The sequence below is a fragment of the Portibacter lacus genome, from assembly GCF_021533215.1.
Classification (GTDB): Bacteria; Bacteroidota; Bacteroidia; order Chitinophagales; family Saprospiraceae; genus Portibacter; species Portibacter lacus.
The window spans coordinates 57672-173014 of sequence record NZ_JAJNKA010000004.1 but is presented as its reverse complement, the minus strand read 5'-3'; the positions used below and the strand labels follow the sequence as shown (position 1 = coordinate 173014).

Sequence of the window (115343 nt, the reverse complement as noted above, 5' to 3'; positions counted from 1 at the left end):
TTCCTACTGCTGTCGGACCGGTAATTACTAAAAGATGTTTTTCCTTCAATGCATTATGCTTATCATTGCACAATAATAAGTTAATTTCGCCTTAATGCTCTATTTTATTTTAAGACCGCTGACCCGATTTGCATTAAAAGCTTATTTCCGAAGGATAACCATTAATGGGCTCGAAAACCTTCCCTTGGATTCACCGGTTTTACTTTGCAGCAATCATCCTACTGGTTTTATAGAACCATGTTTGCTAGCATGTTTCCTACCCAGAACACTACATTTTCTCGTTCGTGGGGATTTATTTGAAAAGCCAGTACTAAGCAAAATTCTTATTTCTACTAATCAGATTCCTATCTATCGTTTTCGTGATGGATATGGGAAATTAAGGAATAATAGGAAGGTGATGAATATTAGCTATGAAAAATTAGCGGAAGGTAAGGCCATTTTGATTTTTCCTGAGGCGAGTACAACAGAAGTGAAACACTTAAGACCAGTTAAGAAAGGAGCTGCTCGAATGGCGCTGGAAACTTTAGAGTTGCAATCGGACAAAAATCTAACGATTGTTCCGATAGGGATTAATTATTCAGGTCCGAATAGATGGAGATCTTATGTCAATATTAATATTGGAGATCCGATCCATCCTGAAGTGGTTGAGGATCAGAAAGAAATGCCGAGGGCGATTAAGGATTTAACGGTTACTATAGAAAAGAAACTAAGCGATTTGCTGCTAGTTCTGAATGATAATGTTGCACAAGAATCATTGAATACTGTGTTAGATTTAGGTCAATGGGATATTCCTGTGAAGACGGGACTTCGTGTAAAACATAATGAGCCTGAGAAGTTTATTCAAGAAAGAGACCTGAGCTTAAAGTTAAATGAAGATGTTGATTTCGATGGGGTGGAAGAAGCCCGGCCAGATTTACACAAATTTGATCCCAAGCCAGTAAGTTTTGGGGAACTGCTTTTCGGTGCACTTATCTTTATTCCTGTTTGTCTGTTTTTATTGCTTAATGCATTACCTGTTATTATAGGTATCAAGATTAGGAATAAATATGTGAGGGAAAATGAATTTATCGCCTCCATAGCTATTGCAGCTTCGTTAGGAGCTTACATGATTTTATTCACGCTAATCTTTATCATATTGCTATTTGTCGTAGGATGGTGGGCATTTTTGATGTTTTTGCTTCCTTATCTAGGACTTATAGGATTAAAAGGACGAGATTATCTTAAGAATATTCAGTATAGATTAAAATTAAAAAGTAAATTAGGACAATCGAAAATGTCTAAAATTTACGATAATGGTATACGAATTGTTCAAAAAATCCAACAAAACTCACTTTAAAAAATTGATGATTATGCGAAAGTTTCTAGTCTTACTATTGGTACTTCCGTTTTTAACTTTTTCTTGTGAGCAGCAAGAAACGAATGTAGTAGCTGCAGATAAAAAAGAGCGACCTGAATATGCCATGGTAATTCATGGAGGAGCAGGAACGATATTGAAAGCGAATATGTCTGAAGAGAAAGATGCGGAATATCGAAAGGCATTATCAGATGCACTTGAAATCGGAGAAAACATATTAAAAAATGGTGGATCAAGTATTGACGCAGTCCAGAAAACCATTAATTTTATGGAGAATTCACCGCTGTTCAATGCTGGGAAAGGTGCGGTGTTTACCAATGCAGGAATTAATGAAATGGATGCTAGTATCATGTACGGAAAGGATCAGAACGCTGGGGCAATAGGAGGAGTTACCAATATTAAGAATCCGATAAATGCTGCAAGAGCGGTGATGGAAAAGTCGGAGCATGTGATGCTTTCTGGAAAAGGCGCAGAGGAATTTGCGAAGGTGCAAGGTCTAGAAATAGTAGATCCATCTTATTTTAGAACGGAAAATAGGTTGAAAGCGCTAGAAAGAGCGAAAGCCAAAGAGATGGAACTTGGGCTTGAAATTCAAGACCTAAATGGTGATTATAAATACGGGACGGTTGGTGCTGTTGCTTTAGATAAAGATGGAAATCTATGTGCTGGTACATCGACTGGAGGAATGACGAATAAAAGGTATAATAGAATCGGGGATGCACCTATCATCGGTGCTGGAACATTTGCAGATAATGCGAGTTGTGGAGTTTCTTCTACAGGCCATGGTGAATTTTTCATCCGGTATACGGTGGCGAGAGATATCGCAGCAATGATGGAATACAAAGGTGTAAGTCTAGAGGAAGCAGGTAATTATATAATTAATGAAAAGCTAGTGGAGAAAGGCGGCAGTGGAGGAGTGGTAGCGTTAGATAAAGATGGAAATATATCGATGCCTTTTAATTCAGAAGGAATGTATAGAGGCTATGTGAAGCCAAATGAGAATGTAGTGAAAATATATAAAAATGAGTGATTTGTTGTCAGCTAACTTTGAAATTTCTGATGAGTTGTCGCTAACAGAAATTCGGTTTTCGGATAAAGATTCAATTGTGAAGCACATTAATGATCCAGAGATTTATAAGAATACGCTTCATATTCCATATCCATATTTTGAGAAGGATGCAGAGGAGTTTATATCGATCTGTAGAAGATTTGAAGAGCTTTTTAGTCATGTAGACCAGTTTGCACTTAGGTTAAATGGGGAAATGATTGGTGCCATTGGATTTTTGTATTCTAGTGGTGAATCATCACACAAAGCAGAAATTGGTTATTGGATTAGTCCGTTTCATCGTCGGAAAGGGATTATCACTAAAGCTATTAATAAGATCCTTGAGATAGGGTTTGGGGAGAAGGGACTTTTTAGAATTGAGGCCAATGTTTTTTCGGATAATATTGCGTCTAAGAAAGTGTTAGAGAAGGTTGGGTTTGAAAATGAAGGTCTGAGAAAATCAGCATTTATTAAGGGCGATAAGCTAGTAGATGCTTATCATTTTGCGATACTGAAGTCTTGATTTTTTTTCTTGAGTTGATATGATTTAAGACAACATTACAATGCCGGTGCGCTGCACCTTTGCTTTACTGTCTGTGGATGTGTTACCAACAAATTCGGTCCTCTGGACCTGTTGGGTTGTGAAAAGTGGTATTGGTTAGTAGCTGCTGGCTATTTGCGATACATAAGTCTTAGAAAAGTTTTTCTTGAGTTGATATGATTTAAGACAAAATTACAATTCCGGTGCGCTGCACCTTTTCTTTCCTGTCTGTGGATGTGTTACCAACAAATTCGGTCCTCTGGACCTGTTGGGCTGTGAAAATTGGGATTGTTTAGCGGCTGCTTATTATTTGCGATACATAGATTCAATATAGGATTTCAGGTAAGAAACGCCTATAAGGGCGAAACCACTGTAGCCCATTAAGGGCGCCACTCATAAAGCGCCTTTAGGTGCGACACCTAGGAAGGCCAATGCAGAATGGCATTAAATAAATAATTGACCTATCTTATGGTTGGCAAATTTTAAGATATTCTGAAGATAAGTCACGTTTGCTGCATAATTGCGAGCATTCCATTTACTGCTATATCATCATTTTTCATTTTTTATTGTCACTAGAAGTTAATATTTTGAGATTACAGCTATTAATATAAAAAACGAAGCATGCTTAGAAAACCCGATCAGACCATATCGAGACAAGAATTTCTAAACACGTCAAGAAGAATTCCTTCTCTAATTAGAGATAGGATAGGGGAACCACTAAGATCACACGTATACGATGATACCAACTTGCTCAAGAAAGACCACGCATTTTTTGATGTCCATGCGCATTCCTTTTCCATAGATCACATTCCTTCCGGTTTCATTAAGCTGTTAAACTGGGTGAGCAACCAAGATAAGGTGAACTTGCTTGCATTGCTCAATAAGAACTTTAGCAAATATTTAAATTTACATGACCCGAATAAAGTCATAGACAACCTAATCAATGCTTATGATAAGTCATTCGCTGATGATAACATTCAACCTAAACTCTTCATTGTTAACCTTGCCATGGATATGGAAAGAGGGATTTCCGGTGCTCCTGTTTTTAATTATAAAACACAACTAGAGCAGTTGCTTCAAATGCTGAAAGGAAGTTCACCCTTTATGCCTACAGGTCGGCAATTCTCTTACGAGAAGACAATTCTTCCATTTCTAGCCATTGACCCAAATAATCCGGATGCTTATGAATATTTCCTATCCGCTTTTATTAAAAATTATAACACAACAGGAATACAAGAATTAGATGACAAAGCACCATTTCTAGGAGTTAAACTTTATCCCTCATTAGGATACTCGCCTCTTGATCCAATTCTCTTAGATATTTATAAGGTTTGTGAAGAAAAAAGTATTCCAATAACCACTCATTGTGGAGGGCTCCGCACTAGAACAAGTCATAAAAAAATAGAAATTGGCAAGCGAAAAATTCTAAACGGTCAAGTTGTCGATTCTAAACACGAAGTAGAAGTTTATTCTAAAGATAGAGCGAAAGCTATTTTTCTGGACCCGTTACACTGGGAAAAAGTAGCGATTCAGTTTCCTAAACTAAAATTGAATCTTGCCCACTTTGGTGATAATGAAGAATGGAAAAAATTTCATAAGAATCCGAAAGACCCGAAAACGTTCGTTTTTAAGACCATGAAAATGATAGAAAAGCATGAAAATGTTTACGGGGATATTTCATACTGCTATTACGATGAAGCGAACAGAATCAAGATTGCAGCCATGATGCAAATGCCAAAGTATCAACATCGGATTCTTTATGGTTCTGATTTCTACTTGACTGAGGTTGAGAAATTTAGAACCAAGGACTTATTCAATAAATTTAAAGAAAATTTCAAGCTGATTCCAGAAAAGTACCAGCTCATGACAAGTACAAATCCATATAACTTCATATTCGGCGAACCATGAAAAAACTCCCTAAGAAACCATTCGAATCTATAGCATTGTGTATGTCAGGTGGCGGGTACAGAGCAGCTTCATTTCACTTAGGTGCGATGTCTTACCTTAATCGCGTAGACTTGTTAGAAAATGTGAAAGCAATTTCTACCGTTTCTGGAGGTACCATAACGGGCGTTGTTTATGCCCTATTCAAGGAAAGAGGAGAAACATTTGATCAGATCTATGATCGACTTATTTACCAGTTACGGAATAGGGATTTAATAAAAGAAGGAATTGCGAAGTTGAAATTAGATGGTGAATGGCAGAATAAGACAAAGCGAAGAAATCTAATCAATGCGTTTTCAGAAATTTATGATGAGCATTTCACCGAAGGAGCTACATTCTCAGAATTTACAGAGGATGGTAAGTCTCATCTGAAGTTAGTTGTGTTTAATGCAACGGAGTTTAATCATGGAATTAATTTTAGATTTCAGAATCGAGGAGCACTAGGCAACAATTATGTTAAAGTTCCTAAAGCTATTCAAGGAGAAATAAAACTAGCAGATATTATTGCTGCTTCATCTTGTTTCCCAGGTGGCTTTGAACCCATTGGATTTCCAGGCGATTTTCTTCATGCTGCATCTAATGGATTAGAAGAACTTAAGTCTGAGAAGTATTTAGAGGATGTGGGACTTATGGATGGAGGAATTTATGATAACCAAGGCATAGATGCCATTCAATTAAGCGAAGTTCGGAATAGTGAAAAGCATGACCTAATCATTATTTCGGATGTGTCTTCACCCGATATGAGTGGCTTTGAATTTTATAAGGATGGAAAAATGGAAGGCCTTCGTACGAAGAATGTGAAAAGTGTGATACAATCCATTCGCCGTATTACGACAGGTGTTTTACTAACTCTTTCGGTCCTCATCATTGGTGCTATAATCATTGCTTGGATGGCTGGCTTCCAAAATAATATAGGAACTGGAATCGGTATAGCTTTACTTTCCGTAGGCATCGTATTGTTAGCAGGATTTTTAATAGGGCGAGCGTTTGTGAAGGGATTAGGGAGAAAAATTGGGAATTTTATAAAGAAGCAAGTGCCTGAATTCTACTATCAACATCTGTCTGCTCTGAATTTAACCGATTATAAAGTGGGTGATTATGAGCCGTTAATTATGGATAGAATCAAGTCCTTATTGATGTTGTTACAGGATGTTTTTCTCAAGCAAATTCGTCGATTGAATTATGGCAAGATCTACAATAGTGTAGATTATGAACATCGTAGAATTTCGAACCTTTCTAAGGAACTGACGGAAGATAACTTTAACAATAGAACGAAAAGGTTTCAGTCTTTGCCGAATTGCCCTGAACATATGAAAAAACCTTATCCTGATTTGCTAGGTAAAGAACTCGCATCAACCATAAGTGAAGCAGCAGGATTTGGGACCAATCTATGGTTCACAGAAGATGATGAGCTGAATAGGATGTTAGATAAATTAATTATCTCTGGACAGTTTAATATGTGCTTTAATTTAATTGTATATATTCTTGAATTACAGCAAGATGAAGACTACAAAGAGTATTCTCCATTGATCAAAGCAGAAGTTGAAACACTTCTTCAAAATTTGCTCAATGACTGGGATTTATTCGTTGCGAATCCAAGATTTCTAATTAATTAGTCGGTAAGTTAATTTGATTAAAAAGTTGTTTGTGATTTTCTTTGAGAACAAATCTTCTCTGAATGAGTGAAGCAATTTTTTGCTCGGATCTCCGTTATTAGTGGCCCCTTGAGACCAAACTAAGAATAATTCAGAACCAGGAATGTATTCCCATCTTAACACAGCATTAGATCTGAACTGCATAAAATTGAAATCTGGATTTTCAAATTGATAATCAATTTGATCATCAAGATTTTCATCCACATGGTATAGGTCATTATTAGAAAATGTGATTTGACTTGTACTATATGCAGCAAATCGATCGTCGAAATTTCTAGCAAGCGGATGATTAATATACTTGAAGTCACTATATTCTCCTTTGGAAATAAAGGGCTGCCCCCAATATTCTAGTGTCAGATTCGGAGTAAAATTATAACTAAGTCTGACGGACAATGACACTGTTCTCTGAATTACACTTCCAGTTATATATCGATCTTGATTATTAAAGGTATTAAAGCTGACGTTTTGCAAAGCATTGAAATTATAAGAATACTCGGGTCCTGCTGAAATGGAAAATGCATCACTCGCTTGCAAGGAGAAGGAAAGTTCATAGCTATATCTGTTGGAGGATCCTTTGTCCCATGTAAATGGTGTAAACTTGCTCCAAAAAAGATTAGTCCGCAATTTTTTTCTTGAATCAGTCCCAATGTATCCCCAGTTATTAAAACCACTACTATTTCGAAGTGAAGGCCCTCCGAATAAAGCTTTGTTCGATATTTCTTTGAAAGTTACAGTCATGCCTGTTCCAGCTTCCCAGAAATTTGTAAAGCCACCATGGATATTTGTATTCACAGCTTGTAAGTTGTTGACTCCACCAAATGAATATCCCAAATAATGGTTGTAGTTAACTCTTGCACTCCTGAAGATTCCAAATGGTTTAGGAAAACGATAGCCCGCCCATAAGTAGTGATTAATAATATCTGCAGAATTTAAAAAGCCAATGTCATTTAATTCAAGCCCTGGTGATCGCCAAGTCAATCCAAATTGATAAGAAATATTATCCTTACCACCATAATTTGCCAGCGCAAGGTCTCCGCCATGCCCCGCCAAATTTGTTTTGTCATCCACAACATTCAGATGATCAGCATCGGGTCTTTGGAAATAGTGTCTGAAATCTTCTTGTGTTTCTTTGATTTTTAAAGCGGTTCCAGCTACATTACTAGCAATCAACTTACCCACAAATTGCCATTTTCTATCTTGCCATGAATGAAAAACATTAAGCCCGCCAGAACTAGTGGTTTTGTGATATTGATCTTCGAGTCCAGTGTCCTCTAAAAATCTAGTTACTTGTGTGAAAGTGCCACCGACTTGAGAAGCACCTCCTTGTAAATCTTTAGAAAGTCTACCTACGAAATAGTTCGTAAGAGGCTCAACTGTACCCTTATGTTCTTTTTCACCTATGTTATATGTTGCAAATTCTTGCGCAGTCATTCCTTCTAAGATACCAAGAGACCATCCTTCTTTAGTTTTTCCACTTACTTTCGCTGCGCCTAGAATATTTGTAAATTCAGGCCTTTTTATATTATGAGCATGACCAGGAATATGGTGTGATCCTCTAGGGTTACTTCCGATTCTCCTTGAGTAGAACAAGTTGTCGTTATTATACGGTCCACCGGCTTCTGCATTAGTACCATCAAAAGAAAACAAATTATTGTTTTCAATAAAAAATGGGCGGCGTTCTTGAAAGAAAACTTCAAATCCATCGATGTTTAATACGGACGGGTCTGCATCTACCTGTCCGAAATCAGGGTTTAAAGTATAATCTAACGTGATGTTAGATGTTAATCCAATTTTGCCATCTAATCCTCCAGTCAGCTTAAACTTACTATTTTTTCCAGAGGACTTTCCAGTGACAATATAGGGTTGGGTTTCTACTTGTCGTTTTGGTTTCAGGTTTTTAAGACCTCTTAAAATAGCAAAATTACTGATGTAGCCAGATGCATTCTGTGGAATAAACTGAAAAGAACTGAACTCATCCACTCTAAAATCCCTCCGTTGGATATTAAATCCCCATTCTTGTTCACGTGCTTGTGAATATCTTAACTGAGAAAGTGGTATCTTGATTTCAGCGTTCCATCCATTTTCTGTGATCCGAGTTGCTGCATACCAGATTGGATTCCAACTTTCATCCCAGTTACTTCCATTACCTGTAATGAATTCATCCCCTTTTACACCAGAAGCAGAGATGGTAAATGAAAATCCGGTTGCATTATCTCTGTAGCTGTCGAAATTAATTTCTACCCAATCACCAGGAAAATTGTCTCTTCTACTTAATCTCTTCTCAATTTTATCTGGTTCGTTATCATAACATTCATATCCAACATAAATGAAATTCTGATCATACACGATCTTAAATTTAGTATCTCGAGTTGCTTTATCACCATTGTTAGGTTGTCTTACTCGAAATCCTGTACCCCAATCTACGCTATCCCAAATCTTTTCATCCAAGAAAGCATCAAGTTTAATCACTTGGTTATCAGGTATTGAGTTTGTATTGTAGATTCTTTTAGGAACAATGGAATCTGAGGATTGTGCTAAAGTAATCTGTATGCTCGAAAAGCAAATGCAGTAGAGGAGAATTTTCATTGGGTTTTCTTGTCTTTTATTTAAAGACTTGGGTATTTGAAAAAAGTTGCTCTTTTTTCTGAATTATTTCTTTCTGGCACAGTACTTGTATTTTAACAGATTGCAATTAGTTGTTATTTGATTATAACAGTTTAGACACAAAAAGTTGTTGTCTAATTTTAAGGTTTAAGCGTATGGCTTCCAGAGATGGGGGCCTTTTTTTTGCCTAAAATGAAGCTTGAAGAACAATCGATGTTAAATTATTTCGATGCTTGGATAGACTCATTTGCCCAAGTAACAATATGCGAATCTTCTTCTAATATTTCCTCAGGAACCGTATAGTAGGGCATTCTGCTGTGTTTTATTGATCCTTTTCTAATATATTTTTGACTTAATTCTGGTGTTGCCTTGAAGAAAATTTCACCTATAGCATTTACGATTCCAAACATCTTTCCTTCATGGAAAATACCGTAACCACCAAACATTTTCTTGGCAGTGATGCCTTCTATTAGATCTAGTTGCTCAAGCAGAAATATTTGAGCATTTTCTGAATCGCTTGTATGTTTATCACCTTTGATGCCCATTGCTTTGAATTTAAATTAAAATTGAAATAAGGTAATATAAGCTATTTAGAGCAAAAGTCAGATTTAGAATTTCTTGCTTTGATTTCGAATTATTCAAATGCTTTTTCTGTTGATTAGCCCAATTTATATAAAGCAATGCTTACATTTAAGGAAAAAAAATGCGTTTCCTACTTCTCTTGTTGATTTTGATATTTATAGGCTGTCATTCAAGTAAAAAGACCATTGACCTTTATAATGGAAAAGATTTTACTGGCTGGCATATAGATGTGCCTGATATGGATACAACTGACGTGGAAAGTCCATTTATTGCTAAAGAGAATAGTATTATTACTATGGGCAATCCAAGAGGTCACTTGATCACAGACGCTGAGCACAGTAATTATAGATTAGAGGTTACTTATAAGTTTTTAGGAGAGCCTGGGAACTGCGGAGTTTTGCTTCATGCCTCTACGCCAAGGTCTTTGTATGATATGTTTCCTAAATCTATAGAAGCACAGATGATGCATGAGAATGCTGGTGATTTTTGGGTGATAGTGGAAGATATTACAGTAGATAATATGGTGGAAAGAAGGGGGCCGAAGGAAGAGTGGGGGAACACTAAAGGGATGAAGAGGAGGATTCTTAATCTCACCGATGGGTCGGAAAATCCGCTCGGGGAATGGAACACGATGGTGGTGGAATGCTTTCAGGATAAAATCAAAGTTTGGGTAAATGATGACCTTGTCAATTATGGCTATGATTGCTCCGTAACGAAGGGGCAGATCGCATTACAGTCTGAAGGCGCTGCAGTTGAATTTAAAGATGTGAAATTGACACCAATAAAGAAGCTTAGTGATTAGAGAAATATCTTAGCATATAATTTTTGACAATTCAAACATCTTAATTAATCTTTTCTAAAAGTCAAGTTAGTTTTTGCATTATAACCGACATAGTAGGGGATCGAGTAAATTATTTGGTCTTATATAAAAAGGATTATTTATGCAATTCCATGACCTGAAACCAATATTAGTGGCATTTGTAATTTTGATTAGTATATCATTTACATCTGCACAATCAAATTTTTTAAGCACTGGTGGATTTCTTTTCGCCAATGACAGTAACCTGAGTGATCCTAACGGAAAAGCGGCGGTTGATGAAAATGAGTTAGAACTATTTGCTGCTTCGAGAATGCTATCGACTAGCTCCTCTACTATGATCCCAGTTGAATTGAATCACTTCGAAGTGGAAGTGATCAGTAAGCAAGAAGTGATGGTGAGATGGATGACGAGTCTAGAAATAGAGAATGATTTTTTCGAAATAGAAAAATCTGAAGATGGTGTGAATTGGTATGCGATCGGCGAAATGAATGGAAAGGGAACCAATTTCGAACATGCTACTTATATGTTTATAGACAAACATCCAAAGCTAGGACGCTCGTTTTATCGAATAAAGCAAGTCAACTTTGACCAAGATTATGCTTTTTCTAATGCGGCATATGTAAATATTCATACCGATGATTTCCAAATTTTTCCAAACCCAACACGAGACAAAATCTTTTTATTTGTAGGGCATTATTCGAAGGATCTGAAATTCGAAATCAGAGATATTATTGGAAATATTCATTTTAAAGGAGACTTAACAAGTATAGAAACTGAAATCAACGTTTCGAATCTTATTCAAGGTACTTACTTATTACAGATTGTTTCTGAAGATGGGCACTACAGAAAGCCAATGGTTTTTGTGAAAACGAAGTAGGTCAATAAATAGCTAATTAAGATCTAAATTATACCTATTTTTCTTGTAGGTAAAATAAAAGGTTATTCGATGAGGTAGACTTAGCCGCATTTTCTCAATTTAATAATGATATTTTAATTCATTTTTGACTTTGTATTTCTTTTCTTTGCAGAAGAATAAAACCAGATTATGAAACTCATCGATGGAAAGCAGCTTTCCCAAACCATTAAGGAAGAAATTAAATTAGAAGTTGACGAGATCAGAGCGAAAGGTGGAAACATTCCGCATCTTGCTGCAGTCCTTGTAGGTGATAATCCTGCGAGCCGATCATATGTCAGAAATAAGGTTCGTTCTTGTGAATTTGCGGGTTTCGAATCTACCTTGATTCAGAAAGATGCAAGCATTTCCGAAGAAGAATTACTTGAAATCATTCAGGAATTAAATGAAAATGAAGATATAGATGGCTTCATCGTTCAATTGCCATTACCAGATCATATCGATGAAACGAAAGTTACGCTAGCTATAGATCCAGCTAAAGATGTTGATGGTTTTCATCCGATCAATTTTGGAAAAATGGCGCAAGGTTTAGATTGTTATCTTCCAGCGACGCCATATGGTATATTGCAAATGTTAGAGCGCTATAATATCGAAACTTCAGGGAAGAATTGCGTGGTTGTAGGAAGAAGTAATATCGTGGGAACACCAATGAGTATTTTACTTTCTCGGAAGGCTAATCCAGGAAACTGTACTGTTACATTAACGCACTCAAGAACCAGAGACCTTGCTGGAGAAATATCGAGAGCTGATATTGTTATCGCTGCAATCGGAATTCCTAATTTTGTAGGTGCGGATATGGTGAAAGAAGGCGCAGTAGTAATCGATGTAGGCATTAATAGGGTAGAAGATGAAACTAGGAAATCAGGATACAGATTAGTCGGAGATGTTGATTTTGATGCAGTATCAGAGAAAGCTTCTTACATTACACCTGTACCAGGTGGTGTTGGTCCGATGACGGTTACCTCTTTATTGTTGAACACCTTAAAAGCTTCTAAACTCAAATAAATGAAGCAATATGTATCTATAATTTTTAAGCTTAAGGACGAAATTCAGAGAGCAGTATTGAATTATAACTTGAGCAACGCTGGAGTTGAATCTATCGAAGAAAGAGAAGATGATGTTATAGCTTATTTCGGAGTTGAGGAATGGGAAGAAGCAAAGTCGGAATTGGATTTAGATGGGATTGATTACGAAGTAGTTCTTGTGAAGAATGAGAACTGGAATGCTAAGTGGGAAGCTAGTTTCGAACCTGTTAATATAAATGATTTCTGCTATGTTCGAGCACCCTTTCATCCAGAATCTGAGAAAGCAGGACTGATCGATATTATCTTAGAACCTAAGATGGCATTCGGGACTGCTCATCATGAAACCACCTATATGATGATGTCGGAGATGAAAGAAATCAAATTCGAAGGGGAATATGTTTTTGACTATGGTTGCGGAACTGCAATTTTATCTATCCTTGCTGAAAAACTAGGCGCATCGGGTATTTATGCCATTGATATAGAAGAAAATGCAGTTGAAAATGCCAAGTACAACGCTGAAATTAATGGATGTGAAAAGATCACATGCGAGCAAAAGACACTAGAGGAAACAGATGAGTTCGCTTATGATATTATTCTTGCGAATATCAACAGAGGAGTGCTATTGAACTCTGCGAAACCATTGAAGAATTATCTGAAGCCAGGAGGTGTTTTGCTGTTATCTGGAATACTAAGAGAAGATGAGGATTTGGTTTTAGACGCTTACAAGGCTGAGGGTTATACATTCGTTCATTCCATTCAGAAAGGAGAGTGGAAGTGTGTGAAGCTTTCTGTATCAATTTAGAGAATTAATATACTGGAGTAATTTCAAAATCCATGAAAATATCGATCTTATTTATTCTAATGTTTGCATTTAATTTTAGTTTCTGTCAATCAGAAACAGGCGCTGTGCAATTTTGGGAAAAGCTAAACACTTATTGTGGGCAATCATTTGAAGGAGAAATAACTGCTGGAGGAAAAGAAGGTGATGGTTTCGTAGGAAAGAAATTACTAATGCATGTTAGGTCTTGTGAAGAAAACCGAATTCGAATACCATTCTTTGTTGGAGATGATAAATCAAGAACATGGGTTTTAACTTTAGCGGATAATATATTGAAACTGAAGCATGATCATCGGCATGAAGATGGAAGCCCAGATAAAGTGACCCAATACGGAGGTAGATCGACAAATTCAGGATTGCCAGAGATTCAGTTCTTTCCAGCGGATCAGGAAACTAGTGATTTGATTCCCGCTGCATCTACTAATGTATGGTGGATTACGGTAGATGAGAAATCGTTTACATATAATCTGAAAAGAGTGGGCACCGATAGAATTTTTAGTGTCAGTTTTGATACAACGAAACCAGTTGAAACTCCTTCGGCACCGTGGGGTTGGGAAAAATAAACGATTTAGAGAACAAGTGAAACTTAGTTGTCGGGGTGTGACCAGGACAAATTTCAAGTGCGCTGCATACTTCATCTAGCTCAGGAGCAACGATTAACCACATTTCATTAGAGTCTATCAATAAATTTTATAAAGTGTCCCAGTTTTTTACTTTTTCATATACCGTGTGAATCGGTAAACCCATAATATTGAAATAGCTACCTACGATTTTCGTAACGGCAACCATTCCCAGTCCATCCTGGATTCCATAGGAACCTGCCTTATCAAATGGCGATGCAGTGTTAATATATGCTTCGATTTCCGACGCTGAAAGTGAGGCAAAATGAACCTCAGATACATCAGAAAATGAAATCGTCTTACTTGCAGATTTTATGCAAACTCCTGTGATGACCAGGTGCTTTTGGCCAGATAATTTTTCAAGCATTGATCTAGCATCATCCTTATTTATTGGCTTCCCTAGAATTTCATCTCCAAGAATAACAATGGTGTCCGCAGTCAATACTAATCCATCTTCTGGAATCGTAGATAACGCATTGGCTTTCAGCGTAGCAAGGTATTCGGCAACTTCGCCAGCAGGTAGAGTCTCTGGATAAACCTCCTCAACATCTATTGAAATTAACTCATACTCGAATCCTGCATTGCTGATTATTTCCGCTCTTCTAGGTGATTTCGATGCTAGGAATATTTTATGCATAATTCATGTTAAGATGTACTAATAGATATACGAGCCCAAAGATCATTATAAATTTGATTTGTCTACTTAGGATGATGTATTTGGACTTATGTCGTTCAGCTCGGTTAATTTTCCAAAATAAATAAGTAATGGGAAGGATAACAATGAGGATGAAGACTGTTAATTCTATACCTGAAGTATATATTTCTTTAAAGAAAAGCCAGATGAGTGTCGTAATGAACAAGACTACGGTAAGTACTTGGCTAACTAAATCTGCTTTCTTCAGTCCAAGTGCAGTTGCTAGTGTCAATATTCCTGCTCGCTGGTCACCTTCTAGGTCTTCCGAATCTTTGATAATCTCTCTAATCAAATTGGCAAAAAAAGCAAATATGGTAAAGGACAAGATGACAGAATACACAGATAAGTAAACGGATGGAACCTCATCATACAATTCACCAAATGCATTAGATTCAATAATTACAAATATGAATGGTACCAGGCCAATTAAAAGAGAAACCACAACATTTCCCATTAATATAGTAGACTTGAAATACTTAGAATACATCCACAAAATTAGGATGCAAACACCGCATAACGCAAGGATATTAAAAGACTGGGTCTTGTAAAAGATAAAGATAGCGCAAGCTAAGGCGAGAAAGTTTAGCAACAAATAGAGTTGCCTAGCTGTCTTTAACGAGAGTTGGTGGCCGATGACTTTTTTGTCAGGCTTATTAATTTCGTCGGTATAGATATCCTGCATATCATTAATCACATAACCGCCAGCAGTGACGAGCAATGTCATTAGCATCAGCAAAGTAAATAGGAAGTTGTTTAAAATAGGGGAAACTTGATTAGCAAGTAGGACAGGTTGTACTAGGAAAAACCAAAATATTATTTGAGTAATTCCGATGATAAATAAATTCGCCGGCCTGACGATCTTTACCATTTGTCTTGACTTCTCATAACGCGTTCGATAATATCACGGACACAACCTTTTCCGCCTTCATATGGAGAAATGTATTCACATTCGTCTAGTAATTCTGGAACTGCATCGGCAGGACAACACGATAAATAAACAGCTTTTAAAACATCGAAATCAGGTAAGTCATCGCCAACGAATAGACTTGTTCCTGGATTTATTTTTCCAGCGGCCACCATGTCATTAAATAAAGCCATTTTATCTTGAACACCAATGTGTACTTCGCTCATACCTAACTTTCTGAGTCGATCCTCTACACCTTTAGACGTGCCTCCAGAAATTACAATCAGTTGATAACCAGCTTTTACAGCCTTCACGCCAGCATAGCCATCTTTAGTATTCATCGTACGAAGTAATCCACCATCTTCTGTAATCAGAAGATCGCCATTTGTCCATACACCGTCTACATCAAATATGAGTGTATCTATTGATTTGAATTTGTCAAAAACTACTGGTTGTCTCTCCATTCGTAAACCCATTTTGCTTGGATCTGCTCTAGGTGAGCTTCATTACATTCTTCTCGAAGACCCTCGAAATTAGGTAATTCTAACACCCACTCAATTAATTCTGTAAATCGGATTCTGTAAATTTTACTTTCCGTAAAATCATCACCAAATTTATCATAAAGCTTCATTGCTACATCTTCATGATCCGCCCACGAATAGGGCATGTCATCTAAACTTTCAAATGCCATTGATATCTTATTTTAATGTTCGTGGCCAATAATTTGTTTTTGATCAGGGATCTGAACTTCTATATCTGCATCATTATTTAAAATGACACATTGACAAGCTAATCTTGATTCCAGCCTTGGATTGATTGCTCGGTCAATAAAGTCTTCCTCCTTATCAGAAATCTCCTCTATATCATCTTCCCCTTTTTCAACATAAATGTGACAGGTGCTACAAGCACAAACTCCGCCACAGTTATGGTTAAGATGAATGTCGTGATCTTCCGTAAGTTCTAGGATTGAATATCCTTCCTCTGCATTTTCAACAATTTTCGTTGGAATGCTTTTATCTTCAAATGTAAATGTTATTCTTGCCATAATAGTATAGCCGCAAAGCTATTATAATTTTTTGTACTATACCTAGGAACACCGAAGAAATTAGAATTGTTTCACTGAAGCCGATAAATCAGTTATTTATAGCATTTATTCAATGAATTACAGCCGAAAGCAACTTTTCTGGAGGACAAAAGCTCTAGTAGCAGAGCTAAATATTCAAGTTTTTTTAGATCGAATACAGTTATTTTGATAAGAGGTAATTGGAAAATGAGACACTCGTAACCACCATGATTTATTGATGTTTTATCTTTTTGAAGTCGGATAAGTGTGTTTTTTGAATCAAATAATTAAATGTTAAGGTAGGTCTCCTTAGAAACAATAAATTGGCAAGAATGATTATTATTTATTAAATTATCATTTGAAATGAAATTCCATGGCAGAAACGAACGAAACAAAAGGAGCGCTGAAATATAAGTTTAGAGAACTTATGGTTTACGCTTCTACGGAGTGGTTAGCAGATAATAAGAAGAAATATCGTCAAGTATTTGACAGGTATGAAACATCCTATATTTATGCAGAACTTTCCTTCCATAATAAGGAGTTTGATCGCTCTGTGTGGGAAGTGGGAATTCAACTAAAATGCTTCGATGTTATTAATAATACAAAAGAGGTATGTGCTTTAGATTTCAAGCGCAAAGTGAGCAAGTATGACAATGTTGTTTACATTCGAGAAGGCTGGGGAAATAAAAAAGAAGGCGTATTCTGGAAGAAAGGAACTTACTATTGGGAAGCTTGGATAGATGGTGAAAAAGTAGCTACAAAATACTTTTATGTAGAAGATGTCGGGGCGAAGGTCAATGGAAAGGAGAACTTGTATTTCGATCTAGAGTCGCTAAAGTTATACGAAGGAAAGTATGATGACGTGAATGAACCCGATCGAACTTATCTAACTGAGTTTTCTGGAGAAGAGACACGTTACATTTACAATGAAATTTTACTAAAAAATAAGAATCAGCACGAAGAATGGCATTGTGAGCTTTTTGCTAAGTTCTACAATGAGGCTCGGGAGCTGAAAGGTCAAGTTACCAGACTTCAGACGGTTAAGAAAGAGGACGAATTTGTGAAAATTAGTGCAGGATGGGGATCGAATGTGAAAGGTTCGTGGCGAGATGGTGCATATACAGTCGAACTTGTATTCTTAAATAAACTGGTCGCTGTGGTGCCGTTTACAGTCGGTGAGAATTTTGAGGAAGGTGTTCCGATGGTTCAGTTGCCATATACTAGAGAACCTGTGATCTTAACACCTGGTGTAGAGGAAAACCAAACTTTCGAAGAGTTAATGGTCAAGCTGGATGGATTGATTGGCTTATCTCATATTAAGAAGCAGGTGCGAGAGCATGCACAATACATCAAGTTCCTACAGCTTAGAAAGGAGAAAGGTTTCCTCGAAAAAGATGATATCAATGTTCATTCGGTTTTCAAAGGGAATCCGGGTACAGGAAAGACGACTGTTGCTAGACTAATGGGGCTGATTTATAAAAAGATGGGCCTACTTACGAAAGGCCATGTTCATGAAGTAGATAGGGTAGATCTGGTAGGAGAATACATCGGACAGACTGCTCCCAAGGTTAAAGAAGCTATTGAAAAAGCAAGAGGTGGTGTGTTATTTATCGATGAGGCTTATGCACTTGCAAGAGCAAATGATGATAGCAAAGATTTCGGAAGAGAGGTTATCGAAATTTTGGTGAAGGAAATGTCTAATGGCGAGGGCGATATGGCAGTAATCGTTGCAGGTTATCCGAAGGAAATGGATCACTTCATTGCTTCGAATCCTGGATTAAAATCTAGGTTTAAGCTGTTTTATGAATTTAAAGACTATTTGCCACAAGAGCTTTCTCAGATTGCGGAATATGCTTGTATAGAGAAGGAGGTAGTGCTGAGTGAAGACGCAAAAGAAATCATAGATGATTTGATTGTTTCTGAATTTAGAGATAGAGATAAGACATTTGGAAATGCAAGGTATGTATTTGATTTGATAGAGAAAGCGAAGGTGAATCTTGGTCTTAGGGTGATGAAAGGAAAGACGAATCAACTCGATACTGTGGCTTTATCTTATATCATAGGTGATGATGTGAAAGCAATTCAAGAGGAGGAGGCGATCATTAGACCAAATATTCCGATAGATAAAGTGTTGTTGACAACTGCTCTTGATGAGTTAAATAGTATGATCGGTATAGAAGGTGTGAAGAAGCAAATACGAGAGCTTGTAGAAATCGTTAAGTATCACAAGGAAAGTGGAAAAGATGTGCTTAATAATTTTTACTTACACACAGTTTTTGTAGGTAATCCAGGAACGGGAAAAACGACGGTGGCTAGAATTTTGACGAAGATTTATAAGGCCCTTGGAATTCTGGAACGCGGTCACATGGTGGAGACGGATCGTCAGGGATTGATCGCTGGATTCGTAGGACAGACAGCGACTAAGACAGCGGAGAAAATTGATGAGGCGATGGGTGGTGTCTTATTTATAGATGAGGCATATGCACTTTCGAATTACAATGGACTTCAAGGAGATTATGGAAATGAAGCGATTCAGACTATTCTCAAAAGAATGGAAGATCATCGAGGAGAGTTTTTCATTTTTGCAGCTGGGTATCCTGACAACATGGAAGTTTTCTTAAAGGCGAATCCAGGATTGAATTCTAGATTTGATAAGATTCTAAGGTTCGACGATTATACGCCGACTGAGTTGTCGATGATTGCGATGAAAATGATCACCGACGATAATTACCATATTACTCCAAAGGCAGTGAAATTGCTTTCTGAGAAATTAGAGTATGCCCATAAATTTAGAGATAAGTTTTTCGGGAATGCGAGAGATGTTCGGAATGTTGTGCTTGAAATCGTTAAGAATCAAAATTTAAGATTGTCTTCTCTTAAAGCGGAAGATAGGCCGAAGAATGGTCGGGCGCAGATTATTTTTGACGATGTTAATAAATTAAACTTGGAGGAAGAGATGAAGGTGTTTAATCGACCGACGATCGGCTTTAAGAATGATTGATCAATGTGAGACTTCTTGCTAAATGAGAAGGGGAGGAGTAGAGGTTTCGGAGGAGTCAGCTCAGTGATCCCTACATTTACGATATTCTGGTAAAGAAATAGGTCCCTAGAATCAAGGAGTATTCCGGGCTCCAGTAAACTTAATTTTCAGGCTCAATGATCTAACTTGCCTACAGTTACGATATTCTGGTAAAGAAATAGGTCCCTAGAATCAAGGAGTATTCCGGGCTCCAGTAAACTTAATTTTCGGGCTCAATGATCTAATTTCCCTACATTTACAATATTCTGGTAAAGAACTGGGTCCCTAGAATCAAGGAGTATTCCGGGCTCCAGTAAACTTAATTTTCGGGCTCAATGATCTAATTTCCCTGCATTTACAATATTCTGGTAAAGAACTGGATACCTAGAATCAAGTAATATTCTGGGCTCCTGTAAACTTAAGTTCGGGCTCAATGAACTAACGTCCTAATTCTCTAAAATCTCACTTTTAATCCTCCCTGTATATTCAATCCAAAATTCGAATAGTCATACCATTGCTGATACTCACTTCCTAGTAGATTATTAAATTGGACATAAAGAGAAAACTGATCATGAATCTTATAATCCGCATGAAGGTTTAAGTCCAACATATACGGTAATGTTTCATCCTCGAAATCATCATTGAATACATTGACACCATCTCGAATATAAAGCGAAGGATTTATGGTCAATTTCTGATCCAATAAATAGTACTTTAAGCCAAAATCAAATTGATAAGTTGGAATATGGAACAAGTAGATATCATAGTCTTGAATTCCAAAATGAGCATTCATTTCAAGTTGATCGCCGAATTTATACTCTGCATTGACATCAAATTTTAAAACATTCGCAGAGTCCTTTTGAATAACAAATTGTCTCAATCCTAATTCATTGACTTGATTTCTGAACATGACAAGGTCAGCAACAGAGCCGTAACTCACCTTAGCATCATAATTTAATTTTTTGACCGTTCCTTTGAATCCTAATCCGTAAAAATTATGAACGGTGTTACCTAGATCAGGAACAACCGAAGCACTCAAGTAAGGATTATATTCGACTAAACTCTTCATATGGTTTTTCTGTAAATTTCCATTCCAGAACGCGTAGGGTATTAGCCCTAGATCAAACAAACTATAGCTGATCTCAACATCTGGTAAATAGTACGTTTTATCCTTCGCGAAAGCAAAATCTACCCCAGCACTGAATCTAAATTGCTCATTATTATAAGCGAACCCAGGTTTAATGTGGTAGTTGTTAATGCTTGTAGATCCAGTGTCTATAATACTCGTAATATCCACAAGTCCGTCCAGAGATATGTTGAATTGTTGATTGATGTTTTTTTCAATTCTTGCATCTACCTTAAAGTTGTTTTCGTCCAAATTTTCGTCTCTCAGAGAAACATTCTTAAAGTCAAATCCTAAGTTGTAGTTGACATCATATTCATTTTCCTCCGCATTATATAAATTGAATCCAAAACCATAATCTGCAATTGTTCTGAAATATGCTGTTGTATCTTCTGGCACAAAATCTAATGGTGAGCCATAAAAACCGATGTCTTTCTGGTGATAACCGATATTTGCTCCGAATGCTACTAGCGCATTAAAATTATGATCAATTCCAATGTCCGCAATAATTTGCTGACGCTTTTGGAAGCGTTCGGCCTTGTTTTCCATCGTAAGGTAGTCTGCATTGACCGTAAAACCAGTTTCGTTTCTTGTGACAAAGTGATAACCTAAACCTGCATCTAGAGTGTTGAGATTTCCACCTCCTGCTCTCACAAAACCATTGTATTTGATAGGTTTGGCTTTAGCAGGGATGGCTACTGGTCGTATGACCGGATCCAAATATGCCAGTTCGATCGGTCTGATATTGACCGAATAATTGAATTTTTCTAATACCCGCTGCGCTGGCGGTTCAGGAAGTGTATTTACTTTTCTAGCATCTTCTAGTCTTGCTTCGAATTGCTTAATGACTTCTACTTGTTCAGCAGGTAGATTCTTAATAGAGTCAGGTGTCTGAGCGTTCAAACATTGACCTACAAAAACAAAAATACCTATCCAGATTATCTTATTCATTTGCTCCAATTGTATCGAGTTTAATTGTTTCCGTTGTATCTTCTATTCGATTGGCCTCTTTTTCCTTTCGGATAATAATTTCAAGTTTTTTCTTCGCTTCTGTAGTTAATTCTTCAGATTCAGGGAAGTTTTCGATGACCGCTTCGATGGCTGCTTTCGCATTAAATAAATCATCCTTTTTAATCATGATATCCGAAAGAAGGATTAAATTTTTCGCCACCCAATAAGGATATGCTGTTGAATTACTAACCGTTTCTAAGGTAATTTCCTCGGCCTCATCAATTTTGCCTTCCTTGAATAATATGTCATTCAGTAGGTACTTCGCTTCTGCCGCATTCTCATTGTCTACTAGTAGAACAACTTGCTGGAGATTCGCTTTCGCACCTGCCCAAGATTTATTAGCATAATTCATTTTGCCCGAAAAGAAATTAGCCAATGCCTTGTCTTCTTTTCCCGCTAGTGGATTATTAATCACCTTACTGGACATGGCTAGAACCGCATTCAGATCACCGAATCGATTCGCTGAACGAAGTGCGCCTACTTGTGCTTCATATTGTAGCAGTTTATCACTTGTGACATCTTGCAGCAAATTGTAATAATTGAAAGATTCTTCGAACTTCTGAAGATCATTGTATGCAATCACTGCTGCTTTGTAAATGGCATCCTCGTAGTAATCGCTCTGTCCTGCATTAATTACTCGATCATAATCGGGCAGTGCTTTAGCGTAATTATTCAGAATGGTATTGCTTTCTGCTCGATTATAGATGGCCCGAAGTCGGTTGATTCCATTCGGAAACTGATCTATGTATTTCGTATAAGAGTCTATGGCTTCGATGTATTCCCCATTTTCGAATCGACCTTGGGCAGCAATATAGGTTAAGGAATCTCTTTCTAGAGAAGTCATCTTATACCCAGTAGACTTTTCTACGATACTTACGAATTCATCAGCTTTTCCTAAATCCTGAATGTAGATTTCCTCCAAGGCAACCAATGCTTCTTGCGCTTCACTTTTATTGGGATTATTCTTGAAAATATTCGTGTAATATTCGATTGCTTTATTGGTGTCTCCTTTATTATAAGCGATTAATCCTAGTTTCAATAAAGCTCTAGTAATCAATGGCGAGCGACCGTTAAAATTGAATATTTCTAGGTAAGCAAGTTCTGCTGCTCTAGCATTTCCGAGCATCAACTGAGTTTCTCCAATCTGGAAGAAGGCGTCGTCTCTGAAAGAAGAATTAGGAACAACTTTGTTCAAGTCATCAAGCAAAACGATCTTTTCATAAAAATTTCCTTGGAGGCCTTGTATCATACTTAATTGAAAAAACGCATAATCTTGTCCAGGAAAATCGATCTTAGATGCTTCTTGATATTGCTCAGATGCCTTACGGTATTGATTAACTGTGAAATAACAATCTCCCATTCGATTCAGAATATCGGCATACATTCTACGCTTTCTGATATCATTGCTGGTTTTGTAATTCTCAACCTTCATGATGGTTTTACTCTGATTAAATCGGTCAAGAGCAGAACTGTAAGACTTAAGTTTCAGATGGTTATATGCTTGAATGTAATTCGCTAATAACGGACTTGCACTCTCTGGAAGTGGCGAAGTCATATTAATCAAAGTAAAGTATTTATTAAGGTAGTCAATACTAGAGTCGAACTTTCCTTCTTGGTGTGAAATGTCGGCAATGTGAAAGTAAATGATTGCACTATAATATTGATCTACTGGTGTCGAAGCGGCTTTAAGCAATGTTTTCTTTGCCAATGTTTTCTGACCGTCTGTGATCAATTGAATCCCTCTTTCCAGAATGACTTTCTGATATGCTTTAAGAATTTCAGGCGACTTGCTTTCCATAGATTCGATCGTCTGAATAACCATGGTATAATCCTTCGATGATTCGAAAAGCGAACCTAGAACAGCCTGGGCTTGCGTGTAATCTCTTGCCGAAGGTGGAAGTGAAATCAACGAAGAAATAGCTGCTCTATCATAACCTAATTCTGCAGACAGTTTTCCAAAGTTAAAGGTTGCCTCTTGTTCCATGTCTAGATTTAGGTTGTAATCCATCACGTTTTTAAAGGAGACTCTTGCTTCTTCTTTTTGTCCAATTTTCAAGTATGAATCAGCTAAGTAATGATTACTTACTTGACCGAGTTTAGAATCGAGATTGCTTAATTCTTTGAAGTTCTTCGCTGCTTTTTCAAAGTAGCCCAATTGGTATTGAGTAAAAGCTAGCTGATAGAAATCTTCCTTACGCATCTTTCTTGACTGCGATTCATAATATTCTAGATGAGGTAATGCAGCTTGATATTTATTAAGAATAAAATATGTTTGTCCAAGAATGTATCTTAATTCCTTTACATTCTGAACGTCCGGATTATTCAGCTGGGCAGGGACATATTCTGCAATATCATCGTATTTTTTCTCAGCAAAGTAGATTTGCGCAATGTAGTACGGGATTCTAGTCTTGTAATCAGGGAAGTTCTCCAGTACAAAAAAATACTCGATGGCTTTATCATATTCTTCATTGAAGAAATGGATCATGGCCATATAGTAATAAGTAGGGTAGTAGTAGTCGGTATCTTCACCTAAAATAGGATTAAAGTTTCTCTGAGCAGTCTCGAAATCCTTATTGATAAAATGACTATAGCCGAGATTGAATAGGACTTCCGCTCTATCCTCCTTGGATAGTTTATTGATCCCGATATAATTATAGTATTCGATGGCTTCCTTATAAAGCTTCTTTTCGAATTTTAGATCGGCAATTTCTTTCACTGCCTCGAAAGCTAGTGGATCTGGTCGATTGCCATAGTAGAAATCCATGATCATTTTTTCAGACCCTGGAAAGTTTCCTCTTAGGGCAGACTTGGCTTCCATGAATGAAGACTCCGTCTTTAAGAATTGAGACCTTTCATCAAATTGGGTAATGGAAATCTTTCGGGCTTCTGCAAATTTCTTCATCGCTAAACCATAGTTAGCGTGATTGAAGAGGTCCATACCTTCACTGAAGTATCGATCAGCTTGGGTATAAGTAGCAGTAAGTTGTCCGTTAACCAGCAAGCTGGAAAGTAAACATATCGTTATAGCAATGCATCGAAGCATAAGTATCGTTCTTTAATATATTAAAACTATTTTTAATGTGTAAAGATTGCTATAAATGTTGAATTTTTGTTTGAAAATGTGCTAAAAGTGGGGGAAAAGCGCAAAGAATTAAGGAGATTATATAAACGAGGCAGATTAAAGCTTTATTATCTATCCAGATTTTTATATTTAATTAATTACTCAGCTTAGAATTTATAGATGATTCCATTTCGGATTTGATAATTCAGACTAGGCACTTCTATCGGTGGTTTCGCATCGTACAGAAAAGTGAAGATGGTGGAAAAGTGAAGGTTTTTACTAATGGCGAACTGTAGGTTGGTATCATTAGAAACACGGTAGTCGTTAAAGTCCTTGATCAAAGGTTGGATGTAAGTTGTATTCGATAGACTTATACCATCTTCAGGAAGTAGTGTGAAGGTAAAGTAGGAACTTATCCTATGATCATTGTTTTTAATGACGGGTTCAGTAAGCACTTCATATTCATGCATATAAGCTAATCCGAAATAGAATTTGGCTTTTTCAAAATTCGATAATTTCATTCGTGCTCCAATTCCGTTAAGAATTCGTTCCCTTACTTTGGTCAATGCATTATTCTGAATCTGAAAGAAATACTCTAATCTAACCCACTCATTCAGTTTCCGATTATACCTCAGGTGTGCGTAAGCCCGATTGTCAAAATTTTCACCATCTGCATTGATGATATCATAATTGACAATGAAAAGATATAAATCTCGGTCTGTTTTATATTGTAAATGGCTGCTCGCATTTAAAGAGAAGACCGACTTCGTGAATTTAGAAGCGGAGACCGATAAGCTCACCTTTCCAGCCCAGCCAGTTGTATCGGTTACCAATCTCCGCTGCTCTACATTGTATATCTGTCCTGCTACTTCGTAACTAATGAGCAGGAGTAGGAATAAGATGTATTTACTTTTCAAAAGTTAATAAGGTTTTTTCAATAATATCGCAACATTCATTTATTTGCTCTTCTGTCATAACGAGAGGTGGCGCAAATCGGATAATGTTCCCATGAGTTGGCTTAGCAAGTAATCCATTTTCTGCTAGCGCGACACATATATTCCATGCAGTATCACTATCTTCATCATCATTGATAAGGATTGCATTTAGTAATCCTTTTCCTCTAACAAGATTGACCAAGTCCGATTTTTCAACGATCTTATTCATCCTTGATCTGAATATAACACCTAATTTTTGAGCATTTACCTGTAGCAATTCATCTTTCACCACTTCTAGTGAAGCAATAGCAACTGCACAAGCAAGTGGATTCCCACCAAAAGTAGAACCATGTTCACCAGGTTTTATGCAATTCATGACCTCATCATCCGCAAGGATTGCAGAAACGGGAAAAACTCCTCCAGACAATGCTTTTCCTAGGATTAGAATATCTGGTTTCACATCAGGTCTTTTTTCACAGTGACCTTCGCAAGTACAATTTCCACAAGTTGCGAGTAATCGGCCTGTTCTTGCGATTCCAGTCTGCACTTCATCAGCTACAAACAAGGCATTATTCTCTTTGCATAATCTTGCTGCAGCAATTAAGTATCCTTCATCGGGGACGAACACTCCTGCTTCACCCTGGATCGGTTCTACCAAAAATCCAGCGACGTTGGGCTTTTTCAATGCTTCTTCTAGTGCTGTCAAGTCATTATAAGGAATGACTTCGATTCCAGGTAGATATGGTCCGAAATTATTCGTGGCAACTGGATCAGTCGAAGCTGAAATTACACCAAGAGTTCGTCCGTGAAAATTACCAGTTGCGAATATGATTGTGGCGGTATTCGGTTCTAGTCCTTTTTTCTCATAGGCCCACTTCCTGCATACTTTAATAGCGGTCTCTACTGCTTCTACACCAGAATTAATAGGAAGTACCTTATCGTAATTAAAATATTCAGTGATGTATTTTTCATATTTGCCAAGCACATCGTTGTAGAAGGCTCTGGAAGTAAGCGTTAATTCTTGTGCTTGATCTGTTAATGCCTTAATAATCTTCGGGTGGCAATGTCCTTGATTAATAGCAGAATATGCGGAAAGGAAGTCGAAGTACTTCTTGCCTTCTACATCCCATACATATACACCTTCTCCTTTAGAGAGTACTACTGGTAAAGGATGATAATTATGAGCACCATATTTATCTTCCATTGCAATTAAATCCTCTGAAGTCAATTCTTTCTCTATCATTGTTTCTCTTTTTTGCTAAATTAAAGAATTATTTTCCGACCGCTTGATGAATCGCAGTAATTTGCTGAAATAGATCTTGGAGTTCATCATTATATATAACAAAATGGCTTTTTAGTATCTTATCTCGATCGGAACTTTGTTGTGTAATTCTTTTTAAAATCTCTTTTTCAGGTTTCTTATCTCTTAATTTCAGTCTTCTTAATCTTGTTTGCATCGGAGCAACTACAGTTATTAAGTAGTCAAAATCTTGGTAAGTCCCATTTTCAACAAATAAAGCAGCTTCGTTAATCACATATGAAGAATCGGTATGAGCTGCTGCAAATTCACTAAAATCTTTTCTGACTGCAGGGTGTACAATCTCATTGATCTGAGTGAGTTTTTTATTGTCATTGAAAATTTGGCTAGCTACAAATTCTCTATTGAGTGTCTGGTCAGCATTATAAGCCTCTGATCCGAGCAAAGAAATAATTTGGTTTCTAACTTCCTCGCTTTCGATCATTAATCTCTTTGCATGGAAATCTGAATCATAGATAGGAATTTTCATCAATTTGAAAATAGCTCCGATGTAAGATTTGCCGGAACCCATTCCACCCGTTAATCCAATAGTTTTCATAGTTTTTGTTTTGTCAATTTATTTTTTGGAATCCTTTTATAAGTATGGGGACTCGAGTTTTTGTTTTCAACAAATAAACATAATGGATTAGTTATATAATTTTCAATTTTAGATGTTAATTTTCAAATCTGGGCGTAGTTTGATGATTTAGGTAGTATTATATAAAATTTCATATTAGATTAAATATTTTTATTTAATATTAATTTTAGAGCAAAAAAGTGGCTGTTTCTATGTATACTTACATTTGAAATCTTTTTCAACCTCGATGAAATAGGTTTTAGAATTAATTTTTATTCAATTTGTAGGTGGCGATTGTAAAATTTGTGTCAATTATACAAATCCCACACACACCCTTACCCAAACACAACACTCTTATACCCACATCCCCGTATACCCTATACCCGTATACCCCTAAACTCGTTCACCCAATTACCCGTATCCCCGCGTAGAATTTTAGTACACCCATTCATTTTTTTAAAATATGTTATGATTTTAAACGATTTAAAAGGTGTTTTACTATTGATGTTATTTTGTTGTGCTGGTAATTTCCTAAGTGCACAAATTACTGTAGATTTCGAAGCAGATGTCAATGAAGGATGTTCAGGTATCCAAGTTAATTTTCAAGATAAATCCATCAGCTCAGATGGAAAGATTGTAAGTTGGAAATGGGATTTAGTAGATGGGAGCTCTCATTTGCAAAATCCAGGAAAAATATTTGCAAGCATCGGTAGTTTTGACATATGTCTCACCGTAGAAGATGATAATGGGAATTCAGCCTCACTATGCAAAGAAAAGTTTGTTACAGTTTATGAAATTCCTAAAGCAGATTTTAAAATTGATGTGACCTCTGGTTGCGCTCCATTACTGGTTAACTATACGGACTTATCAAGCTCGCCTAATGGTATAATAAAGAACTGGTCCTGGGGACTTAATGGAAGTAACGGAATTATAAAAACGTCTGACTCGGCTCGAGAAATATTTAGTAATTATAATACTCCAGATATCTATTCAATCAGTTTATCTGTAACAGATGAAAAGGGTTGTTCGAATACTATTACGAAGCCAAATTTAATTGAAGTGCTAGCACTGCCAGAGATAAAAGTAACCACGCTAGATCCTATAGGTTGTTCATTTCCAATGACCGTAGATTTCGTGAATTTCGGCGATGAAGAAAATATAGAATATACATGGGATTTCGGAAATGGCGAAGAATATGTAGGATATGATCCAAGTGAGGTCGTGTATAGTGAAGAGGGTGCTTATGATGTGCGGATTATTGCTAAGAATACTTTGACACTTTGTTCGGACACGTTAATTCTTAAAGATTATATAAATTCGGGTGGAACCATATTATTCGACTTTTATCCAAAGGAAATTTGTCGAAATGGAATCGTTCAGTTTGAAGATTTATCACCTGTAGAAGCGGATAAATGGGAATGGGATTTCGGAGATGGAACAAAATCAGCAGAAAGAGATCCTAGCCATACTTATAAGTATCCAGGAAAATATACCATTTCTCTGTCAAGAAAAACAGCAGAGTGTTCTGGTCTTCAAGTTTCACAATATCAAGTTGAAGTTTTTGAAAACCCTGAATTTAATTTCGAAATTGATAAATCAAAAAGCTGCCTTCTTCCGGCGGAAGTAACTTTTAAAACAGATTATAATGATGGAAGTCTTTATAGGTGGTACATAGGAAAACCAGGAGCTTATGAAGCTATATTGTCAGACCAGGAATCTTCTTATGCTTTTCCAGAATACGGATCATATGAAGTGAGATTAATGGTAGATAGTAAATTAGGCTGTAGGACACTGAAACTTATTGATACTGTAGATATAGAACCTTTTAAAATTGAGATAACTGGCCAAACAGAAGGGTGTATCCCATTTTCAGCTGATCTCGGAATAAGTAGCAATTCTACAGTTCCGCTAAGTAACATTTCATGGGAGATTTTAAAATCAAAAAGTGTAAGTGGACCAGATTCTTTAGTTAGTAATAAAGAAAATATTAGTATCATGATGGATGAGGTAAGTCGTTATGGTTTAAGCTTAGTTGTTGAAAATTCAGTAGGTTGTATTGATTCTATCCACAGCAGTGAAATTCTAAGAGGAGGAACTATGCCAAGTGTGGAATTTGGAATAAGTGATGATGTGGTTTGTCCTAGAGAAGTGATTAGTTTCGAAAATTTGTCTTCTAACAATGTAGATACTTGGAATTGGGAAATTAATGATTCATTATTGAGTGAAATACCTAATCCAGACATGTCTTTTAGCTCACCTGGATACTACACGGTTAGACTAAATGTTGGGCAAAACGGCTGTTACAATTCTATCACAAAACCTAATTTATTTTTTGTTAATTATCCAGGAGCTGCGTTTGATTTAGAATACAATTGCGAAGACCCATACCGTATAAAAGCGATCAATAGATCTTCTCATTATGATTCAATTGTATGGAGCTATCAACTAGGAGGTGAGACGATTACAAAACCACTGGAAGATAGCTTAGAAATTGTGTTTCCAGATAAAGACATTTACATTCTTTCGCTAGAGGCTTTTAATGATGAAACTGGTTGTAAAAATATAAAATCTGATACGGTATGGATCAGCGATTTAAAATCAGATTTTTCGGTGTCTACGCATGAAGGATGTGCTCCATTAAACTTAGAGTTTACAGATCAATCGGTAGATGCTGTTTCATGGAAATACATATCAAGTGTGAGTACTTTCAGCGATGATACACTCCCGAATCCAACGATGCGCATATATCCTGCAGGTGAATTTGATGATATTGGTCTAATTGTGACTGATAGGCACGGGTGCCAAGACACTTCTTTCACAAGTCAAGTTCGAGTAAATAAGGTTAATGCTTCATTTCCCATTCCTGATCCGATCTGCTTAAACGATACTTTGTTCCTTGAAAATACTTCCACTAGTGTATTAAGTAGTATCACAAGTGTCCAGTGGATTTTAGGTGATGGTATAGATACGAGTTATTTAGAAAATGGAGCTTTTGCTTCTGGGGAAAAAGGAAAACATGATATTAAGTTGGTTGCCGAGGATGAATGGGGATGTAAAGACTCCATAACTACAGGTCTAGCGGCCTATTTTAGAGCTCCTAATTTTGAATTAGTTGCAGATAGTCTCTCGTGCACAACGCATGAAATTGATTTTAGAAATATACTGCATTCTAGTTCATATAAGTATAGGTGGAGTTTTGGAGATGGAACCTATAGTAAGGAGCCTCATCCTAAACATTTGTATACTAAAGAGGGTGATTTTGAATTGGCTGTACGAATAACGGATGATGAATCTTGTGTTAATGACATTACATTAAGTCAGCCTGTAAGAGTTGCGAATCCAATTGCTTCTTTTGCAGCAGACAGTACTTTCGCATCATGTCCACCGCTAGCAACCACTTTTATAAATCGGTCAATGAATAGTTTGAACCATAAGTGGAACTTTGGAGATGAGAGTGGGAATTCTGGTGAGTTTGCTCCAGAGCATTTATACATTACACCAGGGATATTTGATGTAGAGCTAATTGCTGTAAGAACGGAACATTGCCAAGATACAATCCTATTATCTGATCTTATTCAACTGGAAGGTCCACAAGGTGAATTTACCTTTAAAATTGATTCGAGTTGTGTTCCATTAAAAGTAAGTTTCGAAGCAGCCCTAGCTGAAGATTATTTACTAACATGGGATTATGGTGATGGAAATCTAGCGGAAGTAGAAGGAGAGACTGACTTTTCTAATGTGGACTACACTTACTTAGAACCTGGAGAATTTGTACCAAAGATTATTCTAGAAGATAAAGAAAATTGTAAGATTACTAAAGAGGGAGAACCCATCCAAACCCATGCTTTAGAAGCGGGATTTTCGGTATCAGATTCTATATTTTGTGATGTAATCCCTAATTCGGTACAATTCAAAGACGAAACATTTAGCACAAATCCTATTACCTCCTATTATTGGCAAATAGGATCAGATACATATGATATTCAGAATCCAGCATATGCTGTAGCCGATACAGGAAGGTATGTTGCGCAATTAGTTGTTAAGAATGGGTTTTGCGCAGATACATTAACGAAGGAGAATTACATAAATGTAGGATTCTCTCCGATCTTACAACCAGTAAAAGATACATTTAATTGTATTAATACTGAAATCACATTAGCTGCACTTAGTGCTGATGAGAATGATGTATTTGCATGGTATAATTCTATCGGTGAGGTTGTTTCTAATGAATATGTTAGCACAATAGAAGATCTTAATAGTAGCCAATTTTATGTCGTAGAAGCGAAAAATGAATATACCTGTAGTGTTCAAGATACGGTATATGTAGAAGTAATCAATGATGAAACGAGGTTTGCTGGTCCAGATAAAACAATATGTTTCGGTTCATCACTGGAAATGACCATTGACTATGGATCTGATATTTTATGGTCAAATTTAGAAGATTGCCGAGATTGTACAACAGTAAATCTTTCACCTGATGCTTTAAGTACCTATTTTTTAGAAATTACAAATGAATATGGGTGTCTGGTTAAAGATACTCTTGTCGTAGATGTACTATTCCAGGATGATATCGATGCTGGTGAAGATCAAGAGGTCTGTATTACTGAACAACCGGTCTTATTAGCATTCGTGGAAGGAGATGTGAGGTGGAGTCCGAGTAATTTAGTAGACTCGCCAAATGATTTTTTAACTGGCGCCAACATTACAGAATCGACTCTGTTTTATTTAGAATCGACGAAGGATGAATGCACACTTAAGGATTCTGTATTCATTAACATCCTGCATAAGGCTAACTTAGAAGTAGTAGGTGATACCGTATGTTATGGTGAAATGTCTCAATTAAGAGCAGGTGGTATTATAGATAATGTTCACTGGGAAGGAGATATAGAGATGATTTCGAACACGGAAATAATGAATCCGACATCGAATACCATGGTCAGCACACGTTTTATGGCAATAGGAGACCTAGGAGGATGTGTTTCGGATACTGCCTATGCAGAAGTGATGGTTTACCCTGAAATTGTTGCACAGCTTCCAGAGGTAAGACAATATTTCAAAGGTACAGAGGAGATAGAGGTGGATTTACAGATTTTCAGTGGTGGCGACTATGAATATTCTTGGAGTCCAGCAGAAATGGTTGATTGTCCAAGTTGTCCGTCTGTCATGATCAAAGAACAAGATACAGCTCAAGTGGTTTCTGTTTCAATTATGGAGCCTGAAAGTGGATGCTCAGATACTTTAAGTGTCAATGTTAGACAATTTTATGGTTGTCAGAGTGCGGCTTCAGGGATCGGAATACCAAATATTTTTTCTCCTAATAATGATGGAAACAATGATGTGTTAAACATTGACAGTCCTGCATTTGATGATATAAAGTCAGTAACTATTTTTGATCGCTGGGGACAGCAAGTGTTTCATACGAATACAGTGATTGATAGTTGGGATGGAACGATCGACGGATCTCCTGTGCAAACTGGAGTTTATACCTATCTCGTCCAAGCTACTTGTCCTGATAATGGAGAATTAGTGCAAACGACGGGAGATGTTACTGTCATCAGATAGAATTAATTTTTCTTAGGGGTCAATGCAGCTTTTGTGAAAGGAAGTATAGGTGCACTTAACATGCATTTTATATTTTCAAAGAAATTATTTTCTTCATCTAAAAATTTAAAAATATCTTGGAAAGATCGTTTTTTGAACAAGGAATCAAAGACTTCTTTCCCCGTTACATAATTATTCAATATGGCTTTCAGCATGGTCGAATCTAGCCATTTATATAGTGGAGTAGAAGAAACATTAATATGGTTTCCATTGATAATTTGCTGAGCGAGTAGCTCAGATCTAGTCAAGATTCTTTTGAATGCATAGCCACTTGAAGGTTTTACCCATCCTCCTGCTGTTCCAATACGTACAATTTTAGAAGTATTATGTGAATCGAAAGGGTAGGAGGTCATCGGAATCACGCCTTTCTCTTTTTCTTTTATTTGGTAATGGTCAATTTTTAAGTAGTCCTTGATGTATTCTTTAATACTTTGGTCATAATATTCCATTTCCTTAAGTTCGTTCGAAAAAATGGCAATCTCCACTAAAGCAACAGTGGCTGAAATGGGAAGAACATAGAAGAAACGGGTATCATTTTTCTGAGGAATCCTAAAATCCATAAATGTAGCGATGTCTGAATCGAAACATGGTTTTTCAGTTTCTATAAACCAACCTCCGAAATGCTGAGCAACAGTATAATGTTCTTTTGCATTAATCTCAGGCATGGTAATTCCATCCAAGATGAGCGGGGCATGATAGTTTGCTTCTTTGCTTGTTATCTTAACCATATCATTTTGCTCATCGATGTGAATGACTTCATCATTGACATAAGTGACATTCGGATAGGATGCTAATTGCTCGTGAACATAAGCATAGAAATCACTAGACCGAAGCATTTTATATTGATAAGGGGCAATTGGTTTTGAAGCGATGGTTTGATTTCCGTAGAAGTTTAATTTATTCCAGGTGCTGCTTAGAAGGTGATCATATTTTCCGGGCTCATCTTCCCAGAAAGACCAAGTTCGATCATTAGATGTTTTGACCTCTTTTTCTAAGATGAGTATCCGTTTTTGCGAAGGTGCTAATTCCATCGCACAACTTAAGCCAGATGCTCCACCGCCAAGAATTATTATATCATATTCATTCATCGTGTACTGTAAATGTTATGTTTTCTACTTCTGTTTCTTCTGTAATATCTTCGATGCTTCTATTCAGAAACTTAGCTTTCAATTGATAAACCATAGGTGCAATTTCCGAAAGTCTTAGTTTAACTTTAATTTTTGCATCCGCTTCATATGTTGTATCGGTTATACTAAGATTTAAAGAGCTGACAATGTTCATTACTTTTCCTACTTCTTCATAACTAGAAGTTATTGTAATATATCCAGTTATGAATTCTTCGATGATCTGAGCCTGGTCTAGTGCCATCGCTGCAGATTCTTTGTAGGCTTTAATTAGTCCGGAAGTACCGAGTTTTGTCCCACCGAAATACCGAACTACGACAACTAAAGTGTTGGTTAGGTTTCGTTTTTCTAATTGGCCCATAATTGGTCTGCCTGCCGTACCAGATGGTTCCCCATCGTCATTGGCTCTGAACATTAATTTATCAGCTCCGAGAATATAAGCATAACAGTAATGCCTTGCTTTCAGATGAGATTTCTTAAGATTATTGAGACATTCTTCGATGTCATCAGTAGAAGCAACTGGATACGCATAGGCGTAAAATTTACTTGATTTTTCTTTTAATAATGCTTCAGCCTCTGATTTTATGGTATGATAATGATCGATCATTAGGATGAAATTAATATGATAGAAATAATGGCAAGAACGAGTCCTATCCACTTGAATAAATTCATTTTTTCCTTGAAGAAAATAAGCGCTATTAGTGCAGAAAACGCGATGATACCGACATTGTTCATCGGGAATAATACAGAAGCTTCCCAATCATCTGCTAGCAGATATAATAAGAAGTAGATGGAATAGAAATTAGGTATTCCTAATACAATTCCTGCCACTACGTTTTTAAACTTGAATGTACTTCGTTTCATTGCGATCTGCCCAATCATTATTAGTAAACCTACAAAACCAGCAATTCCGAAAATACTGCTGACTACCGCAATGTCGGATCCTGTTGAAATGCCCTTTACATTGAGATAAAACAAAAGAACTTCTATGGTTGCAGCGACAAGGAAAACTCCGATAATCAATAAGGTGTATTTTTTAAAAACGGATTCTGCGTGACCTGGCTTAGTAGATGGCAGCTGAATGAGGATTATGGCGATGATCGCTCCTATGATTCCTGCCAGTTTCCACTGGGTGAGTGATTCATCGAAAAAAAGAATGGCAACAGATGTCGGAACTATCAGAGAAAGTTTCTGAATCAGTGCAGTGTAGGAAATACCAATTTTCTGAGTTGAAAGCGCATTTAGATTAAATCCGAAAATAAATAACAATCCGAGAAAGCACACATAGGGAAACCAAGGTCTAGAAATAAAGTCTTCGGGAATAGGAAATTCTCCTAATTGAAAAGAGCCGACAATAAGACAAGTTATATAATTGAAGACAATAGCTTGCAAATTATCGATTCCATATTTAGGAAAAAGTTTAAATATGATAGCGACGATCACATTTACCAAAATACAAATAATGAGAATGATCAATTTCTAGCGTTTTTTTGCGAATATCGCATTTAATAATTATTAAGCATCTATTAACAAAACCTTGTTGTTAAATTTCGGATATTTGTTTTTGTATATTTGCGAGAAAAAAAAGGTTAAGTGGAAGAAACATTGAGATCTTATGATTTTGCTTTAGAAAAGTGTAAGTCATTATTTTTAAAGAAGGCTAAAGATTATGGTGCTTCATGGAGGATATTGCGAACGAGTTCAGTAACTGATCAATTGTACATTAAAGCTTCGAGAATTAGAAGTCTAGAAGAGAATGATACTCGCAAAGTTGATGAAGGTGTGGAACCTGAATATATTGGGTTAGTGAATTACAGCATAATGGCATTAATTCAGTTAGAAATGGGACCATCAGAGAATCCAGATCTTGACCCTGAAGAAATTGAAAAATTGTATACGAAATACGCTGAGATTACTCGTGATTTAATGATTGCGAAAAATCATGACTATGGTGAAGCTTGGCGGCAAATGAGAATATCGAGCATTACGGACTTAATATTAGTAAAGTTGCTTCGTGTTCGACAAATAGAAGATAATTCAGGGAAAACAATAGTATCAGAAGGCTTAGATGCGAATTATCAAGATATTATAAATTATGCATTATTTGCATTGATAAAATTAGAAGAAGGAAAAAAATAAGATATGACGTTAACTACTATATTGATTTATGTGGCTATAGCAGCAGTAATTCTTACGGCTATTGTAGGTTTTTTGAAGAAAGGAAAGGTGAATTGGGTTTTGACTTTTCTTCAGAATTACTGTGGTGCGTTGTTTATCTTTTCAGGATGGGTTAAAGCCATAGATCCACTTGGAACTGCTTATAAAATGGAACAGTATTTCGGAGAATTTACTTCTGTATTCGAACCGACTTGGTTTTCATTTTTGGGACCATTGTTCCCGTTTTTGTCAGAGTATTCTGTTGGCTTTTCAGTCTTTATGATTATTCTGGAGATTGCTTTAGGCTTGATGTTGATTTTTGGAATTAGAAGGCTGTTTACTTCTTGGGTTTTTCTCGGGATTGTAATTTTCTTTACGATTCTTACCGGATTTACATTTCTTACAGGCTTCGTCCCAGAAGGTGTGAATTTCTTCAATTTCGGATCATGGGCAGCCTACACCGAATCTAATATGAAGGTGACAGATTGTGGTTGTTTCGGAGATTTCGTGAAACTGAAACCTAAAACTTCATTTTTCAAAGATGTATTTCTGTTAATTCCTGCAATCATATTTGTAGTAGCGCATAAGAAAATGCATCAGATATTTAACAAAGAAATTAGAACAGGAGTACTAGCAATTTCGATTATAGGACTCTTTATATATAGTTTGAGTAACTACAAATGGGACATTCCTCATGCTGATTTTAGACCATTTAAAATTGGAGCGGATATAGCGACTACGAAAGCTAAAGAAATGGAAGCTGCAGGAAATGTACAAATCATAGCATACAAACTACAAAGCAAAAGTGATCCAGGAAAGGTAGTTGAATTATCTTATGATGTATACATGAAAGAATTCAAGAAGTATCCGAAGGCAGAGTGGACGGTTATCGATCAGGTAAAAACAGAACCAGCTATAGAGCCGACGAAGATAAGTGATTTTGAGATTTCATCTTTAGATGGTTATGATGCTGCTGATGAATTATTAAGTGAAGAAGGATATAGTTTGTGGATTGTTTGTCATAAACTAAAAGGGGTTAATGAATTAAATAAAGTAATGGTTCAGGATACCACCTTCGATGTAGATACGGCAGGTGTGAAGACTATAGCTGATATTCAAGAGAAAGAAATGGAGGCTTATCAAATGAATTGGGATGAGGAGTATTCAGAGAAATTTGCAACAGCGATTAATCCATTTGTAGAAGCAGCGAAGAAAGATGGAGTAGATGCACATGTATTTATCGGGAAGTTTGGAAAAGACGAAGTTTTAGATTTTAAAGATAAAGTTGGTCCTGATGCGACTTACTATACAGCGGATGATATCTTATTGAAAACAATCGTAAGATCGAACCCTGGAGTTGTTCTAGTGAAAAATGGAGTAATCGTTCATAAATGGCATGTGAAGAAATTGCCGCCTTATTTACAGGTAAAAAGTCAATTTGGTATATAATAAGGATGAAATTTTAGATTTTAAGCCACTATATCAAAAAAAACTATTTACTTTGTATTAAGAATTTATTTAATACAAGAGCCCTTTGAAATATTATGCTTAGTAGAAGATGTGTCAGAATCAAAGTAATGCAATTATTATATGCATTATCAAGAGATGTTGCTTTAAAGATTGATCAAACTACTAAACGGTACTTTGGATCCATTGACAATACCTTTAACCTATATCTGCTTAATCTATATACGATTCACAGAATCTGTAGTATAGCCATAGAAGATAATGAGAAAAGGAAAAGTAAGCATCTTCCTTCGGCTTATGATAAAGGGTTTAGTGCGAAGCTTTTTAACAACCCAATAATTCGATCTATTGATTCGAATTTTAAGTTGAGAAAGAAGTTTGATAAGCTTCATTTTGAAAATAAAGCGGATAAAGATTTTTGCAAGAAAATATATTCTGAATTTTCGAAGACGGAAGAGTATAAAAGCTATATTCAGAAAGAAAGTAGTGATAAAGATCATCTAGAAATCCTATTAGAATTATATAGACATTGCCGAAAAAGTGAATATTTTAATGAGGTAATGGAGGATAGTTATTCAGAATGGGTAGATGATAAATCATTAATCATAGGAGCCATTAAAAAGAGTATTAAGAAGCTTCCAGCTGAAGAGAATTTCTTTCAGACTTTCTTTCCTGAAGACGAGACAATTAAAGAATTTGGTCAAGAATTACTCGAACTCTGCTATGAAACAGATGATGAGTTATTAGAATATATCAAACCTACATTGAAAAATTGGGATCATGAACGATTAGCTATAATCGATATGGTTCTTTTAAAAATGGCTATAGTTGAATTTATCCATTTTAAAACGATACCTACTAAAGTAACCTTAAATGAATATGTAGAGATCGCAAAACTTTATAGTACACCGAAAAGTAAAGACTTTGTCAATGGTATTTTAGACAAAATTTTAAAGGAATTACAAGATACGGGCAAGATTATTAAGGAAGGTAGGGGATTAGTAGAATAAAAAGTGTCTTAATTTCATACCGATTCGAACAATATGTCACGTTGAACACGTTATATTCGTATAAGTAAATAAATATTTATGCAATTTGTGTTCAATATAAAAGATTATAATCCTATGAAAATTAAATTGATCATTCCAGTGCTATTATTTACATTGATAAGTGGCCTGAATGTTAACGCGCAATCAACAACAACGGTAATTGAAAATGTTATCCTTTTTAATAGCAAACCTTACAAAGTAAGGATGACTCCTAAGGGCAAGATTTTATCTTTCATTAATGATGTGGATAATAACTACGCTAGTCTTAACAAGATTAGTGCTAGTAAAATTGAAATGCCTAGTGACGAAGTTGAATCCATGACGGATCTAGCAAGAGTGAATGGAGATAAATTAGAACTTGAGAAATCAATGATTAAGGATATTTCAGAAGAAGAAGTAGGTGAAATGCTAGCTGAAAATTCAGTTAGAGAGGAAGATGAGATGAATGCTAAAGGTGATGTAAAATCCACAGACTATGATTACGAATTTGCATTTGATCATAGAGATGCAACACTTTCTCCATCTTCAGTTAATCAGTTAAATCAGATCGCAAAAATTCTGGAAAGTGATGAGAATGCTCGATTAGAGATAAAGAGCTATTACTCTGATAACGTGGATGTAAGTAAGATTCTATCTAAGAATCGCACAAAAAGTATCCAAGAAATGCTTGTAGAGAAAGGCATTGATCAATCACGAATCAATATTCAAGAGTCTAATAATGAAGACTGGGCGAATAATAAAGTTCAGTTGTCGATCCATTAAGACGGTTGTAACATTGTGATTTACATCTGCATTTAATGAATTTCTAAGTGTACTATAGATCCATTTATTTGGTTGTAAGGATTTCCTTATAAGGAATGTGATGAACAGACTATTTTTTTCCTTACTGGAAATTCGAGGTAGTCATCATTTCATAGCTTAGGCTAGGTAATTATTTATCTATATATGCGGACATATGGAAAGCATTTTAATATCCATTTTTAAATCACTTCATACTTTTCTAAATAATCCTATCTTTGCAGCCATATCGATAAAACCATATGACTGCAAAGATAATAATACTTGATTTCGGCTCACAATATACTCAGCTTATTGCGAGACGACTCCGTGAACTAAATGTTTACTGCGAAATCCATCCATTTTCTAAAACCATTGACCTAGACGAATCTGTGAAGGGAATAATCCTTTCAGGCAGTCCCTTTTCTGTGAAAGATGAAAGTGCACTTCAGGTCAATCTGGATGCGTTCATCGGGAAAGTTCCTGTTCTAGGTGTATGCTACGGCGCTCAATATATTGCTCAGAAATTAGGCGGTGATGTTGTGCGATCTGACCACAGAGAATATGGAAAGGCAATGATGTCTATCGATCGTACGAAAGATGACCTGCTACATGGACTAGGAAGTCATACACAGGTATGGATGTCGCATGGAGATACGATTAAAGTTCTTCCAGATAGCTTTGAAATTATTGCACATACGGATTCTATTCCAGTTGCTGCCTATCGATCTAAAGAAGGAGCATATGCCAAGCCGATATACTGTATCCAGTTTCACCCAGAAGTAACACATTCTTTAGAAGGAAAGGCCTTGTTAAAGAATTTTGTGACTGATGTATGTAACTGCCCTTGTGACTGGACGCCAGCATCTTATGTTGAACAAAGTGTTGCAGAACTTAAGGAAAAAATAGGTGATGATTCTGTGGTTTTAGGATTATCAGGTGGAGTAGATTCTTCTGTAGCAGCGATGTTGCTCCATAGAGCCATAGGCGACAGGCTGAAATGTATATTTATAGATAATGGTTTACTCCGTAAGGATGAGTTTGAGGAAGTATTGGTTTCTTATGAGGGATTAGGACTAAATGTGAAAGGAGTAAGAGCAAATGATGAGTTCTTAGATGAACTTACTGATGTTTCGGATCCAGAGACTAAGAGAAAGATAATCGGGAGAGTATTTATCGAAGTTTTCGATAAGGAAGCTAAGCAATTAGATAATATTAAGTGGTTAGGTCAAGGTACGATCTATCCTGATGTGATCGAATCCGTAAGTGTTCACGGACCTTCTGTAACTATTAAGTCACACCATAATGTGGGTGGGCTACCAGCAAAATTGAATCTGCAGATAGTAGAGCCGTTGAGGATGTTGTTCAAAGATGAAGTTAGACGAGTCGGAGCAGAATTAGGATTGCCGAATTACATCCTTTCAAGACATCCATTTCCAGGTCCTGGATTAGCGATCAGAGTATTGGGTGCCATTACCAGAGAGAAAGTTAGATTATGCCAAGAGGCAGATCATATTTATATCAATATTTTGAAAGAAAGTGGTTGGTACGACAAAGTGTGGCAGGCAGGTGCAATATTGTTACCTGTTCAGTCCGTTGGAGTTATGGGAGATGAGCGAACATATGAGTTCACTATTGCGTTAAGAAGTGTAAATTCAGTGGATGGAATGACTGCGGAGTGGAGCAAACTTCCACATGAGATATTAGCGCAGATTTCTAGTGAAATAATTAATAAAGTTAAAGGGATTAATCGAGTAGTTTATGACATCAGTACGAAACCTCCGGCCACTATTGAGTGGGAGTAAAATTATATTGCTTTTAGGCTTAATGATTTTTACTTCTGGTTGTGGATTATTTAATAGTGCCAGAGATAAGAATAAAGATAATGTCGTCAAGGACAGAACTGAAACAGCGATGGATACAATGGAATTAACAGAAATTCCAGAGTCTGAAGTTTCACCTATCAAAAAAGATCCTCAGATCATTGAAATCGAAGACGATTTTAGTGCTTATAAAAAGGATACTTATAAAATTGGAATGTTTATTCCTTTTAATGCATCTGATTCTAATTACGATGTGAATGATGGTGGAGATCAAAAATTTGTCAACTATTACGCGGGTGTGAAATTGGCGCTGGAGGAATTTGATCAAGAAGGTCATCATTTCGAAGTGAAAGTGATGGACAGTGAAAGAAGTCCTGAAGTCGTTCGCGGAAAGATAGAGAGAGGTGAAGTCAAAGATTTCGATGTGATCGTGGGCCCATATGATAGAAACGGATTATCTCTAACAGCGGAATATGGCAAAGAAAGCAAAACGGCTGTTATATCCCCATGGTTGTCGAGTACAAAAATCACGGATGAGAATCCTTATTATATACAATTAAGACCTTCGCTATCTTCTCATTATTTTAAATTAATAGATCACGTTAATCAGAATTTCACAGCAGATGAGATTGTACTCGTAGGCAGGAATATTAATTCAGATAAGAACCGATTCAGATATTTCCAAAGAACCTATTCGGCTATTAATGACTTCAATAATGGAAATGAGCTGAAAGAGTATTTCATAAATGATGATTCTTTAAACTATGCAGACTTTGCTTTCAGTAATTTGTTTGTAGGCGGCGGAAAGAAAGCGATCATCCTTCCGAATTGGAATTATAATGATGAAGACTTTATTTATTCTGTTTTGAGAAGGTTGAATATAGAGCGAGGTAGAGCCGAAGTATTCGTTTATGGAATGCCAATTCTTTTTGATTCTGAAAAGATTGATTTCGATTTTTATAAGAACTTGAACATAAGAACTTGCGTGTCAGAATTTGTTGATTGGGAAGACGAGAGAGTGAAGACATTTATGAGGAAGTTCTATGATAAATATGGCGATTTGCCGACTTCAGATGCTTTCGAAGGATATGATATGATTAATTTTATCGGAAGTAATTTGGTAAAGTATGGGATAAATTTCCAACTCTATTTAGAGCAAGATCGAAATCGATATTTACAGACTGCGTATAATATTCAGAAGATCTATGATGAGCAAGATGAGCAATTTGAACATATAAAATACCTTGAGAATGAGCATCTTGATCTTATTCAATACAAGGGAAATAAGTTTGTGAAAATTGACTAAGTATCCAGTACATCTGACGGAAGAACGATCTGCAAAGATTAAGAAATTGGCATCTAATCGCCAAATGGGTCTCGCTGTATTACTCGAAAATGTTCATGATCCGCATAATATTGGCGCAGTTATCAGAACATGTGATGCAGTTGGGATTCCTAGAGTTTACCTTTTGGTTTCAGACGCACGAGTTTGGGATAAAATTGAGCTTGGAATAAATGCGTCTTCAGGTGCAAGAAAATGGGTGGATGTATATGTTTACGATGACTATGCGAAGTGTTTTGCTGAACTAAGAAAACATTACGATCAGATATTGGGAACTCACTTAGCCCAAGATAGTATTTCGTTATATGACATTGACTTTGTGAAATCTACAGCTATCGTCTTAGGAAATGAGCATGAAGGATTGACAGAAGAAGCCTTAAGCTATATCGATGGAAACTATATTATTCCACAAGTGGGTATGGTCCAAAGCCTGAATATTTCTGTTGCTTTTGCAGTAAGTGCCTATGAAGCACTTCGCCAACGATCAGAAGCAAAGTTATTTAATCCCGAAATCCTATCTACCGAACAAGAAGTTCTACACCAAGATTATCGGCAGCGTAATCTTATTCAACACAAAGGAGACAAAGCTAGGATTATTAAGTAGCAGAAAAGTGATGAAATTATTCTGAAATAACGATCTCTTTAGCTTTTTTAATTACTGAACCATATGATAAAATATAGGTGCCCAGGGGAACTTCAGATAAGTTTATTTGAGTGTTTACATCGATAAATTTACCTGATTTCACAATACTTCCATCTATGCTTAATATTTCATAAGGTTGGCCGATTTCTGTAGGACTTACCTGAATCGTTATAATTCCTTGACTTGGATTCGGAAAGATATTAACCTCATCTTTTTCAGCAATTGTTTTATGGTCACTTGATGTAGGAGCTTTAAATTTGCGAACAATTCCATCCGCTTTTGTTAAAAAGTAAATTTCACCTGAATCATCGATCCCGAATCTTAAGTCTGCTCTACTGGATTGTGATAACTTATTTAATGTGGTAGCATTTCCATCTTCACTTAAAAGTCGTAATTCTTTAATCTTAGCAAGAGGGCCACCTAGTACAAGATCTTCCACAGGGACATGAAATAATCTACCAGTCGGAATATCACCAAAAATATAATGACCTGTCAGTTCAGGAATTACATTTCCTCGGTAGACATACCCACCTACAATTGCAACGCCATCATCATGGTCATACTGAGCGACAGGGTAGGTGTAATCGTAGATACTGTCATCCTCGGGTAAGTCATAAACAAAATCTCTACCTAATGGTCGATCATATTTAAAGGTTCCTTCTCGCTTGTCCCAACCATAATTAGCACCAGCTATTCCGATATTTAATTCTTCAATGTTTTTCTCACCGATATCTCCGATAAACATAGTATGATCACCTTCTGAATCCCAACTGATTCTGTGCGGATTTCTAAATCCATAGGCAAACAATTCTTGAGTTGCTTCTTCATCATCAAAAAATGGATTCGAGGCGGGGATACCGTATTTGCCATTTGTGCTGTTATTTCCCAGCGGATCAATTCTGAAAATAGACCCCAAGAATGAAGACTTTTCATTTAGATTTTCGCTTTTGAAGTGCAAGGATGAGCCACCATCACCAATACAGAGATATAATAGACCAAAGTCTTCATCTTCAGAATCGACTGTAGGGTTAAACTGCAAATCTTGAAATCCGTGCAAAGCACTTGGAAATTCAGCTCGAATCAATTCTCTGTGTGTGCCGGAAAAGGTAGCGCTGCTAGGATCATCATTTTTCCATTCCGTTAAGACCCACTGAAGTTCTATAATATCGAAGGCTTCGGGTTTGAAATCAGCCTCAGCGCTGTTTGCTGATTCTGAATGGGTTGTATAAAGCAATCCGTTATCCTCATAGTCTGGATGAAATGCAAATGCACCAAAACCAGTCCCCTTACCAGGAGCATCAATGAAATTATCGCTATAGTCCTTGATTTTGAGAAATGGGGAGTGTGAATCATTATTAGTGATCCACAAGATTCCTCTTAAATCAATAATAGCCTTCCTACCAGAACCATCTGGAATTTCCCTCAGCATATTAATTCTTGCTTTAGGATCACTATTATTTGAGGGTTGAATAATAATGGATTCCTCTAAGGTTACTAAAATCCCAGATGGTGTTATGCGTTCTGGTATAGGGTTGTTTGTTTGGGCATAAACGGAAACTTGGCATATAATGCAAATGACTGAAAACAGTATGGTTTTGATCACTATTTAGTTTTATTTTGGGATTTTTCTAATTCAAGACTTGCTAAGATAAATGGTCCTGTCCCTTTCGGATCATTACTTCTAATTTCTTCATTCACGTAGTAATCATAAGAACCGTCTCTATAGGGAGTTCCTCCAAGTCCAGCAACGGCGCAGCACTTAGTTAGGTTAATTTCTCCGTCATTATTGATAACGATAAGATGTTCAGTAAGTCCCGAATGTGCTTTAGCTCCTATTTGATAAAATTTTTGATCAATATATCCAAGGCGAACACTTTTCAACATAACATATGAAAACATGGCGGTACCTGTTGCTTCTTGGTAATTACCTTCTTTTTCAGGAAGATCCATGATCTGAGACCACAATCCAGTTTCTTTGTCTTGGAACGGAGTAATGGACTCCATGAGATTATTTAATATTCTAATGAGATCTTTTCTATTTGGATGATCTTCGGGGAAATAGTCAAGAACATCTACCAAGGCCATTGCATACCAGCCTATTGCTCTTGACCAAAAATGGGGAGAAAGTCCTGTATCTTGGTTAGACCATTTCTGCAGTTTACTTTCATCCCACCCATGATAAAAAAGTCCGTTTTGTTTTTCTTTTGCATATTCTTCTAACAACATAAATTGCTTCGCTATATCATCAAAATCTTCATATGCACCATGCTCCTTAGCATATCTTGCATAGAATGGTCCACCCATATATAAACCATCTAACCACATCTGCCATGGATATCTTAATTTATGCCAGAATCCGCCCTTGGTATTTCTAGGTTGCCATTCAATTTGATTTCTCAACGTTTCCATTGCTATGCGATACTTCTCATTTCTTTCTTTTTTATGAAGATCAAATAAGTATTTTCCTGGGTTAATATTGTCTATGTTAAAATCTGTGATATTGTACCCTAGAATAACACCATCAGGAGAAATCAAGTCATCAGCATATCCTTTTGCATAGACGAAGTATTTTTCATTCTCAGTTGTTTTGTATACTTCAAGTATAGATTGGGCAACAAGACCGTGAGTATAACTCCATTTCGGGTCAGTTCGTGATTCTATCATGAATAGTCTATCATTGCGTTTCATTATAGATAGTGCCATTCTTTCACTCCAAGGTAATTCTTCACTTATGGATTCTATCTTCTTTAGTTGCTGACTGTTAAGTTGTGTACAACTCTTAAATGCTATAAGAACAAATACACATGCAACGCTATAGATTACTCTTTTCCAAGTCCTCATCATCCTTTTATATTTCTTTATTTTATTATTCATAATGTTAAGCATTATATTCTAATAAAAGAGTCACTTTTAATATAGAATAAGTCTTTAATTGTTGATGGTAATAGGTTGGTTAAGGGCTTCTACACTTTCATTTAAGTATTTTATAAAATCAGCTTCTGAGGTAATGCCATCTTTTTCAAGTTCCCATGCAGCAAGAAAGAAGTAATCCAGCTTTTTGAACTTAGGTTTCAAGACTAGCACATGACTGTGATCATCCTCTGTTACTTCTATTAAATCATCGTTTTTGAAAAGGACAGCCATTCCCAGATTGTCATCGTTTAAGGACTGTTTTCCATAGGTTGCAAGGTATCCCCATCCGGAATTTCTCTTATTCGACATGCTGATCAATGATCCATTTTTATGTTTTACTATTCCAGTGCAAATGTTATCCACGTTTTCACTTAGAGTAATTTCTTGATGTGACATTCTACTCCCTGCTGCAATTGATATATCTGATAATAGGGTTATTTTTTTATTATCGATGTTCCAATTATTATAGCTCGTTCTAAACCTAGAGAAAATGTTCCCATTGTCTAGAATTTTTACATCTAGATTTGAAGTTTCAGCTACTCTTTCTGCTTTATTGTTAAGCCACATTCCCAGTGAACCAACTCCTAAGGATTCTCCGACTTTTAGTACATCCATTCCCCAATCTGCCTCTTCATGATAAGAATCGAATCCATCTTGACCAACATCCTGCAAAACCATATTGGGTGTTTTTTTACCAAAAATATCTGTGGCATTTCTCCAATCAAGGTAAAATCGGTATCCTACTTTATCGCTTTCCCAGCCTGGTCCTTCATATCGTATAAACCAACTGTGATCGGTATGTTCTGGTGGAACAGCTAAATGATTCGTGTTTTCAAAATGTCCACCTATATATTCTCGACCTTCCCACTTTCCACTTACTTTATGTGAAATTTCAGCTTGTGTTCTTTTAGGAAATTCTAAAGTTTCTGTAGTTAGTAGTTCTTGAAGATTAATGTTTTTTAATTCTTTACCTTTAAAATCAGAAAGGAAAATCAGTTGATCATTCTTTCCATCTACATCGGTATCTATTAATTGATATGGAACAGATAATGCGAGACTTTTTTCATCAACCTTTAACTTGGACAATACATCTGAAAGATTAAGTTTTATTATCTCATCCATTCTATCAGCATTCAGCTTATTCTCTAAAGAATACGAAGCCTTAGATTTTTCAACTTGTTTACAACTTAGTAGTGCAACTGAAAGCATGAATAAATATGAAAAAGATCTAAGCGAAATCATCATGTTAATTGAAGAAGTTAAAAAATAGGAGGATGCAATAATTGCAACCTCCTAAACTGAATATGAATAAGTCTACTTACTTTATTTTAACTAATTTTCTAGTGGTGAATTTTTTACCAGAGGATAATCTGAAGAAATAAACACCTGGTGTTAATGCATTCACATTAATACTTTGTGTATGACTTCCAGCTTGGAATTTATCATCCATAACTGTTTGTAGCTTCGCACCGTTGATGTCATAAATTTCTAATTGGACAGAAGCACTGTTTTCCAAAGTAAAGGAAACATCTACACTATTTAAAAAAGGATTCGGACTATAAGAAAGATCAACTTCAGCGAATTCGTATTCTTTAATTCCTACAGATAAATCTGCAAAATCATCTACGAAGTCAGGATGCCAGTAGGTCGCTCCAATTATTTCTCCGTCTGTAGCACCTCCATATAAAGCGCTATTCATTACTGTAAAGTCACCATTGTCTGGATCTACAAACATTGGATCTACATCAATCATATTGTCAGATTTTCCAATGGTACCTCCTACATCAAAAATTGGTTGAACATTAAATAGTACATTGTTATTGATATTAATATTATGTTGTTCAGAAGTATTATCGAACTTGAGTGAACCTTCATTAGCAGATAATTGTGTGTGGAAAATATTGTTTTGTACCGCAATATCTAATAATGATTCTGTAGTTGGGTTATCAGAATTTCCAAGTAATTCTTTATTATCTACTAAATCTGTAGATAAAGAGTATCCAGTATTATGATTGAACAAGTATGGTTGGGTTATGCCCGCAGGATGATGTCTGATCCACATAAACTGCTCTCCCAAATTCCAGAACGTTACATTTTCAATTACGAACTTACTCTCACCGTAAAAACTCTTCAGATAAATGCCGTGCCCACTTCCAGAATCATAGATAAAAGAGTTTTTAAAGATTGCTCTCTTAAGATTCGTTTCTGTAATACCACCATCTGCTGCTTCATCGAAAATATCATCTAAGGTGTTATGCAGTCTACATCTATTTACAAATATGGACATAGTTGCACCTACTGTAGGATCGGTGTCAAATATATTAGTTGCTCCCTGTCCATCTACATCGATTCCGATTAAATGAAGATCAGCGCCAAATTGTAATAAGAATAATGGATTAGATCCGAATAGATTTTCTATAACAGGCATGTTATTTAATCCTGGTAGTTCAGGAATCTCTTCTGCTATAATGACAATCTTCTTATTTATTCTATAAGTTTCGATCGGAGTGTAAGTTTCTCCATTTTTTAGAACTAAAGTGTCTCCACTTACAGCTGAATTAATGGCTGTCCATAAAGTTTCGAAACCAGGCTCGATAACGGTTCTTGAGTTACCTTGACCTTCTATAGTGAAACTTAATGAATAATCCTTAGTTGTTCCATCTTCAGCAGTTATACCTAATGTAGTACTTCCTGGAATCGCTGAAAATTCTCCATCTCCGGTAACTACAGCAGCAGGGTGACTAGTCGTTGCAGTAATCGTAACAGAAGCCGTTCCTTCTGGGACTTCTACTGTATAACTTGTAATTGCAGGATCAAAATCAGGACTTAAAGTTCCAGCACTCACTTCTATGTTACTTAAGTTCGCATCATTACTTAATTCTTCTATAGTTGATAATACTTCACATTCAGAATCGATCGTGAAAGCCGCATTTAAGCTAGCAACTTCTGATGCATTGAATGCAAAGTCATAAATTGCAACTTCATCAATACCACCATTTATTTTTCTTCCGAATTGGTGATAATTACCCATTACAAGTGGTAATCCAGTAGTTGAAATATCTCCATCTGTTTCATCAAGAATACTAGCTACTTTTAATCCATTTAAATAAAGAAAAAGTGAATCTTGATTGGCGTCTCTTACTGCAACAATATGATTCCATTCTTCTTCTGGATAGTTAGTTTCATCTAAATCATATCCTAATTGCGTTTTTACAACATCATCATCTATTGCGAACCTTAATTGATTGTCTTTAGTAGCAATGGTGTAGTAATGACCATTTCCATTAGGCAGGTGTGTTCCATTACTTGTATTATCACCTTTAAGAATTAAATTCATTTCAGGTGTAAATGAAAGTGGGTCTATTTTTGCTAAAAGTGAAATGGTGAAACTTTGATTCATTCCAAAATTAATATTTGGATTATCATTAACATAAATAATAGCTTCATCTTTAGTTGCTCCTGCAAAGTTGATAGAAGTACCTTCACCACAAGATTCCCATGTGATACCATTTCCTCCCATAATTTCTCCATGGGCACCTCCTATGGCATCTGTTACGATTGAGCCACTAGCATCAGACATATCCCATTTTGCAACAGGTCCTGCTGCAGGTAGAACACCAGTTGGTTCATTGCCTTGAAGAATCGCGAGCGCATTGAATAAAGCGATATATGCTTCGGTAGTAAATGGAGTATAGTTTCTTAATTTCGGAGAAGAGTTATCGTCAGATCCCATCTGCATATACATTCTAGCACCAGCTAAAGTCGTTCCTGATCCAGGATATGTTTCTACCCCTGCATCCCATAATGCCATGTGTACTGTACCATCTCCTACACTATCTGGAACTGAAAGTGTTCCAAGTAGCGTTGCATTATGGTTGATTTCAAAAGTATCGGCTCCATATCCTAAATAGTCATAGAACCAAGTCATATAGTCTATTTCATCATCGTCATTGATACCAGTGAACACCGGATGGTCCGCTATTTTCACCTTGGTTATTCGATTCATATCTATTGTAGAGCCGTCAGAATTTTCTCGTGAAGCTGAACTTGAATTCACGATATTAAGTCGGTTGTTTCTTACCAAATAAGCACTGAGAATAATAATAGGAGTCTCTACCGCTGCCCAGTCTGCAGCATCAGCAAAATCACCAGAACTCACACCTCTACCTAACATCACTACATCATAGTCATTAAGCGCCTCATACGAGAATGCAAAATCTACAGGTACTGTTATGCTTCCTTCATTATTATAAGTTACATCAACTTGATAACCTCTCTTTCTCAATTCTGCAATTATTTCTATTTCTTCAAGATTTCCACTTTCATCCACATCTTTTGTGAGATACGCAATCTTACCTAGTGTTTCTTTTCCTTTAACTGGAATCAACTCACCATCTGGTTCAGCACCTAGAAGCATTTTGATACCATTATGTAAAAGCAGTGTTGATTCATCCGTAAAAGCGGTATAATTTCTAATTTTGGGTGAAGAACTGTCGTCAGATCCCATCTGAAGATATAGTCTTTTTCCAGCTAGCGTTGTTCCTGATGCTGTATAAGTTTCTGAACCAGAATCCCACATTGCAACAGCAACATTTCCTGCGCTTACACTATCAGTTGCCCATGTTCCGAGAAGCGTTGCTCCGTGATTAACTTCGAAAGTATCTGCACCGTAGCCTATATAATCATGAAACCATGTATGGTAGGCTATTTCACCGTCACCATCACCATCTAAGCCTGTAAATATGGCATGGTCTGCTATTTTGATATTTGCCACTCGATCTTCAGGAATAGAAGTTCCATCTGCAGCTTCTCTGGAAGCTGAAGTTGAATTCATAAGGTTAAGTCGATTACTTCTCATGATATAGGCAGAAAATTGAATGATTGGAGTTGTTACACCAGCCCAAGCATCTATTTCAGTATAGTCACCAGAACTAATCCCTCTTCCGATAATGATTAAGTCATAATCATTCACAGTTTCGAAAGTAAATTCAACGTCAGGGGTATAGGTAATCGCGCCGGCATTGTTATAAGTTACATCTACATCGAAACCACGACTTTTTAGGTCATTGATTAATCCTTGTTCTTCTATCGTGCCTTCAGGGGTTAAATCCTTTGTTAAGAACATAATCTTGTATGCTGTTGCATCAAAAGCCATTCTACCATTCTCAAAACTTGAATTATGGCCATCCAATGGACGATCTTTTGACTGGGATTGTAATCCTGTGATTACAAAAGAAAGTAATAATGCAATAAGAGTTAATTGTCTCATATTTGTTTTCATTTGAAATTTGTAAATATTCGTTAATTTTTAATATCCAGGATTTTGATAGCTAGCTCCATCGACCATGGCATCAATTTGACTTTGAGGTACAAATCGTATGGCATGATAGTCCTGAATATTAGGAGCCGCATCGTGATTATAGGCTTGTATTCTTTCCACTAGTTTTCCTGTCCTTTTAAGATCAAAAAATCTCTGAAATTCAGTTGCTAATTCTCTTGCTCTTTCATCTAGTATAAAATCAATGCTGAGATCAGATGAGGTGATAAGCATTTCATCTTCTTTTCCTTCTACAGCTCTTGCTCTTCTTAAAGTATTCATCATATCAGTGGCTGCATCCATATTGCCAAGTTTCATTTCGGCCTCAGCAGCGATGAGGTACATTTCCGATATTCTGAAAACAAATGCATCTCTTTTACTGTATTCTGTACTAAGTTCTAATCGGGTAGGGTCCTCATATTTTTTTGAAATAGGAAAGTAGAATTGTCTATTAATAACATTATCATTTAGAGATCCATCAGGTAAATACATATCATTGATATCTATGATGATATTTGCTTTCACAGGGTCAATGTAAAAGATATCATTAGGAGAGAATTTCCCTTTTTCAGATTCAGGGACAGGCTTTTTAGAGAAAATGATAGAAGTATCACCAACTGCAAATATCGGTTGAGCCCATAATTCTCTTTCCACATCAAATTTTACACCCTCTACAAATACGAAAGGTTTCCATTTTGGAGAAGCAGCAACATCATTAGCTTTCCATACTGTTTTAAACGAACCATAGAAACGTTCGTCGATATCTTCATTGTATAAATCAATAAAGTGTTTAGTCGGTGCCCATCTCTGGAATCCACGACCATTTTCTACATCTCTCACAAGTCCCCATCCAAGATTCTCGTATCGTATTTCATACATGACATGACCTGTGTGTCCTCCTAATCTCTGAATAATTCCAGTAGAATTATATAAATTTCCATTTTCATCCGTAAAACCAGCTTGAGTTGTAATCGGGTCCGAAGAATAATTTACCGCCCAGATAACTTCATCATTCTTTATATTGTCAATACTCCAGATCTGTGACCAGTCATCTAATAGCGCAAATTCATAGTTGTTAATTACATTCTGTGCATGTAAGGATGCTTTTTCGTAATTCTCTGCATACAAGTGCACTCTTGCCAGAAAAGCTTCTGCAGCAGGTTTAGTAATTCGACCATAGTTTGCAGGGTCTCGTTCATTGGGTAAATTAGCTAGTGCAACTTCAAGATCGGTAACAATCTGAGCTCTAAATTCAGAAACTGGTGTTCTATTAGCCGATCTACTTACTTCTTCTGATGGTTCTGTTGTGAAATGAACACCACCCCAGATTTCAGAAATTAACCATAGATAGTGAGCTCTTAAAAAACTAACTTCCCCTCTTCGTTCTGCTCTTTTCCCTTCATCTGAATACGGAACATCATCAATATTGGCCAAAATCAAATTGCAGGTATTAAGTGCTTTATACATCTCTCTCCACATAGCCTTCATCCGTTCTTGTTCTTCAGAGGTTGTAAAGGAAGCGTATGTGCAAAATCCTTGAGAACGATTATCTAATCCCCAAGTATATAGGTCAGTTCCGGCCTCTGTAAGGTCCCAAGCATTTTCTTTGCCATAATATGCCCTTAGGGATACATAGGCTGCTGCAATTAATGACTCGAAAGTTTCTTCTGAAGAAATGGCAGAAGTGGAATTTTCACCACTTAAGTAATTCTCTTCTAAGAATTTTTCGCAACCTGTTGTGCCCATGATTAATAATAAAAGAAGTATGAATATTGATGTTTTCATTACTTTATATTTTTTATGCTGCTCTCTGAAGCAGATTTTGTTTATTAATTTTTGTCTCTTTATTTTACCTAGAAGGATAGATCAACTCCGAATAACCATAACCTTGATAAAGGCCATGAGGTACTACCATTTCGCTCTGGGTCTAATCCTTCTAATAAGCTTGAATACACTATGAATGGGTTTCTTGCACTTGCATAAACTCTTAGTTTTGAAACTTTTATATTGCTAATTAAGCTTTTTGGTAGCGTGTACCCAAGGGTGATATTCTTAATTTTTATGTAAGAATTATCTGCATATGAAAGGGTAGACTCATATGGTAATTCAGCTCTACTTGCATCTAATCTAGGGTAGGAGTTAGTAGGATTATTAGGTGTCCAATAATCTATTGCTAGTAAGTTGTCGAGCATTCTAGGATCAAAATCATAAGCACTTGCATCGATAAACTGTCCCCATTTAGCAAATAGGTTAACCGTTAGGTCAATGTCATATACTTTAAATGTATTGATCATGCTTCCTATCCAGTCTGGTCTTCTAGCTCCAAGTATCACTCGATCATCAAAATCAATTACTCCATTGTTATCTTGATCTTTTACTTTTATTTCACCTACTGCTGTGAATGTAGGATCTGATTCATCTCCATACTGAAAGATGCCTGTTTTCTCGAAATCATAAACAACACTTAGGGGTTCACCTACGAACCATAAGTTTCCTTCATCTCTTCTTAGACCAGAAGTCAATTCTACAATCTCTTCTTTCGAAGAAGCATATGAGAAGACTGAATTCCATTTGAAATTCGATGTATTAACATTAAAGGTTTGTAAGTAAATCTCATAACCCCAAGATTTAGTCTTTCCAGCATTGACATAGACATTGTCAAAACCTGAAGTTGGTGGGAGTTGGTCTTGTAGTAAAAGTCGATCTGTATATCCCTGGTAGATATCAAAAGACCCTGAAATTCTATTGTTAAATAATCCAAAATCCAGCCCGATATTTCCTTGCTGAGTTCTTTCCCATTTTAGTGAAGAACTTGCCAGTGCTACAGGTCTAAATCCTAATATACCTTCTTCCGCACCTGGTTCTCCAAATTCATAAAAAAGAGGGTTGGTGTTCAGCGCTGCTGCAGTAGAGTACGGATCAATGGACGCGTTTCCAGATGATCCAAATCCAACCCTCAATTTCAAATCAGAGATCACAGATAAGTTTGTTAAAAACGATTCTTCTTTAATCCTCCATGCTATAGAAGCTGCAGGAAAGAAATCCCATTTGTTTCCTGGACTCAATTGCGATGCACCATCATATCTTCCAGAAAAATTAATAGTGTACTTGTCTGCTATAGTATAATTTACTCTTCCTAAAAATGAAACTAGAGCCGTCTCGTTCAAACTACTAAATGTGGTCTGACTAGCATTTGTATTTAGATTGTACCATAATTGTCTTTCGAATAATTGTTCTTGTCCAGCTAGTTCATATCGTTCATTTCTTTTTGATTGTACTTCGTGAACTAACGTCCCTGAAAATCTGTGAATTCCTATATCATTAGAATAAGAAAGTATATTATTCCAAAGAAAACCAGAGCTGTAACCTAAGTTGACACCTGAAGTTGTAATACCTTCTGTAGGCACTTTCTGAGGGTACATATAACCATTCCTATTTCCACTTAAATCAAAGTTGAAATTGGAACGAAAAACAATGTGCTTTGTCGGCTTTACTTCTCCGTAAAAGGTACTGAAAAAACGACCAGATCTTTGCGCACTAATATCATCTATATTGGCAAGTGGGTTTTTTCTTGGGTTGGCGAAGTTTGGTTGATAAATGTAATTCCCTAAACTGTCATAAGCTTCCGTGATCGGCGAGCTTTTAATAGCACTTGTGAAATTAGGCCCGTTCCCATCTCTTTCTCTAAAAGTGAAAACAGTAGAATTACCAACTTTGAAATAGCTATTTATTTTGCTATCTAAGTTAAGTCTAAAAGTATACCTCTTGAATTCATCTGCTACAACGACCCCATCTTCAGAAAAATAATTGAATGAAGTAGAGTATGAGTTTCTTTCTCCACCTCCTTCGAATCCTAGGTAGTAACTTGACTGGCTACCTGGTTTCGTGACTACATCTTGCCAGTCTGTGAAAATACCTTCCTCTACACCTCGAACTTCGTCTCCTAGGAATGCATTTTGAATAGCAGGATCTGTTTCCCAATCTTCGATGTCTCTCTTTGCATCTATTTTCGCCTTGATATATCCTTCTCGGTCAAATACTGGAACCTTAGAAAAAGCTTCAGATACTCCGTGATACATTGAGAAATTTACCTTTGATTTTCCTTGGGTACCTCTTTTAGTTGTAATAAGGATGACACCATTCGCACCACGAGAACCATATACAGCAGTGGATGATGCATCCTTTAAAATTTCAATAGATTCTATATCTTCTGATGGAATATCAACATTGTCACCATATGGAACCCCATCTACTAATACTAGCGGTGCATTATTGGCTCTTAATGAACGCTCACCTCTTACAAGGATATCGATTCCTGATCCAGCTCGTCCATTATCTCTTGAAATGTCAACTCCTGGCACTCGACCTTGTAAAGATTCAAATACATTAACAGATTTTACATCTGTTAACGCCTCATCTCTAATGGAAATAATGGATCCAGTAACATCACTCTTTCTCATCGTTCCGTATCCGACGACAACTACCTCATCTAATTTACTAGCTTGGGTTATCATGACGACATCCAAGATTGTACTGTTATTAACCGCAATTTTCTGCGATTCATAACCTAGGTAAGAGAATATCAAAGTATCGTTATTAGGGACGGAAATGGAATAAGAACCATCATAATCTGAAATAGTCCCAGTTCCAGCATTCTGGCTTAAAATATTTACGCCAATTAACGATTCGCCTACTTCATCTTTTACAATTCCTTTAACTGTATTTTGTGAAATAGCCGACTCAGCAAAAAAGAGGCTGATTGTAATTAGGCAGTATGTAATTTTGCAATAAAAATTTGTCATAAAATATTATTCTTTGTCTTCTTGTGCTTACAAAATATCGTCTATGCAAATCTAATGGATCATGGTTGTTTTGGAACAAAAAGTCACTATGCAAGATTTAACATTATGCATTCATGAATTAACATTATCCTTTATACATGGCGATTTGACGAGATTTGTTTCTTTTTTTTTCTAGTATTCACGCTCTGTTTATTTGGTAATTTGAATTTTCTTGATCATTATTCCTTTTGAAGTTGGAATGGAAACAAAATATATTCCCGCGGGTAGATTTTTAGTCTGAATATTAATCTTGTTTTGGCCGCTTTCATGAGCTGAAAAGTGCACTTGGGATCCATTCACATCTATTAGAGAAATATTTTCTACTTGGAGATCATTATTGTCAAACTCAATGGTGAATTTATTTTGTGCAGGATTTGGGTATATGTCAATTTCGTCTTTAATTAATTTTGTATTTACACTGGATAATTCCGCAAAATCAACAATTAGCAATCCCTCAGAATAGCCGCCATGAGTATCTACTAGTTGATAGACGACTGTATCAGGTGTTAAAGGATCAAATCCTCCGATATACCTTAGTTTATTAAACCGTATTAAAATTACACCCTCCGGTTTATTCTTTATGCCTGCTAAGAATAACTGATCTCCGTCTTCATCCGTATCATTTTCGATCACATCCATATCAAAAGAGTGATCGCCAACTTCTAACAGATATCGATCCTCTACAGCAATAGGATCTGTATTGGTAGACTTATTGAATGGGCCTGCTTCATTCATTACAATAGCAGGAATTAATCGCGTACTATCTACCGAGTAATCATAGAAATCTGAAGGGTTAAAGGCTGTTCCATTAGTTTTCTGATCACTACTGCTATACTCATATATGTTATCTATTGCTACTAACTCTGGATCTTTCACCCCGAGACCAAAATCATCCAGACTATGGGGATTAAGAGAATTTCGAAAGTAATTCCTTTCGACTACCACATCACTTTCTAGTCTTGCAAGAATGCAATATGATGCAACATCTTCGAAGTAATTATTGTATAAATGGATGTCTCCATATCTTATTCTTGGAAGTCTTTGATTTAATCCTTTATCCACTGTTCCGTCGAACCAACAATGATGAAAGGTTACTTTTAGATGATCACGATCTTGAGTGGAATTATCACTTGAGCCGATTAACGATACTTTGTTGTGATCCATGAATCTAGTATAAGATACTGTCACATAATTGCCAATGTTTGACGCGCTTGAACTTCTTACATCTAGAAGTCCATCGGCACTTGTCGCCAGCAAACAATGATCTACCCACACATTTTCGGATTGTATAGTTATGGCATCGGTACTGTTTGTCTTTCCATCCCAGTCTCCATCATAAGAATCGCTAATAATTAAATTGCGAATAATGACGTTTCTGCCATTAATTTCTAAGCCTCCATATCTTAGCATGGCATTGGTTGTTGCTCCGATGATCGTTTTGTTAGCATTGACACTGATTCGTTCATAGAGTATTAATTCCAGCGTGTCTTCTATTTTGATAATCAACGGATCTATCGACGCACAAAAAGCAGCAAATTCATTTCGAGATGTGGGTGTAACGACTTCACCACCTTGTCCGCCTGTGGTCCCACCATTGGCAGCTGCCCAGCCTACGGGGCCTGACTGCGCAATTGCTCCTGAAATTGATATCAGAAAAAGACCTAAAAAAGTAAGTTTCTTTATGTACATGTTTAGTAATTATATGTTAATAATTAGTGTAATCTTCTCGATAAAAATGGACTCCTATTGGCTAATGAGTTTGGTAATTCTTTCTTGATTTTGAAAGCCAATTTTAAAGACATAGAACCCACGAATACCTTTATTATTCCACCTATAGGTGTGATCACCAGCTTGCTGATTTTCGATGAACTGTTGCTGAATTAATTTTCCATCTTGAGATAAAACAGAAATACTAACATCTCCTGAATTGGGTAATACATATTCTATTGAACAGGTATCTGAAAACGGATTCGGACTAGCTTTACGAATGAAGAAGCCAGAATGTTTTTCTTGGATAACTTGGGATGTTGTTGGATCATAAGTATAAGACCATGTCTCACCTTCTTCTATTCCATATTCATTCTTACTATCAATACGCCAATAATAAATGGTGTCACTTTTCTTTTCCGTAGCGATATAATAGTTGTTTTTTTGGGTTCCTTTGTATTCAAGATTATCTGGATCTTTGCCAAAGTTGACAAGAAATGAATCCACTGTGCAATGATCATATTTCCATTCTAGTCTCACTAGATTTTCATCATACGCCGCCATGTTTTCTGGATGAGGTGCATACGCTATGTTTGGCAAATTATCAGCTGTTTTTTCAGTATGAAAGTTCCATACAGAACCTTTGACGGTATCTTGCCCGAAAACTTCATCTATTCGCCATTGATAAGTCGTATTTTCTTCTAGTCCTGATATTGCAAAATTGCTAATTTCAGTTGATTCGATAATTTTTAATTCCTCTCCCATTTTTCCTAGGCTAATAAGGTGTTGTTCAGCACATCTGCCGGGAATCCAGGCTAATATTCCTTCTCTTGAAAAGCATGCATTTTTTTCTGGAGTAGGAAAAGAGGCAGCAGGTAATAAATGGGAGACTTTACTTTCTGGATCCCATTCATTATTAAATGTCCAAAGTGCATTAATATCATCTTCTTTAGGATTTCCAGGCGCTTCGTGTAGATTATCTTTATACCATGTCCAGTCAAATTGTGGCCTATGATTGTTATAGTAATATTTTCTATCAGGACTCCAAGTGATTTCGTTTTTGCCTTCCCAGTAAATTTCCTGATTTTTCATGTTTTCAGAAAAAGTACAATTGAGCAAGTAAAATTGAGCATCACGATGATATCTTCCTAATGCGAATCCGACCTTCCCATCGAATGTCCCATTCTGGATAACGAGCTTGTGATCTTCCCCACCGCTTCCATCATGCCATATACTTGCTGTTGAATTATATCCGTAAAATGTACAATCTTCCATATAGCAGTAGCCTCTCGGCGCAATAAAGTCAACATACCCAGTGAAAAAGCATGATTTATGATAATACATTCCACCATCTGTATTCCAGAGACTTAAGGTATCGCCACCAGTGGATATAATATTGCAATCGATGGTGATGATTCTGTGACCACCGCCCCTCATGGCAAAAGTGTGATCATTTGGATTAGGGAAATCAGGGTAAACGTCAGCGAAATTGTTTCGTATGGTCAGATGTGCAAACGTAAGGTCAGTAACATCCTTTGCAATATTTACTGTAGCTGCTCCCCAGTCTGAATCGTTGGTTTCTCTCCATGATCTCCTAAGCACTGCAGTCGTGATAATCGTTGAGTCTCTACTTTCACCAACTAATGTGATATAGCTTTTCTCAAAATACAACTTTTCATCATAGATGCCATCCTTAATAAAAATGGTATATGGCTCAGCTTGGCTACCTGTTGATGCATTAATGGCTTCTTGTATGGAAGTGTAATCTCCACTATTATCTAAAGATACGATTGCATTGAAGCGAGCATCACATTGACCTGAAATAGAAAAGGTGAATAAAATAAAGATTAATGTTATAAAACGACGAAGAGTGCTGAGGCGCATATTGACAATTTATATTGCTGTAAATTAGAATTTGCAGCATTCGGGACCTATTCATTTTATAACAATTCAATAGCATTTTTTCCCATTTCTTTAATATTCGACCTATTATTATGGATTAAAAGCAAACTTTTATAATTTACTATAAATAATGCAGCCTTTGGTTTTTTGATTATAAAATTGGGGCGAAATTGATTTTTCACGATTAATCATTTATGGAAGTAAAAAATAGCATCATTTCATTTTTACTAGTGCTTTTCTGTTTTCAGACTTTATTCTCGCAAGAGTTATATGAACCGAAAGAAGTTAATCCATTATCCCAGTCTTGGCGATGGAAGCAGTTTCCCGAACTAGAAGGATTGGGTGTCAGAGATATTTATGAAGGGCCTAATAAATCTGTTTGGGTAGCATCGAACGGTGGAGTTTATCAATATGATGGTTATAATTGGAAAATTCACAATGAAGAGAATGGTTTTATATCTTCTCCTATAGAACAAGTTATAGTTGATAATAACAATAATGCATACGCGGCTTCCACTGGCGGGATTTATAAGTATGATGGTAAAGTATGGACCCAGATTTTTGTTACACCTAGCAACCTTTCATTTGATTTTAATAACCTGAAGTTGCTAGAAGATAATCTGGTTGCAGCAACTTGTAATAGGGGATTTCTGATCTTAGGTGAAACGAATCGTCTTTACACATCAGAAGCTAAAAAGTCTACTTTGCAAAGCCTCTTGCATGATGTAGAAGTTATAGCCTTGCCGCATGAATTTCTACCTAATGAAGATTTTAGAAATGTCTCAGATATTCTTGAGGATCAGCATCAGAAAATATGGATTGGTTTCACGCTCGAAAATGAACAAGGTAGAATTTTGAGGTTTTCTAGGGAGAATCTTGAATTAAGCCAGATCAAAAATTATGAAATTTTCGCTTCTACAGAAAGAGTTAAGCTTGGAGAATCTCAAAAATTTTTAGAAGCACATGATGGTGCAATATGGATTATCAACTCTACTTATAAAACAGGAATTTCTATTTATAAAGAAGGGAAATGGTCTTATCTGAAGCTAAATGATGAGCTTGGTGGTGATGAATACATGAATGATATCGTCGAAAGTACGGATGGGACTATATGGATAGGTTCCCTCGGGAAATTATACACCTACAAAAATAAAAAGTGGTCAGTCTATCTAGCTCCACTACATCCCATCCCTGCGAATCAGGTAATGCTGCATAAAAGTAAAGGGAATTATATCTGGGTAGCAGGTAACAAGTCAAAAGTGTATTACTTAGATTTTTCAACAGATCAGTGGGTTACTTATGACAAATTAAATTTTCAATTTCAGAATAAATTAGGGGAAGATTGGTTTCTGGATGTCAATGGAAAAGTAGTTTTTCAGGACGGCACTAAATGGTATGCATATTCGGCCAAGGACGGATTAATGGACGCACCCATTAGAATTATCCAGACCAGAAATGGTGAAATATGGGCAGCTGGTTCTCATCAAGGAATTGCCTCGACTGCCGTCTTAGTTGATGGCAAATGGGTAAGAAAAGATCATCCATATCTGTCTTGGGGCATAGATTATAGGTCAATTTTTGAAGATAAGGATGGTAATATATGGTTCGGTGCTGCTGTAGATGCTGAAACGGAGAAAGGGCAATTTGCTGGGCTTCTGAAATATAGAACTAACACGGATGAAAAAGAAAAGTGGATTCATTATCCTGGACTTGCCAATGGATTAAGCCAATCTAATGTTTATGGTATCGGACAGTCTGGAGATGGTAGAATATGGATAGGAGGTGGTAGTCTGCATAGTTTTGATGGAAAGGAATGGAAGAAACCATTAGATAAGCAGCTTCAGCAATTTGTCAATGTGGCTTATAGTAATAATGGATTATTCTTTGCTGGATCTCGATATTATGGCGTATTCACATTTGATGGTCAAGAATGGAATCATTATGATAAGTCTAGCGGACTTGCTGGGAATACGATTATAAGCATAGATGCCATTGATTCTACAACAGTTTATGTGGCAACCGATAATGATATTTCAAGGTTTAATGGTGAAAGTTGGGTGAAAAATATATTTCCTGCTGAGCTTAATATGGAATTCGAAGGTGGGCAATTGTTACACGATCGAAATGGAACTTTGTGGATTAATAAGTCTAAAAGAGCTTGGAAGCGAAGGGCTTTTTCACATAATAAATCCAATCAAAATAATAGTTCAGATTTTTTAGCGTACCGGTATAAGCCTGATATTAACCCACCAGAAACGGAAATATTTATGTTAGATGATGAAATTTCACCAGAGGGAAATGCTGTCATCAACTGGAGTGGAAGAGATTATTTTGAACAAACGGCTCACGATAATTTGATGTATTCTTATAGTCTGAATGGTGGAGAGTGGTCGCCGTTTACTTATGATAAGCAATATACTTTTGTAAGTCTGTCGAATGGTAGGCATGAGTTAAAAGTAAGAAGTAGAGATCTAGACTTGAATGTAGATCCTTCACCAGCAGTTATGCAGTTTAGGGTTTTACCTCCTATATGGAAGCAAACTTGGTTCATTTTGTTGATGTTAGCATTTGCAAGTGTATTGGCAATTTATGAGTATAGAATTATTACTAAGAAGAAAAAATTAGAAGCACTTAACAAGTCTTTGCAGAGTGTCAATGAAAAACTAAAGTTTAAAAGTAGTCAGATTAGGGCGCAGAATATGGAAATCTTAAAACAGCAAAAGAAAAATTTATCTCAAGCTAAAGCCTTAGAAATCACTAATCAGAACCTAGAGGAAAGGAACAATGAGATCGAAAGCCAAAAAGAGAAATTGGAATTGATGCTAGTGAAAATTGAAGAACTTTCAAATGCGAAAATTGGGTTCTTTACCAATATCTCCCATGAACTTAGAACTCCTTTGACATTGATCAATGGACCTATTCAGCAGCTATTTCATCATAGCCAAAATCTGACCACTTTGCAGAAAGAGAAGCTATATCAAGTTATACAGCGAAATTTAAGCAGACTATTAAAACTCATTGACCAATTACTAGAGATGAGAAAATTAGAGAATAGCAATCTTGAAATCAATAGGAAAACATTGGATCTACCAATGTTCTTAAAGTCTATTGTATCTTTCTATGATAGTCTAGCAATTGAAAAAGAAATTCTACTAGGTTTCGAATATGACTTAGATGGAAATTACTTTGCTATTGATACTGATAAACTAGAGAAGGTCTTGGTTAATTTGATTTCTAATGCGTTCAAATATACGCCAAATGGAGGGGCAATCCAGATTAAATTAAGCAATTCGTATGATTATAACTCTTCGCTAAATGCTCATGAATCCTACATGAAAATCATGGTTCAAGACTCTGGTGAGGGCATTAGTGAAGAAGATCTCGCACACATTTATGATCGGTTTTTTACTAAAGGAAATCACACGACGAATGGAACAGGGACAGGAATAGGACTAGCTTATACGAAAGCGTTAATGGAAGTGATGGAAGGAGATATAGAAGTTTTTAGCGAAGTAGGAGAGGGGACGACGTTCGTGCTTTATCTCCCGCTAATTAGTAAAATCGATAACATTGAATTGGCTAAATATCATGGTTATGATTTTCACTTAGCGAAGAAAGAAGCAGATATGTTGTTTACTTCTTTTGAAGTACAGAATGAGCTTCAGTCTACTTTACACAGCTTAAATGTTGCATCAAGAAAAAAAATATTGCTTGTTGAGGATAATCCTGATATGATTCAATATGTTGGATCATTATTGGAGAATAAATACGATGTTACGAAAGCTTTTAATGGACTGGAAGGTCTTAAAAAAGCGAAAGAACTTTCTATTGATCTGATCATAAGCGATGTCATGATGCCGAAGATGAACGGTTTAGAATTCTGTGAAAAAATTAAAGCAGACCTTACCACTTCTCATATTCCTGTTATTTTACTAACAGCTAAAGTGCTGGAAGAGAACGAAATAGAGGGGTATGTTCATGGAGCAGATGAGTATATTACCAAGCCATTTAGTCCCAATTTACTTCTTTCAAGAGTTGCCAATATATTAGATCAGAGAGAAATATTGAAATCTAGCATCATAAGGGATTTCATGCTGACGCCGCAAAAACTAAATTTAACCTCGCCAGATGAAGAATTAATGCAGAAAACCATCTCTATAATGGAGGAAAACATAGAGAATTCTGATTTTAATGTAGACCAGATGTGTAAGATGGTACACTTAAGTCATATGCACTTTATTCGTAAAATAAAGCAGTTAACAGGAAAGAAACCGGTTGACTTATTGAAATCATTCAGACTAAGACGGGCAAAAGATTTGCTGATCGGTAATGATATTAATATCTCTGAAATCGCTTATAGAGTAGGCTACGATTTACCGAATTCGTTTTCTAGGGCTTTCAAAAAAGAATTCGGCATGAGCCCGAAAGAATACAAGGAAAATAACCTTGAGAATGCGGAAAATAATTAGGCGTTAATATGCTATAAATCTTTTAGATATGCGGATAAAGGATGATTAATCTTTTTCAGTTCATTAACGAAAATTCTCGATATTTCAGTTGCGCCCAGAACTGACAAATGTGTGTTATCTTCCAAGCCCTTAGGAAAGTATTCATTCTCATTCGGAGCAAAATGGAGGTGTAAGTTTTTAGATCCCTCTACGCCATACTTCACTTCTAATAATTCGCTGTAGTACTGAAGATCGATAAATGGAACATCGAATTCTTCGGCAACAAGCCTTGCTGCAAGAGGGTAGTCGCCGTGTGTATCGATCAAGGTTCCATGCTCGTTGAATTTACGGCGTACGATAGAAGAGCATATAATCGGGATGGCTCCTTTTTCTCTAGTTTCTCGCACGTAATTAATGAAGTTATGACGGTAAGTAGAATGCGGATTCGTGAAGCGAGCAGGGTCTTTGTCCTTCATGTCATTGTGACCGAACTGAATGATCACATAATCGCCTTCTTGCAATTGATCATATACCTTTTCCCAAAGCTTTAAATCTCGAAAATTTTTAGAACTTTTTCCATTTACTGCATGATTATCAATTACAACATTGTCATTAAAGAATATGGGAAGTAGTTGTGCCCATCCTTTTTCAGGATTTTTATCAGGATCTACTTTATCTGCCATCGTCGAATCACCGATAGTATAGATTTTGACTTGTTTTTTTTGCCCAAATGCGATACAAGTGGCACATAATAAGACTAAAATTGTTTTCATGGTTAGAATATTTTAATATCTGGAAATGCTTGGTTTTGCGTTATGCAGGGAAATTATGAATATAAAACTATTTCTTTTCTACATCATATTTCTTAAGTACCAAATATTTTAATTCTGTGTCGCCAGCGTTGCTGATTCCGTGTGTACTATTAGGTGGACAATATAACGTTGTGTTTGGTCCTACAATCGTATTTTCTCCATTTAGATGAAATTTGGCGGAGCCTTCTAAAATATAAAAGAATTCATCGTTTTCATGAGTGTGTGGTGCATGGGTCGCTCCATGAGGCTCTACGACAGACATTTTTATCGTGCGACCATCGACAAAATGCTTATCCACAAACCAATATTGATAGCCTACTTTTGTTTTATCGGTTTGCTCTAGAGAGAAGGTGTTTACACAATTTTCAATGGTAAAGGCTTCTTCAGAATCTTTTGCTTTGTCTTGCGCATTAACCGATTGGTAGAATAGGAGCATAGTTAGTGTCATTGCAATCTGTAAAGTAATTCTTTTTGATTTTTGTAAATGGTTTGATATTTTCATCATTATCGTTTTTCTTAAATTTTAGGATCATCAGCTTTTTTACCATTAAAAGTTGTATTCGAAAAGTGAATGTTGTTTACATTTTCAATAGAATATGGCGAATCAACTTTTTCCACAGTGACATTAGTGAGGTAGACATCCGTAATAGGAGAATCAGGATGTCCTTTAGCTAAAATTCCATATTCTCCACCATTCTTCACATTTATATTTTCAAGGTGAATATTACGAATAGTTGGTACGAAGTCGCCACTTTGATTGGCATAAATGCCGTAAAACATATTCAATTTGAGGACGCATTCTTTAACTTGTCCTACTTCTAAATTTCTGACATAAATATTTTCGATAACGCCACCTCTACGTGAATTTGTCTTAATTCGGATTGCTCGATCTAGGTTCGGGCTGTCCATATTGCAGTTTTCTACAAAGATATTTCGAACGCCAGAAGAAGCTTCACTTCCGATAACTACTCCTCCATGACCATCGATCATTTTGCAATTTTGGACGACTATGTTTTCGCTTTTAATTCCGACTCTTCTACCATCTGCATCTCTCCCTGATTTTATGGCAATACAATCGTCTCCTGTATTAAAGGTGCTATTCTTAATTAAGACATACTTAGAATACTCTGGATTACATCCATCGTTATTCGGTCCGTGGCTATCTACAGTCACTCCATCGACGGTTATAAACTTAGACTTGAATGGATGAATCACCCAGAAAGGAGCATTTTTTATGGTGATTCCTTGGATTAGGATTTTCTCACAAGTATTAGGCTCGATGAATGTGGGCCGAAGGTAGTGCCCTTTCCCATAGATTCGATCTTCTACTTTTATGCCATTATCTTGGCTGGACATGAGTCTTGGAAGACTGGTGCTATCTTTCTGATTAGGCATGCCTTCAGACCAGCCATACTCCTTGTTACCTTTCCATATCCACCAGTTTTCATTGCTTGCTTGTCCATTTAGTATTCCTTTTCCTGTAACCGCAATATTCGTTTGCTTGTACGCATAAATTAAGGGGGAATAATTAATACACTCGATGCCTTCATAGGCAGTGGAAACCATTGGATAGTCAGCTGGATTTGTACTGAATAGAATCTCAGCTCCTTCTTGGATATGGAAATTTACATTGCTTTTAAGATGGATCGCTGAAGAATGATAGATACCAGCGGGTACGACAACCATACCTCCACCTTTCTCTGTACATGCATTAATTGCTTTCCGAAATGCATCGGTATCGTCTTTACCATCATCTTTAACTGCGCCATATTCTAATACATTATACTGAGCATCAGGAAATGTCGGAAGGGTGATCTTATTTAATATATCGGGTAATTGGTCCCAAGGATCAGATTGATTTAATTCAAGATTTGATTGATTAATGGATGAACTTTCTTTGCAGGAAGATAGCAGTGAAATGCATAAACTTAAAATCAAATAAATAGAAATGAAAGTAAATTTTCTCATACGAATTATGGATTAATTGATGACATTTCATGATGGAATCTAGAACCCAATTTTATGATATGCAATCGATTACTAAAAGTTATATTTCAACCATTTTAAATGGTAATCAATTTATTAATATTCCCTTAAATCATGGTGAAATGTTAATTTATGCTGAATATTAATGAAAGTTGGCGCTATATTTTATCCGTGTAATCGATAATATTTTAATTTATTGATGTATTCGGGGAGATATCTTTCTATATTTTAAATGTATTTTTGCTTTATCAATGTCATTAAAGGAAATTGAATAATGGGTGATAGAACCACCATTTACGATATAGCAAAAAGACTGAACATTACAGCAGCAACAGTTTCTAGAGCTCTAAGCAATAACTCTAAAATTAGCAAGAAAACTCGAGAGCTTGTTTTTAAAACAGCTGAAGAGATGAATTATAGGCAGAACAAACTTGCCTTAGCGTTGAAAAGTGGGAAAAGTAATAACGTCGGCGTGATTGTTCCTAGAATCGATCGAAATATATTTTCAGCTGTCATTAGAGGTATTGAGGAGAACTTACATTCAGAAGGTTATCAAGTCATCATTTGCCAGTCACATGATGATGAAAAATTGGAAATTGAAAATATCGATGCTTTAATCAATGCACAAGTAGATGGTATCATTATGTCTTTAACATTGGAGACCTCAGAAAAGAACAAGGCGATAAAAAGGATTGTAAAAAAAGGAATTCCACTTATTTTCTTTGATAGAAAAAAAGACATAGAAGGTGTTAGTACGGTAACCATTAATGACTTCGAAGGAGGATATAAAGCTACTCAACATCTAATAGATCAAGGTTGCAAGGAGATTGCTCACCTCGCTGGTGATTTTGCTATAGAAATATATGAAGATAGATACAAAGGATATCGAGAAGCATTAAGTGATAATGGAATTGAATTTCGAGAGGAATTCTTAATTCACACCAGTAGCAAGGTAGAAGATGGACAAAAAGCAACTCGTGCATTATTGAAATTAAAAGAAAGACCAGATGCCATTTTCTCTGCCAGTGATTTTGTCGCATTAGGAGCCATCCAAGAATTACGAGCCCAAGGCATAAAGATTCCACAGGATTTTTGCGTCGTAGGCTTTAGCAATGAGCCGTTCACCAAATTTATGGAGTTATCAATGAGCACTATTGATCAGTCTCCGCGAGATATGGGTAAAATTGCTGCCAATGTATTTTTAGAGCAAGTGACCAATAACGATAATGTGAAAATTCAGAAGAAAGTAGTACTCGCTCCTGAGCTTCTGATTAGAGATTCATCTTCTAGGTTACCCATTAAGTAGTAAGTACTGTATTCCCTACAGAGAAACGCCTCTTCGCCAAGGTATGAAATCATCTTGGTTTAAGGAGACGGCTTTCGACTCAATTTTTCCACTTGCTACATCGATGATGTACTCGAGTAAAGCTTCTCCCATTTCCGCGATGCTCTTTTCCCCTTTGATAACAGGTCCAGTGTCTACATCGATGATATCACTCATTTTACTTGCCAGTTCTGAATTCGAAGAAACTTTAATAACGGGCGCAATAGGATTCCCAGTAGGCGTTCCGAGACCTGTTGTGAATAAAACGATATTCGCTCCAGAGCCTACCATAGCTGTTGTACTTTCTACATCATTTCCAGGTGTACATAAAAGGTTTAATCCTCGCTTGGTGATGTATTCTCCATAATCTAGCACATCAACAACTGGCGACGTTCCTCCTTTTTTTGCGGCACCTGCAGACTTCATTGCATCTGTAATTAGTCCATCTTTGATATTACCAGGGGAAGGATTCATGTCGAATCCTGATCCTGCATCGATGACCGTTTTTTCATACGCCTTCATAAGCGAAAGGAACTTCTTTGCTGAATCTTCATCCACACATCTGTTTACTAATTCTTGCTCTACACCGCAAAGTTCTGGAAATTCAGAAAGAATAGCAATTCCATTCAGTGCAACAAGGAGATCTGAAACATATCCCAGCGTAGGGTTCGCTGAAATTCCTGAAAAACCATCAGATCCACCACACTCAAGACCTATTCTTAATTTGGAGAGTGAGAAGGTTTCTCTTTGTATAGCATTGGCTTTTTTGATACCTTCATATGAATCTTTAATGATGGTACTTAGCATGTTATCGACTGTTCCCATTTGCTGCTGTTCGTAAATTAAAACAGGTTTGCTAATATTAGGATTTATAGCTTTTAGAGCATCTTTAAATATCTCGATTTGTAAATTTTGACAGCCCAGACTAAGGACAGTGGCTCCTGCTACATTCGGATTATTCACATAACCTGCTAGTAGTTTTGCTAAGCTTTCAGAATCTTGTCTGATGCTACCACAGCCGCCAGGATGCGTGATGAATTTTACTTTAATATTGCTGAAAACATCAGTTGTATCTTCATTAATCGCTGGTTCTTGGCTTCCTCCATTCACTAGCGATCGCAGCAACATTCTATGGCTGTTTGTTTTTTGAGTAAGCAACTCTTTTTCGAAGACATCTTTTAATACTTCGATGTTTCTGTTCTCACAGAATACAAGCGGAAAGAAAATCCATACATTTTCAGTTCCTACTTGACCATCAGGCCTTCTGTAGCCTTCGAATGTCCTTTTTTTCCATTTTTCGATATCCGGTGGCGTCCAGGAAAAAGTATCATTTTTGCCTTCTACCTTATCGCTTTGATGCTTTACATTTTCTGTCGTCAGGACTTCTCCCTTCTTGATCTCTTTAGAAGCTTTTCCGACTAGAACACCATACATTATAATTCTGGTACCAATTTCAAAATCCTCCAAGGCTAATTTATGTTTTGCCTTGACGTCTGAAACGGTGAGCATCATTTGATTTTCAAAATTAATTTGCTGACCGCTCTTTAGATTGACTAGAGCAACCGCAACGTTATCATTAGGGTGAACTTTTATTAATTGATTTTGCATTTTAATTTTTTACTTCAAGTTGATTTCGGAAATTAATATAACCATCTTTAATTCCATTTTTTTCAATTTCTTCAAGAGCTAACGTAATCGTATCTGTCAGTGAATCAACTAGATTCAAATTCTGACCCCAGAAAGCCTCATGACCCAGTACTTTTTCTACAACTGCGCTAATCTGAGGCTCATTCCAGAAAGTATTAAACATCGAAATTACATCTTCTGAATCTTTAATTGGTAATTTTTTACCTTTCCATTCTCCTTGATAAAAACGAATTAAGCACGCAAACGAAAAAGTTAAGTTGATAGGAAGTTGACTATTCGCAGATTCGAAGGCTAACAAACTTGGAAGCACTCGCACTTTAAATTTTGCGATAGAATTTAAAGCAATATCTGCTAATTGATGCTTTATAAATGGATTTCGAAATCGATCTAGCACATCATCGGCAAATATTCTTAATTCCTCTTTATCCATGTCTAAAGTTGGAATAATTTCATCAAAAACTGCGTCTCTGATAAATACTCCCGTGAAGTCATTATCTATGGTTTCTTTCACGGTTTCATTTCCAAACAACAAGGAAAATGGAACCATACCAGTATGTGCACCATTCAGAATTCGAACTTTTCTCGTTCTATATGGCTGCATATTATCCACTATTTTCACATTCATTCCTAACTTATGGAAGGGTAGTTTTTCTTTTAACCTTTCATCCCCTTCTATTACCCACAAGAGAAACGTTTCAGCAGTAACGATTAGCTTATCTACATAAGGTAATTTACTATTATAATGGTCAATGTCAGCTCTCGGATACCCAGGTACGATACGATCAACAAGGGTATTGTGAAAGCTATTGTTTGTTAGCATCCATGTTTTAAATGCTTCGCCTAAATCCCAATCTTCTATATATTTTAGAATGATACCTCGAAGTGTATCTGCATTATGGTTGATTAATTCACAAGGAATTATAGTTAATCCCTTATCAGCATTACCCTGAAAATATTGGAAGCGAGTGTAAAGAAACTGGGTTAACTTACCTGGAAAAGTATCAGCTGGCTTAAGTTCATTGTATTCTTCCAATTTATATGCTATCCCTGCTTCTGTAGTATTAGAAATGATAAATTCAAGTTCTTCTTCTTTGGCCAACTCCAGATAAGTATTGAAATCTTCGTAAGGATTTACGCCTTGAACAATATTAGAGATTAATAATTTATCCTGGAATTCTTCTCCTTTTCGAATCCCATTCATGAAAAGGGTATAGAGGCCATCTTGTTGATTAAGCAAATTAACAAGTCCCTTTTCTATAGGTTGGACAACGGCTATTCCAGCATCAAATTCGATTTCATCATTTAGTCTTTGAAAAGCATATCCAATAAAGGCTCTAAGGAAGTTACCTTCTCCAAATTGAACGATTTTAATAGGCAGTTTTTCACTAAGATTTATAGCTAGCCGGTTTAGCGATTTTTGTTCTGTATGTTGTGATGTAATCATAATAAAGGGTTAAAGAATGTAATTAGAGGTTTCTGAAAGATTTAAGATTAAAACATTTACCTAGAAACTCTCCCAGAAGCATCTCCTCCCATTAATTTCTCCACTTCTTCTAAGGTTGCTAAATTCGCATCACCGTAAATCGTATGTTTTAAGCAAGAAGCAGCAACAGCAAAATCTAAAGCTTTCTGGTCCTCACTAGGGTAGGTGAGTAATCCATAAATTAATGCGCCCATAAAGCTATCGCCACCTCCTACACGGTCTACGATGTGTGTGATCTGATATTGTCGAGATTCGTACATCTTTTCTCCATCATACATGACACCAGCCCAAGAATTATGTGATGCAGAAATAGAACCTCTGAGTGTAGTTATTACTTTTTGTGCTTTCGGAAATTTAGCCATCATTTGTTTGCAAACTGAAAGAAAAGCTTGGCCCGAAACTTCATGACCTTGTGTGGTAATGTCTAATCCTTCTGGCTTGATATTGAAATGCTTCTCAGCGTCTTCTTCATTACCAAGAATAATATCACAGTAGGAAGTTAGTTCTGTCATAATCGCTTCTCGATCTCCTCCATAATTCCACAGTTTGGCTCTATAGTTTAGATCCGTCGAAATGGTTATTCCTAATTTGCTTGCGACTTTTACCGCTTCTAAGCAGGCATCAGCAGCTCCTTGGGAAATGGCTGGAGTAATTCCGGTCCAGTGAAACCACTTGGTGCCTTGGAATACTTTTTCCCAATCAATCATGTTAGGTTCTATCTCTGCCATTGCAGAGTGAGCTCGATCATAAACCACCTTGCTTCCTCTAGAAACAGCGCCAGTTTCCAGAAAATAGATTCCTAGACGATCTCCTCCATAGATGATCTGGTCGGTTCCGACACCTCTTTTTCTCATCTCCATCATCGCACATTCTCCGATGTCATTTTTAGGTAATCGGGTAACGAAATCCACATCAATACCATAATTAGCGAGTGAAACGGCAACATTAGATTCGCCTCCGCCGTATATTGCTTCGAAACTATTTGCTTGTGAAAATCTTAAAAATCCCTGTGGGGCTAGTCTTAACATGATTTCTCCAAAAGTTACTACTGTACTCATTTGTTTTTTTGTTTTTTCTGGTTAAAAATTAAAGTATTCTTTGGCATTGAAATAGCAGATGTCAGAAACCAACTTGCCGATCCATTCGATGTCTTCCGGAAGCTCGCCTCTCTTCATTTCATCGCCTAATAAGTTGCATAGAATTCTTCTGAAATATTCATGCCTTGGAAAGGATAGGAAGCTTCTAGAGTCGGTTAACATACCTATGAAACAACTGATCAGTCCCATGTTAGAAAGGGCATTAAGTTGCTTAATCATCCCATCTTTCTGATCTAGAAACCACCAGCCTGATCCGAATTGTACTTTACCCTTGATGCTACCATCATTATAATTTCCGATCATCGTTGCGATGACTTCATTATCTGCTGGATTCAGATTGTAAAGAATGGTTTTGGTCAATTTATCTTTGGTGTCCAGCGCATTCAGGAATCTAGATAAATTTCTCGCTTGTGGGTAATCACTTATTGAATCCCAACCAGTATCAGGTCCTAGTAATTTGGTCATCCGAGCATTGTTGTTTCGCAGTGCACCAAGGTGAAACTGTTGCACCCAAGAAAATTCATGATAAGTCTCCGCAAGGTAAAGTAGGATCGCGCTTTGGAATTGCTCGGCTTCATGAATACTGACCTCTTTATTTGCTCTCTTTTTAGAAAAGATATGCTCTATTTCATTAGTACTAGATGGTTCGAAACTGATGTAATCAAGTCCGTGATCACAAAGCCTACATCCCATCGAATGGAAATATTCTATTCGCTTTCTAAGTGCATCGCAAAGATCTTTATAAGTCGAGATATTAATATCAGCTGCCATTCCGAGCGTATCGATATAATTATTGTATCCATCATTAAGAATGAGAATGGACTTGTCAGGTCTGAAAGCGGTGCTGACTTTTACCTTGAAATCTGTTTTTGCTATTTCTTGGTGAAATTTCAGATTGTCGATTGGATCTTCCGTCGTGCAAACTGTTTCAGCACCTGATTTTAACAGTAAATTTCTGCAACTATATTCAGATGAACTTAGCTTTTTAGCAGTTTCCTGATAAATCTTTCCAGCTGATTGCTCATTCAGGAGGATGTCAATGTCAAAATACCTTGCTAGTTCTAAGTGTGTCCAATGATAGAGTGGATTTCTCATCGTATAAGGAACCGTCTTAGCCCAGGCATTAAATTTCTCTTCATCATTTGCAGATCCAGTTATAAATTTTTCATTTATTCCTAGCGTTCTCATTGCACGCCACTTGTAATGATCTCCGTTGATCCAAACTTTAGTGATGTTATTAAAGATGGTGTCTTCCGCAATTTGCTTAGGAGGAAGATGATTATGGTAATCAATTATCGGTTGATCTTTCGCATAGGTATGATACAGCTCCTCTGCAAAACTATTTTCTAGTAAAAAATTATCGTGGATAAATGCTTTCTTCATTGATTTCGATTAATAATAAATTGGTCTATAAATATTGCTTACTTACCCAGTTATCTTAGTTGATTTGGTGGGCATACATCCATGTCACTGTAGTCTAAGTTTTCTCCTGCCATTCCCCAGATAAATGAGTAGCTAGATGTTCCAGCTCCTGAGTGGATAGACCATTCTGGTGACAAGACAGCCTGTTGATTCTGTAAGAAGATATGTCTAGTGTTTTGGGGCTGTCCTATAAAATGGCAGATGGTTTGCTCTTCTTCTAAGCCAAAATAGAAGTAGGCTTCCATTCTTCTTTCGTGTGTATGTGCAGGCATTGTATTCCATACATTTCCCTCTTTTAATTCCGTTAGTCCCATTTGGAGTTGACATGTTTCAACGATAGAGTTCACGATCAACTTGTACAAAACTCTTCGGTTTGCGTATTTCTCATCACCTAATTGTACAATTTCGGCATTATCTTTTCCCACTTTTTTGGTTGGAAAACTTTTGTGTGCAGGCGCTGAGTTGATATAAAATAGAGCTTGATCAGATCCAGCATTGGAGAAGGTTATTTCTTTCTTCCCTTTTCCTACATACAGAGCTTCTTTTTTATCTAGTTCATAGGATGTACCATCCACCGTAACGACACCCTTTCCGCCGATGTTAATAATTCCTAATTCTCTTCTATCAAGGAAGTTTTCAGATTTAAGGTAGGGGATGGTTTCAAGAGCTAATGCTGATGCATTAGGCATGATACCACCTACGATATATCTGTCGTACATTGAATAGGTGAGGTTGATTTCTCCTGAAACGAATAAGTCAGAAATTAGAAATTGATTCCTGAGTTCGTCCGTTGAATATTTTATGAAATCAGTTGGGTTTGTTGCGTATCTAAAATTAAAATTGGTCATAATTATATATTAATGTAATCGATTACACAAATTTAATATAATTTGGAATTATTGCAAGAAATCCAATTGAAATCAGTGATATTATTTTCGGCTTAGTGGGATAGTGTAATGAAAATAAAATTCTTGAGGAAGTTTAGTTCAGTGCGAAATTGCTGTATACATAGCACTATTCGTTTGAAAGGAGGCAAAAAAAATTACGAACATATGGAATGATCGTAATTTTTTAATTGTTGAAAGTTATTTCTTTATTTCTAGATAGAAGCGAGTTCAGGATGTTGAGAATTGGTTGACTTAGCAACAAGTAAATATTCTTTTGCTATATCTTGCTCTCCTTTCGAAGTATAGATTTTAGCCAGCATTCTATTAACGTCTATATTCTTAGGACGTTTTTCATATTCTATCATAGCAAATTCTAAAGCTTTCTCTTGATCTTCTAAAATTTCATGATAGAGCGAAGCGTATTCTAAGTTCATATTATGACCACTGTCGGTGTCATCCTTTAGCATTACCATAATTTCAGCTATCAAATCCTTCATTTCATCCTCTCTTTTCTGTGTTTTATACAGATTTGCTAATGAAACGTAGAATCCAACTTCTGGAATGATATTGATGGCTTTTTTATAAGTGGCTTCTGCTTCTGTATACAATCCTTGAGAAGCTTGGATATCACCTATTGCGCCTACGGCAAATGGATAATTTGGCCTCATTTCTAGGATTTGCTCATAAACTGACATGGCCATATCTAGTTTACCATATTGTTCATAGATGTTCCCTAGTGTAAGCATTGCCCAAGCGGTTTCTTCAAGTCCTGGATACCCAGATTTAACTGCTAGAATCATGGCTTCGATACTACCATCCACATCACCATATATTTCTCTTAAATAAGAGACACGGCTATAAGATCTAATGTCGGGTTTGATCATCATCATTTTATCGACCAGTTTAATCGCCTTATCGTAGTTTCCTAATTCTACATTGGCATCGACTAATACACCATGAATCTGAGCATTCGACGGATTCATTAATGCAGCTTCATTCCCAGTTGCTAGAGCATCTGCAAATTCATGCAGTGATAATTGGACTCCTGCCTTAGTTGTTAGGGCGAGGAATTTCATATCGTTAGAAATGTCTTTTTGATCAAGTGCGGAATTAAGAACGCTCAATGCTGCTGGATAATAATGTCCGTGTTCTCCTGTAACTCTGGCCTCGCCGATATAGAGTTGTGCCATTTGAATTTTGGATTGAGCATCATCTGGATTATTTGAAATGTTTGCTTTGAAATTACTGAAGTTGTTTTGAACATCATCCCATTCTTTGCCGTTCTGGATGACCTCACTTCTATTGATAAGTGTGGCAATCTGTGGCTCATCATTACCAGATGCGGGAAGGTCAGCGCTACATGAATAAGTAATGGCTACAATTATTGTCAGTAGTGCAAGGGAAAAGAGTTTAGTTTTGAATGTAAGATTTTTCATTTATTATGATTTGAAGATTTTGAAAATTTGAAGTTGCCTTCATGGATAGTTACGCTTACATTTCGATGTTTGGTTTTTTTCTAGCTTAAATAAAAAAGGGCCGCAATAATGTGCAGCCCTTCTTTTCAAAAAATTAAAACCATTTCATGCGGTTCTTCAGGTCGCATGAGTATTCTTGAGTCTTAGTCGATCTTTGTAAATTTGATCGAATGTGTGAAATTTTCATTTCTGATATTTAAGAAATAAACACCACTTTCTAGATTAGACACATCTACATTGCTCGTGTTGTTGTAAATCTGCTGCTCAGATAATAATTGACCAGAGATAGAGTAAATCTGAATATTAGAGTTTGATAATAGAGTTTGCTCTCCATCTAATTCCAAAATTAATTTTCCAGAAGTAGGATTAGGATACATATTGATACCTATTTGCTCTTCGCCTATTTCTATAGTAGAAGACGAGAATGGACAATTAGGCATTTTAACAATCTGTCCTCTGATTTCTCCGTCAGGATTATTAGAAGTATGAATGTTCACATACGTATTTCCTGACTGAATCATATTTGCTAATGAAGCATTAAACTCGTCCGTTACATAAAAGAATGTTCCGCCATTCTCCCATCTATCGGTCATGTTAAATATCACATCACCATTTTCTCCAGTCGCTGCGTTATGAATATGAGCACCTGCGAAATCCGAGCTAAGCTCATTCGCAACGACCATCATATGCATTTCATCAAAGTCTCTATTGAAGGCAATCATTCCAGAACCGGCAGCATTTCCAGCGTTTACAGGACTCGGGATTTCTTGTTCTTGACATACATCATAGGCATATCCATCACGAGCGATTCTGTAAACTTGTCCTCTTAATTCTCCACTTGGGAAAGTAGCAGAGTGAAGGTTTAAATACAGATCACCAGATAGAAATTGAGATAAAAATGATTCATCTATAGGTAATGCATTTGAAGTTTCGATCATGTTATCCATAATGAAATCCGATAAATTTAAAACAACATCACCATTCTCTCCTAAAACTGCATTATGAAAATGAGCTCCAGTTATTTCCCCCGTTGTATTATCAGCAACTATTGCAACGTAAACACTATCTAAAGAAGGCTTAATCCAACCAATTGCTAAGCCGAAACTATTATTATCTAGGGCAGGAACTTCCTGACTTCCAGCTAACCAAGAATCAAAGACTAGCGCTCCACCAAGTGGTACGATTTGTCCTCTGATTTCTCCTCCTGGATTGGCAGCGGTATGAATGTTAACATACAATCCACCAGCTTTCATCATATTAATATAATCTCCTGCTTGTAGTTTAACATTGACCGTATTCCCTACTAAATAAGGAGTAAGATTTTCTACTACATCACCGTTTGCACCTTCATCGGCACTGTGTAGGTGAATTCCTGTGATTGGTCCAGATAATCCTGAAGCTTGAACTTTTATTTCAAGAACATTAGTATTAGAAGTGTAATGAATGGATGCTAATCCTCTACCATCAGTATCAACTGCAGGTACTTCTTGATTTCCTTCTATTTTAGCATAGAATGAAGTAGCAGCTTCTAATCCTAGATTTCCTCTTATTTCACCACCTGGGAAATTTTCAGAATGAATATTAAGGTAGTAATCTCCAGTGATAAAACGTTCTACGTCTTGTCTTGTGACTGCGAAAGTAGATTGGATTCTTCCTTCTGTATAATTTTCAGTAAAATTAAAAACAACATCACCATTCTCGCCAGGTTTAGCAAAGTGAATGTGGGCACCTGCAAATTCAGATGAAAGTCCATTTACCGTTGCGTTAAGCGTAGCCATAGAATAATTTTCTGTAAAAGTTATGGTTGCGACACCTAAGGCTTCAGTTGAAACTCCAGGTACTTCATTAGATCCGCTTAATTTTGCACTAATTAAGAAATCATCGCTAAAATTAGGATCAAAAACATTAAGCATAGGACTTTCGATTTCTAGATTGTAATTCTCTAAGTAAATCGCTGAAGCTCCTGCAAATATTTCATTGTAAAAAGGACTTGCATCTCCACTATCTGTTACGTTAAATCCTAATACACGTCCACCTCCATTTGCTCTCTCCGCTACGAAAATTTGACTTGAAGCAGCATCGTAAGCAACATCAACAGGATTGCCTAAGAAAGTAGAAGCACCTACTATTCTAACTTGCTCATCCATTGAAATAACTCCATCTGCACTTGCTTGTGTGAAGTTTTGAATCGTTACAATAGCTCCATCTGCTGGATCACTTCCTGAGCCAACATCGGTTAAAATCATTAAATCTTGATCTTGAATATAGGTTATCCCATGTGTTCTGATCATACTGTCAATCACTACAGTTCTAGAAGGCTCAAGTGTCCCTTCGCCAGCACTAAGAAAACCTTCGAAAATTGCAAGCTCGTTAGAATTGTCAATGATTGCGTATAGGTTATTCGCTGTCATGTGAATTCCCCACAGATTGATACTTACATCGTTTGTTTTGCTTAATGTTATTTCTGAAGGACTAATCGTATAGGTTACTAACTTATTCACCATATCATTACTTTCGTCTGCATCTTGTGCAACAGTAAGCGAATTTCCAACGACAGCAATTTCTCTACCATTAGTAAAGTCTGAAGAAGAAGTAGCTGTTAACTCTGGTGAAGCAGACATTTGATAATTCTCTATAGCATTACTATATGCATTTATAACATTGTCCGTTCTATTCAGTTGGTAAAGTACATCATCCGTTTCGCTGTAATAAATTCCATCAGCATCCATCGCAGAAGAAGAAATATTCCCCATGCTGATACTGCCATCATCTTCTATGTCATAAACTCCGATTGTAGAGGAAGTATTCGAAGAAACAAAAAACGAAGGATTATTAATCATTTCCTGAGCAACTTCGTCTTCTATAATTTCACCACTACATGCTCCAGTTCCACTAAATGGTTGTGCAACATATGGAAATGATGAATTAAACGGTTTATCGTTTGCTTCTACACCAGTAGAGTAAGTTAATACGTCTAATAAGTCTTGTGTTACAGGACTTGGAGAGTTTGCTGGATCATAATCATCATACCATAGTCCGATTGCAGCCAGAACCACTCCGCCTACTGCTTGTAATTCTATTCTTGTAACATCATCTTCTAGTCTTCTTCCGTTCGGGAATCCATCCATATTCGGTATAAATTCTAGATCAGCTGTCGTATTAAAAGGAGCAACTGTTAATCCTATAGCTGCTGCTTGTACTAATCCTAAAGAACTGAAATTAGCATCATCTCTAGGTGTTACTGGAACGGCCATATTCAGTCTTAACATATCTCCGCCATTAGGCAAGAAATTGTTAATGAAGGGTTTACCAGCAGCTAGTGGATTGCCATCTTTTCCAGTTGCAAGTTGGTAAGGAATGGCATTCGGAACTCCTGTATGAAAAATTGGCCATAAATCCACAGCTCTTGGTTTACCAGGTATAAGGAGTAAGCTAGCATATGCTTCGAAAGCTGTTCCTGTAAGATCTCCATCTGCTAGAGCAGATACGCCATCTCCTCCATTACTGAAATTGAATGCTCCTAAAGAAGCTTTTTGAATTCTTAATGGACCGAATGCTGGAACTGCTCCACCGAATAGGTCATCATCCATATATAATGCTAATTCTGGATTGTAGAAAAACTCATCCATTTCTGTTTCTGCTAACTCATCATATGGTGTTATCGAATTCCAAAAATCCTTATAACCTATTGGAATAACTGCTTCATTAGTTAAAGGCATTCCAAGTCTTGAAACTTGTACCCAATCTCCAGAAAAGCTAGGTGCACCTGTTGCAGATAAAGTCTGTATAGCAGGACGAGAAGCGGAAGCCCAAACTCCTATAACATAATCAGGATCAAGAATCGTACTTGGCGATGCCGCAGCTCCAGATTTTAAAAGAGTTGAAATTGGTATTTGTATAGCAAGTGTACTTACGTTGTAACAACCGACACCATCAACAGCTTTTCCGTTTTGACGAGGTGCATTGCCTAAATCAAAAATACCTCCTAGATCCACAAAGAATGGATCATCACTTGGACCTGCAAATACGGTTTCCCCAGTAGAAGCAGTTGTAATACCTCCATTCCATAATGCATCATAAGTAGTGTTTAGCCCAGCTCCGCCTGTAATAGATCTTTCTCCTATATTATTAGGTGGAACGATTCCATTCTCGACGATAACAGAAAACGTTTGTCCTCCATCTAAGCTTCTTTCTAAAGTATAAGTAGCTTTTTGATTTTGCTTACCTAATCTCATATTGAAAAAAGTGGTTGGGTCTTCATTTTCAATGTTAAAGGTGAACCTGTATGTAATTTCATCTCCCACGATAGAAGCGTCATTATCTACATGAATTTCATAACGAATGTTTTCTCCGAAAGTGTAGTAGTTCGGCCCTCCTTGCGGTAATTGGAAAGGAATATAAGTTGCAATTAACGTAACGGTATTCGGATTATCAGGACTACGAAAAGCATACACATCTACATTATCAGCGAGTGGATCACAAGAAATAAGCGGTGCTTCACGGTGGCTAGATGCCATTATTTGAGTCATGGTTACTAATACTATGACCAAGCATAATAGAAGTTTGAATTTTTTAAATTTTTTCATTTTTATATTTTTTAATCTTAGAGGCTTATTTCGGCCGTTAAAGAATTTCTTTCTAGTAATTAATAATCTATTGTCTAACTGCAGTTCCTCTCCAAGGCTGAGCCATATAAGGGAATGAAGTTGTAAAAGGAACATCATTCTTCTCTACACCTGTTGTATAGGTAAGAACATTGAGTAGATCTTGCGTTACAGGGCTAGGAGAAGTAGATGGATCATAGTCATCATACCATAAACCTATTGCTGCTAGCACAACACCACTTACAGCTTGTAATTCTATTCTGGTTACATCATCTTCCAGTCTTCTACCATTTGGAAAACCATCCATATTAGGAATGAATTCAAGATCTGTAGTTGTGTTAAAGGGTTCTACTGTTAAGCCGATTACCGCTGCTTGCACTAAACCTAAAGAAGAAAAATTCGGATCATCTCGTGGAGTAGGCGGAACAGCCATATTTAATCTTAACATGTCACCACCATTTGGTAGAAAATTATTGATAAATGGTTTTCCATTTCCTAGTGGGTTACCACCTTTTCCAGTTGCAAGTTGGTAAGGAATTGCATTAGGAACACCAGTATGGAATATTGGCCATAAATCAACAGATCTAGGTTTTCCTGGAATAAGTAGTAAACTACCGTATGCTTCGAAAGCGGTTCCTGTTAAATCTCCATTTGCTAGAGATGCTACACCATCATGGCCATTCGAAAAATTAAAAGATCCTCTTGACGATTTTTGAACTCTAAGTGCTGCGAATGCAGGTACTGCTCCTCCGAATTGGTCATCATCCATGTATAAAGCAAGTTCAGGATTGTAGAAATATTCATCCCAAGTTGTTTCTGCTAATTCCTCATAAGGTGTTAACCTATTCCATGCATCTTTATTTCCTATTGGAATAATTGCTTCATTTGTTAAAGGCATACCAAGTCTAGAAACTTGTATCCAGTCACCACTTACATCATAAGTACCATCAGATTTTAATGTTTTAATTGCTGGTCTTGAAGCTGAAGCCCAAACTCCTATAACATAGTCTGCATCCAAGATATTAGTTGGAGTACTCGGTGCACCTGCTTTTAATAGCGTTGAAATTGGCACCTGAATAGAAATGGTATGTACATTATATTTTGCGAGTGCATCTCTCGACGGGCCGTCTTGTCTTTTTGCATCTCCCAAATCGAAAATAGCTCCTAAGTCCACGAAAAATGGATCATCTACAGGACCTGCAAAAACTTTTTCACCTGTAGAGGCCGTTAAAATTGCGCTCTGAAATAATTCATTGTAAGTGGTGTTTAAACCAGCTCCACCTTCGATAGATCTAGGTCCAATATTTGGTGGTGGAACAACTCCATTAGAGATAATAGTTGAAAACGAAGCGCCTCCATCTATACTTCTTTCTAAAGTGTAAGTGGTTTTTAAATTTTGTTTTCCAAGTCTTATATTAAAGAAGGTTGTCGGATCTTCATTTTCTTGGTGGAAGGTAAATCGATAAGTTATTTCATCACCTACGATAGAAGCATCATTGTCGATGTGAATCTCATATCTGATATTCTCACCAAAGGTATAGTAATTAGGTCCTCCAAAAGGCAATTCGCCTGGAATATAATTCGCTATTATGGTGATCATATTTGGATCGTCAGGGCTTCTGAAAGCATACAGATCTGTATTATCTGCAAGTGGATCATTAGCAATTAGCGGCGCTTCTCTATGAGATGAAGATTCAGCAGCATGCCAAATCATCAACATAGAACAAATCAGTAAAATTTTTTTCATTGTTTGTAAGAATTTAAATTGAAAAGAAAATGAAACGAAGGATAAACTATTATCCCGTCTACAAAATCAGATACGGTAGGAATAGATTTCTTGGTTTTATTCTTTTGAAAATTGATGGGTTGCATTCACTGCGAATGAGCTGGAATTAGCGAATAAGTTGAGGTACTTACTACGGAGAAAAGTTAACATGTTAAGCACTGATGCTTAATCATACGGAGCTTTTAGGTATATCAGTCAATGTTTGAGTCCGGCAGATTCGAACATTAAATAGTACAGATAAAATAATTATTAAATGTTTAAGGAATTTTATCCAAATCCTCAAAATCAACAATGTCTTTTAAGAAATCTTTGAATAATTTGGATTGATCGCGGCCGAGGTTTTCACCATACTTTCCTACTCGAAATGCGGTTAGCATGAAGATAATACCAATCGGGAAAGCCCATATCATTGGTGTGTATTGACCTAGCATATATTTGGATGCTGCGAATAAGGAAATGAAAAAACTAATGATGCCTACAGAGAAGTAAATGAATACGAATAAAGTCCATACATTAGGTCTAGGACCGATAAGTCCTGCAATCTTTGAATTTTGCTTATTATCTTCAGCTTCTTCCACTCGGAAATTTAATTGGGGAGACCAATAATGAACTTCAGATGGAATAATGTCTAATGTAACTAGGTCATTGCTGATGTGGCCCGTGATTTGGGACGGTGATGATTCTAGTTTTGACTTTATTTTGCTGATTACCTCCAGATGTTGCATCGGCACAATGAATTCAAATCGTGGCCTGATATGGGTCATGTTCTTTTTGGTAGTCATGCTTATTCCAATGTATATGGGAATTTAGCAATAATGTTTGATATTTTTAAATAAAAAAGACTAGAGAAGTAATCAGCACCAACATCTAAATTGATGTCATCACTTAAAGTGATAACATCAGACGACAGTTTTTAGATATTCCTCTATCTCCGTCTTATAGGTTGACATTTTATTTTCTAAGTCTTTTTCTTTAGCAATAAGAGATTCTAGCGCAACGCCTTCCTTCACCAGTAACTGATCAAATTTTTCGAAATTTTCATCGATCTTCGTCTTTATTCTTCCGATGTAAGCTTCTAATTTTTCGCTGATTTCTTCATTAATTCGCGTTCGTCCTTCATCAATTTCTGTTTTCACGCTCTTTACGATTTTCTTCTTTTTCAAGCCGAGTGAAAATCCAGCAAATATGATTCCGGTTGCAGCTAAAATTCCACCAGTAATATCGAATACTGCGATATTTGTCACGGCAGTCAGAATAACCCCAACGACAGCAATTCCTCCTCCAGCTGCCAGATTTGGAGTCATGTTACTATTGCCCATAATCTGATCGTCGTAATAATTTTCTGATCTGCTAAGGAATGAAGAAAATGTTTCTTGAAGATCCTTTAGTACATTCGCTCTTCGTTCAGCGATATCACTAAAAATTTCATGATTATCTCTTAAGACAGTAGTGCTAGATTTGATTTTTAGATCAACGATCTTAGCCATGTTTTGAATACTATCTGCAATGTCTACGACGCCGTCTTGGAGCTTATCTTTTAAGTGTTTATTCAGATTCTTTTCCAAGTCTGCTTGCAGTTCAGCTAACCAATCTTTAACCGACTTTGTACTTCCTATCATAGAAGAAAATGAACGCTTGAACATCGGGAGAATCGATAGGCCATCACTCAGTTCATTTAACTTGGTTAGTGTGACACGATCATATGCATTAAGCAAATTCTCTACTAAACTATCTACTTGTTTAATTGATTTATCCTCTTGATTATCCAGTGTTTCTCGAATTTCTTTTCGAAACTCCTTATCTAATTCATATTGTTTCTTCCGATCTTGAATGCCAGCACTGATTCTAGCTAAGATCTGTTGACCTGAATTTATAGAACTCAAAAGCTTCAAAAACGGCGTTTGACCACCTGTTATGTTTTCTTCCAGATACTTACGCAGTTCGATAAATCCAGAATTTTCGGTATCATGTTCTAATTCTTGTTTCGCAGAAACTGCAAATACTTTTGGTTCAGCAATTCCTTTCTTTTCAGCTTGAGCTTTCACACCATTTATATTGATGGTTAGGTCTTCTATAGGTAGCAAGTCTTTTTGCTGAAGAACAAAAATAACTTTCTTGTGCCAGTCTGTATTGATGTAATCGAAAAACTCCCACGATGATTGTCTGTAAGGATTCTTTGCTTCGAAAACAAAGACAATTAAGTCAGAAGAAGGAATGAAACGCTCTGTAATCTCTTGGTGATGATCGACAATGGTATTCGTTCCCGGCGTATCGACGATGCTGATATCCTTTAGTATTTCAACAGGTTGGTAGATCTTTTTCAGAAAGGGATTGATGATTTCTACGCGATCTTCCCCGTAAGTAATTTGTTGAATCGTATCTGTCATCGGTGAAGGTGCAACTTTACAAATTTCCTTATCTGATCCGAGCAATGCATTGATGAAACTACTTTTTCCGGCTTTCACTTCACCTACGATTACAAACATGAATGGTTCATGAATACTTCTGGAAACTTCACCTGCAGTTAATGCAAGATCATCATTGTTGATTTTCGCGACGATTTCATTCAATCCGTGAAATACTTCTTGGAGATTGTTTTTAATCTCTGTCGCCTTTTGATCTATATGTTCTTTCATTTATTCTTTCTGATCTTAGCTAGATATAAGGGCGCTTCGGGACCCATGCAAAAAATTAAATCTAATATACTCAAATTCGGTTCAAATGGCTGCTCCTCCATAAAAACCTGGTCATATTGATGAAAAATGAATTCTTGAGAAAGTTGGTCTTGATATTTAGATTTTGGGCTTATAAAATCTCTTTTTAGGTCAATGTTTGTCTCGTCTCCATCAATAAACTTATTCGTTAATACGATCTTCTTTTCAATACCAAGTATTTTGTAAAATAGTTCTATAATTTCTAAGTTTAACTTAAATAGGAATTGATGTTTTCGGGATAGAATGTCTACGAAATAGTGGTAGTAGAACTCAAAGTATGGTGATTTGCCATAGCAAGATTCTATGGATCGCAAGTGATTCAATGCCCAGTTCTCATCGTTATTTATGCCTACGTCAATTATCGGAAGTTGGTTGTTTTTTCCACTGCTGAGTGGGACACTTAGAGCTAATCGGCCTTGTGCACTCATGATTTCTGTTCTGTTACGGTAACTGCCTTTGTGGTAATGTTCGTGCTGATCGATTATGATCCCTTGGTTTCCATGTGCAAATGCAAAAAATGCGATGCTGGGAAAGTACTGAGTTTCGAGAAGTGTTTTAGGCATTCGTAAAGCGATTAGATAGATGTCCAAAGGTAGTAAAATGTTTATAGAAATGGATTTGTGATATTGAAACTCTGAGTTGAGTTAATTAATGATATGCAAAGGAAGTATAGTATAATAAGATTAATTGAAATTGAAAATTACAAGGCCGGTGCGCTGCACCTTGTTGTTTAATGAGAGAGCGTTGTACAAACAGTGCCGGTGCGCTGCACCTAATTGGATGTGAAGCTAAAGTGTTTACAATGAAGGTTGGGCCTTTAGACACTTAATTGGGATTATACAACCACACTTAGCTTCCCATTAAAGCGAGATAGGATTCGAGTCTAAATGTTTTAAGACTAAGGAAAAGCATAATGATTTAATAAGGAAGGTCAAGAGGACTGAAATTGTCTGTAAGAAAGTAATGGAAGAAATATGAAGTGCAGCGCACCGGCGTTGTTTGTCTCCATTTTAAAATTACAAACCTTGTCCGATTACCAGCGGATTCCTATCTTTCCACCATGAAACAATACCTTCAGAAGCAAAATAAAACATCGAGCCTTATTCATAAGGAACCAAACCCAGATCTCAAATTAATCGTCGTTATCCCAGCTTATAAGGAAACGCAGATTACGGAGACGATTCGCTCCCTATATGATTGCGACCAGCCTACATTTGCCACTGAAATTATTGTTTTTGTGAACGGGAAAGAACAAGATTCTGAAGAAGTCAGAGCAATCAATGAAGTCTGCTTTTCAACATGTCTCGCCTTGCATGCTGAATTATCAACGGAAAAACTGACCTTTCATTTCATCAAGCAATTAGATTTTAAGTCAAAAAAGGGTGGAGTAGGGCTTGCCAGAAAAGTACTGATGGATGAGGCTTGCTTCAGGTTTAATCAACTGGATAAGCCGAAAGGAATCATCGTGAATCTTGATGCGGATTGTGCCGTTGCTAAAAACTACTTTATTGCGATTTCCGATTTCATGGATGGATCTACTTTAAATGCAGCTTCCATACACTATGAACACGTTTTAGGAAACGAGTCAATCATATTTTACGAATTGCACTTGAGGTATTTCGTTGGAATGCAAGCATTGCTGAACTTACCATTTGCTTTTCAGACCGTAGGGAGCGCAATGGCTGTGGATGCAAAAACTTATGCAGCTGTGGGTGGGATGAACACGCGAAAAGCGGGAGAAGATTTCTACTTTATGCATAAGTTTATCAAAATTGGAGTCTGTGGAAACATCTATTCAACGACGGTATTTCCCTCTGATCGGGTCTCTGATCGTGTCCCATTTGGAACGGGAAAAGCGATTGGTGATATGCAGGATGGTAATCCATTTTTAACCTATAATCCGGAATCATTTGACTTATTGAAACCATTAGTGGAAGGGCTGCATCAACTTCAGAAGGGTGAAAAATTGACCTTCTCAAAAGCACTTCAAGCTTATTTTGATACGATTCAATTCGATGAAAAGGTTGCGGAGATTCGTAATAACACGACTAATTTTAAAGCATTTAAAAAGCGCTTTTTTCAATTCTTCGACGCCTTTAAACTAATGAAAGCATTGCATTTCCTTAGAGATAATGGATATCCTGATGTACACTTAGATAAGGCATTACCTACTTATTTTAATAAAATTAGTGCAGAATATTTAGGTGTGAATAAGGCATCTTTAGAGAAATTAAGGACCCACGATTTAAGATTTAAGACTTAGAACATTGGATTTCCGACTTAAGACTAAAGATTTACGAAACTAAAGTCCTAATGCAGCGCAGCCCTAATCTCTAATCCATCGATCACTTCTTGTTCTTGATCTACCCACCATTCTAATCTCTTGTAAACCTGATCTTCCGGAAAATAATTAAGCGCCATCTTAACAAAAATATGCCCGTGTTTCGCTTCAGAAGTCCACAACATTTTATAAAACCTCTTTAATTCTGGATCATCTAAAGCATCTGAAACCATCTTAAATCGTTCCGCACCTCTCGTTTCTACGATAGATGCTACAAGTAACCGATCTAAAAATCGCTCTTCTCGACCTGAATGACATTTCTTAATTAGCCCTTTTACATATGGATCTTCTCCCATACTTGATGGCAACGGAATATCTCTCTTGACCATTAACTGATAGACTTGCTGAAAGTGTTCTAACTCTTCTATACCCGTTTCAATTAACTCAGGGATAATTTCTTTACGATCGGGATACTTGGCTATAAAACTCATTGCCATCGAGGATGCCTTCCGCTCACAATCCAGATGATCTTGCAAAAAGTCATCAAAATTTTCCATAACAGCAGTAATCCAAGCAGTGCTGCTCGGAGATTTAATATCCAGGTTTAATTTCATAACTATAGTGAAGCTCTATACATAAGATAAAGGAGAAAAATTATCACTAATGTTACAATGATAGAAACCGTGAAAAACTTTCTCTGGCTTTTTTGATCTCTTATTTTTTTTCTTTGTTGCTTTCCTCTTGACATAATTTTTCCAAATTTTCTATTTATACCACTTAAAGCTCTATATGCCTAATAAATGTTCTTAAATATAATCAATGATCCGAACCTATTCAAATTGAAGTTCAGATTTGATGCTTTCTATTCGATCATCAAGTGCTTTTTCGACATCTGCAAGGTTATCATTCTCTTCTACTGCTTGCTGAACACTAATGTAAAACTTAATCTTAGGTTCTGTTCCACTAGGTCTTGCAGCAACCTTACTTCCATCTTCTGTGTAATAAATGAGCACATTAGATTTAGGTAGGTCAATGTTAGAAGTCGTGTTATCTTGTAGATTATGCGACTTGCTTGTTTGATAATCTTCCACGAGTACAACTGGCGATCCATTTATCATTTTCAATGGATTTTCTCGTAGATTTTTTAGAATTTGCTTGATTTCTTCAGCACCTGAAATACCTTTTTTTACTAGTGAGATAAGGTGTTCTTTGAAATATCCATACTGTTCGTACATTTCCTGTAGATGCTGGAAAAATGAACTGCCTTTTGCCTTCGCTTGTGCTGCAATTTCACAGGCAAGCAACGTACTTGTTACAGCATCTTTATCTCTTACGAAGTCACCAACCATAAAACCATAACTTTCTTCACCTCCTCCGATGAAGGTTAGGTCTGGATTGTCTTGTATTAATTTGGCGATCCATTTGAATCCGGTTAGTACTTCTTTATAGGCAACACCATAAGCATCAGCCATCACCCGCAACATCGGCGTGGAAACAATTGTAGAAGCTATGAACTCATTTCCTTTGAAACCTTTTTTCTTGTATTGCTCAAGTAAAAAATTGACCATAACGATCATCGTCTGATTTCCATTAAGCAGCACCATCTCATTGTTTTGATCTCTTACTGCAATTCCTAGTCGATCCGAATCTGGATCCGTTCCGATGAGAATATCAGCACCAACTTTAATGGCTAATTCAGTTGCCATTTTTAAAGCTGCTTTTTCCTCTGGATTAGGTGACTTTACAGTTGGGAAATTTCCGTCTGGTTCCGCTTGTTCTTTAACGATGTGTACATTTTTATAACCTGCTTGTTCTAAAGTCTGGGGAATGGATTTTATTGAAGTTCCATGTAATGATGTAAACACAATGGTTAAGTCATCTTTGGCATCTTGACTTGTGTTAAAACTCCCATTTTTTACACTAGCGTCTACGAAAGGACCATCTACACTTTTATCGATTAATTCTATCAAATCTTCATTTGCATCGAATTTGATATCACTATATTTTAATGCATCAATGGTTGCAATGATTTCTCCATCCTGAGGTGGAACCAACTGACCACCATCTTGCCAATACACCTTGTAACCATTATATTCTGGTGGATTATGTGACGCGGTTAAAACTATACCTGCGTGACAATCTAAAAATTTCACAGCATATGATAATTCTGGTGTTGTTCTCAAACTAGAAAACAAATACACTTTAATACCATTAGCAGAAAAAACTTCTGCTACAGTTCTCGCAAGAGTGTCACTGTTGTTTCGGCAATCATACGCAATGACTACTTTCACTTGTTCATTAGAAAATTGTTTTAGCAAATAGTCACTTAAGCCTTGTGTGCTTTTGCCCAGCGTATATTTATTGATCCGATTGGTGCCTACTCCCATGATTCCTCTCATTCCACCTGTTCCGAATTCAAGATCCTTATAGAAACTCTCTTCTAAATCGCTTGCCTTAGCATCGATCATTTTCTGTAAAGTTTCTTGTGTGTTTTGGTCAAAGGTTGGACTCAACCATTCTTGGATTCGTTGTTGTAAATCAGCCATAATCTTTCGTTCTTGTTTAAAATTAATAATAAGGCTTTCAAATGAAATTGCTATATATTTTCTTTAGTTTTTTTTAGAATATAATGAATGTAGTCCAAGAATAGTATGCTGTATTGGTTTCTAGAGACAATATTGACAAATAAAAAGATGAAATTTATGGACGTGCTCTCTAGTAAGAGTATGCTCCTATTATACTAAATATATATTCAAATGAAGGGCTATAAAGATGAAGGGATAAGGCTTACCTCATCTTCTGCTGATAAAAATCTACAATCTTTTCATCCACAAAGATATCTCTTGGTCTGATCTGTCTTTTTAGTTGGATGCCTTCTAATGATCGGCATCTGGAAAGGGCTACATAAGTCTGTCCATATTCGAAAGAGCCTGTTCCAACATCGATAATTACATTGTCAAAAGTTTTTCCTTGACTTTTGTGAATGGTAATCGCCCATGCTAATCGCAGCGGAAATTGCTCAAAAGTACCAATGATTTCTGTCGAAATTTTTTCTTCCTTGTTCTTGTATTTTTGAATCTCCCAAAGTAGTTTCGGGACTTTTATGGTTGCAGAAGAACCATCTCTATTGAGAATCTCCACATGGATTTCTTCATGCGCTAGATCTACTACTTTGCCTATTGTTCCATTGACAAATTGTTTTTCTGGATCGTTCTTCACAAACATGACTTGAGATCCGATTTTTAATTTCAATGCTAATTCAGCTGGAAATGCAGTAGGAGGAAAGTTACCTGTGACCTTTGCTAGGTAGGTAAATTCTTCATTATTCAATTGTGAGATATGGCGACGATTGATTTCATTGACGATTGAATTTCGACTGGATAAAGTGATGACAAATTCCGACTCTTCGATTTCTTCTACATAGCGTTCATTGAGATCCATTAAAGTGTATTCGTCTATATCATTGGTCCGAATATTATCGAGGATATTAATAAAATGACGTTCATCTTGTCGGTATACGTTGCTTAATTCGATCATCTCGAAATCAGTTTCTTCCTGCCAGACGTGAGCAGAGAAAAAGTAAGGTGACTCGTAATTCTCCATCAAATATTGACCTTCCACCTTATTCCCTATTACTGGAGGCAACTGAAATAAATCCCCGAAGAAGATCATCTGAACACCACCGAATGGAATATTTTTACCGCGATTTACCCTCAGAAACCAGTCTATATTATCCATCATATCCACTCTGACCATCGAAATTTCATCTATAATGATGATGTCGATGTTCAGAAACATGCGATAATTCTTACGTCGTCCGATATCGTGCTTCATCAACAGTTTCGGTGGAAATCCAAAGAAAGAATGAATGGTTTGACCATTAACATTAAGGGCAGCGATTCCAGTAGGAGCTAGTACGACTAATTTTTTCTTAGTTGTTTTAGCGAATAATTGGAGTAGGGTAGACTTACCTGTCCCTGCACGCCCAGTGATGAATAAATGTTCTGAAGAGTGTTCCATGCGATCCAGCGCATAACGGTGCTCGTCGCTAAGTGTTAATGGAGACCCACCGATCAATTGATTTCTTTTAACAACAATACGTAAACTGGAAAGTGATCTGAATAACCAGAAATATACGTGTCACCTGCAAATGTCCTAAATGGATATCCTTTGTATTGTCCAAACGGCTGGACTAAACTATTAGGATTATGGATGACTGCTTTGTAATAAAAGAATCCCTCTTGGGTCTTAGGTAGCAAAGCCTGACTAACAACAATCTGGTCAAAAAGTGACCAAGCATCTCTATAGGCATTCGATCCGATTCCTTTCTTATAATATGCCCACATTGGATTAAAAAATCCTCCATCTGGCGTTTTTGTTGCACTTTGTCGAGCTTGCAATACATTCTTAAGGCTTGGACTTGTCGGATCATCGTTTAAGTCACCCATGATGAAAATCTTCGCCATAGGTTCTTCGACTTTTATGGAATCGGTGATCATTTTGTTCAATTTTGCCGCAGCATTTCGCAATGGTCTCGATCTTTTCTCGCCACCACTTCTTGACGGCCAATGATTTACTAATACATGTATTTTTTCGCCATCTAACATTCCACTAACGTATAAGACATCTCTTGTATAGACTCTTTTATCATCTCTATAGATCATTAATGGGTGATACTTATGAGCAATAGGAGTGAAAAATTCTTCCTGATATAATAGTGCTACATCGATACCTCGTCTGTCAGGAGAATCTTCATGAATGATCTGATAATTGCGTTTTTTAATGGCCCTTTGTTTTACTAAATCCTCTAAAACACCTCGGTTTTCAACTTCAGAAACACCTAAAATAGCAACACCATCCTTGTTTTGATCTGTTCCAAGTGTTGCAATCACAGAAGATAAATTGCCTAATTTCTCATTATATTTCTCTTTCGTCCAGTTTTTAGATCCTTCTGGAGTAAATTCTGTATCACTTACCTCATCGTCATCATTAATGTCGAATAAGTTCTCCAAATTATAAAAACCAATGCTGGATATTTTATACTTTTTCTCTTGAGCATTCGAAGAGACGGCAGTTATAAGAAAAAGGGACAGTATTAAATATTTCATTCTTGTTAATTCAAATTACACTGAAAAGGACCGCAACTTAGGATAAATTAGCTCAACTTATAAGTCAATTTACCTAAAAATTACAAAAATTACATTTTTTTTAATATGTTGTTAATATAGTATTGTTAATTTTGCGCCACATTTAATACAATGCTTAACTGATGCTGAGAATTCCAACAATAATAATTTTAGCTTTTCTTTCACATTTGACTATTCTTAATGGTCAGTTTTCTGTCGGAGGAAAAGTCTTAGATAATGTAAATCAACCTCTTGTAGGAATTGAAATTTACGATGCAGAAGAAAGCTTGCTTGCTGAAACAGATGTCTATGGGAAGTTTCTCATTGAATTTGTAACAAAAGGCAAAAAGACTTTAACATTTACCTCTTCTTATTTTCAAAGTAAGACCATTATAGTTGATGCAACTGATCTAGAAATGGAAATCGAATTACTTCCAGTCGTAGGAAGTATCGAAGAAACTGACTTTCAAGTGGTGTCGCTTTCTGATGATGAAGTGAATGAAGGAGGCTCTTCACAGAACGTCTCTAGTTTATTGCAAGCATCTAATGATGTGTTCGTAAATAATACAACTTTTCAGTTTAATGTAGCAAGGTTTAGTGCTCGTGGATATGGAAATGGAGATACGAGAATGATGCTTAATGGTATGCCAGTTAATGACTTAGATGATGGTAGAGTGAACTGGAGTTACTGGGGAGGATTAAATGATGTGTTAAGAAATAGACAGACTAAATATGGATTAGGAGACATCGAATACTCATTCGGAGGTATCGGTGGAGCGCAGGATGTGGATCTAAGAGCAAGTTACCAAAGAGTTCAAATTCGACCTTCGTTTGCGATTTCTAATAGATCTTATACGAAACGGGCAATGTTTACTTATTCATCAGGAGTTAAAGATAATAAATATGCATTCAGTGCGTCTGCTTCTAGAAGGTGGGGAAATGAAGGTTTTGTAGATGCTACATTCTATGATGCTTGGTCTTATTTCTTAAGTTTCGATTACTTCTTAGATAAGAAGAATAAGATTAATATAGTTGCACTTGGTGCGCCAACACAAAGAGGTAGAGGCGGAGCTTCTACTCAAGAGTTGTATGATATTGCAGGTTCGAATTATTATAATTCATACTGGGGATATCAGAATGGAGAAAAAAGAAATTCTAGAACTTATAATTCTTTTCAGCCAATTTTCATGTTAAGACATGACTTAGAGTTAAACAAGAAATTTACATTGGCCACTACTGTAGCTTTCCAAACTGGTTATTTTGGTTCTTCAAGGTTAGACTGGTATAATGTTGCTGATCCTCGACCAGATTATTACAGAAATCTGCCTTCATTCTATAAGGACAGTCCAGAAATTGCAGCTTACATAACGGATCAGTTGTCCATAGAGGAAAATAGACAGATCGACTGGGATCACCTTTACTTTATTAATAAGAATACAACAGAAGATTTTATTGATAATGATGGAAATGTTGTCGCGTCTGGACATAGAGCTAAATATTTAATGGGTGAGCAACGGTTTGATGCTCAGAAATTGACATTTAATTCTAATTATAAGTACAATGCAACAGATAATATTACCTTGAATGGTGGATTGACTGCACTTCAGGAGGTAAATCATAATTTCCAGACCGCACAAGATCTTTTGGGTGCTGACTACTACATTGACATTGATAAATTTGCAGAAAGAGATTTCGCACCGAATTCTGATGAATTACAAAATGACTTAAATAGTCCTAATAGAGTAATCGGAGTTGGTGATACCTACGGTTTTGATTATAACAACACGACACAACAAGCATCATTCTGGAGTCAAGCTTTGCTAAAGACAAATAATATTGATGCCTTTATAGGAGGAGAAGTTTCGTATACTCAATTTTATAGGGAAGGATTTATGAGAAATGGTAAGTTTCCAGATAATTCTTATGGGAAATCAGAGACATTGGCATTTACCAATTATGGTGCGAAAGCAGGAATAAGTTATAAAATAGATGGAAGGAATTATGTGAACTTGATGGGGAATTACCAAACGAAGGCACCATATACGAGGTTTGCTTTTATCTCTCCAAGGACGAGACATGATGTAGTTCCTAACTTACAGAGCTCTAAGGTATTATCTACTGAATTAACGTATAATCATAATTCACCATTATTTAAAGCAAAAGTGAGTGGATATTATACGACCATTAAAGATCAGACGGAAGTATACAGTTTCTACCATGATGAACTTAATGGATTTGTGAATTTTATATTGACAGATATCGATCAGCAGCACATGGGAGTAGAGATTGCTGGAGATCTTAAATTATCTACGACTCTGTCAGTTGTTGCAGCCGCTTCTTTAGGAGATTATATCTACACTAGTAGACCATCGGCGACGATCTCACAAGATAATAATGCGGAACTGCTAGAAGAAGATCAGACCATCTATCAAAAGGATTTTTACGTGCCTAATACGCCGCAACAAGCGTATACCGTGGGATTAAAATACAACTCATCGAAGTATTGGTTTGTTAATGTCAACTTTAATTATTTCGATAAGATCTTTTTGGATTTTAATCCAACAAGAAGGACAGAAGATGCTGTTGCGGACTTGGTTAAAACAGATAATGAAGTGCTTTGGGAAAGTATTTTATTCCAAGAGCAATTACCATCTAATTATACGGTAGATATTTTCGGTGGTAAGTCATGGAGAATAGGTCAGAAGTTTATTTACCTAACAATAGGCGTTAATAATGTATTGAATAACCAGAATTTTAGAATTGGTGGTTATGAGCAGAACAGATTTGATTTTGAAAATAAAGATGTAAACAGATTCCCATCAAGGTATTTTTATGCTTACGGTGCGAACTATTTTATTGGATTAAGTTTTAGACTATAATATGAAAAAAGTAATTTATTTATTAGCAATTGTATTTTTAGCATCGTGTGTGGACCACATGTTTGATGAGCCACCAGGATTTGTTCCTGAAGTTGTTGAATCAAATGCTATGATTAGTGATCTACTTGATCAATGGGTTCCTGAATCGTTTACAGAGATTACAGATGAGCTAACTTTCGAAGGCCAAGTTGTTGCCAATGACGAATCTGGTAATTTTTACAAGCAATTAGTACTCCAAGATGAGACTGGCGGAATTCAAGTAAGATTAGATGCCATCGGTTTGTTCAATGAATTTCCACTGGGGAGAACAGTAACTGTTAAATGTCAAGGTTTGTATATAAGTGATTATAACGGATTACCACAATTGAGTGCAGTTCAAGGAGAAGCTGGAGATTTAAGTTCGATTGCTATTCCGGAACCACTTATTCCTGAATATGTATTCAATTCCACAACTACAGAAGATGTTCCTGCAAATGTTGTTACAATTCCTGGAACTCAACGTTCTATGGTGAATACGTTTGTGAAATATGATAATGTTCAATTTACACTAGGATCGACAAATAAGACATTAGCTGATGCAGTTAATCAGTTTTCTGTGAACCTCGATGTTGAAGATTGTAGTGAAAATCAAATTCTTGTTAGGACGAGTGGTTTTGCTTCGTTTGCAAGTAGTGTATCGCCAAATGGAAAAGGGAGTATTCAGGGTATATTAAGTGTATTCAGAGATGACTACCAATTATTGCTTCGAGACTTCTCAGATATCAATATGGAAGGATCGAGATGTGATGGTGAAGAACCTATCGATACGACGAATATGAATACTGGAGATCCAGTTGATGAAGTGGTAGAGGATTTTGAAAAACAAGTAGATAACCAAGATATCAGTATTGAAGAATGGTTAAATGTTGCGGTGAAAGGAGATCGTAAATGGAGAGCTAAGGAATTCGATGGTAATGTATATGCGCAAGCAACTGCATACAATGACTCTAATCCAGAAATGGAAGCATGGTTAATCACTCCTAAGATCAAGTTTGATGCGCCTATGAAGCTAGAGTTACGGACTGCAATTGCATTCCATGTTCATAATGGCTTAACGGTTTGGTATTCAACTAATTTCGATGGATCAGATGTGAATGGTGCAGAATGGAATAGTCTTGAATTAAAAATTGCTGGTTCAGGAGCAGCAAACTATGCGTGGGTTGATTCTGGAGAAGTTGATTTATCAGCAATAACTGGAGAAGCTTATATCGGTTTCAAATATGAAGGAAATGCGACAAATGGAACGACTAGTTTTATCATTGATGATGTAAAAATTGTAGATAAATAATGTCTGAAACGCATTTCAGATTTAAGCAGTTCGAAGTTTCTCAGGAGCAATGTGCTATGAAGATTAATACCGATGGCGTATTGCTAGGTGCTTGGGTAGATGTTGCCGGAAAAAAGAAGATTCTAGATGTAGGTACGGGCTCAGGAGTTATAGCAATGATGCTTGCTCAGAGATCAGATGCTGAGCACATCGTCGGAGTAGAAATCGATGATGATTCTTATGTGGAAGCTAAAGAAAACATGAGTCTTTGTGAATGGAAGGATCATCTAGAGGCAGTTCATGCTTCTGTTCAAGATTACTCCAATAATTGTGACGAAGAGTTTGACTTAATCGTTTCTAATCCTCCATTTTTCAGTGGAGGAACCTTGTCAGCAACGCAAGAAAAAACAGATGTGAGGCATACGACGAAGTTGTCCCATAATGATTTGCTAAGAGCTGCTTATGATTTACTTTCTAAAGATGGTGATTTTGCAGTTGTGCTTCCACACTTAGAAGGACTTAGATTTGTGGAACTAGCGGAGCAATATCGTTTTTATTGCAGTCAGATAACGGAAGTCAATTCGTTCCCTGAGAAGCCGATTGCCAGATTATTGCTAAACTTTAAGAAGAAATCTTCCACCTTAGTGAAATCAAATTTGTCCATCAGGACAACGCAAGATCAGTATAGTGACGAGTATATAGCGCTCACGAAGGATTTTTATTTGAAAATGTAAAATCCAATTCTTCCTAAGTTAGGAATATCGTGAAGGAGTAAAGCGCTGGATTTTATTAGTTAGGTAAATGCTCGAAAGTGTTTTAAACTATTCGTTTACCAGCAGTTTCTACAGTAAGCAAAGTTCGAATTCCACAGGTCTGTAGGACCGTCCTTGTTAGTAATCCTGCTTATAATGAAGTGAACAAGGTGCATCGCACCGGCACTGTTGGCTATGGTGAAGTAGAAAAATACATTTGCCTTGGATCATCATATTCCCAATCTGTATGTATCAATAACAAAGCCGTTGCGCTGCGCCTCAAGATTAACCACTTTATGTTTAGTCTACATGCAACGTCGGTCCTATTTACTTCTGACAGCAAAAGATTTAAAAAGAATAATTGCATAATCTGATGCGATTTTAGCTAGGAATCGCGAGAAGGAGTAAAGCGCTGGATTTTGGATGGATGAATTCCAGGAAAGCCCCATCACTTTTAACCCGCACTCAATATCTTGTTTAAATAGTTACAGTTAGAGGTAATTAAGCCACCCACATTTCCTAGGATAAACAGTAGCGTTTCGAATCCATTCGGTCGAAATAGTTTACTTTAAGATCTCTCTACTAATCACCAATTTCTGAATTTCACTCGTCCCTTCACCGATCGTACACAACTTAGAGTCACGGTAGAATTTCTCAACTGGAAAATCCTTAGTATAACCGTATCCACCAAATATCTGAACAGCATCAGTTGCGATTTCAACACAAATTTCAGAGGCATAATACTTAGCCATCGCCGAAATTTTAGTCACTTTCTGTTTAGCATTTTTAAGATCTGAAGCTTGTCTGATTAAGAGTTCAGCAGCTTGAATTTTAGTTGCCATGTCTGCTAACTTAAATGCAATTGCTTGAAACCTTGAAATAGGCTTTCCAAATTGTTCTCTTTCTTTACTATACGCAACTGCAGCTTCATAAGCACCTTTTGCAATTCCAAGTGAAAGTGCAGCAATACTAATTCGTCCACCATCAAGTACACCCATAGCTTGCTTGAAACCTTGTCCGACTTCACCTATAACTTGTGATTCATGAATTTTACAATTATCAAAAATCATCTCGGCTGTTTCCGAAGCTCGCATTCCTAATTTATTCTCCTTCTTTCCTGCTTTGAAACCTTCAGTCCCTCTTTCTACTATGAATGCAGTAATACCATTACTATCTAATAAATCTCCTGTTCTCACAAGGACCACAGCGACGTCACCAGATATTCCGTGGGTAATCCAGTTTTTTGCCCCATTGAGGATATAATATTCACCCTCTTTTTTTGCAACGGTCTGCATTCTCATAGCATCAGAACCTGTATTGGCTTCTGTCAACCCCCACGCACCGATCCATTCTCCCGAAGCTAATTTAGGAAGGTATTTTTGTTTTAAGTCTTCACTTGCATAACCTAAGATATGTCCTGTACATAAAGAATTATGTGCTGCAACAGATAGACCCATCGAACCACAAACCTTAGCAACTTCAACAATGATATTCACATACTCGTGGTAACCTAGGCCAGCTCCACCATATTTTTCAGGGACAAATACGCCTAAAAATCCAATAGCACCCGCTTCCTTCATCATCTCCTTTGGGAAAAATTGTGCCTCATCCCATTCCATTACGTAAGGCCTTATATGTTGCTCTGCAAACTCACGGGCACTTTCCGTAATCATCTTTAAATCTTCTGATAGTATCTCTGACATATTGTTTATATATTGAAATGGCTTAAAACTTAAATTTTACTTTCTTATGATCTGATAATCAATATCTTATTGTTTGGAAATTAGTAAAGAAACTAAATTATTTTATCTTAATTTTCCCTTTAAAAACAAGCAATTGAAAACCAGTTTATCATGAGTTTTTAAATCATTTCACCGTTATAGACTGCTAATTTAATAAGATAAACGAGAAATTTGCTCGGTTGTTGAACTAGAAGTCATATTTATCTTTCCATAAACTCTTCAGACGCTCTGCAATCCTATTTTCTTGTGGGTTATTACCCGGTTTATAAAAATTTTGTTCTGTTAATCCCTCAGGAAGAAAATTCATGATGGTGAAATTGTTTTCATAACCATGTGCATACTTATAATCAGCTCCATAACCTATAGATTTCATAAGTTTTGTCGGTGCATTTCTTATTCCCAACGGAACAGGTAAATCACCAGTTTCTCTAACTTCAGCTTGTGCTTTAGCAATAGCCTCATAAGTAGAATTACTTTTTGGGGAAGTAGCTAAATATACTGCGGTCTGGCTCATTAGTATTCTCGATTCAGGCAACCCAATAGCCTGAACGGCTTGAAAGCAAGAAGTAGCAAGGAGTAATGCATTCGGATTCGCTAGCCCTATATCCTCACTTGCGGCAATCATCATTCTTCGGCAGATAAATTTGATGTCTTCACCACCTTCGAGCATCCTCGCGAGATAATATGTTGTTGCATTGGGATCACTTCCTCTAATCGATTTTATAAAAGCAGATATAATGTCGTAATGTTGCTCACCACTTTTATCGTATCTACTTAAATTGTTCTGGATTGCTCCATTTACTATCTCATCTGTAATAACAACCTCTTCGTCTTTCGAAAATTGATCAATACTAATTTCTAATGCATTTAATAATTTCCGAGCATCTCCACCTGAAATTCTAATTAATGCTTTATAGGAACTGATTGTAATGTTTCTAGTCTTAAGGTACTCATCTTTCTCGATCGCTTGGTCAGCAATAGCCATTAGGTTTTCCTTAGTCAATTGCTCCAGAATATAGACTTGACCTCGACTAAGTAATGCTGGAATGACTTCAAAAGATGGATTTTCTGTTGTCGCTCCGATCAATGTGACAATTCCCTTTTCCACAGCATTCAGTAAAGAATCTTGTTGGGATTTAGAAAATCGATGGATCTCATCAATAAACAAAATGGGGTTAGGACTTCCGAAGAAATTCTGCTTCCGAGCTTTATCGATGGTTTCGCGAATATCTTTTACTCCTGAATTGATGGCACTCAAAACATGGAATGGGCGATTAAGAGAAGTCGCAATGATCTGAGCCAAAGTCGTCTTTCCTGTTCCAGGAGGTCCCCATAAAATGAGGGATGGCATTCGACCAGAATCAACTGATTTTTTCAATACACCGTCAGGCCCAACTAAGTGTTCTTGGCCAATGTAATCTTCTAATTTTTTCGGACGCATACGTTCCGCTAGTGGGATGTTCATCATTTAAAAGGAAATTCCTCTTGCCATTAAAACAGCAAGTAGTGGAATAATAAAAAGTAACGCTATTTCGATTCGTAAATACATAAATATTTTCTTAGGAATCTCGACCAACTCATCTTGATCTCCTTTTCTATTTTTCATGAAAAATACGGTCGGAAAAATAGAAAGGATACCTATAACTATGAATAATGTAAACTTGGTATGCATCACCGGATTCGTATTGTAAAAGTCAGCGCCTTTACCTACACCGAACCACATGGTTAATCCTGTAATGACAATGAGTATAGCTGCAATTCCATAAATCGCATCTATCATTGCCAATTTCTTAATGGTCTTTCTTGGGAGTGATTTCTCAAGCAACATGTGCTCAGAGACCAATGCACCAGCCACCGTAATTATAGAGATAAAATGAAAATATCTTATAAATAATTCTAAAGTCATTTTGTTTTTTTTACAGATCACTTAACGTTGCAATAACCTAAATGCAACTTACCTTTATAATTCTTATTTCGTTGAAATGTTCAATTTAGAAATCAATCAGAATACTCAAGTATCAATAGTTTGATTTTATTTTAAACTACCTTTAGGCATTGACCAGTAAAAATATCATTTCCTAATGAAAGAAGATGCGTTTAAAGCGATAGAAAATCTTTTTATTGAAGAGTCTAATCCAGCGAAAATCCAAAAAATGACGGATTACATGAAAGGGCGATTCGTTTACCTTGGCATCACATCTCCAGAGCGCAAAGTGATTCTTGCCAAAATTTTTCAGGGTTATAAGTGGTCAAGAGAAGAACTTCTTTCTTTTACAAGGCACTGCTGGAATTCTAAATTTCGAGAACTACATTATGCTGCGCTAGATATGATGAATAAGCATTCTAAGAAATTTGAATTGGAAGACATTCCCTTTTTTGAATCTTTAGTAACGACTCATTCTTGGTGGGATACAGTGGATAGCTTGGCAGTGCATCCGATTGGGAAGACACTATATAAGGATGTGGATGATCGGAGGAAGTGGGTTACAAAATGGGCTGAGTCCGAAGACCTTTGGTTAAGAAGAACAGCTATTCTACATCAACTGAAATATAAGTCTGATCTCGATGAAGACCTCATGGAGTTTACGATTCTTAAAGCAAATGGAACAAAGGAGTTTTTTCTCAATAAAGCCATCGGATGGATATTAAGAGAATATTCTAGAACTAATCCAGCATATGTCCTTCAGTTTTGTGAAAGACATGATCTAAGTAACTTGAGTCGAAGAGAAGCACTAAGATTAATAACGTAATACGTCATGCAATGTGAAAATCATTGCTTATACGAAGTTACTAAAATCAGAACTTTGGAATTATCAATTAAAATGAAAAGCTAGTTTGGATACCCTTCAAGAATTTATATTCTTTTGAAAACATTAAAAAAGTCGCCTTCATCAAGGAGGTTATTCACCATCTCGAACATGTTCTCTTCATTAATTTCATCCACTACAAGAGAACTAGGTAAATAGAGGTAGTTAGCACTACTATTGATCTGCTTACCATTTTCTAATTGTTTTAACAAGACGTCGATGTGGTGAATTCGAGCCATGTAACCTTCTTGCTTTTCATTAAATATAATAATATCAGCCGAAGTCAAGTCTTCTTCAAAATTTATTATTTTTATTGAATTCACAGTCATCTTCTAAAGATAACAAAGACTTATCTAGCAATTGCACGACATTTGACGATCGGTGAAAAAATAGGAATGAACGGAATGTTATACTTTTGCAAGCTGATCTAAGAAAAGCTGTTTTCTCCTCCTCGCGATAGGGACTACTGAATTGTCATCCATGTGAATAGTACCTTCCTTCAGATACTTTTGAATTTTAGCCATATTTATCAAGTGGGATTTATGAACGGCGAAAAAACCATAAGGTTCTAATAATTTATGAAACTCACCGATGTTATAAGAGCTAATAATATTCTTACCATCACCATTCACGACCTTTGTGCATTTCTGCAGCCCTTCACATCTGATAATATCCTGAAGTCGAATGAATTCAATACCGTACATGGTCGGTATCCCTATTTTCTTATTGTTATTAGTGGCCATTAGATTATTCAGCAAATGAACATTTCGTTCCTTTGATTTCTTTTCTGATATCTTCAATTTCGCCTGTTGGATAGCAAAACTTAAGTCATCATCATCTACTGGTTTCATCACATAACCGATAGCACTAAATTGAATCGCCTGAATCGCATAATTCTGATATCCAGTTACAAAAATGATTTCAAAATCAAGATTCTTAGATGCTTTCAAAACGTCAAATCCAGATTTTACAGGCATTTCAATATCTAGAAAAACCAAGTCAACTTGATTCGAATTTAAAAATTTAATCGCTTCATCCGGATCTTGGATTTTAGTAAGGACATGAATGCCTTGATTTAATTCTCTAACTTTTATGTCAAGTACTTCAGCTGCTTTCCGTTCATCATCGATAATTACTGCATTAATCATAAGTCTTTAGAATTTTTGGTAAAGTGATAATGACTTTAGTTCCTAATGAATTGCCATCATCATCCATTAAGTCAATATATTCAATATCAATATCGATGTTTTTTTCCTTTTTTAAAACTTGAATTCGTTCTTGGATAATTTCTGTTGCTCTTGATCGATGTTTTTTTAAGGAATTAGCTCTTATTTCCTTCGCTTTCTCTCGCCCTACACCATTGTCAAAAATAATAACCTTAATGGTATCACCGTCAGGAATTGCTTGAATAATTAATTTACCATCGGTTCCTTTCTTATGATACAATCCATGATTTATGGAATTCTCCACAAATGGCTGAAGAAGCATGGAAGGCAATGTCAGATTCGTTTTATCGACTCTAGGATCGATGTCGAATTCGTACTTGAATTTATCTTCGAACCTTAATTCTTCTAACTCAAGATACAATGCAAGCAATTGTTGTTCCTCATCGAAAGAGATAAACTTTGACTTAGACGACTCTAAAAACATCCTCATTAATTTCGCAAACTTTGTGAGATATTTTTCAGCCTTCTTTTTTTCATTCGTTTGGAGATACAACAAAATAGCTCCTAGTGAATTAAAAATGAAATGTGGATTCATTTGGGAACGCAAAGCCTGTAGTTCAAGTTCAGCCATTCTGACTTCATTTTTTCTACGAGTATTGTCTCTTTTCTTATTTATACTTATGATTTTTCTGGTAATAAAATAGCTAAGTAATCCGATCAGTGCCACAATGAGAAGAAACATGATTAAAGACTGATATTCTCGTTTCTTGATCATGGAGATTTCTATCTTATCTCTCGATTTTAAAGGGTTTGCTGGATAGATATTTAGCTTGACATTGCTATATTCTAGTGAAGGAATAATGATCTTGTTATCAACTAAATCGTACTTGAGATTCTCAGGAAAACTTTGAATTCTAGGTGAAATTGGATTATCAATATTACTTGATTTATAGAAATTATTCTGGTGTATGTCAAAAGTGATATGATTAACACCTGATGATAAATTGATCTCCCCGCCCGTTAAATTTTGGCTAATGCGTTCTCCGTCTTTTTCATATACCACAGAAGGAATGGAAAGTACTGCACTTTCTGAAGCGGTCATCGCGAGATCTGGATTAATTTCGGTAACACCATTAATCGTCCCAAATAGTAAATGATCATTTTTTAAGTTAATAACCGCATTAGTGTTTAACTCGTAAGAAGAAAGACCGTCAGTTTCTCTGAAACTCCTCATATACTTATAATCCTTATCCAAGATATTTAATCCATTTCCAGTTCCAGCCCATATTCTACCGAGTTTGTCCTCTATCACGGAATATATCTGATTATTCGTTAATCCGTTATTCTCATCAACTATTTTTACTATTTCTAGGTCGTTATTTAAGAAAATGATTCCTTTTCCTAACGTACATGCAGCATAACCTTGAGAGATTTTCACGATAGATTGGATGATCGTCTCTGGAATAATAGTCTGAATGGTTCTGTCTTGAAGATGGTAAAGGATTAGTCGCTTACTTGTAGCAATCAGAAGTCCTGACTCATTGTGAAATTCAAACCTTCTAGATCTTTCATCTTCTAATAGAAGTAAGGTGTCTGTAATTTCATGTTCAGTGGGGTTATATCGAAGAAGAGTTGATTTAGAATTTACACTTGAGCTAAGTATTAACTCCTCCTTATTGAGACGTTTGAAATACATGACTGGTAGGTCAAAATCATGGCGATCTACTTCCTTTGTTTGAGGATTATAAGAAGTTAATATTCCAGTTCTTGAATCCGTGTAGCCACTTACCCATATATTACTATCTACTGCATCATAATAGCAATTCAGATTATTCTCTAAGTTATCACTTAATGGCAACCAATCAGGTGGCTCTGGAGCATTGTATTTGAAAATTCCTTTGTTTTCTTTTACATACCATGCATCGCCATTCGGCAATTCAGCAAATGAAAGAATCACATTTCCAAAACCATTATTAAGAGAACCAGACTGGTGATAAGGAGTAATTCCTTGAGTTTGCATTTTAACATAAAACAAACCAGTGTGGGATCCGAGTAGAATTTTATCATGGATATCTTCTACATATCCGTCTATAAAAGTTTCATTTATATCCGCTAACGCCTGCCATCGAGTTAGACTATCTTCATCTTTAATATAGATATCTTCGCTATGCAGGTAGGATCTTGAAAGTGCAAGTAAAACCCTTCCTTTTTTATCTTTTTTTGCAAAGACTAGTTTAGCATTTTCTTTGATGGTTTCTAGGTTCTTATTATGGAATCTGTAAGTCCCATTTCTTCGAGGCATTGAAAAATAAAAGTCGTCTGGATTGATATATTCTGAACTAACATGGGCATTATGCTCTCTGAAATTAGATGGAAGCGTTAATTCTAGTTCTGAAGAATCAGAATAGCGATATAGTTTTTCATCATTTGTGAAGATGAGATAATCACTTCCCACCTTGAAAATATTCTTAAAGAACTTAGGCCTTGATAATTCGATGGTATCCAGTAATTCATATGTAGCATATAAGTCTTCGGAACTAGATTTATATGCGGCTAGTAAGCCATCCTTTTCATAATAAAGAATCATCTCCTCATTGATCAGATTGATATCTTTTAATTTGCAATCCTCACAATCGGGATTATTAAGTGGAATCTGATCAATTGATTTCTTTTCTTTATCAAGAAAGAAAGCCTCCGATTCCTGAGAAATAATGAGGATTTTATTATTAGAAAGGCATGTGAAATACTTGGGATTGATAATAGAGTGAACAATATTCTCGGTTACATATCGGCCATCATATTTCTGAATAACCGAAGTCTCCATTAGCCAGAATATGCCTGATTCGTCGCGATCTATTTTTCGGACTTCTCTATCTTTTAAGTAATTGTCTACACTGAGTTGGGTATGAAAAGTGATTGGAGACTGCGTTGAAACAGTCTCCAATGCTACAAAATTAAAAATTGCTATTATAAATAATAAACTACTTGCTTTCATCACCAAAACTGTTCTCCATCTTAGGGGTTAGAAATTGATTTTTTGGGGTCAAGGTGATTATATCCTGACCTAAATATATTATTGTTAATGTGATATTTTTAGTGGTTTTATCCATCGGTATTATTCCAGTCTTTAAAGGTGCTTTTCAGGAATTAACGGTAGTTTTGAACATCCATTCCAAACGATAATCAAAACTAATATACACTTTGCTATTCATCTGAAGTCTAATATATTCTAATGGATTCGATAAATCAACTCCTTTCTAATTTGTTACCTGATTTAAATTGGAAAGTTATCAACAAGCACTTATTTTACAGCTTAGAAAATCTATCCATGCAGAAAGTTATCATTTTAATCCTCGTAAGTTTGTTCTACCAATTAAATCTAATTGCTCAGATGCCTGTCATCTTTGGTGAGAAAGAAAGAGCAGCCGTCGTGGATGAAATATTAGAGGAGCGTTTCGAAGTATTACTTCCTGAATTAATGAAGAAACATAGTATTCAGATGTGGGTGATCATATCACGTGAATATAATGAGGATCCATTACTAAAAACCATGCTACCTAGTACATGGCTTTCGGCAAGGAGAAGGACAATATTGGTATTCTATGCACCAGAAGGTGATTTACCGCTAGAAAAAATTGCTATCGCAAGATATGATGTTGGAAGTTTGCTGAAAGGCAGTTGGGATAAGAATGTGAACCCTGACCAGTGGGACGCGCTCGTACAGTTGATCCAAGAAAAAAATCCAAGGAATATAGGTCTTAACATATCAGGAGATTTTGGGTTGTCAGATGGCTTAGTATACACGGAATATCAACAATTCATGGAAGCGCTACCTCAGAATCTACACGAAAAAGTAGTCTCTGCCGAACCGCTAGCAGTGAGTTGGTTAGAAACAAGAAGTAGCAAAGAAATAGAGCTATATCCAACCATTTGTAGGATAGGGCATGAGATTATTGATGAAGGTCTTTCGGAGAAAGTAATTCATCCAGGGATTACCGCCACGGAGGATGTCGTCTGGTGGTTAAGAGATAAGGTGAGAGCGCTTGGTCTTGATGCCTGGTTTCATCCGACGGTCTCATTGCAGCGGGCGGATCCAGAGAACTTTGACCACTTAAGGACTTTTTCTAAGAGACCAGAACGTCAGATTATCCAAGCAGGTGATTTACTACATGTGGATTTTGGAATTACATACTTGAGGTTAAGTACGGATCAGCAGCAGCATTTTTATGTATTAAAAACAGGAGAAACGAAGGTTCCTGAATTTTTAACGAAGGCATTTGAACGAAGTAATAGACTACAAGATATTCTTACGTCTAATTTTAAAGAGGGTAGGACAGGGAATGAAATTTTGAGATTGAGCTTGGAACAAGCCAATGCAGAAGGCTTGAATCCAAGTATTTACACACATCCTATAGGATTACATGGTCACGCAGCAGGACCGACGATCGGAATGTGGGATCAGCAGCAAGGTGTACCAGGAAGAGGCGATTATCCACTCTTTTATAATACAGCTTATAGTATTGAACTGAATACTTCCACAGAAATTCCTGAATGGAACAAGATCATTCGAATTATGCTGGAAGAAGATGGATATTTCGATGAAAATGGTTTTCACTATATTGACGGAAGGCAGAAGGAAATTTTCACTATTCCACGGAAATCACCATCATATTAAATTTACTAATTCACTAAATTTTGATTTTTTTTTAATGGTCAATTTTAGAGTAAAACTTCGATAGCGTAAGGGTTTTAACGCTGGAAACATAACATTTTAGATCTACTTAACATATATTTAATTCTTCCAAGTGCAACAATGTTGCATTTAATTATTAGCTTTGTTTTATCATTAACCTAACACACAATATATAAAAGATGATAAATCGAACAAATTTTTTAGCAAGTCTATTATTTTTAGCTATTTTCACAATGATATCATGTGAAAAAGATGATCCTATTATTCCTAATGAAGAAGAAGTTATTACTACGCTTATATATACCCTTACACCGGAAAATGGAGGAGATCCAGTAGTCATGAGTTTCATCGATTTAGACGGAGATGGTGGTGATGCACCGACTATAACTGCGCAACCATTGGCTTCAAATACTACGTATAATGGCGTCTTAGAACTATTAAATGAACAAGAAACTCCAGCGGAAAGCATTACAGAAGAAATTTCAGAGGAAGCAAATGATCACCAGTTTTTCTTTGATACGGATGTAGAAGGTTTAACAGTTACCTATTCTGATGAAGATAGCGACGGGAATCCATTAGGTTTAGCGACAAAATTGACAACAAGTAGTGTTCAAAGCGGATCATTAACCATTACGCTTAGACACGAAGCGGATAAATCTGCATCAGGAGTGAAGGACGGAGAAATAGCTAACGCAGGAGGAGAGACTGATATAGAGGTAACATTTGATGTTGAAATTAACTAAGCTAATAATAAGCATATTATTTTTATTGATGAGCAAGCTTGCCTTTGCTCAAGATTGTTCCCTCACAATCAGGGGGCAAGTGACGGATAAAGAGACGCACGAGATACTTGAGTTTGTCAATGTTTACATTGTTGAATCAGGAAAAGGTGCAACTACAGATGAACATGGGAATTATGTGATTAATGAAGTCTGTCCTGGAGATTATCACCTTCGATTTAGTCATATTGGGTGTGAAACGAAAGAGCAATTTATTTCGGTCAATGTTTCTACGGAGTTTAATATGGAAATGGAACATGCCGCGAGTTTACTTGAGGGCATTACTGTAATTGGAAAGCAAAGTGAAACATCTACCCAGAATACGCAAATTCTCAGAGAGGACAAAATTAGCGATCAACTAGATCAAAATATTTCCAATATACTAGAATCTATTTCTGGTGTTCAGACCATCAAGAATGGAAATGGTATTTCGAAACCTGTTGTGCAAGGCCTGTATGGTAACAGATTGACGATTCTTAATAATGGAATTGCTCAGAGTGGACAACAGTGGGGAAACGACCATAGCCCAGAAATAGACGCAATGGTTGCGAATCGAATTTCAGTTGTAAAAGGAGCGAGTGCACTAGAATTTCCTGGGTCTAACCTAGGAGGTTTAGTGCTCGTCGAACCTTCCAAAATTGAAAATGAACCGCACCTACACGGCTCTACTTCTTTAGCGTATAATACGAATGGACGAGGTGCATCGTTGAATGTTCAGTTACATAAAGCGACTGATTTGATTAAGTGGAAGATCAATGGTAGTTTAAAGAAAAGTGGCGATCAGAATACTCCAGATTATTTTCTGAATAATACGGGAAAAGAAGAAGGAGATTTCGCTGTACAGTTGGAAAAAAACTTCGGCGAAAAGTGGTTTACCGATTTGTACTTCAGCACGTTTAATACTTCCTTAGGTGTCCTTAGAGGAAGTCATATTGGGAATTTGACGGATCTGGAAGCAGCTTTCACTAGTGATGTTCCATTTTTTACAGAAGAAACATTTAGTTATGCCATAGATGCACCTAAGCAAGTCGTTAATCATCATTTATTGAAACTACATTCCAAGTATTTTTTGACTGATGAGCATTGGTTGGATTTTACTTTTTCAGGTCAATTTAACAATCGAAAAGAATTTGATGTGCGTAGAAGTGGACGGTCATCAATACCTTCATTAAGTCTTCAGCAATTCACTTATTTTATTCAAGGGAAATATAATGCAGAATGGAAGAATGATTGGTATTTTAAGACAGGAGTACAAGTTAATTTTATCGATAATACCAATAATCCAGAGACAGGAATCATCCCATTAATACCTGATTATTTTTCTACAGAATCGGGTGTTTATAGTATTTTAACCAAGCATCATAAATCTTCTGTTTTTGAGTTCGGAGTGCGTTATGAATATATTTCACAGGATGTGCCGACAATCACTCAGACCATTCCAAGAGAAATCATTCGATATGAAAATGGATTTCATAATATTGCTACATCGCTTGGCTGGGCTATGGACCTTAGCAAGGACTATAATTTGTCGGCGAATGTAGGTTATGCGACGAGGAATCCAGCGGTGAATGAGTTGTATAGTGGAGGACTTCATCAAGGAATTAGTGGTATTGAGGAAGGTGATCCTAGTCTGGATGCTGAAAAGTCTCTGAAATCTACCTTGACTTTCAAAGGGAATAAACATGGTAGATTTGGATTTGAAACGCATTTCTATGCTCAGCGGATTCAAGATTATATTTATTTGACACCTACACAAGAAACTCGATTAACCATTCGAGGTGCTTTTCCAGTTTTTAATTATGCTCAGACGAATGCGATTATTGCAGGTTTCGATCTTTCGGGTCAATATAATTTCTTGACAAATTTTTACGGAAGACTAACTTATAGTTATATTAAAGGTAGTGATACAGAAAAGCAACAACCATTGGTTTTTATACCGTCTAATGTGCTGAAGGCCAATGTTAATTTTCAGTCTAATAAGCAATTCTTAATTTTTAAGAATGCTTTAGAAAACATTCAATTGAATCTAGGAAGCAAGTATGTTTTCAAGCAGGTCAATTATGTATTAGAACAGGATTTTGTAGCTCCGCCAGATGGTTATTTTTTATTGAACTTGGAAGGATCAGCGGAAATGAAAATTGGAAACTTAAATTGGCGATTCTTTGTAAATATGAGTAACTTATTGGATGTTTCCTATCGAGACTATCTTAATAGGCAGCGTTATTTTGCGGATGATATAGGAAGGAATATCACAATTGGAATTCGAACAAAATTTTAAATAATGGAAGAACTAAAAGATTTATTAAATCAAAGAAACCTGAAGGCAACGCCTGCAAGGTTGCAGATTTTGAGTTTGGTTCAGAATTATGATGGCGCAGTGCCTTTCGGTGAAATCCAAAGCCATCTAGGAGAGCTGGATCGAACGACCATTTTTCGAACGATTAATGCATTGCTACAAAATGGACTGATACATAAAACGCAGTTTGGGAATGCAGAAACTTATTTTGCTATGTGTCCGAAAACGTGTTCGGAGCAAGGACATCAGCACCAGCATGTTCATTTCAAGTGTACAAATTGTGAAGTGGTTTCATGTGAAGATTTATCTAGCAATCCGCGAATAGAAATTCCCAATTTTCAGATAGACAAAGTGGATATAATCTTGACGGGCGTTTGTAACCGCTGCTTAGTTGTCCAAGTCTCTGTAAATTAGCAAAGATGCAGCGCTTATTCTAATGCCTGCGCTCTTACCTTGATGACAGCGCTTTTTTCCGCAATGTTATCAATCTTCTGAAAGTAGATAGATGAAACTCTGCACCACATTGATAGGCTCAGCTGAAAGTGAGGCTATCAAGTGCTGCTTAATAACATCACTAACTTTATTCCTTAACTTCTCCAGTTATTCGGGCACCTCCAGCCAATCTATCAAAATAAAAATTATCAACACCAGCAGAATCACATGCAACCGTTAACTCATCCACTGGATCATACATACCTTCATGCGTCAACTGAAAAGTTCCCCAATGAATCGCATAACTTTCCTTCGCATCAACATCCATATGCGTCTGAAAAGCTTGCTGAGGATCCATATGCACTTGCAACATGAAAAACCTTGGCGTGTAAGCTCCGACAGGAATTAACGCTAGATCAAAAGGTCCATATTTTTCTTTGATGTCAGTGAAATGTGGTCCATATGCCGTATCACCTGCGAAAAATATCGAAGAACTTCCTTTGATAACATATCCACCCCAGAGCGTTTTCCTAGGACTAAAAGCTCTATTAGACCAATGTATAGCTTGCGTAAATGTGAATGTTAATCCATTGATCTCCGTTTCTTCATTCCAGTCCAATTCTACTACATTCTCCAATTTGAACTTTCGAAGAAAACCTTTCAAACCCAAGCCTGCAAGAATAGTTGGATTGTCGCGATCTCTCAATTTTTTCAAGGTACTAATATCTAGATGATCATAGTGATCATGACTAATAAGTACTGCATCAATTTTTGGAAGTTTATCAAATGGAATGCCTGGATCTCTGAACCTTTTCGGTCCTGCCCAAGATATCGGGCTTGCCCTCTTCGAATAAACAGGATCAGTCAGTATATTCATACCGTCCATTTGCATTAGAACTGTAGCATGGTTGATGTGGAAATAACGTACCTTTCCTTCTGTTGTGAAATTGTCAATTTGTTCCAAAGAGAAGTCCGATGTTTCTTGAAATTCCCACTTCGCTTTTTTATTCTGGCGATTGTATTTCATTAATTTTCCAAAATCTCCTAAGCCTCGCCCGTCCGGATCGTGGAATTTTTTTCCATCGAAGTGATCTGTTTTCTCACCTTGGTAGGTTGGAACATTGAGCGTAGCGCAAGAAACAGCTATAACAACAACAAGCACTAAGATGATAATAAGTAGGTTAGACATTTAACTTGAAATTAATTTGTATCCGATTCCGTGAATATTAATGATCTGAACACTTGAATCTGCTTTTAGTTTTTTACGTAATTTAGAGATGAACATATCGAGGCTTCTGCTTACCATAAGGCCTTCATCTTCCCACACTTCTTTTAGCAATGCTTCCCGCGTAACCACATCATTTATTTGCAAATTCAGGATGCTAAGAATTTTCGCTTCTTTATAAGTAAGTGGTTCTTTTTTACCATGAAATTGTAAGTATTGCTCGTCAAAATTAAAGCTAAATTGACCTATATTATTCACACTTTCATTCTTCGAAGTCGCTTCTACTTCGTATAATGATTCCTCCACTGGAGGCACATGTGTTTTGCGATTCCTCCATAAAAAATAGAATAGGAGCATTAATATTGGGATGCCAATGAAAGATGCCACAGCGTAATTCGAACGTCCTTCGTCATGGAGGAATTTCAATTGAATATTATAGCAATCCTCTTTTTGATTTCTACCGAGACAAGAAACCAAGTCGTCATTTTCTACTGGCGAGATAAAATAGGAGAATACCAGCTCATCTAAGGAGCAAGAATTCACTTTGACGATATATTCATCGCTGGAATATTTTTTCATTTCCCGATCGATGATATGGATAATGGTATCTGATACAAAGCTGAAAGGTAACTGGAAATCGAGTTGGTAATTGCTAGGACTTAGTTCTTTTATCGGGCTAATGCTAGATGTAGAATCTCCTGTATACTTTAAGATTTCATGTCCTATTTTGCGAACTAGAATGACTTCCTTATCCTTTATTAAAGTTGGATTTTCTGTAGCACAACTCCAACATAACATTCCGAACAAGAAGAATAGCAAAGTTCTTTTCATGATGGCAAAAATAAACTATTGAAAAGAATTACCCATTAAAGCAGATACGATTTACAACTATTTACAGTCATTTACACCTATTTTACTCTTTTCATTTCAGCATTTTAAGGTAATTTATCAATGTGCCAAAGTATTATTTTATATAGAAATTTGGCAACAGCAACACAAAATCTACTGCATACACGTTTATTGAGTATTGTTCATAATGCAAATCTAATGAAGAGGAGTTATTGTTTTTTAGCCATATTATTCGTTGTGCTTTTTTCCAGCTGCGAGAAAAAAACGCTTCCAGTAACTGAAGAATTTCCTTCCATTACTTTTCAAGTTGAATTCATAAAAGGAAATGAAGGGTATAAAAGTGAGGTGAAAAGCTTTAATAATAGAAGAGAGCATTTACATTGGGCTGAAAACCATGATGGGACATATGGGGTTTTTAGAGAAGTTACATACGATATCATTTTAGAAAATGGTGAAGAGATGGAGTTTGGTTTTATGTTATTAAAAAATAATGTAAATAAAGATCTACTTATCGTTGAAGACTGGAGTGTTACAGCTGATAAAAGCTGGGAATTTGTAAGTTTTGAAGATGAAAAGACTAATTTCTTTGAGAATTATGATGAAGCGCGAATTCTTATTGGATACAATGTTATTTTCTACAAAAGCGCTAATGAAGATTTTAATGTCATAGAAGTTGATTCAAAAATAGAAAATGGCGTTAAAACTAGTTACGCAAAAATTGAATTTCAAGGTAGTGCGAGGGGTTTTTATGACCCGGAAGCTACCAGTGGTGAATTCATATTGACTAATGGAAAATTAACAGATCTAAGATCTTTTTGAAATTAAAAAAACGACCTTTAATTATCGACAGAATTAATAATCAGTTCTGCTATTTCTTTAGGTTTTTCCATTGGCACGAGATGGCCAGAGTTTTCAACGGTTACAAATTTTGCATCATCTTGCAGGCGCTGCCATTTGTTCCAGTTTTTGTCATTGATTACATCACTTTCTCCTGCTCTTATACATAAAGATGGTGTCTGGATCTTAGGGAATAATCG

The 115343-nt window shown here is 36.4% G+C and carries 82 protein-coding genes (2 of these 82 cut by a window edge); 31 read left to right on the top strand and 51 right to left on the bottom strand.

Translation table 11 applies throughout. From position 1 onward, the window contains the following. On the bottom strand, positions 1-49 hold the 5' portion of the coding sequence (gene miaA, locus L2586_RS08280; protein WP_235292402.1) for a tRNA (adenosine(37)-N6)-dimethylallyltransferase MiaA. 839 nt of this gene lie to the left of the window's left edge; 49 of the gene's 888 nt are visible here — the first part of the coding sequence; it begins with the start codon at positions 47-49; its stop codon lies off the left edge, out of view. Between the two features lie 45 nt (positions 50-94). On the opposite strand from miaA, the gene L2586_RS08275 reads away from it, so the two are divergent. The 5 genes from L2586_RS08275 to L2586_RS08255 all read left to right on the top strand — a co-directional run bounded on the left by L2586_RS08275 (position 95) and on the right by L2586_RS08255 (position 6500). Continuing rightward, the gene (locus L2586_RS08275) at positions 95-1336 is read left to right on the top strand and encodes a lysophospholipid acyltransferase family protein (protein ID WP_235292401.1); all 1242 of its coding nucleotides are present in this window, start codon (positions 95-97) and stop codon (positions 1334-1336) included. 13 nt (positions 1337-1349) lie between these two features. Then, positions 1350-2384 (top strand): isoaspartyl peptidase/L-asparaginase family protein, encoded by a 1035-nt coding sequence (locus L2586_RS08270; protein WP_235292400.1) that lies wholly within the window; start codon positions 1350-1352, stop codon positions 2382-2384. Then, positions 2377-2922 carry a GNAT family N-acetyltransferase gene (locus L2586_RS08265; RefSeq protein WP_235292399.1) on the top strand — a complete coding sequence of 182 codons (546 nt, stop codon included), beginning with the start codon at positions 2377-2379 and terminating at the stop codon, positions 2920-2922. Before L2586_RS08270 ends, L2586_RS08265 begins: the two co-directional genes overlap by 8 nt. Positions 2923-3561: 639 nt before the next feature. Then, positions 3562-4848: an amidohydrolase family protein gene (locus tag L2586_RS08260; protein WP_235292398.1), complete on the top strand. Its 1287-nt coding sequence runs from the start codon at positions 3562-3564 to the stop codon at positions 4846-4848. Next, on the top strand, positions 4845-6500 hold the full coding sequence (locus tag L2586_RS08255) for a patatin-like phospholipase family protein (RefSeq protein ID WP_235292397.1): 1656 nt from the start codon (positions 4845-4847) through the stop codon (positions 6498-6500). The genes L2586_RS08260 and L2586_RS08255 overlap by 4 nt, the downstream gene beginning before the upstream one ends. Here L2586_RS08255 and L2586_RS08250 read toward each other — a convergent pair. Then, positions 6489-9125, bottom strand: coding sequence for a DUF5916 domain-containing protein (locus L2586_RS08250; RefSeq protein ID WP_235292396.1), 2637 nt, complete (start codon positions 9123-9125; stop codon positions 6489-6491). The two genes, L2586_RS08255 and L2586_RS08250, sit on opposite strands and share 12 nt — an antisense overlap. A gap of 239 nt (positions 9126-9364) precedes the next feature. Then, entirely contained in the window at positions 9365-9688 is a 324-nt protein-coding gene (locus L2586_RS08245; protein ID WP_235292395.1) for a TfoX/Sxy family protein, read from the bottom strand. Positions 9689-9846: 158 nt separating this feature from the next. Between L2586_RS08245 and L2586_RS08240 the strand changes: the two genes are divergently transcribed. From L2586_RS08240 to L2586_RS08220, 5 genes are all read left to right on the top strand, one after another. Continuing rightward, on the top strand, positions 9847-10527 hold the full coding sequence (locus tag L2586_RS08240; RefSeq protein WP_235292394.1) for a 3-keto-disaccharide hydrolase: 681 nt from the start codon (positions 9847-9849) through the stop codon (positions 10525-10527). Positions 10528-10696: 169 nt separating this feature from the next. Beyond that, a complete protein-coding gene (locus L2586_RS24645) occupies positions 10697-11422 on the top strand; it encodes a T9SS type A sorting domain-containing protein (RefSeq protein WP_235292393.1) in 726 nt (241 codons plus the stop codon). 168 nt (positions 11423-11590) lie between these two features. Next, complete coding sequence (locus tag L2586_RS08230) at positions 11591-12463, top strand: bifunctional 5,10-methylenetetrahydrofolate dehydrogenase/5,10-methenyltetrahydrofolate cyclohydrolase (RefSeq protein ID WP_235292392.1); 873 nt, start codon at positions 11591-11593, stop codon at positions 12461-12463. Continuing rightward, positions 12464-13285, top strand: a complete 822-nt coding sequence (gene prmA, locus L2586_RS08225; RefSeq protein ID WP_235292391.1) for a 50S ribosomal protein L11 methyltransferase — start codon at positions 12464-12466, stop codon at positions 13283-13285. Between the two features lie 32 nt (positions 13286-13317). After that, on the top strand, positions 13318-13884 hold the full coding sequence (locus L2586_RS08220; protein ID WP_235292390.1) for a hypothetical protein: 567 nt from the start codon (positions 13318-13320) through the stop codon (positions 13882-13884). A gap of 127 nt (positions 13885-14011) precedes the next feature. Here the strand turns inward: L2586_RS08220 and L2586_RS08215 are convergent, their stop codons facing one another. From L2586_RS08215 to L2586_RS08195, 5 genes are read right to left on the bottom strand one after another with little or no spacing between them, the layout of a single operon-like run. After that, entirely contained in the window at positions 14012-14578 is a 567-nt protein-coding gene (locus tag L2586_RS08215) for a Maf family protein (protein ID WP_235292389.1), read from the bottom strand. Next, entirely contained in the window at positions 14571-15503 is a 933-nt protein-coding gene (locus L2586_RS08210) for a UbiA family prenyltransferase (RefSeq protein WP_235292388.1), read from the bottom strand. The genes L2586_RS08215 and L2586_RS08210 overlap by 8 nt, the downstream gene beginning before the upstream one ends. Next, the gene (locus L2586_RS08205) at positions 15497-16003 is read right to left on the bottom strand and encodes a KdsC family phosphatase (RefSeq protein ID WP_235292387.1); all 507 of its coding nucleotides are present in this window, start codon (positions 16001-16003) and stop codon (positions 15497-15499) included. Before L2586_RS08205 ends, L2586_RS08210 begins: the two co-directional genes overlap by 7 nt. Then, positions 15985-16230 (bottom strand): Fe-S cluster assembly protein IscX, encoded by a 246-nt coding sequence (gene iscX, locus L2586_RS08200; protein WP_235292386.1) that lies wholly within the window; start codon positions 16228-16230, stop codon positions 15985-15987. Before iscX ends, L2586_RS08205 begins: the two co-directional genes overlap by 19 nt. A 12-nt stretch (positions 16231-16242) precedes the next feature. Beyond that, positions 16243-16584, bottom strand: coding sequence for a 2Fe-2S iron-sulfur cluster-binding protein (locus L2586_RS08195; RefSeq protein WP_235292385.1), 342 nt, complete (start codon positions 16582-16584; stop codon positions 16243-16245). A 391-nt stretch (positions 16585-16975) separates the two neighbouring features. On the opposite strand from L2586_RS08195, the gene L2586_RS08190 reads away from it, so the two are divergent. After that, positions 16976-19603: an AAA family ATPase gene (locus L2586_RS08190; protein ID WP_235292384.1), complete on the top strand. Its 2628-nt coding sequence runs from the start codon at positions 16976-16978 to the stop codon at positions 19601-19603. Between the two features lie 472 nt (positions 19604-20075). On the opposite strand, the gene L2586_RS08185 is transcribed toward L2586_RS08190, so the two are convergent. The 5 genes from L2586_RS08185 to coaE all read right to left on the bottom strand — a co-directional run bounded on the left by L2586_RS08185 (position 20076) and on the right by coaE (position 27607). After that, the gene (locus tag L2586_RS08185; protein ID WP_235292383.1) at positions 20076-21695 is read right to left on the bottom strand and encodes a TonB-dependent receptor; all 1620 of its coding nucleotides are present in this window, start codon (positions 21693-21695) and stop codon (positions 20076-20078) included. Continuing rightward, entirely contained in the window at positions 21688-24798 is a 3111-nt protein-coding gene (locus L2586_RS08180; RefSeq protein WP_235292382.1) for a tetratricopeptide repeat protein, read from the bottom strand. Before L2586_RS08180 ends, L2586_RS08185 begins: the two co-directional genes overlap by 8 nt. A 185-nt stretch (positions 24799-24983) precedes the next feature. Beyond that, complete coding sequence (locus L2586_RS08175; protein ID WP_235292381.1) at positions 24984-25733, bottom strand: DUF481 domain-containing protein; 750 nt, start codon at positions 25731-25733, stop codon at positions 24984-24986. Continuing rightward, positions 25723-26994: an ornithine--oxo-acid transaminase gene (rocD, locus tag L2586_RS08170; protein WP_235292380.1), complete on the bottom strand. Its 1272-nt coding sequence runs from the start codon at positions 26992-26994 to the stop codon at positions 25723-25725. Before rocD ends, L2586_RS08175 begins: the two co-directional genes overlap by 11 nt. A gap of 28 nt (positions 26995-27022) precedes the next feature. Continuing rightward, complete coding sequence (coaE, locus tag L2586_RS08165; protein WP_235292379.1) at positions 27023-27607, bottom strand: dephospho-CoA kinase; 585 nt, start codon at positions 27605-27607, stop codon at positions 27023-27025. A 486-nt stretch (positions 27608-28093) separates the two neighbouring features. Between coaE and L2586_RS08160 the strand changes: the two genes are divergently transcribed. After that, positions 28094-33187, top strand: a complete 5094-nt coding sequence (locus L2586_RS08160; protein ID WP_235292378.1) for a PKD domain-containing protein — start codon at positions 28094-28096, stop codon at positions 33185-33187. A 2-nt stretch (positions 33188-33189) separates the two neighbouring features. Here L2586_RS08160 and L2586_RS08155 read toward each other — a convergent pair whose 3' ends face one another. From L2586_RS08155 to L2586_RS08145, 3 genes are read right to left on the bottom strand one after another with little or no spacing between them, the layout of a single operon-like run. Continuing rightward, complete coding sequence (locus L2586_RS08155) at positions 33190-34314, bottom strand: lycopene cyclase family protein (RefSeq protein WP_235292377.1); 1125 nt, start codon at positions 34312-34314, stop codon at positions 33190-33192. Further along, positions 34307-34957, bottom strand: a complete 651-nt coding sequence (locus tag L2586_RS08150; RefSeq protein WP_235292376.1) for an IMPACT family protein — start codon at positions 34955-34957, stop codon at positions 34307-34309. Before L2586_RS08150 ends, L2586_RS08155 begins: the two co-directional genes overlap by 8 nt. Then, complete coding sequence (locus tag L2586_RS08145) at positions 34957-35826, bottom strand: EamA family transporter (protein WP_235292375.1); 870 nt, start codon at positions 35824-35826, stop codon at positions 34957-34959. The genes L2586_RS08150 and L2586_RS08145 overlap by 1 nt, the downstream gene beginning before the upstream one ends. A gap of 117 nt (positions 35827-35943) precedes the next feature. Here L2586_RS08145 and L2586_RS08140 point away from each other — a divergent pair, with 117 nt between their 5' ends. From L2586_RS08140 to L2586_RS08110, 7 genes are all read left to right on the top strand, one after another. Beyond that, the gene (locus L2586_RS08140; RefSeq protein WP_235292374.1) at positions 35944-36489 is read left to right on the top strand and encodes a DUF1599 domain-containing protein; all 546 of its coding nucleotides are present in this window, start codon (positions 35944-35946) and stop codon (positions 36487-36489) included. Between the two features lie 3 nt (positions 36490-36492). Then, positions 36493-37956 carry a DoxX family protein gene (locus L2586_RS08135; RefSeq protein WP_235292373.1) on the top strand — a complete coding sequence of 488 codons (1464 nt, stop codon included), beginning with the start codon at positions 36493-36495 and terminating at the stop codon, positions 37954-37956. 128 nt (positions 37957-38084) lie between these two features. Further along, on the top strand, positions 38085-38984 hold the full coding sequence (nusB, locus tag L2586_RS08130) for a transcription antitermination factor NusB (RefSeq protein WP_235292372.1): 900 nt from the start codon (positions 38085-38087) through the stop codon (positions 38982-38984). A 114-nt stretch (positions 38985-39098) separates the two neighbouring features. Continuing rightward, complete coding sequence (locus L2586_RS08125) at positions 39099-39785, top strand: OmpA family protein (protein ID WP_235292371.1); 687 nt, start codon at positions 39099-39101, stop codon at positions 39783-39785. 278 nt (positions 39786-40063) lie between these two features. Further along, positions 40064-41605, top strand: coding sequence for a glutamine-hydrolyzing GMP synthase (gene guaA, locus L2586_RS08120; protein ID WP_235292370.1), 1542 nt, complete (start codon positions 40064-40066; stop codon positions 41603-41605). Next, positions 41562-42929, top strand: coding sequence for an ABC transporter substrate-binding protein (locus tag L2586_RS08115; protein ID WP_235292369.1), 1368 nt, complete (start codon positions 41562-41564; stop codon positions 42927-42929). Before guaA ends, L2586_RS08115 begins: the two co-directional genes overlap by 44 nt. Next, positions 42922-43569 carry a TrmH family RNA methyltransferase gene (locus L2586_RS08110; protein ID WP_235292368.1) on the top strand — a complete coding sequence of 216 codons (648 nt, stop codon included), beginning with the start codon at positions 42922-42924 and terminating at the stop codon, positions 43567-43569. Before L2586_RS08115 ends, L2586_RS08110 begins: the two co-directional genes overlap by 8 nt. Positions 43570-43585: 16 nt before the next feature. Here the strand turns inward: L2586_RS08110 and L2586_RS08105 are convergent, their stop codons facing one another. The 8 genes from L2586_RS08105 to L2586_RS08070 form a co-directional block, all read right to left on the bottom strand. After that, positions 43586-45211, bottom strand: a complete 1626-nt coding sequence (locus tag L2586_RS08105) for a PQQ-dependent sugar dehydrogenase (protein ID WP_235292367.1) — start codon at positions 45209-45211, stop codon at positions 43586-43588. After that, positions 45211-46482, bottom strand: coding sequence for a glycoside hydrolase family 88/105 protein (locus tag L2586_RS08100; RefSeq protein WP_235292366.1), 1272 nt, complete (start codon positions 46480-46482; stop codon positions 45211-45213). The genes L2586_RS08105 and L2586_RS08100 overlap by 1 nt, the downstream gene beginning before the upstream one ends. Positions 46483-46536: 54 nt before the next feature. Next, positions 46537-47766 carry a DUF4861 domain-containing protein gene (locus tag L2586_RS08095; RefSeq protein WP_235292365.1) on the bottom strand — a complete coding sequence of 410 codons (1230 nt, stop codon included), beginning with the start codon at positions 47764-47766 and terminating at the stop codon, positions 46537-46539. Between the two features lie 73 nt (positions 47767-47839). Next, complete coding sequence (locus L2586_RS08090; protein WP_235292364.1) at positions 47840-51790, bottom strand: LamG-like jellyroll fold domain-containing protein; 3951 nt, start codon at positions 51788-51790, stop codon at positions 47840-47842. 39 nt (positions 51791-51829) lie between these two features. After that, positions 51830-53623, bottom strand: a complete 1794-nt coding sequence (locus L2586_RS08085; protein WP_235292363.1) for a RagB/SusD family nutrient uptake outer membrane protein — start codon at positions 53621-53623, stop codon at positions 51830-51832. 68 nt (positions 53624-53691) lie between these two features. Next, positions 53692-56640, bottom strand: coding sequence for a SusC/RagA family TonB-linked outer membrane protein (locus tag L2586_RS08080; protein WP_235292362.1), 2949 nt, complete (start codon positions 56638-56640; stop codon positions 53692-53694). 189 nt (positions 56641-56829) lie between these two features. Beyond that, positions 56830-58368 carry a T9SS type A sorting domain-containing protein gene (locus L2586_RS08075; RefSeq protein WP_235292361.1) on the bottom strand — a complete coding sequence of 513 codons (1539 nt, stop codon included), beginning with the start codon at positions 58366-58368 and terminating at the stop codon, positions 56830-56832. Between the two features lie 54 nt (positions 58369-58422). Next, entirely contained in the window at positions 58423-60270 is a 1848-nt protein-coding gene (locus L2586_RS08070) for a pectinesterase family protein (RefSeq protein WP_235292360.1), read from the bottom strand. 212 nt (positions 60271-60482) lie between these two features. Between L2586_RS08070 and L2586_RS08065 the strand changes: the two genes are divergently transcribed. Beyond that, positions 60483-64757 carry a hybrid sensor histidine kinase/response regulator transcription factor gene (locus L2586_RS08065; RefSeq protein ID WP_235292359.1) on the top strand — a complete coding sequence of 1425 codons (4275 nt, stop codon included), beginning with the start codon at positions 60483-60485 and terminating at the stop codon, positions 64755-64757. Between the two features lie 11 nt (positions 64758-64768). Here the strand turns inward: L2586_RS08065 and L2586_RS08060 are convergent, their stop codons facing one another. From L2586_RS08060 to L2586_RS08050, 3 genes are all read right to left on the bottom strand, one after another. Next, positions 64769-65509 (bottom strand): rhamnogalacturonan acetylesterase, encoded by a 741-nt coding sequence (locus L2586_RS08060; protein ID WP_235292358.1) that lies wholly within the window; start codon positions 65507-65509, stop codon positions 64769-64771. Between the two features lie 67 nt (positions 65510-65576). Then, complete coding sequence (locus tag L2586_RS08055) at positions 65577-66050, bottom strand: cupin domain-containing protein (RefSeq protein ID WP_235292357.1); 474 nt, start codon at positions 66048-66050, stop codon at positions 65577-65579. A 14-nt stretch (positions 66051-66064) separates the two neighbouring features. Then, positions 66065-67516, bottom strand: a complete 1452-nt coding sequence (locus L2586_RS08050; RefSeq protein WP_235292356.1) for a glycoside hydrolase family 28 protein — start codon at positions 67514-67516, stop codon at positions 66065-66067. A gap of 292 nt (positions 67517-67808) precedes the next feature. Here L2586_RS08050 and L2586_RS08045 point away from each other — a divergent pair, with 292 nt between their 5' ends. Then, positions 67809-68840 carry a LacI family DNA-binding transcriptional regulator gene (locus L2586_RS08045; RefSeq protein ID WP_235292355.1) on the top strand — a complete coding sequence of 344 codons (1032 nt, stop codon included), beginning with the start codon at positions 67809-67811 and terminating at the stop codon, positions 68838-68840. Positions 68841-68855: 15 nt separating this feature from the next. Here L2586_RS08045 and L2586_RS08040 read toward each other — a convergent pair whose 3' ends face one another. The 11 genes from L2586_RS08040 to L2586_RS07990 form a co-directional block, all read right to left on the bottom strand. Next, positions 68856-70466, bottom strand: coding sequence for a UxaA family hydrolase (locus L2586_RS08040; protein ID WP_235292354.1), 1611 nt, complete (start codon positions 70464-70466; stop codon positions 68856-68858). 1 nt (position 70467) lies between these two features. Further along, the gene (locus L2586_RS08035; RefSeq protein WP_235292353.1) at positions 70468-71949 is read right to left on the bottom strand and encodes a tagaturonate reductase; all 1482 of its coding nucleotides are present in this window, start codon (positions 71947-71949) and stop codon (positions 70468-70470) included. A gap of 56 nt (positions 71950-72005) precedes the next feature. Further along, complete coding sequence (locus tag L2586_RS08030) at positions 72006-73046, bottom strand: sugar kinase (protein WP_235292352.1); 1041 nt, start codon at positions 73044-73046, stop codon at positions 72006-72008. A 21-nt stretch (positions 73047-73067) separates the two neighbouring features. Then, positions 73068-74468 (bottom strand): glucuronate isomerase, encoded by a 1401-nt coding sequence (gene uxaC, locus L2586_RS08025; RefSeq protein ID WP_235292351.1) that lies wholly within the window; start codon positions 74466-74468, stop codon positions 73068-73070. A 50-nt stretch (positions 74469-74518) separates the two neighbouring features. After that, positions 74519-75355: a 5-dehydro-4-deoxy-D-glucuronate isomerase gene (gene kduI / locus L2586_RS08020; protein WP_235292350.1), complete on the bottom strand. Its 837-nt coding sequence runs from the start codon at positions 75353-75355 to the stop codon at positions 74519-74521. A 251-nt stretch (positions 75356-75606) separates the two neighbouring features. Next, entirely contained in the window at positions 75607-76830 is a 1224-nt protein-coding gene (locus tag L2586_RS08015) for a tetratricopeptide repeat protein (protein WP_235292349.1), read from the bottom strand. Between the two features lie 182 nt (positions 76831-77012). Then, a complete protein-coding gene (locus tag L2586_RS08010; RefSeq protein ID WP_235292348.1) occupies positions 77013-81455 on the bottom strand; it encodes a DUF4331 family protein in 4443 nt (1480 codons plus the stop codon). A 67-nt stretch (positions 81456-81522) separates the two neighbouring features. Next, on the bottom strand, positions 81523-83220 hold the full coding sequence (locus L2586_RS08005; protein ID WP_235292347.1) for a DUF4331 domain-containing protein: 1698 nt from the start codon (positions 83218-83220) through the stop codon (positions 81523-81525). 296 nt (positions 83221-83516) lie between these two features. Beyond that, positions 83517-84041 carry an MptD family putative ECF transporter S component gene (locus L2586_RS08000; protein ID WP_235292346.1) on the bottom strand — a complete coding sequence of 175 codons (525 nt, stop codon included), beginning with the start codon at positions 84039-84041 and terminating at the stop codon, positions 83517-83519. Between the two features lie 117 nt (positions 84042-84158). Beyond that, complete coding sequence (locus L2586_RS07995; protein WP_235292345.1) at positions 84159-85895, bottom strand: dynamin family protein; 1737 nt, start codon at positions 85893-85895, stop codon at positions 84159-84161. Continuing rightward, a complete protein-coding gene (locus L2586_RS07990) occupies positions 85892-86536 on the bottom strand; it encodes a WbqC family protein (RefSeq protein ID WP_235292344.1) in 645 nt (214 codons plus the stop codon). The genes L2586_RS07995 and L2586_RS07990 overlap by 4 nt, the downstream gene beginning before the upstream one ends. Positions 86537-87033: 497 nt before the next feature. On the opposite strand from L2586_RS07990, the gene L2586_RS07985 reads away from it, so the two are divergent. Beyond that, positions 87034-88236 (top strand): glycosyltransferase, encoded by a 1203-nt coding sequence (locus tag L2586_RS07985; RefSeq protein WP_235292343.1) that lies wholly within the window; start codon positions 87034-87036, stop codon positions 88234-88236. Positions 88237-88283: 47 nt separating this feature from the next. On the opposite strand, the gene miaE is transcribed toward L2586_RS07985, so the two are convergent. The 4 genes from miaE to L2586_RS07965 all read right to left on the bottom strand — a co-directional run bounded on the left by miaE (position 88284) and on the right by L2586_RS07965 (position 93362). Next, positions 88284-88868: a tRNA-(ms[2]io[6]A)-hydroxylase gene (gene miaE / locus L2586_RS07980; protein WP_235292342.1), complete on the bottom strand. Its 585-nt coding sequence runs from the start codon at positions 88866-88868 to the stop codon at positions 88284-88286. A gap of 216 nt (positions 88869-89084) precedes the next feature. Then, the gene (locus L2586_RS07975) at positions 89085-90800 is read right to left on the bottom strand and encodes a phospho-sugar mutase (protein ID WP_235292341.1); all 1716 of its coding nucleotides are present in this window, start codon (positions 90798-90800) and stop codon (positions 89085-89087) included. A 241-nt stretch (positions 90801-91041) separates the two neighbouring features. Next, a complete protein-coding gene (locus L2586_RS07970) occupies positions 91042-92331 on the bottom strand; it encodes an ATP-dependent DNA helicase (protein ID WP_235292340.1) in 1290 nt (429 codons plus the stop codon). Then, a complete protein-coding gene (locus L2586_RS07965; RefSeq protein ID WP_235292339.1) occupies positions 92328-93362 on the bottom strand; it encodes an endonuclease/exonuclease/phosphatase family protein in 1035 nt (344 codons plus the stop codon). Before L2586_RS07965 ends, L2586_RS07970 begins: the two co-directional genes overlap by 4 nt. A 206-nt stretch (positions 93363-93568) precedes the next feature. Between L2586_RS07965 and L2586_RS07960 the strand changes: the two genes are divergently transcribed. From L2586_RS07960 to L2586_RS07950, 3 genes are read left to right on the top strand one after another with little or no spacing between them, the layout of a single operon-like run. Continuing rightward, positions 93569-96259 (top strand): TonB-dependent receptor, encoded by a 2691-nt coding sequence (locus tag L2586_RS07960; RefSeq protein ID WP_235292338.1) that lies wholly within the window; start codon positions 93569-93571, stop codon positions 96257-96259. A gap of 1 nt (position 96260) precedes the next feature. Beyond that, the gene (locus L2586_RS07955) at positions 96261-97586 is read left to right on the top strand and encodes a DUF5689 domain-containing protein (RefSeq protein ID WP_235292337.1); all 1326 of its coding nucleotides are present in this window, start codon (positions 96261-96263) and stop codon (positions 97584-97586) included. Continuing rightward, positions 97586-98299: a tRNA1(Val) (adenine(37)-N6)-methyltransferase gene (locus L2586_RS07950; protein WP_235292336.1), complete on the top strand. Its 714-nt coding sequence runs from the start codon at positions 97586-97588 to the stop codon at positions 98297-98299. Before L2586_RS07955 ends, L2586_RS07950 begins: the two co-directional genes overlap by 1 nt. Before the next feature lie 581 nt (positions 98300-98880). Here L2586_RS07950 and L2586_RS07945 read toward each other — a convergent pair. From L2586_RS07945 to L2586_RS07935, 3 genes are all read right to left on the bottom strand, one after another. Next, positions 98881-100020, bottom strand: a complete 1140-nt coding sequence (locus tag L2586_RS07945; protein ID WP_235292335.1) for an acyl-CoA dehydrogenase family protein — start codon at positions 100018-100020, stop codon at positions 98881-98883. A 226-nt stretch (positions 100021-100246) separates the two neighbouring features. Next, positions 100247-101524 (bottom strand): replication-associated recombination protein A, encoded by a 1278-nt coding sequence (locus L2586_RS07940; RefSeq protein ID WP_348535531.1) that lies wholly within the window; start codon positions 101522-101524, stop codon positions 100247-100249. Positions 101525-101527: 3 nt separating this feature from the next. Beyond that, complete coding sequence (locus L2586_RS07935) at positions 101528-101965, bottom strand: DUF2214 family protein (protein ID WP_235292333.1); 438 nt, start codon at positions 101963-101965, stop codon at positions 101528-101530. A 175-nt stretch (positions 101966-102140) separates the two neighbouring features. Between L2586_RS07935 and L2586_RS07930 the strand changes: the two genes are divergently transcribed. After that, entirely contained in the window at positions 102141-102809 is a 669-nt protein-coding gene (locus L2586_RS07930; RefSeq protein ID WP_235292332.1) for a DNA alkylation repair protein, read from the top strand. Positions 102810-102913: 104 nt separating this feature from the next. On the opposite strand, the gene L2586_RS07925 is transcribed toward L2586_RS07930, so the two are convergent. The 3 genes from L2586_RS07925 to L2586_RS07915 form a co-directional block, all read right to left on the bottom strand. Next, the gene (locus tag L2586_RS07925; protein ID WP_235292331.1) at positions 102914-103189 is read right to left on the bottom strand and encodes a hypothetical protein; all 276 of its coding nucleotides are present in this window, start codon (positions 103187-103189) and stop codon (positions 102914-102916) included. Between the two features lie 84 nt (positions 103190-103273). After that, entirely contained in the window at positions 103274-104014 is a 741-nt protein-coding gene (locus L2586_RS07920) for a LytR/AlgR family response regulator transcription factor (protein ID WP_235292330.1), read from the bottom strand. Next, the gene (locus L2586_RS07915) at positions 104007-107027 is read right to left on the bottom strand and encodes a sensor histidine kinase (RefSeq protein WP_235292329.1); all 3021 of its coding nucleotides are present in this window, start codon (positions 107025-107027) and stop codon (positions 104007-104009) included. The genes L2586_RS07920 and L2586_RS07915 overlap by 8 nt, the downstream gene beginning before the upstream one ends. Before the next feature lie 333 nt (positions 107028-107360). Between L2586_RS07915 and L2586_RS07910 the strand changes: the two genes are divergently transcribed. From L2586_RS07910 to L2586_RS07895, 4 genes are all read left to right on the top strand, one after another. Continuing rightward, the gene (locus tag L2586_RS07910) at positions 107361-108707 is read left to right on the top strand and encodes a M24 family metallopeptidase (protein ID WP_394804400.1); all 1347 of its coding nucleotides are present in this window, start codon (positions 107361-107363) and stop codon (positions 108705-108707) included. A 197-nt stretch (positions 108708-108904) separates the two neighbouring features. Continuing rightward, positions 108905-109468 carry a type 1 periplasmic binding fold superfamily protein gene (locus L2586_RS07905; RefSeq protein WP_235292327.1) on the top strand — a complete coding sequence of 188 codons (564 nt, stop codon included), beginning with the start codon at positions 108905-108907 and terminating at the stop codon, positions 109466-109468. Positions 109469-109496: 28 nt separating this feature from the next. Beyond that, positions 109497-111782: a TonB-dependent receptor gene (locus tag L2586_RS07900; protein WP_235292326.1), complete on the top strand. Its 2286-nt coding sequence runs from the start codon at positions 109497-109499 to the stop codon at positions 111780-111782. Between the two features lie 3 nt (positions 111783-111785). After that, positions 111786-112214 (top strand): Fur family transcriptional regulator, encoded by a 429-nt coding sequence (locus L2586_RS07895; RefSeq protein WP_235292325.1) that lies wholly within the window; start codon positions 111786-111788, stop codon positions 112212-112214. Positions 112215-112380: 166 nt separating this feature from the next. Here the strand turns inward: L2586_RS07895 and L2586_RS07890 are convergent, their stop codons facing one another. Both L2586_RS07890 and L2586_RS07885 read right to left on the bottom strand, forming a co-directional pair. Continuing rightward, the gene (locus L2586_RS07890; protein ID WP_235292324.1) at positions 112381-113421 is read right to left on the bottom strand and encodes an MBL fold metallo-hydrolase; all 1041 of its coding nucleotides are present in this window, start codon (positions 113419-113421) and stop codon (positions 112381-112383) included. Further along, entirely contained in the window at positions 113422-114288 is an 867-nt protein-coding gene (locus tag L2586_RS07885; protein ID WP_235292323.1) for a helix-turn-helix domain-containing protein, read from the bottom strand. A gap of 216 nt (positions 114289-114504) precedes the next feature. Here L2586_RS07885 and L2586_RS07880 point away from each other — a divergent pair, with 216 nt between their 5' ends. After that, entirely contained in the window at positions 114505-115125 is a 621-nt protein-coding gene (locus L2586_RS07880) for a hypothetical protein (protein WP_235292322.1), read from the top strand. Between the two features lie 17 nt (positions 115126-115142). Here the strand turns inward: L2586_RS07880 and L2586_RS07875 are convergent, their stop codons facing one another. Next, positions 115143-115343, bottom strand: the final stretch of a protein-coding gene (locus L2586_RS07875) for an alpha/beta fold hydrolase (protein WP_235292321.1). Its footprint extends 621 nt past the window's final position; 201 of the gene's 822 nt are visible here — the last part of the coding sequence; the start codon falls outside the window, past its right edge; the stop codon is at positions 115143-115145.

Coding starts and splice junctions, on each gene's coding strand:
- iscX (WP_235292386.1), bottom strand. CDS start 16,230: ATGGCATTTGAAAGTTTAGATGACATGCCCTATTCGTGGGCGGATCAT.
- L2586_RS08255 (WP_235292397.1), top strand. CDS start 4,845: ATGAAAAAACTCCCTAAGAAACCATTCGAATCTATAGCATTGTGTATG.
- L2586_RS08240 (WP_235292394.1), top strand. CDS start 9,847: ATGCGTTTCCTACTTCTCTTGTTGATTTTGATATTTATAGGCTGTCAT.
- L2586_RS08080 (WP_235292362.1), bottom strand. CDS start 56,640: ATGACAAATTTTTATTGCAAAATTACATACTGCCTAATTACAATCAGC.
- L2586_RS07935 (WP_235292333.1), bottom strand. CDS start 101,965: ATGACTTTAGAATTATTTATAAGATATTTTCATTTTATCTCTATAATT.
- rocD (WP_235292380.1), bottom strand. CDS start 26,994: ATGATAGAGAAAGAATTGACTTCAGAGGATTTAATTGCAATGGAAGAT.
- L2586_RS07890 (WP_235292324.1), bottom strand. CDS start 113,421: ATGTCTAACCTACTTATTATCATCTTAGTGCTTGTTGTTGTTATAGCT.
- L2586_RS08245 (WP_235292395.1), bottom strand. CDS start 9,688: ATGGGCATCAAAGGTGATAAACATACAAGCGATTCAGAAAATGCTCAA.
- prmA (WP_235292391.1), top strand. CDS start 12,464: ATGAAGCAATATGTATCTATAATTTTTAAGCTTAAGGACGAAATTCAG.
- L2586_RS08180 (WP_235292382.1), bottom strand. CDS start 24,798: ATGCTTCGATGCATTGCTATAACGATATGTTTACTTTCCAGCTTGCTG.
- L2586_RS08195 (WP_235292385.1), bottom strand. CDS start 16,584: ATGGCAAGAATAACATTTACATTTGAAGATAAAAGCATTCCAACGAAA.
- L2586_RS08230 (WP_235292392.1), top strand. CDS start 11,591: ATGAAACTCATCGATGGAAAGCAGCTTTCCCAAACCATTAAGGAAGAA.
- coaE (WP_235292379.1), bottom strand. CDS start 27,607: ATGAAAACTATTGGATTAACGGGTGGAATGGGTTCCGGCAAATCTTAC.
- L2586_RS07920 (WP_235292330.1), bottom strand. CDS start 104,014: ATGATTAATGCAGTAATTATCGATGATGAACGGAAAGCAGCTGAAGTA.
- L2586_RS08250 (WP_235292396.1), bottom strand. CDS start 9,125: ATGAAAATTCTCCTCTACTGCATTTGCTTTTCGAGCATACAGATTACT.
- L2586_RS07955 (WP_235292337.1), top strand. CDS start 96,261: ATGAAAAAAGTAATTTATTTATTAGCAATTGTATTTTTAGCATCGTGT.
- L2586_RS08010 (WP_235292348.1), bottom strand. CDS start 81,455: ATGAAAAAATTTAAAAAATTCAAACTTCTATTATGCTTGGTCATAGTA.
- L2586_RS08075 (WP_235292361.1), bottom strand. CDS start 58,368: ATGTACATAAAGAAACTTACTTTTTTAGGTCTTTTTCTGATATCAATT.
- L2586_RS08100 (WP_235292366.1), bottom strand. CDS start 46,482: ATGAATAATAAAATAAAGAAATATAAAAGGATGATGAGGACTTGGAAA.
- L2586_RS08215 (WP_235292389.1), bottom strand. CDS start 14,578: ATGCATAAAATATTCCTAGCATCGAAATCACCTAGAAGAGCGGAAATA.
- uxaC (WP_235292351.1), bottom strand. CDS start 74,468: ATGAAGAAAGCATTTATCCACGATAATTTTTTACTAGAAAATAGTTTT.
- L2586_RS08275 (WP_235292401.1), top strand. CDS start 95: ATGCTCTATTTTATTTTAAGACCGCTGACCCGATTTGCATTAAAAGCT.
- nusB (WP_235292372.1), top strand. CDS start 38,085: ATGCAATTATTATATGCATTATCAAGAGATGTTGCTTTAAAGATTGAT.
- L2586_RS08220 (WP_235292390.1), top strand. CDS start 13,318: ATGAAAATATCGATCTTATTTATTCTAATGTTTGCATTTAATTTTAGT.
- L2586_RS07945 (WP_235292335.1), bottom strand. CDS start 100,020: ATGTCAGAGATACTATCAGAAGATTTAAAGATGATTACGGAAAGTGCC.
- L2586_RS07940 (WP_348535531.1), bottom strand. CDS start 101,524: ATGAACATCCCACTAGCGGAACGTATGCGTCCGAAAAAATTAGAAGAT.
- L2586_RS07990 (WP_235292344.1), bottom strand. CDS start 86,536: ATGCCTAAAACACTTCTCGAAACTCAGTACTTTCCCAGCATCGCATTT.
- L2586_RS08085 (WP_235292363.1), bottom strand. CDS start 53,623: ATGAAAACATCAATATTCATACTTCTTTTATTATTAATCATGGGCACA.
- L2586_RS07880 (WP_235292322.1), top strand. CDS start 114,505: ATGAAGAGGAGTTATTGTTTTTTAGCCATATTATTCGTTGTGCTTTTT.
- L2586_RS07905 (WP_235292327.1), top strand. CDS start 108,905: ATGATAAATCGAACAAATTTTTTAGCAAGTCTATTATTTTTAGCTATT.
- L2586_RS08005 (WP_235292347.1), bottom strand. CDS start 83,220: ATGAAAAAAATTTTACTGATTTGTTCTATGTTGATGATTTGGCATGCT.
- L2586_RS08000 (WP_235292346.1), bottom strand. CDS start 84,041: ATGACTACCAAAAAGAACATGACCCATATCAGGCCACGATTTGAATTC.
- L2586_RS08260 (WP_235292398.1), top strand. CDS start 3,562: ATGCTTAGAAAACCCGATCAGACCATATCGAGACAAGAATTTCTAAAC.
- L2586_RS08095 (WP_235292365.1), bottom strand. CDS start 47,766: ATGATGATTTCGCTTAGATCTTTTTCATATTTATTCATGCTTTCAGTT.
- L2586_RS07950 (WP_235292336.1), top strand. CDS start 97,586: ATGTCTGAAACGCATTTCAGATTTAAGCAGTTCGAAGTTTCTCAGGAG.
- L2586_RS08205 (WP_235292387.1), bottom strand. CDS start 16,003: ATGGAGAGACAACCAGTAGTTTTTGACAAATTCAAATCAATAGATACA.
- L2586_RS08135 (WP_235292373.1), top strand. CDS start 36,493: ATGACGTTAACTACTATATTGATTTATGTGGCTATAGCAGCAGTAATT.
- L2586_RS08190 (WP_235292384.1), top strand. CDS start 16,976: ATGGCAGAAACGAACGAAACAAAAGGAGCGCTGAAATATAAGTTTAGA.
- L2586_RS08065 (WP_235292359.1), top strand. CDS start 60,483: ATGGAAGTAAAAAATAGCATCATTTCATTTTTACTAGTGCTTTTCTGT.
- L2586_RS07975 (WP_235292341.1), bottom strand. CDS start 90,800: ATGGCTGATTTACAACAACGAATCCAAGAATGGTTGAGTCCAACCTTT.
- L2586_RS07900 (WP_235292326.1), top strand. CDS start 109,497: ATGAGCAAGCTTGCCTTTGCTCAAGATTGTTCCCTCACAATCAGGGGG.
- guaA (WP_235292370.1), top strand. CDS start 40,064: ATGACTGCAAAGATAATAATACTTGATTTCGGCTCACAATATACTCAG.
- L2586_RS08210 (WP_235292388.1), bottom strand. CDS start 15,503: ATGGTAAAGATCGTCAGGCCGGCGAATTTATTTATCATCGGAATTACT.
- L2586_RS08055 (WP_235292357.1), bottom strand. CDS start 66,050: ATGAAAATATCAAACCATTTACAAAAATCAAAAAGAATTACTTTACAG.
- L2586_RS08090 (WP_235292364.1), bottom strand. CDS start 51,790: ATGAGACAATTAACTCTTATTGCATTATTACTTTCTTTTGTAATCACA.
- L2586_RS07995 (WP_235292345.1), bottom strand. CDS start 85,895: ATGAAAGAACATATAGATCAAAAGGCGACAGAGATTAAAAACAATCTC.
- L2586_RS08045 (WP_235292355.1), top strand. CDS start 67,809: ATGGGTGATAGAACCACCATTTACGATATAGCAAAAAGACTGAACATT.
- L2586_RS08035 (WP_235292353.1), bottom strand. CDS start 71,949: ATGATTACATCACAACATACAGAACAAAAATCGCTAAACCGGCTAGCT.
- L2586_RS08115 (WP_235292369.1), top strand. CDS start 41,562: ATGACATCAGTACGAAACCTCCGGCCACTATTGAGTGGGAGTAAAATT.
- L2586_RS08070 (WP_235292360.1), bottom strand. CDS start 60,270: ATGCGCCTCAGCACTCTTCGTCGTTTTATAACATTAATCTTTATTTTA.
- L2586_RS08270 (WP_235292400.1), top strand. CDS start 1,350: ATGCGAAAGTTTCTAGTCTTACTATTGGTACTTCCGTTTTTAACTTTT.
- L2586_RS07965 (WP_235292339.1), bottom strand. CDS start 93,362: ATGAAATATTTAATACTGTCCCTTTTTCTTATAACTGCCGTCTCTTCG.
- L2586_RS08050 (WP_235292356.1), bottom strand. CDS start 67,516: ATGAGAAAATTTACTTTCATTTCTATTTATTTGATTTTAAGTTTATGC.
- L2586_RS08040 (WP_235292354.1), bottom strand. CDS start 70,466: ATGCAAAATCAATTAATAAAAGTTCACCCTAATGATAACGTTGCGGTT.
- L2586_RS08155 (WP_235292377.1), bottom strand. CDS start 34,314: ATGAATGAATATGATATAATAATTCTTGGCGGTGGAGCATCTGGCTTA.
- L2586_RS08185 (WP_235292383.1), bottom strand. CDS start 21,695: ATGAATAAGATAATCTGGATAGGTATTTTTGTTTTTGTAGGTCAATGT.
- miaE (WP_235292342.1), bottom strand. CDS start 88,868: ATGAAATTAAACCTGGATATTAAATCTCCGAGCAGCACTGCTTGGATT.
- L2586_RS08160 (WP_235292378.1), top strand. CDS start 28,094: ATGATTTTAAACGATTTAAAAGGTGTTTTACTATTGATGTTATTTTGT.
- L2586_RS07885 (WP_235292323.1), bottom strand. CDS start 114,288: ATGAAAAGAACTTTGCTATTCTTCTTGTTCGGAATGTTATGTTGGAGT.
- L2586_RS08125 (WP_235292371.1), top strand. CDS start 39,099: ATGAAAATTAAATTGATCATTCCAGTGCTATTATTTACATTGATAAGT.
- L2586_RS08265 (WP_235292399.1), top strand. CDS start 2,377: ATGAGTGATTTGTTGTCAGCTAACTTTGAAATTTCTGATGAGTTGTCG.
- L2586_RS07930 (WP_235292332.1), top strand. CDS start 102,141: ATGAAAGAAGATGCGTTTAAAGCGATAGAAAATCTTTTTATTGAAGAG.
- L2586_RS08030 (WP_235292352.1), bottom strand. CDS start 73,046: ATGAGTACAGTAGTAACTTTTGGAGAAATCATGTTAAGACTAGCCCCA.
- L2586_RS07895 (WP_235292325.1), top strand. CDS start 111,786: ATGGAAGAACTAAAAGATTTATTAAATCAAAGAAACCTGAAGGCAACG.
- L2586_RS07985 (WP_235292343.1), top strand. CDS start 87,034: ATGAAACAATACCTTCAGAAGCAAAATAAAACATCGAGCCTTATTCAT.
- L2586_RS08060 (WP_235292358.1), bottom strand. CDS start 65,509: ATGAAAACAATTTTAGTCTTATTATGTGCCACTTGTATCGCATTTGGG.
- L2586_RS08015 (WP_235292349.1), bottom strand. CDS start 76,830: ATGAAAAATCTTACATTCAAAACTAAACTCTTTTCCCTTGCACTACTG.
- kduI (WP_235292350.1), bottom strand. CDS start 75,355: ATGACCAATTTTAATTTTAGATACGCAACAAACCCAACTGATTTCATA.
- L2586_RS07910 (WP_394804400.1), top strand. CDS start 107,361: ATGCAGAAAGTTATCATTTTAATCCTCGTAAGTTTGTTCTACCAATTA.
- L2586_RS08150 (WP_235292376.1), bottom strand. CDS start 34,957: ATGATCGATCATTATCATACCATAAAATCAGAGGCTGAAGCATTATTA.
- L2586_RS07915 (WP_235292329.1), bottom strand. CDS start 107,027: ATGAAAGCAAGTAGTTTATTATTTATAATAGCAATTTTTAATTTTGTA.